Origin of the sequence: Streptosporangium sp. NPDC051022 (genome assembly GCF_040683035.1) — a bacterium.
Lineage (GTDB): Bacteria > Actinomycetota > Actinomycetes > Streptosporangiales > Streptosporangiaceae > Streptosporangium.
Map to the genome: position 1 here is coordinate 1 of NZ_JBFBCF010000031.1, position 112,960 is coordinate 112,960.

Consider the following 112,960-nt stretch of genomic DNA (forward strand, 5'->3'; position numbering starts at 1 on the left):
CGGGGCCCGGCTGTTCGGGCCCCCCCCCCGGCCCCGGCCCGCCTGTGGCCACCCCCCCGCCCCCCCCCGGGGGGGGGGGGGGGGCCGGGCCCCCCCCCCCCCCGCCACCCCCACCGTCACCCCCACCGTGGTCACCCCGTACGGCACGCCCCGCGAATCGCCGGGTCAGGGGGCGACGGCGATCCGCGTCCTGTGGTGCCTCGGCTCCTCGATCTCGTCCACCAGCGCCACCGCGAGGTCGGCGTACGACAGCAGGGCCGCCTCGTCACCGGGCAGCACCCCGTCGCCGCCGAGCCGGTACCGGCCGGTGCGCGGGGCCTCGTCGTCGAGGAAGGTCGGCGGCGGCGTGACCACCAGCCAGTCGACCGGGGTCTCCGCCGCGCGGAACACCTCCAGCTTCGCCGTGTGGCCGAGGGAGAACGCCCGGAACTCCGCCGGGAAGCCCGGCGCGTCGTGGACCGCCACGCCCGGCGCGGTCTCCAGGGTGGTGCCGACGCCGACGGACAGCAGGCGGCCGACGCCGGACCGCTCCAGGCCCGCGAGCAGGGCGTGCGCCACGGCCACGTAGAACTCCTCGGAGGGGACGTCGGCCCGGTAGACGGCGCTGATCGCCACCTCGTGACCGGCCCCGGCCGCCGCGACGTCGCCGGCGTCGGTGACGTCGCCCCGCACCAGCGTGACCCCGGCGCCGGCCAGATCCGCGTGCCCGGCGGGGTCGCGCACCACGGCGGTGACCCGGTGGCCCCGGCCGACGGCCTCGGTGACCACCCGGCGCCCGGCCCGCCCTCCGGCACCGAAGACAACGATCTCACTCATCATGACGCTCCGTTCGCCAGGACCGGCGCGAGATCGCCGGTCGCTGTCGAGACGGTAGGTGGTGGGGTGTCGGTTTCCGCAACGATAGTTACGTACCATGGCCTCACTATGACCATGATCAGTGAGCCACTCGATCCCGCCATGTTCGACGCCTGCTCGCCGGTGCCCGTGCCGATCCGGTTCGGCGACAAGTGGACGGCGAAGATCATCTTCTGCCTGAAGGCGGGTCCCCGGCGCTTCTCCGAGCTGCGGGTGCCCCTGCGCGGCATCACCCCCAAGGTGCTCACCGAGTCGCTGCGGGCGATGGAGCGCGACGGGATGGTCACCCGGACCGCCTACCCCGAGATCCCGCCCCGGGTCGAGTACGAACTGACCCCGCTCGGCCACAGCCTGCTGGGGCCGATGGCCGCCTGCTGCGAGTGGACCCGCGCGCACGCCGACGAGCTCGTGGAGTCGCGCGAGGCCTACGAGAACCGTCTGGACCTCCCGGCCTGACACGGCACACCACCGCCCCCGTCGGCGCCACGTCCACCGCGTACGTCCCCGGCGGGGTGACGGTCCCCGACGTCGCCGTCCTGGAGTCCCGACGTTTCTCCGCCGTCCGCGAGCCCGGGCGGGGAGATCCCGGCCTTAGTAAAGCCTGGCCGTGCCCAGCCGGTCGAGGCAGACCTCCGCGCTCCACGGCAGCATGGTCGAGCCGAGGCGGGCGTCGCGGTACATCCGCTCCAGCGGCAGGTGCTTGAGCATCGACTGCCCGCCGCAGACGCGGATCGCCAGCGCCGCCACCTCGGGCGCGGTCTCCATCGCGGTCAGCGTGGCGGTCCAGGCGGTGACGAGCTGTTCCTCCGAGGGGTCCAGGGACATGGTGTCGGCCGCGTGATAGAGCAGCGCCCGGGAGCGCTCGTGCATGAGCTGCATCTGGGCCCAGCCGAACTGCTTCTGCGGCAGGTCGCGCCGGGTGCCCGACGGCGCCCCCGGCACCTCCCCGCGCAGGTAGCGGCGGGTGAAGTCGACGACCCCGCCGGTCAGCCCCAGGTAGGAGGGGGCCAGCGACATGAACAGGAACGGGAAGCGCCCGGCGGCCTGGTCGTAGGCGCCCGGCGGGAGCCACTCGTTGTCGGCGGGCACGAACGCGTCCTTGAAGATCAGGGTGCGCGAGACGGTGCCGCGCATGCCGAGCGGGTCCCAGGAACCGACGATCTCCACACCCTCGGCGTCGGCGGGGACGCCGAGCAGCCGGATGAAGTCCTCCCCCTCGACCTGGCAGGTGATGTTGTAGAAGTCCGCGGCGCCGGAGAGCGAGGCGAAGATCTTCCGCCCGGTGACCCGGTAGCCGCCGTCGACGGGGACCGCGCGGGTGGCGACCCCGGCCGTGGCACCGGGGTTCAGCCCCTCGGAGAAGGGCTGGCTGTGGATCCGGCCCTCCTCGACCATCCCCCGGTACAGCGCGGCCCGGCGCTTGCCGTGGGTTTCGCGGTGCTCGGGGGACAACTCCAGCAGGTCGGCCACCTCGCCGGTCCACAGGGTGGTCGCGGTGTGCATGTTGAAGGTGAGCGCGGTCGCGCCGCAGTGCCTGCCGATCTCCTCCGAGACCCTGACGTAGTCGGCGAACGACGCGCCCAGCCCGCCGTACTCGGCCGGGACGCAGAGCCCGAGGAACCCGATGCGGCGCAGGTCCTCGAAGTTCTCGTGGGGAAAACTCGCCTCTCGGTCGTAGCGCACGGCCCGCTCGGCGAAAACGGGACCGAGCTCGGCCGCTTGGGCGACCAGCGCGGCGCGGTCTGCGGACATGGAAGTCTCCTATGTTGTCATCGTTGTTGACTCATGGGCGTGCGAAAGGAATCAGATCTCCAGCACGAGCCGCTCGCAGGCGGCCCGGGAAACGCAGATCATCATGCGGGTCTCCCGCTCGGCCGGTCCGAGCAGGTGGTCCCGGTGGTCGACGGCGCCGGCGAGCACCCTGGTCTCGCAGGTGCCGCAGGTGCCGTCCCGGCAGTCGTACTCCCAGGCGATCCCCGCCTCCTCGACGGCCTCCAGGATCGTCTGGCCGGCTCCGACGCGCAGAGTCACCCCCGCGTTCGCGCACTCCACCTCGAACGGGTCCCCCGGCCGGAACCCTGTCCCGGCGAACCGCTCGACGCGCAGCTCGTTGCGGCAGCGTTCGGCGACGGCGTCCAGCAGCGGCGCCGGGCCGCAGCAGTACACGACCGTCTCCGGCGGCAGGTCCAGCAGCGCGTCCAGATCCAGTAGCCCGGCCTCGTCCTCGGGCCGGACGAGCACCCGCGAGCCGTACGGCGCGAGCCGGTCGAGGAAGGCCATCGAGTCCCGGGTCCGCCCGCCGTACGCCAGGCGCCACTCCACCGACGCCCCGGAGGGCGCCGGGAGCGCCGAGAGCGCCGAGAGCATGGACAGGATCGGGGTGATCCCGACGCCGCCCGCGACGAAGAGGTAGGAGGGCGCCTGGACCAGCGGGAAGTTGTTGCGCGGCCCGCGCACGCCGATCCGGTCGCCGACCCGCAGCTCGTCGTGCACGTAGGCGGAGCCGCCCCGCCCCGACGGCTCCCTGAGCACGGCCACGGTGTAGTCGCGCTCGTCGGCGCCGCAGAGCGAGTACTGCCTGGCCAGGCCGTTCGGCAGGTCGAGGGTGAGGTGCGCGCCCGGCTCCCAGGGCGGCATCCCGGTAGCGTCGAAGGTCACCGAGACGATCCCGGCCGCCTCCCGCCGGATCCCCACGACCTCGAGCGTCCTTCCCCCGGCGGCACCCCGCCCCGGATCGAACGAGGCCGTCTCCGGCGGGCCCGTCTCGGGCGTCCCGGGCCGGACGGCGGAGTCCGCCGTCCCCGCGCTTCCCCGGCCGGTCACGAGGCGGCCCGCCGTACCGGCTTCCAGCCCCTGCGGGGGACGGAGGCTCGCAGGGCACGGGTGTAGTCGTCGGCCGGGTCGTCCAGGACCCGCTCGGTCGGCCCCTGCTCGACGATCCGGCCCCGGCGCATGACCACCACCTCGTCGGTGGACTGGCGGATCACGCCGAGGTCGTGCGAGATGAACAGATACGTGATCTTCCGGGTCTGCCGGATCTCGTCCAGCAGGTTGAGGATCTGCGCCTGGATGGAGACGTCGAGCGCCGAGACGGATTCGTCCAGCAGCAGGACCCGGGGGTCGGCCGCCAGGGCGCGGGCGATGGCGACGCGCTGGCACTGGCCGCCGGACAGCGCGGACGGCAGCGCGGCCCCCTGCCTGGCGTCCAGCCCGACCTGGGCGAGCAGGTCGTCGACGCGTCCCTCCCGCTCCCGCCGGGTGAGCCGAAAGTGCAGGCGCAGCGCCTCGTCCAGGCACTGCCGGGCGCTCTGCCGGGGGGAGAGCGAGGTGTAGGGGTCCTGGAAGACCATCTGCACCTCGCGGCCCCTGCGGCGGCGCTCGGCGGATCCCCTCGCGGGGGCCGACCGGTCCCGGCCCGCGACGGCGACCGCCCCAGAGGTCGGCCGGACCAGTCCGACGATCATGCGGGCGACGGTCGACTTGCCGGAGCCCGACTCGCCGACGATGCCCAGCGAGTGTCCCTCCGGCACCGTGAACGACACTCCCTCGACGGCGGTGAAGTCCCCGAAGACCTTGCGCAGGTCCCGGACCTCGACCAGGCCGCCGGACACGGTCCCGGCGGTCCCGGCGCCTTCGGCGGTTTCAGCGGTTTCAGCGGGCCGCACGGAGCACCTCCCCCAGGTCGCCGGCGCGGTGGCAGGCCACCGTGCCCTTCCCGGCTCCCGTTCCGGCCGCCGTGGCGGGCGGGGTCTCCTCGGCGCAGCGGGCCACGGCGTGGCCGCAGCGCGGAGAGAAGGCGCAGCCGGGCGGCGCCTCCCAGGCGGAGACCGGACGGCCGGGCACCGCGACGAGACGGTCGAGGCGCCGGTCGACGTCGGGCCTGGCCCCGATCAGCGCGGCGGTGTAGGGGTGCCGGGGATCCTCCTCCAGCTCGGCGGAGACGCGGCACTCCACGATCGAGCCGGAATACATGACGGCGGTCCGGTCGCACACCGCCGCCGCGAGGTCCAGGTCGTGGGTGATGAAGACCATCGCCATGCCGTGCTCCCTGCGCAGCTCGTCGAGGATCGCCATCACCTCCTCCTGGGTGGTCACGTCGAGCGCCGTGGTCGGCTCGTCGGCCAGGATCAGCCGGGGGCCGACGGCCAGCGCGCTCGCGATCATCACCCGCTGCAGGAGCCCGCCCGACAGCTCGTGCGGGTACTGCCGCATCCGCCGCGCGCCGTCGGCGATGCCGACCTCCCGCAGGCTCCGTACGGCCAGCGCCTCGGCGGCCCCGCGCTCGGTGCCCAGGTTGATGCGGAGCGACTCGGTGAGGAAGTCTCCGATCGAGCGGACCGGGTTGATCGCGGCCCGGGGATCCTGGAAGATCATCGCGACCTCCCTGGTCCGGTATCCGCGCAGCTCCGCCCCGCCCATCCCGAGCACGTCGCGGCCCTCGAACCGGACGCTCCCGCCGGCCGTCGCCGCCGGGGGCAGCAGCCTGGCGATCGCCTTGGCGGTCATCGACTTGCCGGAGCCCGACTCGCCGACCAGTCCGAGCGCCTCGCCCTCGGCGACCTCCAGGGAGACCTCCCTCAGGATCGTCCGCCCCGACACCCGGACCGACAGCCGGGATACCTCCAGCATCGCCCCGCCGCTCGACGTCGCGGTCCCGCTTTCCGCCCCGGATCCGGTCTCAGGCTCTCCGCCCCGCCGCGCGGAGGCCGCTCCCCCGCCGGGCATCAGCCGGTCCGCTCGTAGGACCAGCCGGCGATCGGCAGCGAGGGGGCGTCCTCGGCCACGCCGTCTCCGTAGTCCACCTTGCCCTGGTTGAGCAGGCCGTACGGGTCGACGTCGCGCTTGAAGGCGATCTCCCGCTCGCCGATCGGCTTCATGCCGCCCGCTCCCAGCAGGTAGGTGTGGGAGTTGGCGACCCGGCAGCCCTCGGCCTCCAGCCGCTTGACCACCTCCGCCATGTGGTCCTCGCCCTGGAACGGGAACTCCGGCGACCCCTGGCTGGAGAGCATGCCGTCGAAGCGCTTGAACTCCATGTTCAGGTGTCCCACGTCGCCCAGGTTCTCGTGCACCCGGTCGATCGCGCCGAGCAGGTCGCCCGGCGGGAACAGGCCGATCAGCCCGGTGAGCGTGCGGTCGTGGCGCTGGTAGTGGGTTCCGGCGTGGCCCCAGGTGAACTCGTAGATCGGGCAGCCGTAGTCGCCCCGCCCCTCCGGCGCCTCGCCGGTGATCTCTCCCCCGCACTCGGCGACCAGGTCGCGCAGCGGCTCCATGCACTCCTGCGCGACCATGGCCATCACCATCGCGTGGCCGTCCCTGACGTACGGCGCCAGCGGCCGGAAGTAGCTCGGCAGCGGCCAGGCGTGCAGCGAGACGACCTTCTTCAGCAGGCCGTCGCTGCTGGCCAGCTTGACCGCGAACCGGGAGGCGTCGCCGAAGTCGGCGAACATCACGACGATCTCGTTCCAGGTCCACGCGTGCGCCAGCGGCAGCTCGACCTCGGTGATGACGCCGTTGGAGCCGTAGGCGTGGTGGACGATGTTGACGTCCGCGCCGCGCAGCTCGATCAGGCGGGGCTCCTCCTCGACCGTCATGATCTCGATGGCGGAGATGTTCCCCCGGTCGCGCATGATGCCGTACTGGACGGAGCCGATGCCCGCGTGACCGCCCGCCAGGAAACCGCCGATCGTGGCGGTCCGCTTGGTCGAGGGGTGCACGCGCAGCTCCCAGCCGTCCTCGCGGGTGACGTCGTCGATGTCGGCGATCACGGTGCCCGCCCGCGCCCTGACCTTGCCGTCGCGGTGCCACAGGACACCGGCGAGACCGGTCACGTCGAGGATCGCGCCGCCGTTGAGCGGGACGCCCTGGCCGAAGTTGCCGGTGCCGCCGCCGCGGACCGTGATCGGCACCCGGTGCCTGGCGCAGGCCGCGACGGCGATCCGCAGTTCGTCCTTGTCGCGCGGCGAGATGACGATCTCGGCGTACTTGTCCTTGAGCAGCTCGCGCAGGATGGGGCTCTGCGCGAAGCGGTCACGGCTCTTGGGGCGCACCCGTTTGGCGTCGTCGAGGTAGGGCACGTCCCCGAGGTCGGCGACGAGTGCCTGCAGGTCGGTCATGGTTCTCCGTTCTAGGGGGTCACGGACGGCGTTCTTGGGGGGAGACGGACGGCGTGGAGGTCACAGGCGGAACAGCCGCTCGGCGTTGCCGCCGCGTACGGCCCCGGCCGAGGTGAGGCCGTCGACACGGGCCAGGATCCCGGCCATGTCGCCGGTGGGGTGCGGGTAGTCGGAGCCGAACAGCACGTTCGAGGAACCGGCGACACCCAGGCACAACTCCAGCGAGTCGTCGCGGTAGGTGATCGCGTCGAAGTGGATCCGGCGCATCACCTCGCTCGGCGGCTCGTCCAGCACGTCCCTGGCGTGCCCGGCCTGCCACCAGGCGTCCAGCCGCCCCGCGAGGTACGGCAGGGCCCCGCCGCCGTGCGCGGCGATCAGCTTGAGGTTCGGGTGGGCGGTGAAGAAGCCGGAGTAGATCAGGTCGGCCACGGCCATCGTGGTGTCCGAGGGGAAACCGACGGTCGCGGCGAGCCCGAAACCGCCGCCCCCCGGCGCGGGGGTGCCCGGGTGGACGAGCACCGGCAGTGCCCGCTCGTCGATCGCCCGCCAGACCGGCGCGAACGCCGGGTCGCTCAGCGGGCGCCCCGCGACCTGCGCCAGGACCATCACCCCGACGGCCCCGGCGGCGACCGCCCGCTCCAGCTCCGCCACGGCCGGGGCCGGGTGTTCCCAGGGCAGCGAGGCCATCCAGCGGATCCGGCCGGGCCAGGCGGCCTGCGCGGCGGCGAACTCGTCGTTGACCGTCCGGGCCGCGAGAACGCTGACGGTCTCGTCGCCGAAGTAGACGTTCGGGCAGGTGAGCGAGAGAATCGCCAGGTCGACGCGGGCGGCGTCCATGTCCTTGATCCGCAGCTCGTAGTCGAGCATGCCCCGGGTCAGGGTCATGAAGGGCCGCCCGTCGAGCCAGACGTCCTCTCCCCTGTGATCCAGCCTCGGGGCGCCGTGTTCGTGGATGAGGGACAGCCAGGCGGGGCTGACCATGTGCGTGTGGACGTCGATCACCGGCATGGTGGGAGTCTGGCCTTTCGTCCGCGTTGATGTCAATAGCGTTGACAACTATGTATCCTGCGACGTTGTGACCAAGATTCCCCTGGTGGCCATGACCACCTGGCGTCGCCCGCTGCCCACGTTCCTCGGTTCGAGGACCGATCTCCACACCCTCGGCTCGGAGTATCCCGACGCCGTCCGCGCCGCGGGCGGACGCCCCCTCCTGCTCCCCCGCGACCTTCCCGCGACCGCCGCGGACGCGCTGGACGGGGTCGCCGCGCTGGTGCTGTGCGGCGGCGACGACGTCCACCCCCGCTCCTACGGTTCGGCGCACGACGGGACCAGCAGGGGTGTGTCCGCCGCGGCCGACACCTGGGAGATCGCGCTGGCCCGCGAGGCCCGCGAGCGGGGCGTCCCGACACTCGGCATCTGCCGGGGCTCCCAGATCCTGAACGTCGCCTTCGGCGGCACCCTGCGCCAGGAGATCTGCTCCCCCACCGCCACCGAAGAGCCTCGCGCCGGAGCCGCCACCGGGGAGCCTCACGCCGAGATCGCCCCCACTTCCGGGTGGCGGCACCGGCCACTGCCCGCCGACTCCGCCGCCGTGCTGGCCGACCGCCACCGGGTACGGCTGCGCGAGGGCTCACGGCTGCGCGAGATCTACCGGACGGCCGGCCTGTTGGTGAACACCATCCACCACCAGGCCGTCGACCGGGTCGCCGACGGGTTCGCGGTGAGCGCGACGGCGCCGGACGGCGTGGTCGAGGCGATCGAGCACACGGGCGACTGGTGGGCGGTCGGCGTCCAGTGGCACCCGGAGAAGCTGGCCGCCCGCCGCGCCGCCACCGGGGCCATCGGCTGGCACGGCCCCCTGCTGTCCGCCCTGCTGTCCGCCACCCGCGCCCCCTCCGCCTGAACCCGGCGGCCGGGGTTCTCGCGACGCTCTCCCCTCGTCTACTTCTCCAGCACCATGGTCATATAGGCCAGCAGGTCGGCCCGGCGGCGGAACCGGTTGCGGTGGAGGGACGGCCCGCCCGTCCTGATCCGCAGGGCTTCGCGGACGATCCGGTGCCACCGCTCGTCGAACGTCTCCAGGGCGTACTCACCGGCGGCGGTTTTGGACGCTATCTCGCCCGTCGCGAGTGTCTGGCGGAGCCGGGTGACACCGAGCGCGCCCCACGAGGTCTGATGGTCGCTGAAGGACGCGATCCCCCACGACGACAGCGGGCGCGAGCTGTTGGCGACCCATCGTGTCCAGTAGGTCGCCATGTTCTCCCGGGTACGGTGGGCGAGGGCGTCCGGATCGAGGTGGACGCCGAGTTCCGCGACGGAAGGACCGCGCACGGCCACCCCTCCCCGGGCGAGGACATGCCAGGTCACCAGATGCCGCTCGGCCCTGCTCTCCTCCGTGAACCGCCACCGGTGCACCGAGGGCCCGGCCGGGGTCTTCTCCGGATCCCGGCGCAGATCCTCCCGGGTGACGTACAGGCCGTCGAAGAACGGCCTGGCATGCCGCTTCCTCAGCTCGGCGTGCACTCGGCGCAGGAGTTCCGCGTCGGGCCGTTCATCGACGACCGCGACGAAGTCGATGTCGCTCTTCCCCGGCCGGTAGTCGCCGAGTGCGATCGAGCCCTGAAGGTAGAGGCCTCCGACGAGCCCCGGGACATGGCGGTCGGCCAGTTCGAGGTAGGCGTCGCAGACACGGGAGACGCCGTCGTCCAAAGAGGTGATCATCGCTCCACCATAACGACCGGGTGCGCGCCGTACCGGCGGATCTCCGATCCCCCGCCCGCTGTACGCGGCCCTCCCCCGCGAGCCCGGCGGCCCGGCCGGAGTCCTTCGCACACCGGGTCATTCAAAGCTGATGACCGCCTTCACGTGGGAATCGGGCGCCGGATCGAGTGCCCGCATGAAGTCGGCCGGCGGGAATCTCCGGATCATTCCGTGAAGCGCGTGCGGCCACCGGGCCGTGAGGTCGCCGAGGAGCCCGACGGCCCGACGAAGGTGCACCGGCGAGGCGTTGACGCTACCGAAGATCGTCTTGTTCTCCTGCACGAGCACCCGCGCGGCCGCGTTGAGATCGACCGATGTGGGCCAGGCGTGCTCACCCGTCCCCAGCACCAGCACGACGCCGTTCGCCTTCACCGAGGAGAGCACGGTCTTGAGGGTCTGCGGCGCCCCGGCCGCCTCCACCACGACATCGGCGTCCGCGACCAGGGAGCCGAGCCTGCCGCTGCGTCCCAGGTCACCCACCCGGGCGTACTCGGCCCCCAGTTCGGTCAGGGTCCGATGCTTGAGGCTGTCGTGGCCCACCCGGTCCATGACCAGTACGGACCGGCCTTCCAGGCGCAGGCAGCAGGCGGCCAGGATGCCGACGGGGCCGGCGCCCAGGACGACCGCCCTGTCGCCCCGCCCGGCGCGTACCGACTCGACCGCCGCGACCGTCTCCAGGCCCTTCACCACCACCGACAGCGGCTCCAGCAGGACCGCGACGCCACGAAGATGTCGCGGCACGATCTCCAGACGGGACGCGTCGGTCGACCAGAACTCGCGCATGAACCCGTGCCGCCCCCGGATCCCGTGCTCCGTCCACTGACCGTTCACGCACAGGTCAGGCCGCCCCGCGGCGCAGGACGGGCAGGGCCGGGGATCCGGCCAGCGCACCGATGTGACCACCAGGTCCCCGGTCACGAGGCGATGGTCCTCTCCTGCGGAGACCACCTCGAAAAGACCCTCGTGGCCCAGGACCAGGCCGTCCGCGCCCGGCGGGGGAGCCCCCTCGACGCCCTCCAGCAGGAGCGCGTCGGTCCCGCAGATGCCGACCTCCACGGTGCGCAGCATCACCTCCGAAGCGCCGGCGGGGTCCGGCGGCGGCCAGTCCCGCAACTCGGGGACGGCCTTTCCCCGGGGCAGCACGATCGCCTTCATCCCCGCAGACCTCCCGCCGTGCCGCCGACCGGGTCACCCAGATGCCTCAACCAGAGCTCCAGAATCAAAAGGCGGTACATCATGTTCAGTCCGGTACCCGTGGTTCTCACGGACCCCAGAAGGCGCTCCGCGCTCCCGCGGGGCACCACACCGTCACCCACCAGGGTTCCCGACGGGAGCATCGACTCCGCGAGCGCCGTCACGGGCGCGTTCACGCCTCTCAGGTCGGGGAAGAAGGGGCGCTTCGGGGTGAATCTCACGCCGATCCCCAGGGCCGCCGCCATCTCGTACAGGAGTGCCTTGGGCCTGTCGGGGTCGTGCGCGGCCCCGTTGTCCGCGCTGATCGCCGCCTCGACGAAACGGTGGTCGACATAGGGGAGCCTCACCTCCACCTCCTTCAGCAGCCCCAGACCGTCAAGCTGCATGAGCCCGTTGGACCGGAGATATCCCGCGACGAGCCGTTGTCTCAGGTCGGATCGGGCATTTCTCCCTCCCCTCACCGAGGACATGGGGTGGGCCTCCCCGTTCATCATCGGAGCGTACTTCCCCGAGAGGGACCCGGCGAGCATGACGGCTTCGCGGTACTCCGGATTGAACCGGTACGCGTCATGAAGCGCCCCGTCCTCACCCGCCGCCTCGCCGCCCAGCGATCGCAGGGCGGAGCGCGTCCAGTCGTAGGCGAGGAACAGTTCGTCGGGACCGTGCCCCGTCAGGAGAACCCTGACGCCGTCCTCCCTGCACCGGTCCGCCATTCCCAGATAGGCGGGCATGGTCCAGTCCGCGATCGGCTCGCCCTGCGCCGCGGCGCCTTCCACCAGCAGGTTCATGTATCGGGCCGGAGAGATCTCGATGACCGCGTGGGAGGCGCCGACGCGTCGCGCGGTCGCGTCGGCGAGCGCGACATGGCGGTCGTCCCGCATCCAGTCGAAGGCGACGCTGTAGGTGCGCGGTCGCGGCACGCACCGGGCGGCCACCTCCGTCAGGAGGGTGCTGTCTATCCCGTCGCTCAGCGCGACGGCGGCGGGGACGTCCGCGTTGAGCTGCTGCCCGACAGCGGTCGAGAAGCTTTCCGCCATGGCCGCCACACGCCCGCGCGGGGACGCGGCGCCTCCCCGCCCTTCCAGTACGCGGGGCGACCAGTAGCCGGTGAACCTCGGCACCAGCGAGGCGGCCCGGTCGAGCACCATGACGGTGCCTGCGGGAACCTTCTCGATGCCCTCGAACACGGTGGAGGGCTCGGGTACGTACCCGAAGTGGAGATACCGGTGGACCGCCGACGCGCTGATCCGCCCGTCGGTGTAGGGCACGATCGCCCTCGTCTCCGAGGCGAAGAGAAAGCGGTCCCCGGTCACCGCGTACACGAGCGGTTTCTCGCCGAGTCTGTCCCGGACCAGGACGAGCCTGTCGGCGGGACGGTCGTACACGGCGATGGCGAAGGCTCCTCGCAGCCGTTCGGGGAAGTTCGTGCCGTACCCCTCGTACAGGTGAGGGATGACCTCTCCGTCGCCGTCGGTCAGGAACACGTGCCCCGCCGCGCTCAGCTCGCGGCGCAGCTCCCGGTAGTTGTAGATCTCGCCGCTGTAGACGACCGTCACGGCGCCGGAGCAGTCGGTGAGCGGCTGGTGCGAGCGCTCGGGGTCGAGGACGGCCAGGCGGCAGCTGATCAACGCTCCGGCGGGGATGTCCACGGTCCGGGTCTCGTCAGGGCCCCGGTGCCGCAGGCGCCGGCTCATCTCGTGCGTCATGGCGACCGGCACCGGCCACGACGGATCGGCTCCCATGAAGCCGCCTACCCCACACACACCGGACACTCCCTCGTGTTCCCGAACGTGTGCACGACGTGCCCGAGCTCGGTACCACCCCCGGGGCGGCGGGAGAAGAAGTCGGCGTAGTCGAGCAGCACGGCTCCCCCGCTCGCCATCGACGGTATGAGCTCGTCCCAGTCGGCGGCGACGACCTCGGGATGCGGGACCAGCAGCGCCGCGACGTCCGACTCGCGGATCAGGCCGGTCAGCCCGTCCCGGCGCAGGAGGCGCCCCAGGCGCCTTTCGACGGAGGAGTCGACGTAGGGGTCCCAGACGGTGACGTCCTGCCCCTCGAGCTCGGGTAGCACCTCCCACAGGAGCGAGCCGTTGGTGTCGCTCACCGCCGCGGAGAACCCGGCACCGATGATCAATGTCCTGGCGTGCCTGCCCGCCGCCTTGACATGACGGGACAGACGTTGGACGGCGTCCATGTGCAGGAGCCCGGCCTGCCGGAGGGCCGCGCCCAGGATGCTCGGCTCGTTCTCCACGGAGAGGTTCCGGGTGAGCGCCTCCAGGTCCTTGGCCAGGCAGGAGTCCACGAGTGGCGCGCGTGGCCGCAGAAGGTCCGGGTCCAGACGCGAGTCCGCCGCCACGGAGGCCAGCACCATGCCGGAATCGACGCCGATGCCCTCGCACACACGCGCGATCTCGGCCCCGAGCACTTGGTTCACGGCCAGGACGGCGTTGCTGAAGTGTTTGACCGCCTCGGCGCCCCTGAGGGAGAGCCGCTCGTATCCGGTCAGATCGACGGCCAGGGACCGAAGCAGATCGTGGGCTCTCGCGGCGGCGACGGCCGAGTCGGCTCCGATCACCACGCGGTCCGGAGTCCGGCTCTCCCGCAGCGCCCTGCCCTGATTGAGGAATTCCGGCCAGTGCACGAGCTGGTCGGCGAGCGCGGAGAGACCCGCGCCGGACACGATGGTCTCGCTCGTCCCCGGTAACAGCGTCGATCTGATGACGACCAGCGAGTGGCGGCCGGCGTCCCAGAGCCGGCGAAGGGCCGATCGCACGCTGGAGGTGTCGGACTCCCCGGACGGAAGCGTCGGTGTGGGGGTCGCCACGACGAGGACGGCGGGGCCGTCGCCCCGGTAGTCGAGTCCCGCGAACCGCAACCTCCCCGCCTCGGTCTCCGCCCGCATCTCCCTCTCCAGGCCGGGCTCGGAAAAGGGCAGGACACCCGCTCCGAGCAGGCCGAGGCGGTGGGGATCACTTTCGATCCCCACCACGTCGTGCCCCGCCTGAGCGGCGACGACGGCGGTTGTGAGACCCACGAACCCGACGCCGACGACCTCGATCAGCGCCATGTGGTGAATCGCTCCCCGTCGTCGGCGTGTATCAACCTGGGCTCCGACACGTTCAGTCCGGAAAGCTCCGTGTGGAAGGCCAGGAAGAGGTTCCTGCTGGTACGCAGTTGCCGGGACAGGTGCCTGTCGCGCAGGCCCAGCAGTCCTTTGATCGCCGCCTCCGTGCCCGTCCCCCATACGCCGCAGCAGACGATCCTCGTCCTGCCGCCTTCGCTGTGCAGGAGGACGAATCCGTAGTCCTCGAGAAGTTCGCCGTCGGGTGCCCGTTTGGGGTCGTAGGTCGCCGAGCCGTGCGTCGCGACGTGCTCCGGATAGCGGAGCCGGAAGGCGGGGTGGAATCTCACGAGACGTCTGGACTCCAGGTTCACGCTCGGGCCGCCGATGGAGATGGTCAGCTTGTAGTCGGGCGAGACGGCCTCGTCCGTCGTGAGCAGGATGTGCACCCGGCGGCTGAGCCTGCGCAGGGCCAGCACGAGTTCGGCGATGCCGTTGCCCTCCGGCATCGGCATCATGAGGACGTTGGGAGGTTGTGCCGCCTCCGCGCCCGGTTGGCCCTTGATCTGGAAGTTGGTGATCCTCGCGCTGGGCAGCACCAGCTGCACGCGCCGATCGGGAGGCACCAGTCGTTCGAGGTGTCCCAATTCCCCGGCGATACGCACTCGAACAAAAAGTGCCCCCAGCCCGAAGCCGAGGACACTGGTCAACAAACCCGCAACTATGTTCAGTGCGAATTCTTGCACGCGCACCGTCCCATCGAGCCGCATCACCGAACCGTCGCCGCGATGCCCCGTATCTCCGCTCCAGGCGCGGACACGCCACCGATTCCATTGAGGCTGAGACCCGACGGAGAATCCGCGCCCGGCCGGTCACGGAATTGCAACCCCGATCACGACCGGTCACCTATTCACGATCTTTGCGCCAGAGTCAGCATTTCACGATTCTCGGTGAAGTTGTCAAGGGGATGACATCACGCGGGCCGGGATATTCGGCGGGCGAGCGTGCGGCGGCGCCCCTGGACCAGGGCACGGAGGACGCCGGCCCGTCGGCCGGTGAGAGGAGATGACCATTTTTGCCCTTCATGTGCTTCAGCCATGGAAAGTCCGTGATTCGGAGTTACGTCTGATGCCGATCGGCGCAGACATATATTGATCGGAAACGGCCGAGGGCCGATTCGCCGATCGCCGTGTGAGTTAACCGGCGGGGGACGCGCGGCACTCGCCGCCGGCGCGGGAGGGGTGCGGCCTCGGAGGTCAATGACGACCGCGATCCGGCGCGGCCCCGGTCACCGATGATTTACGACTGTTTTCAAGGAAATCGCCGAATGGCAGGAGTAAGCCCTTCCTCATTTCGGCGGCCGGAAGCGGCCCCCCGGACCATGACGCCGCGTCCGCCCGTGGGCGGACGCGGCGGGAACGGGGACCGTTCAGGCGACGGAGCCGCTCCAGGGTTGAGGGCGTTTCGAGGGGCTCGCCCGTGTGGGGCCGATCACGGAGTGAGCCCATGACACCGGACGGCAGGCTCAGTGACAGGAGCGCTGTCATAAGTGTCTTTTTCCACCGGTGCCCGAAGAACCACCATTCAAGTGCGGAAACAACCGCCTGACGTGGAAGGAGCGAAGAGAGGCATGGGTAAGTACGATCACCTGTTCGTCCATCACATGCGGGACTGCGCCGACGACCTGGTCAACGAGGGAGCTGCCGCCGGCGGCGAGCGCCCGGCGAACATCGGCGACCCCTTCGGGCTGATGCGCGCCTTCGACGTGGACGCCAGCACGGTCCACATGGCCTACAGCTGGATCAATCCCACGTCGGAGCAGGTCCACTGGGTGAACGACCATGAGCACACCTACGACGAGGTGCTCATCTGGATGGGCAACGACCCCGACAACGTGCACGACCTCGGTGCGTCGCTGTATCTCGACATCGAGGGCGAGCGGCACACGGTCACCACGACCGGCTCGGTGTTCATCCCCGCGGGCACCCGGCACTGTCCGCTCGGGTTCAACTACGTGACACGCCCGTTCACGTTCATCGCGCTGTCGCTGAACCCGGCGTACGCCTCGGACGAGAACGTGCCACGCCACAGCTGAGCGATCGGGGAACGGTGCGGGCCGGGTGGAGTGTCTCCACCCGGCCCGCACCGGTTCATGACTGAGTTGTCCGGTGTGGGCCGGGCGGAGGGTCTCCGCCCGGCCCACACCCGTTCACGCCCCGGTGTCCGGCAGGGCCGGGCCGATCGGGCCGCGACCGGCGCCCGTGTCCCGCAGCGCCGCCGCCAGTTCCGCCAGGTCCTCGGGGGTGAGAGCGAGCGATCCGCCCGGCAGCCAGCCGTCCACCTGCTCCGGAGTGCGGGCGCCGACGATCGCCGCCGTCACTCCCGGCCAGGCCGTCGTCCAGGCCACCGCGACCGCGCCGACCGGCACCCCGTGGCGTTCGGCGACCGGCCGCAGCGCCTCCTGCAGCGCCAGGTTGCGGGACAGGGCGGGCTCCTGGAACTCGGCCTCGCGGGAACGCCAGTCGTCGGACGGCAGGGCGGCGGCCCGCTCCGCGGTGAACGTGCCGGACAGCAGCCCGGCCGCCATCGGGCTGTAGACGATCACCCCCGCGCCGTGCTCGGCGCACCACGGGATCACGTCGGCCGCCGAGTCTCGATGGATCAGCGACAGCGGCGGCTGCAGGGTCTCGACGGGGCCGACCGCCGCGCACCGGTCCAGCAGCCCGACGTCGAAGTTGGACACCCCCGCGTGCCGGACCTTGCCCTCCTTCACCAGTTCCAGCACGGTGCCCCACGACTCCTCGATGGGCGGGCCGGCCGGGTCCGGGGCGTGGATCTGGTACAGGTCGACGTGGTCGACGCCCAGGCGGCGCAGCGAGGCGTCGCACTCACGCCGGATCGACTCCGGCGTGAGGTTGTTGCTCTCCACGCCGTTCTCGTCCCAGACCAGGCCGCACTTGGTGAACACCAGCGGCCGGTCGGCGGGCGGCAGCGCGGCCAGGGCTCGGCCGACGACCTCCTCGGAGTGCCCGAAGCCGTACACCGCCGCCGTGTCGATCCAGTTCACGCCGCCGGCGACGGCGCGGTGGACGGCGGCGATCGAGTCCTCGTCGGACTGCGCGCCCCAGCCCATCAGCCCCGGCCCGCCGGTGACCCAGCTTCCGAAGCCGGCCGAGCTGATGCGCAGCCCGGTACGGCCGAGCTCGCGGAATTCGTTGATGGACATCAGTGCTCCGTCCGGTAGGGGCGCGTCGCCTCCGGGTCTGCGACCGGCAGCACGATGCGGGAGAGATGGAGGCCGGCGTGGTGGACGTTCTGCAACGCGCTGACCATCTCGGTGGACCTGCCGGCCGGCTCGCCGGTGTTGGGGTTGCGGTCGAAGTGCGGGAAGTTGCTGCTGGAGATCTCCACCCGGATGCGGTGCCCCGGCTGGAACACGTTGCTGGTCGCGCCGAGGTCGAGGCGGTACTCCACCACCTCACCCGGGGTGACCGGGCGTAGCCCGGCCTGCGGGTCGCGGTGGCTCGCGCGCAGGATGCCGTCGGTGATGTTGCGGGCGTAGCCGCACGGGCCGACGTCGACCAGCTTGGCGGTCCAGTCGGTGTCCGGCGCGGAGGTGCTGGCGTGCAGCACCGCGGTGACCGGGCCGGTGACGTCCAGCGGCTCGGTGAGCGGCTCGCTGGTGTAGACGAGGACGTCCTCGCGCTCCTCGATCGGGCGCTGGTCGTACACGCCGCCCTGGGTGTGCACCGGGCTGCAGCACAGCGCGCCGCCCAGGGTGGGGACCGGGTTGCGCGGGTTGTACACGTAGCTGTCCGGCGGCTGGTCGCCGGGCGTGTCCCTGGACAGGCGCCCGTCGCCGTGCAGCGTGTTGGCCCGGCCGCCGCTGTGCAGGTACCAGTCCTGGTAGTCGGTGCCGGGCAGCGGCCACGAGTCGGCGACCCGCCACTGGCCGGCTCCCATGGCGTACAGCAGCACCGGCGGATCGTCCCCGGCCGCGTCGCCGCCGTCGCGCAGCCACCGGTCGAACCAGCGCAGTTGCAGGCCGTCGGCGTCGAGGGCGGAGCCGGTGGAGCGCCCGCCGAAGTTCCACGAGCCGACCGGGTTGCCGCTGAACAGGCCCTCGTGCGGCCACGGCCCGACGAGCAGCCGCTGCCGGTCGCGCACCCCCTGGGGCCCCTCGGCGCGTATGCCGGCGAAGTTCGCCAGGGTGCCGACGAGGAAGGTGTCGTACCAGCCTCCCAGGTTGAACGCGGCGACGGTCATCTCCGGGTAGGCGCGGGAGACGTCCAGCCGCTCCCAGAACTCGTCATAGCCGGGGTGCTCCAGCCACTCCCGGTAGTACGAGGCGACGCCGTCCAGGTACGGGTGCCGGTCCAGGGGCAGCACCAGCGCGCTGTCGGGCAGGTTGTCGGAGGCGTCGGTCAGCGCCTCGCGCACCTCGGCGGGGACCGATGAGTCGCGGGCGGCGTTGTGCGCGGCGAGCGACAGCGTCCAGCCCAGGCTGAAGCTGAGCTGGAACGCGCCACCCCGGTACACCCAGCCGTGGTGGTAGCTGGAGGCGGTGACGTTCGGGGCGATCGCCTTCAGCGCCGGATGCCCGGACATGGCGGCCTGCCACTGGGTCACCCCGTCGTACGAGCCGCCGAACATGCCGACGTTGCCGTCGCACCACGGCTGGGACGCGACCCAGTCGATCGAGTCGTACCCGTCTTCGCGTTCGTGTACGAACGGCGCGAACCGGCCCCCGGAGGCGCCCCGCCCGCGGACGTCCTGCATCACGACGGCGAAGCCGCTGGAGGCGGCGCGCAGCGCGAACGTGCCGTACATGCCGAGGCCGGTGCGGTCGTACGGCGTGCGGAACACCAGTGCCGGGCAGCGCTGCCCGGCCGGGCGGTACACGTCGGCGCGCAGGACCGTGCCGTCCCGCATGGGAACGGCGACCATTCGGTCGACCGTGAGCGACTCAATCATTCTTACCCAGCCAGTGGTCGAGGACGTTTCGGGTGATCTTGGACACCCCGTTGTCGTAGCCGTGGGCGGACAGCCCACCGCTGAAGGAGATCGAGCCCGTGGCGAACACCGATCCGCCGCCGCGGGTGCGGAAGTACACGATGTCGGAGCGCACCTCGGGATCCTCGGAGGCGCCGTGTCCCGGATGCGTGCCGCTCAGTTCCTCGACGGCGAACTGGTAGCCGTCGAGGAGCCCCTCCGAGGTGGCCAGCACGACCGCGTCCGGCGGGCTGCCCAACGTGAGGTCGTAGCGGTCGATCTCACCGCCCGCCGCGCCTCCGCCGTCCAGCCCCGCGTCGCCGAACACCTCGGACACGCCGTCCAGCAGGGACTTCAGCGCGTCGGGGACGGTGTCGGGACCGATCCGGTACCGGCCGGACGGGCCGCCGCCCTGGGCGCTGAAGCCCACCCCGAACACCTTCTGCGGCGGGCGGCTGCGGTTCAGCCACAGGCCGCCGCGCTCGCCCGTGGTGGCGTGGTGGTGCTCGCCGGTACGGGCCTGCCAGCTCCGGGTGCCGTTCTCGCCGCGGCGCAGCTCCATCACGTGCGGCAGCTCGGGGTGGAAGGAGACCACCCAGTAGTAGCCGTTTCCGCCCAGGTAGGCGAAGTTGCCGCCGCCGTCCACGTACGACTCGATGGCGTCGATCATCTGCTCGGAGGCGTACTCCGGGTGGCTCCCGCTGATCACCCCGCGGTAGGGGCGGAGCAGGTCGGCGCCCTCGGCGTGCAGGTCGTGGTCGGTGATGACGTCGAACGAGTAGCCCAGCTCCGTGAGCCAGTCCAGGATGTACAGGTCCGACGCCAGCATGAACGGCGACAGGTGGATCCGGAAACCCGGCGCCAGGGTGAGGATCGGGCGGCTCCAGGAGATGTAGCTCACGCCGCTGCCGTCGGTGTGTCTCGCGTACGCGGAGTGCCCCAGGTCGTAGCGGTGCTCCAGGAACACCGTGCCCGGCGGGACGACCGACACGTGGCCGAGGCCGCGCTCGTTGGAGTAGGCCAGGTAAGTGGCGGTGGGCAGGAGCAGCGCGAGCTCGCCGGTGGCACCTCCCGCGGGCGCGCGCACCACGAACGGGATGCCCCGTTCGCACGAGCCGTCGGCCGCGACGACCCGCAGGGCGTACACGCCGCTCGGCAGGTCGGCGGGCACGGTGAATTCGTGGCTGGGCGTCCATTCGGCGTCGGCGAGCGCGTCGTCGTGGAAGTGGATCGCGGCGTACCCGCGCGGGTCGGCGGCGTAGTGCTCGATCCGGCCGGTGAAGTGGCGCCCGGTCACGCCGCGTACCGGCAGGTTCACCAGCCGGCCGTCCAGGCCGGGGCGGCCGGCGCACGGCACGACCAGCGACGCCGCGGTCTCCCCGGGTTCGAAGGACCAGCGCATCGGGGCGTCGTGGTCCTCCGACGCCGTGGCCAGCAGCCCGGCCCGGGTCAGCGGGTACGGCCAGACGCCCGGCCGTTCGATCTTGCCGTTGTAGTGGCCGTCCTCCGGAGTGCGCGTCCCGAACAGCAGGTCACCGTGCTCGGCCGGGGCGAACGCGCCCTCGGCGTGCCGTTCGGTCACCCGGGGCCGGTCGTCCACCACGATCGGGCTCACCCGGCTGTTCACGCTGGTCACCAGTGGCCGGGTGACCAGCGTGGCGCGCCCGGTCGCGGGGTCGTACGAGGCGGCGACGCCGTACCAGCGGTGCAGGTCGAGCGGGGCGTCGGCGTGGACCGCGGTCTCGCCTGCGCCGTCACCGAGCCAGAGGGTCGGCCGCCCGGCCTCGTCCAGGCCGAGCGCGTACCCGCGCGGCCCCCGGTCCCAGCGGGCCAGCACGACCTGCGGCCGTCCTGTCATGTGGGTCGGGTAGATGTAGGCGGCGACGGTGAAGCCGTCCGCGCCGGCGGTCACGCCGTGGGGGTCGCGGACGGCGATGTGCGAGCCGAGCCGGATGTCCTGGGCGCGGCCGGTGTGCAGCCCGCGCCAGGCGTCCGGGACCTCCTCGGTGCGGACGCCGGGGCCGGCCGGGTCGTCGTCGACGTGCCGCAGCCGGATCAGTTCCGTGGTGTACTCGGCGACCTGCTCGGCGCTGACCATGAACGTGATCCGCTCGCCGGGGGCCGCGCTCACCCGGTCCGCGTAACCGAGCAGGACCGGTCCCGCATGCCGCAGTTCCGGCCCGTCGATCGCGTCCGCGGACGGCTCGCCCCAGCCGAACACGTCGAACAGCTCGCGTCGCAGGGCCGCCTCACGTGCCTCGTCGAGGCTGGTGAACTCCCGCCGGTCGGCGAGCCGGTAGGTCTCGCCGCGCCGCGCCGGGGGACGGACCAGCCGCCAGGTCTCGCGTCGGTTCTGCTCGTAGACGGACAGGCGCTCGGCCGCCGGCCGCTCGCCGAGAAACCTCGCCAGCAGGCTCAGCGGCTCCTGGTGAACCGCCTGTGGATCGTGGATCCATGCGGTCACCAGGTCCTCGGTGATCAACGAACGTAGCTGCTCGACGCGGCGTTCGGCGAAGCGCGCCCTAATGGCCGCAACTGAGGATTCCATGACTTAACGCTAGGCAGCCGGTCGTGACACAAATAGCTCGTCAGGTCGGCGGCCGTGTCACTGAACGGAGGTAATCCGCCGCCCCGGCGCGCCGGCGGAACTCCCCCGGGCTCGCGCCCGTCTCGCGCTTGAAGAACCGGCCGAAGTACGACGGGTTGTCGAACAGCAGCCGCTGGGAGACCTGGGCGACGGTCAGGTCGGTGTGCCTGAGCAACCGCTTGGCCTCGACGGTCAGCGCGGCGCGGATGATCTCCGCGGGGCGCTTGCCCGTGGTGCGCTTCACCACGTCCGCCAGGTGCTTCGGGGTGACCCCGATCCGGCTGGCGTAGCCGCTGACGCTCTGCTCGTACGGCAGTTCCTCGCTCACCAGCCGCAGGTAGCGGCGGGCCAGCGCGGTGCCGCTGTCCTCCTCCACGGTCCGGACGTCCGACCCCCGGCCCAGCCGGCGCATCTCCACCAGCAGGATGTGCAGGTACGCCTGGAGCACCGAGACGTCCGCGCCGCCGGAGCGCCGGTACTCCCTGGCCAGCGCGGCCAGCAGCGCGGTGACCGGATCGACCTGCTCAGCGGCCAGGTGCAGAACGGGCCCGGTGCCCAGCGGGTCGAGCGCCAGCGACCGGCGCGGCGACACGCGGTCGCCGTACTGGGGGACCAGGAACTCCTCGACGAAGGTGACGATGTACCCCTCCAGCGGGGTGTGGCCCTCCCAGAACTGCACCTGGCCGGGGGCGACGAAGTACATCGTCATCGGGGCTATCTGGTAGGGCACGAAGTCGATCACGTGGGTGCCCGAACCGCGGGTCACGCACACCAGCTCGTAGAACTCGTGCCGGTGCGGGTAGGGGGCGTACGACCAGGGCGCCAGATCGGCGAACGACCCGATGGCGAAACCGGGCGCGCCGTCGCCGATGAGGGGGTCGTCGAAGCTGTGGGTCGGGAACGAGACGGGAGAGACAGGGGCGACGGACGACATGGACGGCATGGCGGCTCCCGATGTCACTGGCGCGAACCTTCGATGCCCTCGGCTCCCGGCGACGCCGTAGAGGACGGGGGCGGGGTGATGCCCGGATTCGCCGCCAGCAGGGTGCGGGTGTAGTCGTGCTGCGGCTCGGCGGCGAGCCTGTCCGGGGTGGCGACCTCGATCAGCCGGCCGTTCTTCATCACGCCGACCCGGTCGGCGACCGAGAGGATCAGGCTCAGGTTGTGGGTGATGAACAGGTAGCTCAGGTTGTGTTCGCGGCGCAGGTCCAGCAGGAGGTTCATCACCTGTCCCTGCACCGAGACGTCGAGTGCGGAGGTGGGCTCGTCGGCCACGATCAGCCGGGGCTCCGGGGCGAGGGCACGCGCGATGGCGACCCGCTGACGCTGCCCGCCGGAGATCTGCGAGGGAAGCTTGTCGATGATCGCCTTCGGCAGGCCCACCTCGTCGATCAGGCGTTCCACCCGGCGGCGCAGGTCGGCGCCGCGCAGGTCGGTCAGCTCGCGCAGCGGCTCGGCGATGATCCGGCCCACGGTGTGACGCGGGTCCAGGGAGCTCTGCGGGTCCTGGAAGATCAGCTGCACGGTACGGCGGAACGCACGGACGTCGCCCTCCAGCCCACGCGAGGTGTGTCGCCGGCCGTCCACGGTGACGGTGCCCTCGGTGGGGTGGTCGAGCGCCGCGACGATCTGCCCGAGCGTCGTCTTGCCGCTGCCGGACTCGCCGACCAGCCCGAAGAACTCTCCCGGCCGGATGCTCAGGTTCACCCCGTCGACCGCGGCCATGCGCTCGCGGCGGCGCAGCCTCAGCAGGCCGCCGGCGTGCCCGCTGCGGGTGACGAACTCCCGGCGCAGGCCGTCGATCACGAGGAGCGGCTCGCCCTGCGCGCCGGCCGCCGCCGGCTCGGCCGCCGGGGCAGGCGGGGGCAGGGCGACCGGACCGGCGCCGGGGTTCCAGCAGGCGACCTCGGCCTGCCCCTCCCCCTCGGCCGAATCGGAACGCTCCATCCGCTCGATCCGCTCCACCGGGACGGTGACGAGGGCGAGCGGCGGCTCCTCGGCGCGGCAGCGGTCCCCGGCGTGCGCGCACCGCGGGGCGAACCGGCAGCCGGGGAGCCGGGCACCCGCCTCGGGGACCGAGCCGACGATGGACGGCATGCCCTCCGTGTGGCGCACCCCCACCTGCGGCACGCACTCGACCAGGGCCCGCGTGTAGCGGTGCCGGGGCGAGCCGAGCACCTCGGCCGCGGGTCCGACCTCCACCAGGCGGCCCGCGTACATCACCGCGATCCGGTCGGCGATCTCCGCCGCCACGCCCATGTCGTGGGTGATGAACACGCACGCCATCCGGTGCTCCTGCTGCACGGTGCGGAACAGGCGCAGGATCTCGGCCTGGGTGGTCACGTCCAGCGCGGTCGTGGGCTCGTCGGCCAGCAGGAGGTCGGGACTGGACATCAGCGCCATGGCGATCATCACCCGCTGCTGCATCCCGCCGGAGAGCTGGTGCGGGTACAGGTTCGCCACCCGCTCCGGATCGGCGAATCCCACCTCCCGCAGCAGCTCCAGCGCCCGGGCCTGCCCCTGCGCGCGGAGATCGCCGCGGCGTGACGCGGCGCCGGCCGGCCAGTACGCCTCGCCGAGCTGCGCGCCGATCCGCTGCGCCGGGTTGAGCGAGTCGAGCGCCTCCTGGAACACCATTCCGATCCGCCGGCCGCGGAACGAACGCATCTGCGCCGGGTTCAGGGAGGTGAGGTCGACGTCGTCGAGCCGGACCGCGCCGGTGGTGCGCACCGGGGCGATGAACTCCAGCAGACGGATGATGGACAGCACGGTGACGGTCTTGCCACTTCCGGACTCGCCGACGACACAAAGGGTCTGTCCGGAATCAAGACTGAGGGTGAGCTCGTGAACCAGATCGGTAGTCGACGTCTCGCCGGTGAGCACTCCGACAGAGAGGCGGTCTATCTCGAGTAGTGACATGGGTGTCATCCTTTCCGTCGGCCAGCGCGACCTCGGGTCCGGTGATTCTGCACCTCAAAGCTCCCGCTTAACAAGGCTGTTCGCACAGTGTGCCGATCTCGGGCGGTGTCTGTCCACCGTCACGGACGGAGGCGGGCCGAGTTCGCATCAGTGACATAAGAGCCGACATTGGCGCCTACCCCCAGCGCGCGGACCGGGTTACGTTCTCCGCCACCGACCCGCGGAAATTAGGCGCGAGGAGCCGTAATGGATCGCACCGGACAACGCCGTAAGCCCAAGATCATCGCCCTTGTCACACTGGGGCTCATGCTCTCGGCCTGCGGCACGGCCACCAAGTCCCCGTCCACCCCGGCCGCCCCGGCCGCCCAGAGCGATCCGGGTCAGCCCGCGCGAGGTGGCAACCTGACCGTTCGCCTCGCCCAGGATCCGGGCTCGCTGGACACCGTGCAGAACAGCAACGCCGGGACCAGCTATCTCGGCCACGAGATCTTCGAGTCGCTGGTCGCCATCGACGCCGGCTACCAGCCACAGCCCGTGCTCGCGGAATCATACAAGAAGAGCGACGACGGGCTGACCTACACCTTCACTCTGCGCAAGGGCGTCGTGTTCTCCGACGGTTCGCCGCTGAAGGGCTCCGACGTGGTTGCCTCGATGCGCTACTGGGTGGAGAAGGGCAGCTACGCGGGATCGCTCAAGCCGGTGCTCAAGGACATCACCGCGCCCGACGACGGCACCGTGGTGTTCACCCTCAAGTCGCCGTTCAACCTCGTCGCGCTCATGGCGGCGAGCCACGGCAGCGGCATCCGCAAGGCGTCCGACGTGGCCGCCGCCGGCGCGACCGGGATCCCCCAGGATCACGCGATCGGCACCGGGCCGTACAAGCTGAAGTCCTGGACCGCCGGACAGGAGATCGTGCTGGAGCGCAACGACAAGTACCAGCCGCCGTCCGGCACGTCCAGCGGGTACTCCGGGGCCAAGGGCGCCTACCTGGACACCATCACCTACAAGGTGGTCGCCGACCGCGACGCCGCGTTCAACGGCCTGCAGACCGGGCTGTTCGACGTCTCCGAGCCGTCCTACGACCAGTACGACCAGATCAAGCAGAACCCCAACCTCAAGGTGGGCGTCGAGGGCGCCGCGAACATCCAGTACGTCGCGCTCAACCACAACCCCGGCTCGATCTTCTCCAAGCCGGAGGCCAGGGACGCGATGAACCTGCTCGTCGACAAGAAGGCGATCATGGACTCGCAGGGCGTGCCCGACCTGGTGCTGCCGAGCAACGGCGCGTTCGCCACGCAGACCAACAAGGCCATGTACTCCGAGGCCGGCAAGGCCAAGTGGGATCAGCACGACCCGGAGCGGGCCAAGCAGCTGTTCGCGGCCGCGGGCCTGCGTCCCGACCAGACCATCCGGATGATCACCACGGACGAGTTCCCGCAGTTCAAGGACGCACTGGTGATCATTCAGGACTCGCTGAAGAAGGTCGGGATCAAGGCGACCATCGAGAGCTACGACTTCGCCACCCTGATGGGGCGCAAGAACAACGAGCCGAACAGCTGGGACGTGCTCGCGCTGATGGACGACGCCAACCCGCCCGTCCCGTCCTACAGCGACAACGTCCAGGGCATGGACAACATGGGCTACCCGAGGGACAAGCTCGCGCCGCTGCTGACCACCTACAACGCGTCCAAGACGCCGGAGGAGCAGAAGCAGGCGCTCGACAAGATCCAGGAGTTCACCTCGGAGAACCTGCCCACGCTCACGCTGTACAACGCGAGGTCCTACGTGGCCTACAACCCGAAGGTGAACGGCTATGACGGATGGGGCCTGGAGTTCGCCAACGTGTGGCTGGCGAGGTAGCCCCTGATGCTGTGGGTCATCCTGCGCCGGTTGCGCGATCTGGTGGTCGTGCTGTTCGTGGTCGGCACCGTGCTGTTCTTCCTGCTGCGCTCGATCCCGGGCGACCCGGCCACGGTGCTCCTGGGCACCAAGGCCAGCCCGGAGCAGCTCGAACGGCTGCGCCATGACCTCGGACTCACCGGGCCGCTGTACGAGCAGTATCTGCACTGGCTGGGCAATGTGCTGACCGGTGACTTCGGTACGTCCATCAAGTACAACCTCCCGGTCCTGCAGATGATCTTCGACAACATCACGCCCACGCTGACCCTGGCCGTCGTCAGCACGGTGATCAGTTTCCTGCTCACCGTGCTGATCGTCACCTGGGTCACCGTGGCGCCCCACAACCGGGTGGCCCGGCTCGTCAGCCGGGCCGCCCAGTTCGGGCTCGCGCTGCCGGAGTTCTGGCTCGCGCTGCTCGCGGTCTACCTGTTCGCGCTCACCTTCGGCTGGTTCCCGCCCAGCGGCTACACCCCGCTGTTCGCCGACCCGGCGACCGCGATCACACAGCTGACGCTGCCGGTGGCGGTGCTCGTGATCGGGCAGACCGCGTTCCTCACCATCACCATGGAGGAGAGCGTGCTGGGCGAACTGACCCAGCTGTACCTGCGCACCGCGCGGGCCAAGGGGATCGGCGAGCAACGGATCATGCTGCGGCACGTGCTGCCCAACTCCATGCTGCCGGTCCTCACCTCGGTGGGGCTGAACTTCGCCTCGCTGATCGGCGGCGTGGTCGTGATCGAGAGCATCTTCGTCATCCCGGGTCTCGGCACCACGCTGCTCGGCGCCGTCTACGCCCGGGACTTCCCGCTCATCCAGGGAGGTGTCATGTTCATCGCGTTCCTGTTCGTGCTGGTGAACCTGCTGGTCGACCTGGCGTACGCGCTGATCGACCCGAAGGTGCGGGTGTCGTGACCGCCGACCTCGTCACCGCGCCGCCCGCACCGGTTCCCACCCGGATCCGCTCGTTCGCCCGGCGCAACCCCACGCTGATCGTGACGGGCGGGCTGCTGGTCGCGATCACCCTGCTGGTCCTGGTGCTCCCGCCGTTCCTGCCCGATCCGGACGCCGCCGACCCGGTGAACCGGCTGCTGTCACCGTCGGCCGAGCACCTGATGGGCACCGACAAGTACGGCCGCGACCTGTTCGCCAGATGGGCGTCCGCCGGTCGGATCTCGATCGGGATGACCATGCTGATCACCGTCTGCGCGGTCACGCTGGGCACGTCCATCGGCCTGGTCGCGGGCTACTTCGCGCGGGCGGGCCGGGTGATCATGCGGGTCGTGGACGCCTGGATGGCGTTCCCGTCGATCATCCTGGCGATCGTGTTCGCGGTCGTGGTCGGTCCCGGCATGATGAGCGAGCTGCTCGCCGTGACGATCATCTTCACCCCGTACACGGCCCGGATCATCCGCAGCCGCGTCCTCGGCCTGACCACCCGCACCTACGTGAAGGCGGCCCGGGTGTCCGGCATGGGCCCGTGGAAGACCCTGGCCGTGCACATCCTGCCGAACACGCTGCCGCTCGCCGTGGTGCAGTGCGTGCTGCTGTCGGCGGGCGCCATGCTCATCGACGGGTCGCTCAGCTTCCTCGGCCTCGGCATCTCGCCCCCCACCGCCACCTGGGGGAACATGGTCGCCGACGGGCGCACCTACCTGCAGGACCACCCGACCATGGTGCTGTTCCCCGGACTGACCATCGCCCTGTTCGTGTTCCTGCTGAACCTCACCGGTTCTGCCCTGCGCGCGTTCGTCGATCCCCGGGCGAGGATGCTGCTCGACCAGCAGCGGCGGCAACGGCGGTCCCGCCGGTGAGCGGAGCGGCGCACGCGGGCGAGGTCACCCGGTGACCGCGCACGGACGAGATCATCCGGGGGGCCCGCACGTGAACGCGGGCGGCCCTCCGGAGGACCCGCACGTGAACACGGGCGGCCCCCCGGAGGACCCGCCTCCGATCGCGCGGACCCGCCGGCTGCTCTTCACCCTCGGGGCGCTGTCGACGTTCGGCCCGCTGTCGATCGACCTGTACCTGCCGGCGCTGCCCGCGCTCGCCCGCCAGCTCAAAGCCTCGGACGGCGCCGCGCAGTGGAGCATCTCGGCCTGCATGATCGGCCTGGCCGTCGGGCAGCTGTTCATCGGCCCGCTCAGCGACCGGATCGGCCGCAGGCGCCCGCTGTTCGCCGGGGTGGTGACGTACACGGCGGCGTCGCTGCTGTGCGCGACGGCGCCGTCGATCGAGGCGCTGATCGTGCTGCGCCTGGTGCAGGGGCTGGCCGGGTCCGCCGGGATGGTGGTGGTCGAGGCCATGGTCCGCGACCTGTACGAGGGGCGTCAGATGGCGCGCATCATGTCGCTGCTGATGCTGATCGGAGGGTTCGCGCCGATCGTCGCGCCCGTCCTCGGCGGGCAGCTGCTGTACGTCGTCGACTGGCGCGGCCTGTTCGTCCTCCTGGCCGCGATCTCCGCGCTGCTGATGCTCGCGGCGGTCACCCTGCCCGAGACGCTCCGCCCGCAGCTGCGGCACGCGGGGGGCCTGCGGCGCGTGCGGGCCGGGTTCTCCGCGGTGGCCGGCGACCGGCTGTTCGTCGGCTGCACCCTGGGCTCCAGCATCGGCAGCATCGCGCTGTTCATCTACATCTCGGTCAGCTCGTTCGTGCTCCAGGACGGCTACGGGGTGAGCCCGCAGGTGTTCTCCCTGATCTTCGCGGTCAACTCGGTGGGCCTGATACTGGGCGGCTGGGTCAACGCCCTGCTCCTGCGCCGCTTCGCACCTGAACGGCTGCTCGTGCCGGAGGCGCTGGTCGCCCTCGTGAGCGCCGTCGGCACGGCCGTCGCGGCGGCGCTGCACGCCCCGCTCGCGGTGTTCCTGTCGGCGCTGTTCGTCACGATCATGTCCGGCGGGCTGGCCTCGCCCAACGCGACCGCGCTCGCGCTGACCCGCCATCCGGCCAACGCGGGCACGGCCGCCGCGCTGCTCGGCAGTACGGGCTTCCTGTTCGGCGCCCTGTTCGCGCCGTTCGCGTCGCTGGGCGGTGCCAGTGCCGTCATGATGACCGGCGGGATCGCCGTCGCCCGCGTCGGCTCCTGGCTCGCGTACGCGCTGGTGGCCAGGCCGCGCGCGGGCGGCGCGTCCGGAGCCGCGCCCCGGACGGGCGACCCGGATCACGACCCGGATCACGGCCCGCGGCCGTAGCGGCGTCCCCGGCGCGCCGCCCCGGCTACGAGGTCGCCGTCCTGCTCGTCACCGCCCGGCCCGCGTCGTGCTCGCGGCGCCGCCGTACGGCTCCCCGGCGCCGCGGGCGGCGGCCAGCACGGCTTCCAGGGTGCGGTCGACGTCGTCGCGGGTGGCGCGGAAGTTGGTCACGCACACCCGCAGGGCGTAGTGGCCGCCGACGGTGGTCTGCGAGACGAACGCCTCCCCCGAGGCCTGTACGGCCAGCATGACCTTCTCGTTGAGCGCGTCGAGGTCGGCGCCGGGACGGACGACGCGGAAGCAGACCGTGCTCAGCTCGACGGGGGCCAGCAGTTCGAGGTCCGGGTCCGCCTCGATCCGCCCGGCCAGGTGACCGGCCAGGGCGTTGTCGTGGGCCACGGCCCCGGCGATGGCCGTCAGGCCGTGGTAGCGGAACATCAGCCAGAGCTTCAGGGCGCGGAAACGCCTGCTGAGCTCGACGCCGTAGTCCCAGAAGGCGAACGAGTCGTCGGCGGGGGTGCCCGCGGGCAGGTTGATGTAGTCGGCGTGGCTGGCGGCGGCGAAGGCGCGGCGGGCGTGGGCGCCGTCGCGGTAGAGCAGGACGCCGCAGTCGACCGGGGCGTAGAGCCACTTGTGGGCGTCCACGGTCAGCGAGTCGGCCAGTTCGATCCCGTCGAGGAGCCGCCGCTTGGCCGGGTCCAGCCGGGCGGGGGCGCCGTAGGCGCCGTCCACGTGGAACCAGAGGCCGAACTCCCCGGCGATCCCGGCGATCCCGGCGAGGGGGTCGACCGCGCCGGTGTTCGTGGTGCCCGCTGTACCGACCACGCAGACCGGGCGCAGACCGGCGGCCAGGTCGGCCTCGATCGCGGCCCGCAGCGCCGGAAGCGACATGCGGAAGGCGGCGTCGACCGGGATCTCGCGGACCGCGGAGCGGCCGAGCCCGAGGACGTCGGCCGCCTTGACGACGGAGTGGTGGGCCTCGGCACTGGCGTAGACCGTCATCGGGGTCGCGCCCCACAGTCCGTGCTCACCGGCATGCTCACCGACGGCGGCGGCCCGGCGCGTCGCGACGTACAGCGCGGTGAGGTTGGCCATCGATCCGCCGCTGGTCAGCAGCCCGGAACCGGAGGGGAAGCCGAGCGCCTCGGCCAGCCAGCCGAGCACGGTGTGCTCCATCTGGGCCGGGCCGGGGGCGCCGAGCGCGTTGTTGACGTTTGGGTTGAGCAGCGAGGCGACCAGGTCGCCGACCGCGCCGACCGGGGAGGACGGCGAGGAGACGTAGCCGAAGAAGCGGGGGTGCCCCTGGTGCCTGGTGTGGGTGAACAGCAGGTCATGGCAGTCGCGGAGCAGTTCGGCCACCGGGGCGCCGTCGAGCGGGACCGGGCCCGTCCAGCGTTCCCGGAGTTCGGCGCGGGAGGCCGGCGGCACGACGGGGAGCTCCCCGACCTCGGCGACGTACCGCGTGGCGAGCGCGGCGACCCCGTCGAGCAGGTCGGACAGGTCGCCGGTCGGCGGGTCGAGCGAGTGCATGACAGGAATTCTCCCATTCTTCGCATTCAGCGCTTTAAGGACTTCAAGGAAAGAGTGGTCGGTGAGCCCGGGAAGGCCCCGATGACCGCGCGGGTCACCGGGGCCGGGGCCGGGCGGCGGTCACCCGGGCGGATCAGGCGGCGCCGAGGTCGCGGGCCCAGGGGTAGTAGAGGTAGCAGAAGGAGGCGGGCGCACCGGTCAGGCGCTTGTTCATGAACAGGTGGTTGTTCATCCGGGCGAGCGGGATGACCGGCATCTCCTCGGTGAGCACCTTGGTCGCGACGGCGACGTGCTCCGCCCTCGCCGTGGGGGTCCTGGAGCCGACGGCCGCCTTGAGCTCCCTGTCGACGATCGGGTTGCTGTAGCCGGAGTAGTTGCTGCCGCCGCCGGTCGAGGCCAGCCTGGGCAACGCGTTGAGCGGGTCGGGGACGTCCAGGTAGGTCTGCGCGAACCACATGCTGACCTGCTCACGGGCCTTGGGGTCGAAGTAGAGCGGGACGATCTGGTTGGTGGTCTGCGGCTTGATCTGGATGTCCAGGCCGAGCTTGCGGCCCGCGCTCTGCACCTCGGCCGCGATCTGGCCGCTCTGCCCGTCGTCGGTGGCCGCGGCCAGGATGATCGTGCCGGAGACGTCTCCCGCCTCGGCGATCAGCCGCTTGGCCGTCTCCAGGTCCGGCGTGCCGGAGACGTCGGCGATGTTCAGGGTCCGGAGCGCGTCGGTGGCGTAGCCCCAGGCGCTCGGCGGCACGATCGAGGCGGTCGGGGTCGCGCTGCCCAGGAAGACCGTCCTGGCGATGGCCGCGCGGTCGATCGCGAGCTGGAGCGCCTTGCGCACCTTGGGGTTGTGCATCGGGCTCTGCCGCCCGGTCACGTAGATTGACTGCACCTCGCCGCCGGGACCGGAGTAGAGCGTTCCCGAGCCGCCCGCGCGCAGCTTGTCCAGGCCCTGGACCGGCACCTGGTAGGTGCCGTCGAGCTCGCCCGACAGCAGCGAGTTGACGATCGCGCTCGGGTCGGAGACGAACGTGAAGACGACCTGCTTGACCTTGGGCCGGTGCGCGGCGTCGTAGTAGTCGTCGACGCGCTCCAGCGTGATCCGCCGGCCGCTCTCCCAGCTCGCCAGCCGGTACGGTCCCACGCAGGAGACCCCGCCGCCCGGCGTGCCGTACTCCTTGCCCTTGGCCTCCACGTACGCCTTCTCGGCCACGACCCCCATCGCGGTCGCGAGCATGGCGTTGAACGCGTAGTCGGGGTGCTTGAGTCTGATGGTGACCTGGTCGTCCCCGCTCTTGTCGATCCCGGCGATGTTCCCGGTGAAGGAGGTGTAGTACGACTGCCGGGGGTCGGCGGCCCGCTTCAGGCTGAAGACCACGTCGTCGGCGGTCACCGGGTTGCCGCCGGCGAAGCGCAGTCCCGGCCGCAGGGTGTAGGTCCAGGTCGTCGGGGTCGGGTTGGCGAACTCGGCGAGCCCCGGCTCGACCGTGAAGTCCGGGGTCAGCCGCAGCAGGCTCTCGCACACGTTGGCCAGGACCGTGTTCTCCTGGTAGGCGTAGGAGCGCACCCAGTCGAGCGTGGACGGCTCGCCGTACGGGATGTCCCAGGTGACCTTGTCCAGCTCGCCCCTGGCCGCCGGGGTGGTGATGCTGAGCCCGGTCCCCGGGGACGCCGCGCCGCCGCCGGCTGCCTCCGGTTTCTCGGTTCGCTGCGCGGTCTGGCCGCAGCCGGTCAGGACGAGTGCGCCCAAGGCCAGTACGGCCCCGGTCTTCGACAACAGGCGCATGTTTCTCCTCTGCTGCTATCTGTGGGGGTGGTTCTCGGCGGCGGCCAGCAGGCGTTCGCCGAGGACGGTGAAGGAGGCGACGGCCAGCGCGATGACCCCGGCGGCGAGGATCGCCTCAAGGGGTTCGCCGCGGATCAGGCCCGTCTGGCCGGTCGAGACCATGGCGCCCCAGTCCGCGGTCGGCGGCTGCACGCCGAGGCCGAGGAACGACAGCGCCGACATGTTGACCGTCGCGTAGCCGAAGGAGATCGTGGCCTGCGACAGGATGAACGGCAGCAGCACCGGCACCACGTGCCGCACGCAGATCCGCACCCCCGACTGGCCCTGCACGACCAGGGCCGCGATGTAGGTCTGCCCGCACTCGCGCAGCGCGACCGCGCGGGTGATCCGCATGATGTACGGCGTGCTGCCGACGGCGAGCGCGATCGCGCCCGGCAGCAGGCCGCTGCCGAACAGGGAGACGGCGAGCATGGCCAGCAGCAGGCTCGGGAAGGCGAACAGAACGTCGCAGACGCGGGAGACGACGGCGTCGACCCAGCCGCCCCGCCAGGCCGCGGCGACGGCGACGGCGGTGCCGGTGAGGGTGGCGAGCAGGACCACGATCAGCGGGCCGAGCAGGCCGGAGCGCGCGCCGTACACCAGCCTGGCCAGCAGGTCGCGGCCGCTGCCGTCGGTCCCGAGCGGGTGCGCGGCCGAGGGACCGGCGTAGGGGTAGGCCAGGTCGACCGCGTCGGGGTCGGCGACGGGCAGGACGGGGGCCAGCACGGCGGCCAGGACCAGGACCGTGATCACTCCCGCGGTGGCGAGGACGACGGGGTCCACCCGGCGGGCCCGGATGGGAACGGCGGTCACAGCGCGGCACCTCCGAGGCGGACCCGCGGGTCCAGAACGCCGTAGAGCAGGTCCACGACGGTGTTGGCCAGGACGAACGCCCCGACGAGCACCAGGCAGATCGCCTGGACCACCGGGAAGTCACGGGCGTTGATGGACTGGACGAGATAACCGCCGACGCCGTTGAGCCCGAACGCCTGCTCGACGATGATCGCCCCGGCGATCAGGCTGGGGATCGTGACCCCGGCGACGGTGGTGACCGGGATGAGCGCGTTGCGGACGACGTGCCTGCCGACGACCCGCCGCCAGGGCAGGCCCCGGCTGACCGCGGTCGCGACGTGGTCGCGGGCCAGCTCGCCCCTGATCGCCGCCCGGGTGGTCTGGGTCATGACAGCGAGGGAGGAGACGGCCAGGGCGCAGGCGGGCAGGGTGAGGTGATGGATCGTTCCCACGGGCCCCTCGCCGCCGCCCGAGGCGGGGAACCAGCCCAGGGTCATCGAGAAGATCGAGACCAGCGCGGTCGCGGCGACGAAGCTGGGAACGGCGAGGCCGGCGGTGGTGCCGACGACGATCGTGTTGTCGAGGACTCCCCTGCCGCGCAGCCCGGCGAGCAGGCCGAGCCCGCCGCCGAGCACCACGATCAGGATCGAGGCGTAGCCGACGAGCCAGATCGTGGTGGTGATCCTGCTCGCGAGCAGGCCGGTGACCTGCTCGCGGAAGACGAGGGAGGTGCCGAGGTCGCCGCGGAGCACGGCGCCCAGCCAGTGGACGTAGCGGAGCAGGAACGGTTCGTCGAGCATGAACTGGGCGCGGACGGCGGCGCGGAACTCCTCGCTGACGGTCCGGCTGCGGATCAGGAAGGTCTCGGGGTCTCCGGGGGCCAGGCTCAGGCTGCCGAAGATGACGAAGGAGGCGGCCAGCATGGTGGCGGCCATGGTGAGCAACTTGCGCAGGGCGAATCTCAGCATGCGTTCTCCTTGGCGCGCGCCTCGCCTTCCTTGGCGCGTGCCCTGATACGGGCGACCCGCGCCGCCATGTCCTCGGCGTCCCCTGTGTCCCCTGTGTCCCCTGTGTACGCGTCCCCGGTGTCGGCCCCGCCGACGTGGACGGCGGTGATGTCGGTCGCCGAGGCGGCGAGGACCAGGTGGGCGTAGCGGTCCTCGACGGGGCCGTACCGGGACAGGTCGACGAGCAGGAAGTCGGCGAAGCGGCCCGGGGCGAGGCTTCCGACGTGCGCGGCCACGCCGAGCAGGGCGGCGGAGTCCACGGTGTGCAGGCGGAGCATGTCCTCGCAGGACAGCACCGCCGGGTCGCGGTGGTGCATGCGCAGGGCGTACAGGCCGGCGCGCATGTTCTGGAAGGGGTCGGCGAGGTCGGCGCTGGCCTGGCCGTCCAGGCCCATGCCGAGCCAGAGCCCGGCCTCGCGGTAGCCGGCGATGTCCGGGAGCCCGGCGCCGAGACGCCCGTTGGAGAGCGGGTTCCAGACCATGCCCGCACCGCGCCGGGCGCACTCGGCCACGATCTCCGGGGTGGCGTGCACGAAGTGGGCGAACGTCACGTCGGAGGCCACCCGCCCTGCGGCGACCAGGTCGTCGAAGGCGGCCAGGTCCTGCTCGGCCTGGGTGGGGTCCTCCAGGTAGTGGGCCTGCATGCAGAATCCGAGGCTCCGGATCAGGTCGGCCTCCGCCCGCATGTCGGCGACGTCCATGGTCCCGGTCGTGTTGACCGACAGGCCGAGCAGCCTGGGGTCGTCGGCCCGGTCGGCCGCCGTCTCCGCGAAGGCGGCGATGCCCCCGGCCCGCTCCGCGGCGCCGGCCCACATCGGCGGGCTGAAGCCGTACACGGTCCGCTGCGGAACCGTGAACGCGGCCTCCCACTGCCCGCCCGCACCCCGCCCGAAGTCGTGGGTGTGGTTGTAGACGGTGGTCACCCCGGCGCGCAGCAGGTCGAGCGCGCCGTGCCGGGTCAGGTGGTACAGGTCGTCGTCGTCGAAGGCGGGGCCGTAGCGGCGGTGCAGCCGCCCCATCCACTCCCAGGTGCGCAGCCCGTCGCCGATGCCTCGGAAGGGGCTCTGCCACAGGTGACTGTGCGCGGAGACGAAGCCGGGCAGCAGGGTCCGGCCGCGGGCGTCCAGGATCCTGGCCCCGGTCCCGGAGGGTTCGCCCGGCGCCAGTCTGAGGATGCGACCGTCCGCGCCGACGACGAGGTGTCCGTGGAAGGGCGGCGTCCGCCGCTCGTCCAGGGGGACCAGCCAGGCGTCGCGGACGATCAGTGAGATGTCGTCTCGTGCCACGGGGTGAACTCTGGTCTGACGACAGCATTGATGTCAATAGCGTTGACATCAGCGATTTCATCACTGTTCACGTCGATGGAACGTGACGAAACCGGTCAGGAAGGACACACCGCCGCGGCTCAGGAGCAGAGAAGACAACGGGGCGAGCGGCCCGTGAGGACCGCCCGCCCCGTCTTCCCCTTGTGAGACGTCAGGTTTGTGAAACGTCAGGCACCGTCGCGGGCGCGGCGGGCACGCAGGGCGTCGAGCAGCAGGTCGAGGCCGAACTCGAACTGCCTGGCCACGTCCGGATAGAGCAGGGGGGCCATCGCCACGCTGCGCGGGAACTCCCTGGGCGGCAGCGTGAGATACATCGTCCGCCACTTGCGGTGCTCCTGGTCGCCGTCACCCTCCTCCAGGCCGACCGCGTAGGCGTCGATCGTGGCCACGCCGATGGTGTACTCCACCAGCGCGTGGTAGACGTAGGCCGCCTCCTCCCCGGCGAACCCGGCGTCGTCGATCGAGGTCAGCAGCAGCTCCGTGAAGTGGTACTCCGCGCTGCACTGCGGCGGGCGCGAGGCGATCAGCGGGGCGATCCTCGGCTGGGTCAGCAGGGCGTCGCGCATCCGCAGGCAGAGCCGCCGGATGCTGCCGGACCAGTCGCCGTGGTCGACCTCGAACCCCTCGACCGCGCCGGCGAGGAACTGCTCGCTGACCCCGAAGAGCAACTCGTCCTTGTCGCGGAAGTAGCGGTAGATCGCGGTCGGGTCGACGCCCAGCTCCTTGCCCAGGTTGCGCAGCGTGAGATCGTCCAGGCCGCGCTCGGCCAGCAGCCTCATGCTGGCATCGAGGATCAACTCACGGCTGAGGCTCCGGCGAGCCCCCCTGTCGGTCTTCGCCTTCGGCGGCACGGGACTCCCCCTGTTGTCAGCGCACTTGTCAGCAGCACTGACATGGTACTAGTGATGGGGTAGGTACGCATCGCGTTCCCAGTCGGTCACGGCCCTGTCGAACCACTGCTGCTCGGCCCGCTTCAGCACGCAGAGCGCGGCGGACAGATCGTGGGGAAAGGCCTCGTAGAGCCACTTGTCGGCCTCGAAGGCGTCGACCGCGAGCCCCAGCCTGGCGGGGACCTCCGGATCGCCGAACGGGTTGAGGCTAACGTCCCCGGTCCTGGGCTCCGGCGGTTCGGTCTCCTCCCGCCAGCCGTGCGCGACGGCGTGCAGCACGGCCGCCGCCACCAGGTAGGGGTTGGCCGACCCGTCCGCCAGCCGGTACTCGACGCGGGCCGCGCTCCCCTCGGCCGCCGGGACCCTGATCCCGGTCGTGCGGTTGGCGTGGCCCCAGTTCGCGACCGCGCCGCAGATCTCCCCGGGCAGGAAGCGCTTGTAGGCGTTCACCGTGGGCGCGCTGACCAGCGTCAGCCCCGATAGTGACGCAGGATCCCGCCGACCGCCCGGCGCAGCAGCCGGGGATCGGCCGCGAAGGCGTTCTCCGTCCCGGCGCCCGTCTCCTCCCTCCTCCAGGCGCTGAGGTTGAGGTGCAGGCCGTTGCCCGCCAGATGGGCGTACGGCTTGCCGAGGAACGTCGCCTTGAGCCCGTGCTCGGCGGCCACCTCCCTGGCCACCTCCCGGAAGACGAACACGTCGTCGGCCGCCCGCAGGGCGGGGCCGTACCTGAGGGTGACCTCGAACTGCGCGGCCTCGAACTCCTTGGACAGGTGCTCGACCCGCACCCCGGCCGCCAGGGCCGCCTCGACGATCCGTTCGCAGACCCCCGTGGGATCCGCGGTCCGGCCGGTGCTGTAGGTCCGGTGCCCCGGGTTCGCCAGCGGCTCCCAGCCGTCGCCACGCGGCTGGAGCAGGTAGAACTCCACCTCGAAGCCGATCATGGGGGTGAGCGCCCCGGCCTCCCAGGTCTCCACGGCCGCGCGCAGCGCGGTGCGGGAGCACAGCGGGAACGGGGTGCCGTCCGGGTGGAACAGATCTCCGATCACCAGCTTCCCGCCGGGCCGTACGGCCGAGCCCCTGATCACCATGTCGGGCACCCCGGCCGCCAGCCCGTATCCGGGCAACGGGACCGGCTCCGGCCAGGGCGCGGAGACCATGTGCGCGGAGGCGGTGTGACTGACGATCTCCCCGGCCTCGGAGACACGCCAGGTCCCGTCGACCTCGGACACGCCGCGGGTCCCGGCAGTACCCGATTCGCCGCGAGTCCCGGCGCCCGGCACCACGTACTGTCCCCGGGCCAGGCCGTGCAGGTCGGGCCAGACCAGGCGGATCACGGGGCGAGCTCCCCGGCCAGGACGCCCTCGCTGACGACGGGGGTGCCGTCGAGGGTGACCGTGCAGCCGCGCATCGGCAGGTCGAAGTGGCCGGCGGTGTAGCGGCCGGCGACCTCGTTGGCGCCGGTGGAGATCAGGAAGTTCCCGGCGAAGGCGCGGGCCTCGGTGCCGTTGACGTCCCCCTTGTCGTACAGCTCCAGGTAGTCCCAGCGGGCCGCCGGGTTCATCCCCCAGCCGACGTGCGAGACCGCGTACGCCTCCGGCTCGTTCCAGGCCGCGATGTAGCTGCGGAACATCTCCGCGTCCACCCCGTCCCCCTCGATCGCGACCAGGACGTCGTTCTCGAACCGGAGGGTGACGGGCCGCTCGACGTAGCGCTTGAAGGTCAGGTTGATGTCACCGGGCGCCAGCACGGCCGTCCCGTTCACCGTGTCGCGCGCCGGGAAGGCGATGACCAGGCCACCGGGCCAGTGCGCGATCGACCCGGGCCCGTCCGTGAGCCCGGTCGAGCCCGCCCGCATCGCCCCGCTGAGGTCCACGGTCAGGTCGGTGCCGTGCGCCGAGGTCACCCGCATGGTCCGCGCCGCGTCGATGAGCTCCTTGCCCTTGGCCACCCGGTCCTCAAGACCCGGGACGGGACCGAAGCGCTCGAAGTTCTCCGGGTGCTCGTTGGAGATCATCAGCACCCGGGAACCCGAGCCGAGGATGCGGGGCAGCTCGACCGAGTGGAGCAGGCCCTCGACCGTGCAGTCGACGACCATCCCGCCCGCGCTCAGCGCGGCGATGGCGGCCTCGTGGCCCCGCAGGGCCACGGACGCGCCGGTCGAGCGGATCGCCACCGGGCCCGGGTTCGCCGGGGTCGGCATGACCACCTGGCAGACCCGGGCGCCGAGCGACTGGGCCGCCAGGAGCGAGGTCTCGACCAGGGAGGCCCGGCTGCGGGTCTCCGACAGGATCGTCACCGGCTCGCCCTCGTGCACCCCGCAGCGGCGGAACTGCTCGGCGAAACCCTGGATCCACTGCCATTCCGTCACAGGAACTCTCCAATCAGGCGGTTGACCACGTCGGGGCGGTCCATGTTCGTCAGGTGTCCCGCGCCGGGAACGATCTCGAGGCGCGCGTCCGGGATGCGCGCGGCGAGGTGCTCGGCGTAGGAGACGGGGGTCTCGGTGTCGAACTCGCCGACGACCACCAGGGTGGGCGCCTCGATCTCGGCGAGGCGGTGCCGTACGTCGTGGGTCGGCAGGCACTCCACGGCGGCGCGCAGCCCGGCCGCCGGGACACGGGCCATGGCGGCGACGGCCAGGGCCAGGGCCCCGGCGGTGAGGGTCGGCCCGCCGACGCCGCGCAGCAGGTCCTCGGCGAAGTCCGCGGGGGTGAGCCCGGCGTCGAGCGGGGCGAGCCGCTCGCGCCGCCACTCCTCGACGTCGGTGCCGTCGAGGCCGAAGGCCGGGCTGGTGTCGAGCAGGACGAGCGAGCGGACCCGGTCGGAGTGGCCGAGGACGGTGTGCAGGGCGACCTGCCCGCCCATGGACAGGCCGACCAGGTCCACCCGGTCGAGCTCCAGCAGGTCCAGCAGCCGCGCGACGCTCGCGGCCAGCGCGGGAAAGGTCATCGGGCCCGGCAGCGGGGGGCTGTCGCCGTATCCCGGCATGTCCCAGGCGATGCACCGCCGGGTGCCGGACAGTGCGTCGAACTGCGGACGCCAGGTCCAGCTACTGCCGCCGATTCCGTGCAGGAAGAGCACCGGATCGCCGGTGCCCGCCTCGATCCAGGCCAGGGGGGTCAACGGATCTCCTTGAGCGTGAGGGCCCGGACTTCGACCGTGGGGAGAAGTCAGGCGAGCCTTTCCAGATGGGCGAAGCGGCGGGAGTGGTAGAGCAGCGGGGAGCCGTCGGCGCCGACCGCCGCGTCCACGACCGCCCCGATGACGAGATAGTGCGTCGAGCGCTCGACGATCACGTCGGTGCGGCAGTCGAAGGACGCCAGCGCGCCCTCCAGCACCGGGGCCCCGGTGGTGAGCCGGGTCCACGAACCGGTGCCGAAGCGCTCTCCCGGCGCCCCCGCGAACACCTCCGCGACGTCGCGCTGGTCGTGAGCCAGTACGTTGACGCAGAAGTATCCGGTATCGGGCAGGGCGAGACCGACCCGGGTGCCCCGGTTGACGCAGGCGACCAGTGTCGGCGGATCGGCGGTGAGCGAACAGACGGCCGTGGCGGTGATGCCGTACCGCGTGCCGTCCAGATCACTGGTGGTCACCACGGTCACCCCGCTGGCCAGGCGTTGCATGCCCTGTCGGAACCGTTCCATGTCGGCCTCCTCGTTGATCCGCAGCCTAGAAGGCGACAGCAGTGATGTCAACGGCGTTGACTACGGCAATGGGGTTGTGCGGGCCGGACAAAGCGGGAGACGGAGATGGTGGTGCCCGCACGATGACCGGCGGGTGAACGGTGACGGAGCATCTCTGCCATCCCCCAAGCGCAACAACGAGGAGGCGGCATGTCGCCACCGGACAACCAGAGCAACCTGAAGCGGACGATCACGCTCCCCCAGGCCCTCGGCATCGCCTTCCACCAGATCGTCGGCGGAGGCGTGATCGCGCTCACCGGCGTCGCGATCGGCAAGACCGGCGGCGGCACGCCGGTCGCGTTCCTGATCGCGGCCGGGCTGGTACTGCTCAGCGGGGTCTCCTTCGCCGTGCTCGGCGCCGCCGCGCCGGTGACCGGCGGCACCTACGCCTACGTCACGCGGCTGGTCCACCCGATCGCCGGGTTCGCCAACATGTGGCTGTTCACGCTGTCGGTGATCTCACTGAGCGTCTACGCGCTGAGCGCCGGGACCTACCTGCACGCGATGAACGCCTCCATCCCGGCGCAGGCCGTCTCCATCGGCATGGTCACGTTCTTCTTCGTCTGCAACCTGTTCGGCGCCTCGCTGTCGGCCCGGGTCGGCGTGGGGCTGGCGGTCGTCATGGTCGCCGCCTACGTCAGCTACGGCGTGATCAGCATGCCCCAGGTGGACTGGGCGGTCTTCTCCGACATCGCGCCCAACGGCTTCAACGAGCTGATCGCGGCCTCCTCGATCCTCGTCTTCGCGACCGGCGGCGGCCACGTCATCGCCGAGCTGGGCGGGGAGATGAAGAATCCGGGACGCAACATCCCCATCGCGTTCTTCGGCGCCACCGTCGCCGCCACCGGCCTCTACGTCCTGATGGCCATCCCCTCGACCGGCGTCCTCCCCCTCGACCAGGTCGCCTTCAAGCCGCTGTCGGTGGTGGCCGAGCACACTCTGTCCAAGGGGATGTTCGTCTTCTTCATCCTCGGCGGCGCCGTGGCGGCGGTCATCGGGACCATCAACGGGCAGCTGCTGTGGGGCAGCAAGAGCTTCCTGGCCGCGATCGACGACGGCTGGTTCCCCAAGGCCCTGGGCCGGGTGAACCGCCGCTTCGGCACCCCGCACTGGCTGCTGGCGATCCTGTTCGTCGTCGGCGTCACGCCCGCCGTGACCGGCCTGTCGGTCAGCGAGATCGCCCACGTGGCGTCTTCGGTCTTCGGCCTCACCACCATGCTGGTGATCGTCGCCTCCTACCGGATGCGCATGCTCCACCCCGAACTGCTCGCCGCCTCACCGTTCAAGCTGAACGCGCGGATCCACCTGGTGATCACCGTGGCCGCCATGGCGCTCAACACCTACCAGAACGCGCTGCTGCTGGTGGAGATCGTGCAGACCCCGGTCATGGGGATCTCCTACGCCGTCTGGGTCGCCGTCGGCGCCCTGGTCGTGGCCACCCGCTGGAGCACGGTCAGACGCCTGATCGCGGCGGGCGAGGTGCCCAGCGGCCGCCCCATGACCCGCAAAGACGGCCGCGACCTCCTCGACCAGCCCGCCTGACCCCGGCCTTCCACAGGCCGGAGAGCGGACGACACCGGCCTCCGCCAACGGCTCCGGCCTTTCCGGAAAGGACATCATCCCCGTGACCATCACCCGCGACGACGCCCTACAGCTCGACGCCGCGGACCCCCTGGCCCACCTGCGCGAGCGGTTCGACATCCCCGACGGGGTCGTCTACCTGGACGGCAACTCCCTGGGCGCTCCTCCGCGCGGGGTCGCCGACGCACTGGCCGCCTTCGCGGGCGACTGGCGGCGCGACCTCATCCACGCCTGGGGCACCGCGGGCTGGGGCACCCTGGCGGCCCGGCTGGGCGGACGGATCGCCCGCCTGATCGGCGCCGCGGCGGACGAGGTGATCGTCACCGACACCACCTCGGGCAACCTGTTCAAACTGCTGGTCGCGGCCTGCCGGATGCGTCCCGGCCGGAGCACCGTGCTGATCGAGGCCGCGAACTTCCCCAGCGACCTCTACATCGCGCAGGGCGTGTGCGAACTGCTCGGCCTGGAGCTCGGCTATCTCGACGAGGGCGCGCCGATCGACGAGACGGTGGCCGTCGTGGTCCACAGCCACGTGGACTTCCGGACCGGCGCGATAGCCGACATGGCCGGGCTCACCGAGCGGGCCCACGCGGCGGGCGCGCTCACGCTGTGGGACCTGTGCCACTCGGCGGGCGCCATCCCGGTCGACCTGACCGCGGCGGGCGCGGACCTCGCGGTCGGCTGCACCTACAAGTATCTGAACGGCGGTCCGGGATCGCCCGCCTACGCGTACGTGGCCAAGCGCCTGCAGGACCAGGTCAGGCAGCCGATCACCGGCTGGGGCGGCCATGCCCGCCGGTTCGCGATGACCCGCGGGTTCGAGCCCGCCCCGGGACCGGCCCGGCTCCAGGTGAGCCAGGCCCCGGTGATCGGGATGGTCGCCCTGGACGCGGCACTGGACGCCTTCGACGGCGTCACCGTCGAGGCGCTGCGCGACAAGGCCGTCAGCCTGGGCGAGCTGTTCGTCGCCCTGGCCGCCGAACGGCTCCCCGGCCTGAAGCCGGCCTCGCCCGGGGACCCGCTCGCCCGGGGCAGCCAGGTCAGCTTCGCCCACCCCGAGGCCGAGCGGATCCTGGCCGCGGTCGCCGAACACGGCGTGATCGCCGACTTCAGGCCGCCGGAGACGATGCGCTTCGGGTTCGCCCCGCTGTACCTGCGGCACGTGGACGTCTACGACGCGGTGCGGAGAATCGCCGACGTCATGTCCGCATAACCTGGAGGGCATGCACGTGATCACGGTGTCGGGGCTGGTGGAAGCACTGGGCTCGACACTGCTGCGTCCGGTGCAGACCGGCGCGGACCTCCCCGTCCGCGACGTGGTGATCGCCGAGCCGGGAGTCCCCTTCTCCCCCGGCGACCTGCTGCTGGGGGTCGGGGTCACGGCGGAGGAGCAGCAGGCACTGCTCGACCGTGCCTCGGCCCGCCCGTCCACGACCTCCTCCGCGGCCTCCCCCACCGGCTCGGCGCCGTCCCACGTGGGGGCGACGTTCGGGGAACCGCTCGCGGCGGGGGTGGCGCTCAAGGGGCCGATCACGCCCTCACTCGTCGCGCCGCCCGGCGTGGCCGTGGTCGAGGTCCCGGCCGAGGTGTCGTGGACCCGGTTGCTGTGGCTGCTGCGCGATCTGGTCGGCCTGATCAGCGAGAGCGGCGGCGACACGCTGGCCTCGCTCGCCGACGACGTGGCGGAGGTGCTGGACGGGCCGGTGACCATCGAGGACACCTCGGGACAGGTGCTGGCCTACTCCGCCCGCCAGGAGCCCACGGACGCGGGCCGCATCTCCAGCATCGTCGGCAGGCGGATCCCGCAGGACGCGCTGGCCCGGCTGCGCACCAAGGGCGTCTACCGCCGCCTGACCCGCGAGAAGGACCCGATCTACGTCCCCTCCGGTCCCGGCGGCCGGCTGCCCCGCCTGGTCGTACCGGTCAGGTACGGCACCGAACTGCTCGGCGCGATCTGGACGATCGTCCCCGGTCCCGTCCCTCCGTCCAGGATCGCCGCCCTCGGCCCGACGCTCGCCGCGGTCGCCCTCCAACTGCTCAGGCTGCGCGCCCACGGAGACGCCGCCCGCCGCCTGCTGTCCGACCGGCTGCGCACGCTGCTGACCGGTGGCACGGCCGACCTGGTGCCGCCGGACCCGTGCCGGGTCGCGGCGGTGCGGCCGGCCGACGGGCTCGGCGACCTGCTGAGACGGCACGGCTGGCGCACGCCGTACCTGACCTCGATCGACGGCGTCACCTACGTCCTGGCCGCCGGGCACGGCGACGCCCTGACCCCGGGATCGTGGACGTGGCTGCGCTGGGTCGCGGGCGAGGCGAAGCTGACCGTCGCGGCGGGGACCGCGGTCTCCGGCGCCGCGGGCCGGAGCCGCGCGCAGGCCGCCGAGTTGCTGGATCTCGTCTCCGACGGCCAGATCACGACCTACGAGGAGGCCTGGCCGAGACTCGTCGTCAAACGCGCCGCGGCGGTCCCCGCCGACCTGCTGCTGGGAGGGCCGCTGCCGATCCTCGTCGCGCACGACGCCGCGCACGGCACCGCGTACGTGGAGACGCTGCGCGCCTGGCTCTGGGAACAGGGCAACCCGACCGCGGCGAGCGCCAGGCTGCACGTGCACCCCAACACCTTCCGCTACCGCATGCGCCGCCTGCTGGAGACGGCGCCGTGCGATCTGGGGTCGGCGGAGGTACGGCTCGCGCTGACCCTCCAGCTCGTCACCCTTTGACCAGGTGGCCAGGCCGGTTCACCCGACCGGGACGGTTCGCGTGATCGAGCCGGCTCACGTGAACCGGGACGATCAGAGCCTCACGGCCAGCCAGCCCGAGGGCACCATGAGCGCGGACACGGCGATCATGACGGCCAGCGACACGCTCCACGTTCCGGTCATGTCCCGCAGCAGTCCCGCGACCAGCGGACCCACCGCGGCCATGAGATAGCCGCAGCTCTGCACCACGCTCGACAGCCTGTCGGCCTGGGAGGGCCCGTCCGCCTTGGCCGTGACCATGACCAGCGAGAGGGGGAACGCGGCGACGCCGACCCCCAGCAGGACCGCCCACACGTACGGCGCCGCCCCCGGCGCGACCAGCAGCCCCGCGAACCCCGCCGCCCCCGCGCCTCCGCAGGCCATGGCGTACCAGGCCTGGCTACGCGGTGTGCGGGCCAGGATCGGCACCATCATGCCGGTGGGCAGGCTGACGAGCTGGACGAGTGAAAGCGGCAGCCCCGCCTCGGCGGGGGCGACCCCGGCCTCGGTGAGGACGCGGGGCAGCCAGGCGAGCACGACGTAGAAGACGATCGACTGCAGCCCGAAGAAGACCGCCAGTGCCGCCGCCGTCCGCCATCCGGCCGTCTGTCCCGCCGCCGCACCGCTCCCGTTCGCCCTGCTTCCCCCCGCCCCGTCCCGGGCCGTTCCGCTCTCGCCCGCCGTACTCCCGCCTGCCGTCACGCCGGAGGTGGCCGAGGCCCGCGCCAGAAGCGTCAGGGGCAGAGCGGCGGCGAGAGCGGGCAGCACCCACACCGCCAGGGACGTGCGCCAGCCGTGCGTCAGAGCGTCCAGCGGTTTGGCCAGGGCCGCGGCGAGCATCGCGCCGACGCCCATCGCGGCGGCGTAGACACCGGTCATGACGCCGGTCCTGCCGGGGAAGCGCCGCTTGACCACTCCCGGCAGCAGCACGTTGCCGACCGCGATGGCCACCCCCACCAGGGCCGTGCCGCCGATGAGGGCGACGGTCCCGGCCGCGCCGCGCAGCAGGATTCCCAGCGCGAGAAGGGGCATGGTCGCCGCGAGCGTGCGCTCCGCGCCGAACCGGCGGGCGAGGGCCGGGGCCAGCAGGGCGAAGACCCCGAAGCAGAGCAGCGGCAGCGTGGTCACCAGCGAGATCATCCCCGCGCCGAGCCCCAGCTCCGCTCCGGCCTCCCCGGCGAGCGGGGAGAACCCGGCCAGCGCGGAACGCAGGTTCAGGGCCAGGGCGACGACAGCCGCCACCGCGACCGCCGTCGACGCCGCCCTGACGCCCTTCCCGTCCGAAACGGCAAGCCCATCCGAAACGGCGAGCCCGCGCGGAGGGGAGAGCCCATCCGGAGGGGTGAGTTCTCTCCCGTCTTGGACCATGTCTTCCCCGCCGTTCCGAGTCGTCGGTCCTTCTCCCTCCCGAACCTCCCTGGCCTCCCTGGCCTCCCCGACCGTGGGCCCCTCCCCGTCCTGAAGCACGGATTCCCCTGCCTTTCCGGCCGATGCCCTCCCGGTCCGAGCCGGTCCGGGGACCGGTCCGTCCGGCGCTCCCGTCGCCTGTCCTGCCGCCGGTTCGTCCACCGCACCCTCCGCCGCCTCGCCGGAACCGTCCGGTGACACGATGCCAGGCCCGCCGTCCCTCACCGACCGGTGACCCTGGCCGCGGGGGCGGCGCGGTACAGTTCGGCGGCCTCGTCGCGCAGGACGCCGGTGATCCACGGGATCGGCGGGAAGGGGGAGGCGGCCAGCACCGTCTCCGGGGGCAGGCACATGCCCTTCCAGCCCAGCTCGGCGAGCAGGTCGGCGTCGCACGCGACCACGACTCCCCGGACCCTGGCCCAGATCGCCGCCCCCGCGCACATGACACACGGCGCGGCCGTACTGACCAGGATCGTCCCGGTGAGGTCGATCCCGAGCGGACCGGCCGCGCGGATGGCGTTGACCTCGGCGTGCGCGGTCGGGTCGCCGGCCGCGGCGGTGTTGTGCGCGCGGACCAGCACGTGGCCCCGCTCCGCGTCGACGAGGACCGCGCCGAAGGGCCTGGCGGCCTTGCGGGCCTCGCCGATCGCGACGGCCATCGCGTCGTCGAGTCCGGCGGCGACGAGGGGGTTGAACGTCATGGGATCCTCCCGGGTAAGGGGTCAGCCGGTCTTGATGCGCATGTCGGAGCGGAGCGGCTTCACGAACGGGCCCCCGAGGTAGGTGTCGAGCAGCCAGTCGAAGGCGTCGGTCGGCAGGAAGGTCTCCAGCCGGGTCAGGCCGGGCAGCGGTTCGACGTCGGTGAGCACGTCCGACAGGCTCAGCCCCTCGGGGACGACCTCCTCGCCCCGGTTGTTGCGGATCGGACCGCGCCACAGGTCCAGCTCGCCGCGGCGGATCAGTCCGGCCGCCTCGACGGCGGGCCGGGCGACGTGCTCGGGGACGAAGGAGGCGGGTTCGGTGTTGAAGACCACGCCGTCGCTCGCGTGGTAGTAACGCCAGCCGGGCTCCCAGGTGCCGTCGGCGACGGCGCGGACGCTCCGCACGAAGTGCGGGCTCCAGTCGACCAGGTTGCCGACGAGCACGTGGCCGGGGGCGAGACGGCGGCGGTCGCTGTTGCGCACGGTGGTGTGACAGCCGCGCGCGGCCGCGGTCAGCACGACCGGGTCGTTCTCGGTGAGCGCGCCGCCGATGACGTCGCAGCCCAGGTCGGCCAGTTCGTGTACGGCCGCCGCCTCCCGCTCCGGCGCCATCCAGCTGCCCACGACCCGGGTGTGGATGCGGGCGTCCGGGTTGACCGCGCGGATGCCGAGGGCGAAGGCGTTGAGGTAGACCACCTCGTGGCCGGTGGCGATCGGCACCCCGATGAGCCCGCTCTCCGTCATGCCCCCGGCGAGCATGCCGGAGACGTAGGCGATCTCGTCCACCGCCTCGCGGAAGCTGCTGACGTTGGGCAGCAGGCGCATGCCCTGGCAGATGTCGAACCGGGTGTCCGGGTAGGCGTCGGCGATCTCCAGCACGAACGGCTGGTAGCCCTTGCTGCCCAGGAACACGATGTCGGCCCCGTCGGCGGCGAGCCCCTCGATCAGCCGCCGCCCGGCGTCGTCCTCGCCGACGTTCTCGTGGGCGGAGGTCCGTACGGCGTCGCCGAGCGTCTCGGCGAGCCTGAGCCGTCCCTCCTCGAAGGTCTCCGCCCAGCAGTGCGGGCTGTGGATGTCGGTACGGTAGACGAACGCGGCGCGCACGGTCATGCGATGGTCTCCTTCACCGAGCACTTACAGCGTGGATGCCCCGTCCTTCAGGGCGGGGAGGAAGCGCGGAACGATGCCGCATGGTGATCTCCGGGTTTTGTCGGTGGGGTTCGGTAGGTTGATCGGCGTGTCCCGTTACCGGCTCTCCCCGACGCCTGCCCAGGAGCAGGCGCTGGCCGAGCACTGCGGGCATGCCCGGTTCGTGTGGAATCTCGCCGTCGAGCAGCACCGGCATTGGAAGCCGGGCCGGAAAAGCGCTCCAGGGTTCGCCGAGCAGTGCCGTCAGCTCACCGAGGCCAGGGCGGAGTCCGGCTGGCTGAGGGCCGGGTCGATCGTCGTGCAGCAGCAGGCGCTCAAGGACTTCGCCCAGGCCATGGCGAACTTCTTCGGCGGAACCCACCGGAAACCCACCTGGCGCAGACGCGGCCGGGGTGAGGGGTTTCGCATCGTCGCGGTCAAGCCCGGCGACGTGCGGCGCCTGTCGCGGCGGGTGGGTGAGGTCAAGGTCCCGAAGGTGGGATGGGTGCGGTTTCGCTGGTCGCGCGCCGTTCCCGGCGGGGTGAGATCCTACCGCGTCACCCGCGATCGGGTCTGGCGCTGGCATGTCGCCTTCGCCGCCGTCCCCGAACCGATCCCCGCCCCCGGAACGGGTGAGGTGATCGGGATGGATCGGGGGGTCGCGGTCTCGGCCGCCCTGTCCACCGGGGAACTGCTCCAGGTGCCCGGCCTGCGTGACACCGAGAAGAGCCGCCTGCTGCGGTTGCAGCGCAAACTCGCCCGCGCCGGGCGCGGCTCCAACCGCCGGGCGAAGGTCAAGGCCGCCCTTGCGAAACTGAGGGCCCGCGAGGCCGACCGGCGCAAGGATTGGATCGAGAAGGTCAGTACCGGCCTGGCCCGCGGGTTCGACGTCATCGCCGTCGAGGACCTGAAGATCTCCGGCATGACCCGTTCGGCCAGGGGCACCTTGGCCGAGCAGGGCGGCAACGTCGGTCAGAAGGCCGGTCTCAACCGGGGCATCCTCGCCGCCGGATGGGGGCGGCTGGTGACACGGCTGGAAGACAAGGCCCCCGGCCGGGTCCGGAAGGTTGACCCGCGTTACACGTCGCAGACCTGCAACGCCTGCGGGCACCGCGCGGCCGGGTCGAGAGAGAGCCAATCTCGATTCCGCTGCGTCGCCTGCGGGCATCAGGACAACGCCGACGTCAACGCGGCCAAGAACGTCAGGGACACCGCCGCGGGGCATGCGGTGGATACGCGGGGAGGCGACCGGGGTGCCGGGCCTGTGAACCGCGAACCTCAACGCGACCTCCTCCTGGTGGGGTAGTTGCTGTTGGAATCCCCCGCTTTCAAGCGGGGGAGGATGTCAAGAGGATTCTCGCCAGGTCGTGGCCGGGCTCGGCGCCCAGGCCGGGGATGATCAGTTGGTCGAGCCGGATGGCCTCGGCCAGCTCGGTGAGCCGCCGGGCGCACTGCTCGGGGGTGCCGACGAAGGAGAAGGCGGCGACCAGCTCGGCCGGGACGAGGTCGGCGGCCGCCTCGGGGCCCGCCCGCCTGAGCCGGTCGGCGTAGGCCCGGTCGACGCCGAGCCGTTCCAGCAGCGCGGGCGGCGAGTCGGGCAGCGCGTAGCCGAGCTCGACCTGCTGGCGCCGGTAGGACCGCTCGTCCATGGCGAGCTGCGGCCGGTAGCAGATCCGCACGCCGGGGCGCCGCGCCCGCAGCCGGTCGGCGACGCCCGCCAGATCCGCCGTCGGAAACCCGGCGAGCATCACCCCGTCCGCCTCTGCGGCGGCTAGGTCGAGCATGCGCGGCCCCTTGGCCGCCACCCAGATCTCCGTGCCGGGACACGTGTCGCGGATCGCGGCGATCGTCTCGCGTGTCCTGGCGACGGGGCGTTCCGGGGCGAGCCCGAGCGGCCCGAGGGCGAGCGTGCCCCCGGCTGCCAGGCAGATCCTGGCCCGCCCACCGGTGTGCTCGGCCGCTCCACGCAGCGCGTTCGCGGTGATCAGGGGATGACGCGAGTAGGGGTTGGTCGGTCCGAGTCCGAGGCCGATCCTGCCGGTGGCCGCGGCGACGGCGCCGAGCAGTACCCACGGATCGTGCGCGTGCGTGCCCTCGTCGGGGATCCACACGCAGTCGAGGCCGAGCCGGTCGGCCCTCACCGCGATCTCCACGACCTGCGCGAACGGCGCCCCGGGGACGAACACCGAAGTGGCGAGTTCCACGCCCCTCCCTCCAACGAGCCGAAAAGTTGCTTAAATTTCAGCAACTCACCGAAGGGGCGTCAACGCCCGGTTCCGCCCGGAGGAACCGCTCTCACTCTTCCTCCCGGCGCGACCCGCCGTACGCCGTGAGAAGTTTTCCTTCACCCCTCCCGTGCCGGTGGATAGCCTGAACCGGTGCAGATAGGCGTGAACGTCCCCAACTTCGGTCCCGGCACCGATCCCGACGTGTTACGGCGGTGGGCACAGACGGTCGAGGGTCTCGGCTTCGACCTGCTCATGATCTCCGACCACGTCGCGGTGACGCCCGACGTCGCCGAGCGGTACCCGGCGCCGTTCTACGAGCCCTTCACCACCCTGGCGTGGCTGGCCGGCGTCACCCACCGGATCCGGCTCGGCACCTCGGTGCTCGTCCTCCCCTACCGGCACCCCCTGCTCGTCGCCCGGATGGCCGCCAACCTCAACCGGATCAGCGGGGGGCGGCTGGTCCTGGGGGTGGGCGTGGGCTGGGCGCGGCAGGAGTTCGACGCCCTGGGGGTGCCGTTCGAACGGCGCGGCGCGCTGACCGACGAGCACCTGCGCGCGGTACGCGCCGCCTGGGAGGACGAGCGGGACTACCGCTCCGGGCACGTCCCGATCTGGGTCGGCGGCAACAGCGACGCCGCCCTGCGCAGGGCCGTACGGCTCGGCGAGGCGTGGCACCCGCTGTACTTCACCCTGCCGTGGCTGCGCGAGGCGCTGGAGCGCGTCGGCGGCCTCGCCCGCGAACAGGGGCGCCCCGTGCCCGCCCTGGCGCCCCGCATCGTCCTGCGGCTCACCGACACGCCGGTCACCGGCCCCGGACGGCTCGCGGGCGAGGGCACGACCGACCAGGTCCACGACGACCTGCGCGAACTGCGCGCGCTCGGCACCGAGACCGTCGTGCTCGACCCGTTCGACGGCGATCCGGCCGAGACCCTTCACCCGCAGCGGGCCTGGCGGGCGCTGGCGACCGTGGCCGCCCTGGAGAACCTGACCGGTGGCCACCTCCCGCAGGAGATCCCGGAGGAGCGACGATGACACACGATGACGAGAGACTCCTGCGCCGGGCCGTCGAATTCGAGGAGGCGCGCGTGCCCGTCGAGGGGTACCACCGCTGACACCCGGTTCCGGCGGATCTCGGAAGGCCGCGGCTCAGAGCTCGACACCCGGTTCCGGCGGGCCGCGGAAGGCCGCGGCTCAGAGACGGCACTCCGGCTGATCCCGCAAGTGGAGCAGGGCTGCGTCCAGGCCGGGTCCCAGGGCGTTGACCGCCTCCGGGGGCAGGAAGGCGAACAGGTGCTCGTGGAGCGCCCGGCTGACCTCGGCTCTGGCCTGGACGACCACCCGTTCCCCCTCGGGGGTGAGCAGGGCGTAGGTGGTCTTGCCCCGGACCGGGTCGTCCTCGCGCTCGACGAGGCCGAGCCGTACCAGCCGGTCGATCTGGTGGGCCAGGCGGCTGCGCGAGAACCAGACCCGCTGGGCCAGCTCCGTCATGCGGACCCGGCCCGAGTCGGCGATCTGACGCAGCACCCCGTAGTCGGCGTGGTTGAGCCCGAAGCCGTCCTTGAGGCGCCGGTCCAGCAGCGCGGTGACCAGCCGCCCGCCCTCCACGAAGTTGCGCCAGCCGTGGAGTTCGTCAGGTCCGAGCCGTGAGCCGTCGTCCGCCATCCCGGAAGAGTAACCCGGCCCGGGGCCGACGTCAGTTCGCCGGGGAGCCGGCGTGGAGCGTCCCCGGAGCCCCGGCGCGCAGTGCCGCGACGATGTCGGCCTTGTGCCGGTAGGCGGCGGCCATCGGCGCACCCTCCCGCAGCGCGGCCGCGACCGCCTCCTCCGCCGTGGCGTAGGCGGCGGCGTCGGCCAGCACCTCCGGATCCGGAACGGCCACCACGCCGCCCTCGTCCATGAGGATCGTGTCGCCGTCGGCGATCCGCACGCCCGCCACGGACACCGGCTCCCCCATCGCCGCGACGTGGACCAGGGGGCCCGGCCCCGCCGTGGCCTCGTAAAGCGCCCACAGCGGCAGGCCGAGCTCCCGCACCGCGCCGACGTCGCGCGCCCCGCCCTCGACCAGGGCGCCGACGACGCCGGCGTTCCGGGCCGCCAGGGTGAGGATCTCACCCCACACCGCGCCTTCCGCCGCCTCGGCTCCGGCGACGACGACCACGCGCCCGCCGAGGTCCTCGTCGAGGAGCCGGTGCAGGGGTTTGAGCCCCTCCGGGCCCGGCCCGGGGGCCAGCAGCACCGTCCTGGCCTCCCCCCGTACGGCCGCCGCCCGGTGGACGGGCAGCAGCGGCGGGCTGAGCCATCCCCGCAGGCCCCGAAGCTGGAGCACGTCGGCGACGGCACTGGCCGGTGGGAGCATGTCAGTTCATCCCTTCAACAGAAATTTCCGGATCTTACCCACCGAGGTGCGGGGCAGTGCCTCGACCACCTCGAACCGCACCGGCCGCTTGGACTTCGCCAGCCTGGCCTCGCACCAGCCCGCGAGGTCGTCCAGGGCGGCGCCGTCCTTCGGCACCACGAACGCGACCGGCACCTCGTCCCTGATCGGATCGCGCTCCCCCACGACCGCCGCCTCGTACACGCCGGGGTGGGCGGCGAGCACGGACTCGACCTCGACGACCGACACGTTCTCCCCGGCGACCTTCAGGATGTCACCGCCCCGCCCGCCGAAGTAGACGTTGCCGTCCTGGTCGACCGTGGCGAGGTCGCCGGTGGCGAACCAGCCGTCCCGGAAGCAGGCGGCCGTCGTCTCGGGGTCGTCCAGGTAACCGCCGAACAGCGTCTCGCCGGGGGTGCCGCCCACGAGGATCTCGCCGACCTCGCCCGGCCGTACCGGCAGGCCCGTCTCCGCCGAGACGACCCGGACCGCACAACCCAACGTCGGCACGCCCATGGCCTGCGGGACCGGCGCGGGCATCCGGTTGGTCAGCACGGCCGGGAGGGTCTCGGTCATGCCGTACAGCTGCCGGGGGCGGCAGCCGAGCAGGGCGGCCATCGCCTCGTACTGCTCGTCGGTGAGGTTCTGCGCGTACCAGCAGTTGACCAGCCGGAGTCCCTCGACCGGGGCCGCCCCCCTGGCGAGGATCATCCGCATCGGCGCGGCGAACAGGCTGGCGTGGGTCGCCCCGTGGCGGGCGGCCTGTGCCAGGAAGCGGCTCGCCGAGAAGGTGTGCGTCAGCGCCACGCTCGCGCCGACCGCGATGGCGGGCGCGAAGGAGTAGTACTGCGCGTTGGCGTGGAACAGGGGAAGCACGACCAGCTGCCGGTCGTCCGGCCGCAGCGCGGCGGCGGCGGCCATCACGTCTCCGGCGAAGGCGTAGTTGGCCTGGGTGACCACCACGCACTTGGGCGCGGAGGTCGTGCCGGAGGTGAACATCAGGCCGAGCGGCGCGTCGGGGGGCGGCAGCTCGCTCCACAGCGGCGGCTCCCCCGCCAGGACGTCGAGCGTGACGTCCGCCTCCGGCACCTCGACGACCTCGACCCCGGCCACCTGGGAGACCGCGACCCGGAAGACGGTCGCCCGCTCCGGCGCGCAGACCCCCAGCACGGCGCGGGTGCGCCGCAGGTGGACGGCCAGCTCGGGGGCCGTCGAGGAGGGGTCGGAGGGGACCATGGCCGCGCCAAGCTTCGCGCAGGCCAGCCAGATCGCAACGAACGCCGGGGAGTTGCGCAGGGCCACGCCGACGCGCGAGCCCGCCGTGACCCCCCGGGCCTGGAGCCCACCCGCCACCCGGTCCACCAGGGCGTCGAATCCGGCGTAGGTCCAGCGGGTCACGGACCCGTCCGGCCCCTCCCAGATGAGGAAGGGGTGGTCCGGACGGGCCGCCACCGCGTCCCACCAGCGGGCGGCGAACGTGACGGTCATGCCCCTGATCCGCCTGCGGGCGAGGCGGGGACCGCGGCGGGCACGGCGTCGGAGGAGGCGCCGGTGGGCGTGCCGTACCCGCCGCCGCCCGGGAGCTCCAGCCTGACGACGTCGCCCGGCTGGAGGGTGATGCGGGCCTGGGTGCGGACCGGTTCCCCGTTGACGAGGAAGCGGCCCGTCGCCCCGGCCTCACCGCCGAAGACTCCGAGCGGTCCCCTGGCCAGGCGGCTGGTCACCGCGTTGAGCGTCCACGGCGCCTTGGTGTCCACCGTGAACTCGATCGTCTGGCCGAGACCGCCGGTGTGCAGTCCCCGGCCGCCGGAGTCGCGGCGCAGTTCCTTGCGGAGGAACCGGATCGGGGCCGAGCCCTCGACCACCTCGATGGGCACCGCGGAGACGCCCGTCGGATAGGAGGTCGCCGACAGGCCGGACTTCGACGCGCGGGCGCCGACGCCGCCGGCGTAGGTGAACATCGCGGTGATGAAGGGGCGGCCGTCGTCGTGCTGCCCGCTGACCTGCATGGTCCACACCGCCGCCGACCCCTCGGCCATCACCGCCTCGGGCAGCACCTGCGACATGGCCTGCAGCAGCGGCATCGGCAGGAACATGCCGACCACGTGCCGGGCCGTGCACGGGGACGGCGGCACCGCGTTGACGATGCTGCCCTCGGGGGCCTCGACCCGGATGGGGGCGAGCGAGCCCGCGTTGTTCGGGATGTCGGGGTTGAGCAGGCTGCGCAGCGTGAACGTGGTGTAGGCGTGGGTGTAGTTCTTCACCACGTTGATGCCGTACGGGCTGGCGCCGGAGGAGCCCGCGTAGTCGACGAGGATCTCGCCGCGCTCGTTGTCGACCGTCAGCGCGACCTGGATGGTGATCTCCGAGCCGTCGGCCAGGTCGAGCACCGAGGACGCCTCGTACCGCCCGCCGGGCAGGGCCCTGATCGCGCGCCGGGTGGCGTCCTCGGAACGCTCGACGACCACGTCGGCGAGGTCCTCGATGTCGTCGAGGCCGTAGGTGTCGAGCAGGGTCTGCAGCCGCTGCGCGCCGACCTCGCCGGAGGCCATCTGCGCGTGCAGGTCACCGGCCATGTGGGTGGGCTGGCGGACGTTGGCCAGGATGAGGTCCCAGACCGGGATGTTGCGCTCGCCGCGCACCATCAGCTTGGTGATCGGGATCCACAGGCCCTCCTCGAAGACGTCCCGGGCCCCCGCGCCGATGCCGTAGCCGCCGACGTCGGTGTGGTGGATCGTGGAGCAGAAGAAGGCGATCGCCCGGCCGTTCCTGAAGACCGGGACCAGCACGGTCACGTCGAGCAGCTGCCCGGCGGTCTTGTAGGGATCGTTGGTGATCAGCACGTCGCCGGGTTCGAGCGAGTCGACCGGGTGCTTGTCCAGCACGTGGCGCACCGCGATGGCCAGCGAGTTGATGTGGCCCGGGGTGCCGGTCACGGCCTGGGCGACCATCCGGCCCCGCCGGTCGAACAGCGCGTTGGCGAGGTCGCCCGCCTCGCGCACGATCGGGCTGAAGGCCGCCCGCTGCAGCGCCCTGGCCTGCTCGTTGACGGTCGAGATGAGCGAGCCCCAGAGCACCTCGAGCTCGATCGCGTCAAAGGTCCTGCTCAACTCAGGCCTCCCTGGTTGCGATGACGGAGCCGTCGGCGGAGACCTCGCAGGCCCAGCCGTCCGGCACGACGGAGGTGGTCTCGCGCTCCTCGATCAGCGCGGGGCCGCTGAAGCGGTCTCCGGCGCCGAGGGAGGCACGGCGGTAGACGGGGACGTCGACGGGCGCCTCGCCGCGGCGGAAGCGGGCCCGGCGGGTGCCCTTGGGGACGGGGGCACCGGTCCCCTTCGGCAGGGCGGGCACCTCGAAGGGCGGGGCGTCCGACCAGGCGGCCACCCGCCAGGTCACGACCTCCACGTCCACGTCGGGGATGCGCAGGCCGTACACCCGCTCGTAGGCCTGGTGGAAGGCCTCGGCCGCGTCGGCGACGGACCCCGGCCAGGTCTCTCCCTCGCCGACCCAGACGGTGATCTCGTTGCCCTGCCCGGCGTAGCGGGCGTCCAGGCCGTAGCGGAACTGGACGTTCGCCACGTCGGCCCCTGCGGCGGTGAGGACCCGGCGGCCCTCCTCGCGCATCTCGTCCAGCAGCGCGTCGCGGTCGGTCTCGACGCCGTCGCCGAGCACGCGGAGCATGCTGCGGGCCAGGTCGATGCGGACCGGGCTGACCAGGGTGCCGAAGGCGGACAGCACGCTCGCGTTGACCGGGAAGATCACCCGGGGGGCCTCCAGGAGCGTGGCGACCCCGCAGGCGTGCACCGGGCCCGCGCCGCCGAAGGCGATGAGCGAGACGCCGCGCAGGTCGATGCCGCGTTCGACGGCGTGCATGCGCGCGGCGGCGGCCATGTTCTGGTTGATGACCTCGTAGACGCCGACCGCGGCCTCCTCGGCACCCGCCTCCAGGGCCTCGGCCAGCGGGCCGAAGGCGGTCCTGGCCGCCTCCAGGTCGAGCGGCATCTCGCCGCCGAGGAAGTAGTCCGGGTCGAGCAGGCCCATGACGAGGTCGGCGTCGGTGGTCGCGGGGATCGTGCCGCCCCTGCCGTAGCTCACCGGTCCGGGGTCGGCTCCGGCGGAGTCGGGGCCGACCTTGAGCAGGCCGAGGTCGTCGATGCGGGCCAGGCTGCCGCCGCCGGCGCCGATCTCCACCAGGTCGACCGAGGGCACCGAGCACGGGTAGCCGGAGCCCTTCTTGAACCGGTAGACCCGGGCGACCTCGAACTCGTTGGTCAGCTCGGGCCGGTGGTCCTCGATCAGACAGGACTTGGCCGTGGTGCCGCCGAGGTCGAAGCAGAACAACCGGTCCTCGCCGAGCCTGCGGGAGTACCAGACCCCGGCCAGCGCGCCCGCCGCCGGGCCCGACTCGACCAGCCGGATCGGCACCTTGCGCGCGTCGGCGGCGGAGACGACCCCGCCGTTGGAGAGCATCATCAGCACCGAGGCGCCGAAGCCGCTGTCGCGCAGCCAGCGCTCCAGTTCCTCGAGGTAGGGGCCGATCACCGGCATGGTGGCCGCGTTGCAGGCCGTGGTGATCATGCGGGGGTACTCGCGGATCTGCGGGGTGACCTCGTAGGAGGCGCAGACCGGCACGCCGAGCCGCTTGGCCAGGCCCTCGGCGACCACCCGCTCGTTGTCGGCGTTGGCGTAGGAGTTGAGCAGGCAGACCGCGACGGCCTCGACGCCCCGCATGCTCTCGGCCAGCTCGTCGAGGGCGGTCTCGGCGGGGGCGAGCCGTACCTCGCCGGTCGCCGTCACACGCTCGTCGATCTCGAAGACCAGTTCCCTGGGGATGGGCGGGGCGGGGAACTCGATCTGCAGGTCGTACATGTCGTAGCGGTGCTCGGTGCGGATCTCCAGCGTGTCGCCGAAGCCCCGGGTGGTGACGAGCGCGGCGCGGCCTGTCTTGCCCTCGATGAGGGCGTTGGTGATCAGCGTCGTCGCGTGCACGATGGGCCGGGTGATGTCGCGCGGCTCGATCCCGGCCTTGGCCAGTGCCGAGGTCACGCCGTCTCGCACGCCGCCCAGCGGCGCCGAGGGCGTGGTGAGCGTCTTCTCCACGACCACTCGGCCCGAATCGGCGTCCAGCAGGACGATGTCGGTGAAGGTGCCGCCGATGTCGACGGCGAGGCGCCAGTCAGTCACTCGCTGCGTTCCCCTCGGTGATGGTCCACGTGTCGGGACCGTTGAGCAGGGTGGCGAGGTCGCCCTCGCCCTGGGTCTGTACGGCCTGGCCGAGCTGGGCGGCCATGAGCTCGTCGTAGGAGGGCCGGTCGACGTCGCGGAAGACGCCGATCGGGGTGGGGTCCGAGACCCGGGAGGCGACGAAGGCCTCGCCGAGGTCGTCGGTGGTCTCGATCTCGTGGAACAGGTCGTCCCGGGAGAAGGCTCCGTCGTTGAAGATCGGGCAGTTCTGGTAGATCTCCACGAACGAGGCGCCCCGGTGGGCCGCGGCCCTGCGGAGCACGCCCTGCAGGTGTTTGCGGTCGGAGTCGATGGTCCTGGCCACGAAGGTGGCCTCGGCGCCCAGGGCCAGCGAGATGGGGTTGAACGGCCGGTCGATGGATCCCATCGGCGACGATTTCGTGATCTTCCCGGCCTCGGAGGTCGGGGAGTACTGGCCCTTGGTCAGGCCGTAGATGCGGTTGTTGAACAGCAGGATGTTCAGGTTGACGTTGCGGCGCAGCGCGTGGATCAGGTGGTTGCCGCCGATCGAGAGCCCGTCGCCGTCACCGGTGATCACCCATACCGACAGGTCGGGGCGGGAGGTGGCCAGGCCGGTGGCGATCGCCGGGGCGCGGCCGTGGATCGAGTGGAAGCCGTAGGTGTCGAGGTAGTAGGGGAAGCGGGAGGAGCAGCCGATCCCGGAGACGAACACGATCCGCTCTCGGGGGACGCCCAGCTCGGGCAGGAAGGACTGCACCGCGGCGAGGATCGCGTAGTCCCCGCAGCCGGGGCACCAGCGGACCTCCTGGTCGGACTTGAAGTCCTTCATGCTCAGCTTGACGTCGGACTTCGGCACCAGGGACAGGCCCCGGCCGTTCTGGATCTCACTCACTGTCGATCACGTCCTGGATCACGCCGGCCAGCTCGGCCGCCTTGAACGGCAGGCCGCGGACCTGGGTGTAGGAGATCGCGTCCACCAGGTAGCGGGCGCGCACCAGCATCGCGAGCTGGCCGAGGTTGAGTTCGGGGATCAGCACCTTGTCGTAGGAGCGCAGCACGTCGCCGGTGTTGGCGGGCAGCGGGTTCAGGTGGCGCAGGTGGGCATGGGCGACCCGGCCCCCGGCCTTCCTGACCCGCCGTACGGCCGCCGCCACCGGCCCCTGGGTCGACCCCCACCCGAGCACGAGCACCCGGGCCTCCCCTCCGGGGTCGTCCGCGTCGAGGGCGGGGACGTCGATGCGGTCGATCTTGGACTGGCGCAGCCGTACCATCCGGTCGTGGTTGCCGGGGTCGTAGGAGATCTCCCCGGTGCCGTGGGCCTTCTCGATGCCGCCGATCCGGTGTTCCAGGCCGGGGGTCCCGGGGATCGCCCAGGGTCTGGCCAGGGTCTCCTCGTCACGGGAGAAGGGCAGGAAGCCGTCGGGTCCGGCGGGGCCGGCCGCGAACTCCACCGAGATGTCGGGCAGGCCGGCGACGTCGGGGATGCGCCACGGCTCGGAGCCGTTGGCCAGGTAGCCGTCCGACAGCAGCACGACCGGCGTGCGGTACTTCAGCGCGATCCGCGCCGCCTCGATGGCCGCGCCGAAGCAGTCGCCGGGCGAGGCGGCCGCGACCACCGGGACCGGTGACTCGCCGTTGCGGCCGAACAGGGCCATCAGCAGGTCGGCCTGCTCGGTCTTGGTCGGCATGCCCGTCGAGGGGCCGGCCCGCTGCACGTCCACCACGACGAGCGGCAGCTCGACCGCCACGGCCAGGCCGATCGTCTCGGCCTTCAGCGCCACGCCGGGTCCCGAGGTCACGGTGACGCCGAGCGCTCCGCCGTAGGAGGCGCCGAGCGCGGCGCCGACCCCGGCGATCTCGTCCTCCGCCTGGAAGGTCCGCACGCCGAAGTTCTTGTGCTTGGACAGCTCGTGCAGGACGTCGGAGGCCGGGGTGATGGGGTAGGCGCCCAGGAAGAGCGGCAGCCCGGCCTGCCGGGAGGCCGCGACCAGGCCGAGCGCCAGGGCGGTGTTGCCGGAGATCGTCCGGTAGCGGCCCGGCGCCAGTCTGGCGGGCTTGACCTCGTAGGAGACCGCGAAGTCCTCGGTCGTCTCGCCGAAGTTCCAGCCCGCCCTGAAGGCGGCGACGTTGGCGTCCCTGACGTCGGGGCGACCGGCGAACCTGCGGTTCAGGAAGTCGACGGTCGTGCTGACCTGGCGGCCGAACAGCCACGACAGCAGGCCGAGGGCGAACATGTTCCTGGCGCGGACCGCGTCCTTGCGTGTCAGCCCGAACTCCTCGACCGCCGCCAGGGTGAGCGAGGTCATGTCCAGGGCGTGCACCGCGAAGCCGTCCAGCGAGCCGTCCGTGAGGGGGCTGGCGCCGTACCCCGCCTTGGCGAGGTTGCGCTTGGTGAACTCGGAGGTGTCCACGATGATCCGCCCGCCGCGCGGCAGCTCCGCGAGGTTGGCCCTGAGCGCGGCCGGGTTCATCGCCACGAGCACGTCGGGCGCGTCACCGGGGGTGAGGATGTCGTGGTCGGCGAAGTGGAGCTGGAAACTGGAGACCCCGGGCAGGGTCCCGGCGGGGGCGCGGATCTCCGCCGGGAAGTTCGGGAAGGTCGCCAGGTCGTTGCCGAGGCGGCCGGTCTCGGAGGTGAACCGGTCGCCGGTGAGCTGCATCCCGTCGCCGGAGTCGCCGGCGAACCTGACGATCACCCGGTCGAGCTGCTTTACCTGCTTCATCGCCCGCCGCCCGCCGCTCCCGGCGCTCCGGTGGCCGCACCGCCCGCGCCTCGCGGCGCCCCGGCGCCCCCGCCGGCCGGGCCGGTGGTGCCCCGGAGCGGAACGCTGCTCACGCGGGCCCGCCGTGCACGGCCTCGCGCAGCCGCTCGACGAGCAGGCGGGGCTTGTCCGAACCCCAGACGTTGCGGCCGAACGCGACGCCCGCCCCGCCCGCCTCGACGACGCCGCGCGCGACCTCGACCACGTCGTCCTCGGTCTTCATCTTCGGGCCGCCGAGCGCGACCACCGGGACGGGGCACGTCTCCACCACGGCGGCGAACTCCTCCGGCGGGCCGGGGCAGACGGTCTTGATGATGTCGGCGCCCAGTTCGGCGCCGATGCGCGCGGCCCTGGCCACGTTCTCGGTCGTCCACGGCACGGCCTGCCCCCAGCCGCCGGGGATCATCTCCGCCATGACCGGCAGGCCGAGCATCTCGGCCTCGGAGCACAGGCGGGCCAGCCGGGTCAGCGACAGGTCCTCGTCGGGGGCGCCGGGGAAGGCCAGCACGACCAGGCAGTCCGCGCCGATCTTCAGGGCCTCCTCGGTGCGGTGCAGGATCTGGTTGAGGTCGGTGACCGCGCGCTCGCCGAGCTCCGACGAGCCGCCGTCGACCCGCAGCACCAGCCCGGCGCCGGCGAAGGCGTCGGCGTAGGCGCGGGCCAGGTGCCAGGTGGCCAGCACCGCGTCGGGGCCTCCCGCCGCGATCTCGTGCATCGGCTCGCCCAGCGGCGGCCCCTCGCCCATGTAGGCGGCGTGGTCGATGGCGACGAAGACGGCGCGGCCGTCCGCGCCGAACATTCGACGCATGCGACGGAGCTTGCCCGCCCCGATGGCGGAGGTGTTCAGCAAGGCTGTCTTCCTTTCCTGGCAGGTCTGTGGGTGCTGCTTTCTCTGGCCGGGTCCTCAGCCGGAGACCTGGCGGGCGAACTCCTCGCCGTCCCAGTAGTCGACCCGGTGGGCGACGAGACCGTCGGCGACCTCGAAGCGGAACATCCCGCGGATCGCGACGGGCCGTCCCCGGTAGGTGAAGGTCATCCGGTACGGCACCGCCGCCCTGGCCCCCTCCACGATCAGGTCCTCGATCTCGTAGCGCAGACCGGCGAACTCCGCCAGGAACCCCTTCAGTCGTTCCCGGTAGGCGTCCCGGCCGTGCAGGTCCACCCCGGCCGCCGAGGTGTGCTCGTTGTGGAAGGCCGGGGTGACGCAGGCGGCGATCTCGTCGGGGTCGTGGCGGTTGAGCGCCCCGAGGTAGCGCTCGACCGCCAGACGGGTCAGCTCCCCCACAGGGTGCGGACCTCCTCGAAGACCTGCTGGTTGTGCGAGATCTCCACGACGTTGCCGTCGGGGTCCTTCAGCGCGCAGATGTATCCGACCGGCGCGGGCAGCTCCATGGGCTCCCAGTGCAGGCAGCCCATCTCCCGCGCCTCGGCGGCGATCCGGTCCACGTCCTCGCGGTTGGGCACCTCCATGCCGAGGTGCGCGAACGGCGACAGCTGCGGCTGCTGCTTCCCCTTGTCCTTGGTGAACTCCACCAGCACCAGCACGAACGGGGTCTCCACCTGCTTGTCGTTGGACAGCCAGGCGTTGCGCCCGTCCTTGTCCTCGTGGCGGGAGACGACCACCAGCGGGGTCATGGTGGTGTAGAACTCGATCGCCTTGTCCAGGTCGCAGCTGGGCAGCGCGACGTGCGTCCAGCGCGCCTCGGTGAGCTTCTTCTCCAGCACGTCCTTCTCCTTCTAGTCCTTGTCCACTGGCCCGTCGAACTCGTCCGGGTCCAGCGGCGTGGCCACGTCCCGGCGGATGGCCCGCATCATGTGCTGTGCCCTTCCCTCCCAGAGGCTGGGCGGACCCACCCGGTAGAAGGGAGAGCGCAGGTTCTCCATGAGCTGCGTCACCATGTCGGTGTCTTCCTTGTTGGTCTGCTCGAGACCGTCCAGCTCCCGGTTCTGCAGGTCGAGGTCCTCACTGAGCCCGTAGATCCGGGAGAACAACCGTGAGCGGTCCGGTGCGATCGGATCCACTCTCACCATGATGAGCTGGGAGGCGTAGGGCAGCGGAGTGAGGTTCGGGTAGATGAACTCCGCGTAGCTGCCGCGCAGGTCCTGGGCGTCGAGGTCGGTACGGCCCGCCGACATGTCGAAGTTCTCGGAGTGCGGCTTGTAGCCACTGGTGGTGCGTCCCTCGAACCGGACGATGGTGTCCATCTGCTTGCGCACCTTGTTCAGCCGCCGGTGCACGAAACGCACGTGGTAGTCGTCGTTGGAGTTCTCGACGAAGGCCTTCCAGTTGATCGGGAAGGTCTCGTCCAGCTCCCGGTGGTAGCGCTTGAAGGTGTCGATCCGGTACCGCTCGTAGCGCGGCAGCAGGGGCGCGATCCACTCGTCGAAGGACGGCGCCTTGTGCGACAGGCAGCCGAAGACCAGTTTACCGAAGGCGACCTTGACCCTGATGGGGACCAGGCCGTAGTCCTCCTTGGGGAAGTCGGGGCCGTACATGCGGTCCATGTCGGGAATGCTCAGCAGCTTGCCGTCGAGCCCGTACGTCCAGGCGTGGTAGGGGCAGGCCAGGGCCTTGCAGTGACCCGCGGGGCGGAAGGCGAGACCGGCCGCGCGGTGCCTGCAGTTGTTGAGGAAGCCCTTGACCGAGCCGTCCTCCTGCTTGATCACGACGACGGGCTGGACGCCGATCTGGCCGGTGATGTAGTCGCCCGGCTTCTCCAGGTCCTCGACGTCGCCGAGCCAGACCCATGACCGGCCGAAGACGCGGATCATCTCCAGGTCGAAGAGATCCCTGTCCCAGACCTCCCACGGTTGCAACATGTCGCTGGGCAGCGGAGGGTTCACGAGTCCGCGTGACTCGTCCGCCCACTCGCCCTGTCGCCGCGCGACCCGTTCGTGCAAGGCCTGCTCAGCGGATCGATCTACGAGCACGAGCTGCCTCCTGTCCTGCTCAAGGGGGGTGACGCCGATGTCCGGACGCTACGTCCCGCCCACCGGGCGCCTCCATGTGCCCGCCGCACAAAGAACCGGGGTCCGCGCTGCCCCCGGGCAACATCGGTGCCCGCCGGACGGCATGGGATGGTCGGTGTCGTGAACCATCGCACGCTCGGCCGTACCGGCATCCAGGTCAGCCCGCTCTGCCTCGGCACGATGATGCTCGGGGCCTGGGGAAACACCGACCCCGGCGAATGCGAGCGCATCATCGCCACCGCGCTCGACGCGGGCATCAACATGATCGACACCGCCGACGTCTACGCGTTCGGCGAGAGCGAGGAGATCGTCGGCCGGGCCATCAGGGGCCGCAGGGACGAGGTCGTGCTCGCCACGAAGTTCGGCAACCCGATGGACGACTCACCCGGCCGCCGGGGCAACTCCCGGCGCTGGATCATGCGAGCCGTCGAGGACAGCCTGCGCCGCCTGGGCACCGACCACATCGACCTGTACCAGGTCCACCGGCCCGACCCGCTCACCGACATCGACGAGACCCTCGGCGCCCTGTCCGACCTCGTACGGCAGGGCAAGGTGCGGGCGATCGGCACCTCCTCCTTCCCCGCCGAGGAGGTCGTCGAGGCCCAGTGGGTCGCCGAACGCCGCCACCGGGAGCGGTTCGCTACCGAGCAGCTGTCCTACTCGATCCTGGCCCGGCACGCCGAGGCCGCGGTGCTGCCGGTGGCCGAGCGGTACGACCTGGGCGTGCTGGTGTGGAGCCCGCTGAACGGCGGCTGGCTGACCGGCAAGTACCGCCGTGACACCGTGCCGCCTGCCGACTCCCGCGCGACCCGCAACGCCGACCACTTCGACTTCCGGGCCGAGGACGTCAGGGCCCGCAAGCTCGACCTGGTCGAGAAGCTGGAGGCGCTGGCCGGGGAGGCGGGCCTGTCCCTGATCCACCTGGCGCTGGGCTTCGTGCTCTCCCACCGCGCCGTCACCGCCGCCGTGATCGGCCCGCGCACGCTGGAGCAGCTGAAGGGACAGCTGGGGGCGGACGCCGTACGGCTGCCGGCGGACGTCCTGGACGCGATCGACGCCCTGGTCCCGCCCGGCGCGAACGTCAGCCCCGACGACGTCGGCCACGTCCCCGCCGCCCTGACCGACCCCGCCCTCCGCCGCCGCTGAGCCGCCGTCGTCGTGGGTGTCTCCCTCGCCGCGGCGCGACAGGGGAGACGCACGTCACATTCTTTCCTGTCACATCCCGCCGAGCTGTCCCGTCCGAGAGGTGTACCCAGCGACAACGACAAGGAGTGCACCATGGACGCTCGTCTGAACCTTCAGGGCAACCCGGTCGCCGCCAAGTTCCTGAAGCACGTCATCTCGGCGAGCAAGGCGGTCTCGGGCTCGACGCTGCCGGCCGCGACGCAGCATTTGGTGGAGATCCGCGCCAGTCAGATCAACGGCTGCGGTTTCTGCACCGACATGCACACCAAGGACGCCACGCACGCCGGGGAGACTCCGGTACGCCTCAACCTGATCGCGACCTGGCGGGAGGCCAAGGTGTTCACCGACGCCGAGCGCGCCGCCCTGGAGCTGACGGAGCAGGGCACCCGCATCGCCGACGCGGCCGGTGGCGTCACGGACGAGGTCTGGGCGAACGCCGCCAAGCACTACGACGAGGACCAGCTCGCCGCCCTGGTGTCCCTCATCGCCCTGATCAACGCCTTCAACCGCTTGAACGTCATCGTCCAGCAGCCCGCCGGCGACTACCAGCCCGGCCAGTTCGGATAACGGACGGTACCCGGCCGGACCGCCGGAACCCTCCCGTACCGGCGGCACACGCCCCGGCCCCTCTTCCAGAGGCCCGGGGCGTCGTTCCGGGGGCCCGGCGGTCCGGGGCTCCGGCGGTCCGGCCGCCCCAGAGGCGGAGACCCTCCACCCTCCGCCGGTAAGCTGCGCCGGGTGGGCCACTTCCACCCCACCCGTGGGGCGACTGCTTCGGTGGTGCGGCTGTTGCCCACCTCGCTGGTAGCCAAGGCCTGCGAAAACCGTAGGGACGGCACCCTGGTAGCGCGGCACCGTCTGGCCACTCGGGCGGTCAAGGCAATCCCCCGGCGGCATGGAAGATCGGCGTTTTCTCAGACAGCGGCGTGCTGCCGGGAACTGAGCCAGTCCAGTTGCGCGGCCATCCCGGTGTCCAGGTCGACGTAAGGCTGCCGGTCCAGCAGGCGCTGGGCGGTGCGAAGATCAGCGTGTGTGGCGGGAACGTCGCCGTTGCGGGTGTTAGCCGCCTCGACCAGAACCGGCTGCCCGATGAGTCGGCGGGCGAGGTCGATGACCTCGTTCAAGCAGATACCGGTGCCCCCACCGACATTGATCACGCTGTTGCCGATGGAGGCTGTCGCGGCGGCGATGGTCGCCTCGACGACGTCGGTGACGTAGGTAAAGTCACGGCGCCGGCTGCCGTCGCCGAAGAGCCGGCTAGCCGGAGAGGCGTTCGAGGAGGGCGAACCGCTGGGCGAACGCGGACATCTCCTCGCGTTGCCGCTCGGGTTCGGTGGCGGTGGCGCTCACGACGATGCGGGTCACACCTTGCGCGGCGAACGCCTCGACCTGGTCGACGGTCATGTCGATCGGCCCCGATCGCGTGTACTCCAGCGTCTCCGGGTCGCGACCGGCTTCGACGGCGGCCGACCGGGCGATGTCCAGCTGGATGGCGCGTTCGTCCGGATCGAGCGCGCCACCGGGAAAGTAGCCGTCGCCGCGTCGTCCGGCGCGGCGCGCGGCCGCCCGGCTCGACCCACCGACGTGGATCGGCAGGTGGGTGACCCCGTGTGGTTTTGGAAACTGGGACAGGCCGTCGAAGGTGAAGAACTCCCCGTCGAAGCCGACGCCGTCTTCGCCACCGGCCCAGAGCAGCCGCATCACGTCGATCGCCTCATCGGCACGACGGCCACGGGTGCCGAAGTCGACTCCCAGCGCCCGGGCCTCACCGGGCAGGGAACCGAGCCCCACGGTCAGCAACCGCATTCGCCCCTTGGACAGCACGTCGACGGTCGCCAGGCGCTTGGCGAGGATCACCGGATGGTGGTACGGCAGCAGCAGTACGCCCGTCCCGAGGAGGATTCGTCGTGTGGCCGCGGCGACGAAGCTCAGGCAATCAAGCGGATCGAAGTACGGCAGCGCCGGCGGGAGCTCGAAACGGCCGACCATCGCACCGGGATACAGCGCGATGTGCTCGGGCACGTACAGCGACTCGAAGCCGCATTCCTCGGCGTGCTGGGCATAGGCCACGAGCCCGTCGGGATCGATGCCGTGGTACGGCGTGCTGTAGCTGATTCCAAACTTCATCGTCACTCCTCTGGCCGGCCGACGCGATGCACGACCGGTCGCCGGTCGGCACGGCCGGTGCTGCGGAGGCATCGTGGTCCCGCCATCCGTCGACGACCTCTGCCACCCGGTTGTCGTGGCCACGCTAGAACCTTGACGCCGACGTCAAGGCAACCCGCGCTCGGCCACGATTGCGGAAGCAACCGTTCCGCCGGACGTCGACAAGGAGGGCGACGGCGCTGACCGCGTACGCGACAGGCGCCAACGCCCAGCTCCCTCCGTCCGAGCGCGTGCCGAATCCGTTCGGCTTCCAATGGTGAGCTGCGCCTGGTGAGCCACTTCCAGCCCGCCCGTGGGGCAGGTGCTTCGGTGATGCGGCCGATGCCCACCCACCCGACGATCGACCAGGTCCGCAACGATCCGGAAGCGGCGAAGGCGGAACACGAGAAGATGCCGTGTCCCTACGGGATACCGGCACGCGAGACGGTCCGCACACGGAAATCCGGCCATCCACAATGGTCTCGGCTGTCAGCGCCGGGCACCTTCCGGCCAGACCACACGGACCAGCAACCCCTGTCTCCTGGCTTCGGCCACGACATCGGCCGTCCCGCCGTATCCCCTGGCAGGCTCGCCGTCCCAGACTGCGAGCAGTTCGTCGGCGTGATCGAGCATGAAGCGGCTGGCGACCATGTGCGACTCGGATGTGGACTCGACGAAGTCCATCGTGTGCACCCGCTCGGCTCTGGCGAGTAGCAAGTCGTACTCCTGATGCGCCTCGGCAGGCAGGCCCTCCCGATATCGACTGGCAGGAGTCACCACCTCCAGCGATCCCCCCAGATCGATGACGGCTCGGGCGAAAACCTGGTCGGCTCCGTCCGCGAGACATGACAGACCCGTGATCGCAGGGGCGTGTTCGGCGAGCAGCGAGCGGATGGCGTCGTCGATCAGGGCGGTGGTCGCGTTGGAAAGACCTCGGTGGCCAGAGACCGCGATACGGATCATGATCTTCTTTCTACGAGAGTCGTTCGAAGACGTTCGTCGAAAGCGCGAACGCTGTTGGTCATCGGCCCCTCATAGGTCCGTCGGAATCGCCTGGCACGTTGAATGATCCGCTCCGAGCCGTAGGTGGTCCCCAGTGTGAAGGCGTCCGACACCAACTGGAAAGCCTCGTCGTGGTCCCCGGACATAGCCTTGGCGGTGGCGATCTCGGTCATCAGCATCCCGCGCTGCTTGACAGCGGGCTGGGCCGACGACAACGACTCGGCAAACGCGGCCACGGCCTCGTCAGGGCGGCCGATCCGTACCATGACCAGGGCGCGATACCCCGCGAGCTTCGCGTGATCGAATGGGAAGACCCAGGGCCACGGTGGTGCCGCCGCCCTCTCACTCGCCGTCACCGCGGATTCGGCCTGCCGCAGGGCGACCAGGGCTGCAGGAGCGTCACGGACGGCCGCGCGGCCAAGCGCTTCGATGCTGAACAACCACGCCCGCGCGGTTGCCGGTGGCCGCTCCCCCAGTTCTCTTCGCGCTTGGGCAAGCAGTTCCAGCGCCAGTACCGGATCATCGGCGTCGATCTCGAAGGCGGCTAAACTCCCGATCATGTAAGCCGCCAGCAGGGAGTGCTCGGCCTGACGGGCACTGTCGACAGCCAGACGGTAGTAGGTGCGTGAGGTACCGGCGTCGTGCATATCGGCGTGAACCCATGCGGCGAAACCCGCAGCCTCACTCATTACCGCACGGATATCACCGGCGAACCGGGACTGAGCGGCGCGTCCGAGAATGCAGCTCGTCAGATTCACATGGGTTACAGCTCCCCGAGCCAACTCGCGAGCGGGTGTCGTTGCCTCCAAGCGCCGTTGAGCACCGGTAATGCTGGTCAACGTAGATGCGGTGGTTTCGTCTACCTCTGCGCGTTTAGGTAGTGGTAATGCGGTAAGAGCCGTGAGGGCTATCGCCTTACCGAAGTCTCTGCGTTTCGTTGTATCGTCATCCCCTCGGGTACCGAATCGGAGTAGATGAAGAGGAATCCCGATTCGAAGTGATATTTCCCGGACCTGGTCCACCATCAGTGGCTGATGATTCCGCAGCACTTTGGAAACCCAACTCTGGGAGTAGCCAACCGCCTCGGCCAGTTGGCCCTGTGTCCACCCATTGGCCCGCTGCACCTCGGCGAGGACCGTAGGGATGTCACACTCCGCAAGAGCGGCCGCCATGGTAGGCGAGGACCAGAACTGAAGTGGAAGGCGACCCTGGTTCTGACTCATGACGTTAGGTTAGGCGCCGAGATACTGCCACATCGATATTCGCGAGAAGAATAACCTCAGTGCCGTCAGCGCTAGGCATTAAGCAGGGCCGACACCCGCAGCGATGATCGCCCCATGAACGCTCTCCCTCTCCGTAAGACGCCGACTACGGTCCGCGTCTGTACGGTGCACCTCTCCGACGTGCACCAGAGGCACGGCCTGGCTCTCGCTTCCATTCGGATGAATGACCTCGACCGTCAGCGACGGATGAGACAGGCATCAAACAAACGAGCCACTAGGACAGAAAAGTCCGTTTAGCGGCAAACCTGCCGAGACGGCAAATGAGCGTCATACAGGGGTGGACCCGCCTCAGTGGTTGCGTACTGGGCGGATCCCTTGACCGCACGGTGGAGGTGCGATCCATGGGCAACTCTAAGGCTGCCGCATGTGCGCAAGAAACAGGGGACGATCAAGAGCAGCAGTTCATTCATCTGGTGCGTCTGGCCTGGGATCTGCGGGTGCTGGGGTTGGAGGTCTCAGTGGAGCTTCCGCGCGGGGCGGAGCCGTACGTGGTGGTACGGCGGGCGGCCGGGTCGTTGCGGGTCGCGGCGGCGAAACGCGATCGGGGGTGGGTGTTCTCCTGGGGACGTGGCCGGGAGCAGCAGGCGCCCGCGCTGGACGCGGAGGTCCCGCACCGTATCCGGCAGGTGGCGCGGTGATGGCTGTGACGCTGGGCGTCGTCGACCTGCCGGGCCGGGAGTGCTCGGTGGCGGCGGCTCGGCGGTACGTGGCGAATCTGCTCCGGGGCGCAGGACACCTCGATGTCGACGACGTGGTGCTGGCGGTGAGCGAGGTCGTCACCAACGCCGTGGTGCACACCGCCTCGGGCGGAGAGGGTGGTGTGGTGACCGTGGAGGTCACCCATCTGGGGCCGTGCCTGGTGTGCGTCGAGGTGATCGACGACGGCCCGTCCGCGTCCCGTGTGCCGCCGGGCGTTCCGGTGGTGCGCCGCCACGAGGAGGGCGGGACGGCGTTGGAGACGGGCGGGCGCGGGCTGTGGCTGGTCGACGAGGTCACCGAGAGCTGGGGCGTCCGCCAGGTGGAGAAGGGCCGGGTGGCGGTGTGGATGCGGATCTCCACCTCGGCGAAGGTGGAAGGGCAACCGTGACGACGTTCCGCGACGAACGGCGGGGGCCGAAGCTCTGAGGCGGTTGACGCCGGTTTCCGTGGCTTCGATCCTGTCGTCGTCAGCGCCTCCCTCAAGAGAACGCCGATTCCTCCGTCACCGATGCCCGGCTTCTCCGTTCTCCCCTGCTCGTCTGGCCCGCCCGGCTCGTTTGGTCCAGAGTTCCCAAGCGGCCAGAGCCCAGAGCAGTACCAGGAGCAACAGCGGAAGGGCGTCCTCCGGGAAGGCCGGTAAGAGGTGTCCTCCCGCCATGAGCGCCTCGACGGCCTTCCCTGCGGCGAAGAGCACGGTTCCGAGGCACGCGGCCTTCCAGTACGTCCACCTGAGAGCGCGCCGGGGGGACATCATGCCGTACCGCCTTTGGCCAGGAGTCGGGCGACACGACGATCATACGGCGGGACCCGGCGCGAGCTCACCCGAGCCGACGTAAGAACCCATACTCGGGGGATGAGCGAAACCGACGTCCCCAAGTCCCGCCCTGCCACAGTGAACGGCGAGCCGTACGGGCCATGGAGGGAGCGCACCAAAGGACGCGTGATGAGGCGCGTCTGCTTCTTCCCCGATTCCGATGAGGAAGAGGACCTTCCCGACTTCCTCAGGTAGTCCGGGCAGGCCGATACAAAGAGGCTCATCGGCGCCGATCCAGTCCGCTTCACCGCTCGCAGTACCGGCGCCTGGACGGACACAGACACAGACACAGACACAGCGAAGGTAATCACGGACGCGGCGAAGGCAAGCGGTCACCGCACTACTGAATCCCAGCGCGTGACGTCGCCCTAGATGGCGCCCCCGGCCTGGAGGAACCTCAATGGCGGCTCCGGTCTGGGAGAAAAAGGGGTCGCCATCCAGGGCGACGTCACGCGTAGGTCGTCAGTGTCCGTCACGGGCCGTCGCGGGCCGGGACGTCGGTGACGCGCTCGGGTGGCTCGTGGCCAGAAGGAAAGCTCGGGTGGCTCGTGGCCGGGGGGAAACCGGTGTGCGCGGAAGCGGTCCGGCTGAGTATTGTGCTTGTCATGTCGAGCCCAGAGGCATCCAGGGTGGGGGCTTTCGGTCACCCGTCAGCCCCCTGAACCACAGACCACTGAACGGTCCTGTCCCGCCGCACGATGACGGCGGATGACAGAAGTAGCCGGGCGCTGACCGCGGTGACGAGACGTCTCATCCGATCTCTCATCACCTCGGAGTCTCTCGATGCCTCTGCCTCTCTATCTGCTTTCCGTGGCGCTCTTCGCCATGGGCACGTCGGAATTCATGCTCGCCGGCCTGCTACCGGACATCGCCGCGGACGTCGGCGTTCCGGTCTCGACGGCGGGACTGCTCACCCCGGCCTTCGCCGTCGGAATGGTGGCGGGTGCCCCGCTCATGGCGGGACTGGCGCGCCGGTGGCCACGGCGATCCAGCCTGCTGGGCTTTCTCGGCCTGTTCCTGGCCGCGCACGTTCTCGGCGCCTGCACCGGCGATTTCACGGTTCTGCTCGCCACCCGGGTCGCCGCGGCGCTCGCCTACGCCGGTTTTCTGGCGGTCGCGCTCACCACGGCCGCCGAACTGGTCCCCGCCGACCGGAAGGGGCGGGCCCTGGCCGTCCTGCTGGCGGGCACCACGATCGCCACTGTCGCGGGGGTTCCGGCCGGTGCCCTGCTGGGGACGCTGCTCGACTGGCGCGTCACCTTCTGGGGGATCGCGGTGCTGTGCCTGCCCGCGGCGCTCGGCGTGGTGCTCGGCATTCCCGCCGACGCGGAACGAACCGGCGCAGGACGCCCCGACGCGGAACGACCCGGCGATCCGGTAGGCCCGGATCTACGTCAGGAACTCGCCGAACTACGGCGTCCGCGACTGGTCCTGGTCCTGTCGCTGGGCGCGCTGGTGAACGCCGCGACGTTCGGTACCTTCACCTTCCTAGCTCCGATCGTCACCGATGTCGCCGGGCTGGATCCGCTGTGGGTCTCCGTCGCGCTGGTGCTGTTCGGCCTGGGATCCTTCGTCGGCGTCGCTGTCGCCGGGCGGCTGTCGGACCGGCGGCCCGGTGTCGTCATCGCGGTCGGCGGGCCGTTGCTGCTCGGCGGCTGGGTCGCCCTCGGCCTCACCGTGTCCGCCCCGATCGCGCTGCTGGTTCTCGCGTTCACCCAGGGGATGTTCTCCTTCGGCGTCGGGAGCACGCTGATCGCACGCGTGCTGTACGAGGCCGCAGGGGCACCGACCATGGCGGGCTCCTATGCCACCGCCGCCCTCAACGTCGGCGCCGTCGCCGGTCCCGTCACCGCCGCCGCCACGTTGAACACCTCGCTGGCCGAGCAGGGACCCGTCTGGGCCAGTGGCGCCCTGGTCGCGGTCGCGCTCCTGCTCGCTCTGCTCTTCCGGCACGCCCTCGAACGCCGTCACGCCCTCGAACGCCGTCACGCCCTCGGACGCGGCGATGCGGGCACCGCCCCCGGCGACGCGCCTGAGCGGATCGAAGACGTTCGGTGAATACGGCGGGGCCCGGTGCGAGCTCACCCGAAAGGCCGGGGGTCGGATACGACTGTCCGGATGAGCCGGCGCCGGGCCCCGCGAGGGACGGTCAGTCGTCGGCGGGCTTCCACCACATGACGATCTGGTTGCCCCAGGGGTCGAGGAACGAGGCGTGGTAGCCGTCGAACTCCTCCCAGTAGCCCTGCTCCCACAGGGCCGTCGCGCCGAGGATCACGGCCTTGTTGAGGTACTCGCCCGGAGGGGCGTCGACCAGGATGTAGGTGCGGGCCTGCAGGCCGGAGCGCGGCTGCGGCGGCCTCGGGGCGGGGTCGGGGAACTGCTCGATCTCGCTCCAGAGCCCGAGGTGCAGTCCCTCCCCCGGCACGACCTGGTGGAAGACCCCCTCGGGGCGGCCGTTGACGGTCCAGCCGAACAGCTCCCGGTAGAACTCCGACGCCGCCTTGACGTCAGAGGTGGGGAGGTCGACGAAGACGAGAGTGTTAGTCACGAAATATCACTTCTCTCTGTGATTTGTCAGGACTTGTAGTAGGTGCCCTTGTCGCGCCAGAGCACGATCTCGGCGCCCCAGGGGTCGCGGAAGGCGGCGTGGCGGCCGTCGAACTCCTCCCAGTAGGTCTCCTCCCACAGCACGGTCGCGCCCAGCTCCACGGCCTGGGCGAGGAAGGCGGGCGGCTCGTCGACCATCACGTAGACCCGGGGCACCGGCCCGCTCACCGGCGTCTCCTCACGGTGGATGCCGAGGTTGGGCTTGACGCCGGGGAGGATCTCGTGGAACTCCCCGGCCGGCCGGCGGTTGACCTGCCAGCCGAAGAGCTTCTCGTAGAAGACCGAGGTCGCCTCCGGGTCGGGAGTCGGGAAGTCGACGAAGATCACAGGATTGGGCACAGGAACTCCTTGTCTGTCAGGCGTCGGTCAGGCGGAGCTCGGCGGCGTCGCCGAGCGAGACGAACCGCCGATAGGTTTCGCGGTAGACGGATCGGGGCGAGGGCTCGACGACGGTCACCGGCGGACGGGGCCACGATCCGCCGGGGGCCGTTCCCGGCCGCGGCCACCATCCGGCTCCCGCGCCCGCCGCCAGCGCCGCGCCGTAGGCGGCCAGGTCGGTCTCGGCCGGGACCTCGACGGGGACCTCCAGCACGTCGGCCTTGATCTGGCACCAGAGCGGGCTGCGCGCCGGGGATCCGGCGCACACGAGCAGGTCGATCCCGACGGGCAGGGAGTCGGCGATGTTGCGCAGGCCGTACGCGGCCCCCTCCAGCACGGCGCGGGCCAGGTGGCCCGGACCGCACCCGGATCCCAGGCCGACGATCTCGGCGCGCAGCTGCCGGTTCCACCGGGGGGCGCGCTCGCCCTCCAGGTACGGCAGCACGATCACCCCGTCGGCCCCGGCCGGTACGGCCGCCGCCAGCTCCAGCAGCTCGGGCACCGGCCTGCCGGTCACCATGGTCAGCCACTCCAGCATCAGGCCGTGGCTGCTGACCGGCCCGCCCACGATGTCCACGCCCTTGGCCGGGCTGGCCAGCGTGTAGAGGTCGCCGTGCGTGTCGGAGGAGGCGATGGCCACCGCGAGGCCGCCGGTGCGCCCGCCCGGGTCCAGCGCCCTGCCGGGCGTGTCGACGCCACCGGCCCAGAAGGCGAGGTAGGCGTCCTGCGCCCCGGCGACCAGCGGCACCCCGGCGGGAATCCCCGAGGCGCCCGCGAGTTCCGTGCTCCCGCGGCTCTCCGCCGGTCCGCTGCCGGTCAGGCCGATCACCTCGCCGGTCGTGGCGCGGGCGCCGTACCCGTCGAGCGTCGGGTCGCCCGGCCAGCGCGACTGGCGCTCCTCGGCGCCGAGCCTGGCCATCAGCCAGTCGTAGACCTGCCGGGGCTCGGCGTCGTGACCGATCACCTCGCGCTGGGCGTAGTGCTGCTCGGCCGGGCTGCCGGTCACCCCGGCGGGGTGGCGGCAGGTGACCGCGAAGCCGCCGTCCCGGGGGACCGTGGTCGGGCTCTGCCCGCCGACGCAGATCGCCTCCGGCCTGCCGGTGAGATGCTCGCCGAGCGCGGTCACCGCCTCGACGACCCCGGCCAGCCACCCCTGCGGATCGGCGTGCCCGGCAGGCCAGCCCGCTGCCCCCGGATAGGCGCCGGTCGCCGCCCCCAGCACCCGGCCCGACGGGTCGATCGCGACGGCCCGCGCCGAGTTGCTGCCGAGGTCCACTCCGATGACCGCGTTCACGAGCCGCTCACCGGCCCTCCCTCACCGTACGGACGTCGTCCCCGGAAAGCCCGGCAGGACCGGGCTCGGACAGCTCGGACAGCCCGGACGGCCCGGCGGTACCGGGCCCAGTCCCGCGACGGGGTCACAGGCCACCGCCGACCATGACCCGGTAGACGGGCGTGGTCGCGGCCAGCTTGAGCGCCTCGGTCACGTCACCGAGGCCGAAACGGGCGGTGACCAGGGCGTCCAGGTCGGCGGCGAGGGCGCCCGAGGCGATCAGCGCGGCGGACTCCCGCCAGTCCTGCGGCTCCTGGCTGTAGGCGCCGACGATCGACAGCTCGTGGTGGTGGATCGCGTCCGGGCTCACCCCGACCGACAGGTCCTTGGGGAAGGCACCGTACAGGACCACGGTGCCGCCGTCGTCGCACAGCTCGACCGCCGTCTCCAGCGCGCCCGGCGCGCCCGCGGTCACGAAGACGAGATCCTGCTTGCCGCCCCGCTCGACCGCCTCGGCGGGCGTCGCGGTCCAGGCGGCCCCCGCCTGCCGCGCCTCGGCGAGACGGGTCTCGCTGACGTCGATCACGCCGACGGGGCCCGCGCCGCGCCACCGTGCGACGGCCAGGTGCAGCCTGCCCATGTAGCCCGCGCCGACCACGGCCACCCGGTCGCCGCCGCGCAGGCCGCCCAGCCGCAGCGAGTGCAGCACGCAGGCGACCGGCTCGCCCATCGCGGCGTGCTCGATCGGCGCGGACCCGGTCGCGTACGCCTGGGCCGCCTTGACCACGACGTGGTCGGACAGGCCCGCGCCGAACGAGACGGTCCCGTCGGCCAGCGTCCCGCCCTGGGGGCGCTTGCACAGCGCGCTGCGTCCACGGCGGCAGGGAGCGCAGGTGCCGCACCGGGTGAGCAGGTCGACGGTGACGGTCTCCCCCACCTGGGGCGATCCGGGAAGTCCGGCGACCGCCGGCCCGACCTCGGCCACCCGCCCGGCGACCTCGTGTCCGGGCGCTACGGGGTAGAACCGCTTCTCCCCGAGATACAGGCGGCGCTCCATCGTGCACAGTCCGCAGGCGCCCACCTCGACCAGCACCTCGTCGGGCCCGAGCGCGGGCGTCGGCTCCTCACGCAGCTCGACGGCCTCGGGGGCGGTGACAACGGCGACTCTCATCAGTGACTCCAAACGTGTGGCCAGTGGTGGCGTACGGCGACTCCGGCCCTGCTGAGCAGGTCGGCGGAGGCGTGGCGGACTTCGTCGCGCAGGGCCCGCTCGTCGACGGTCACGCAGCGGCCCTCCCGGACCACCTGCCGTCCGCCGACGAGCACGTCACGGACCGAGCGGCCGTCCGCCGACCAGACGAGCTGCTGGGCGATGTCGCCGCGCGGCGTCCACTGCGGCCCCGTCGCGTCGTGAACGACCAGGTCGGCGAGCTTGCCCGGCTCCAGCGAACCGATCCGGTCCGCCATGCCCGCGGCCTCGGCGCCCCGGATGGTGGCCATCTCCAGCGCCTCGGGAGCACCGAGCGCGGTGGGATCGAGGGCGGTGTCCTTGGCCAGGCCCGCCGCGAGGGCTGCGGCCCGCAGGATGTCGGCGGCGTCGCCCGCGTTCCCGGCGTCGCAGCCCAGGGCGACCCGGGCGCCCCTGGCGACCATCTCGGCGTGCCGCCCGGCCCTGGTCACCCCCTGGCCCAGGCGCAGGTACGCCCACGGGCAGTAGGCGACCGCCGTGTCCGAGCCGACGAGCGCGTCCATCTCGGCGTCGTCCAGCCAGACGGCGTGCGCCAGCAGCAGGTGGGGGCCGAGCACGCCGAGGTCGGCGAGGTGGAGCAGCGGGCGGCGGCCGGTGACCGCGAGGTAGTGCTCGGCGTCGGCGGGGCCTGGCGACATGTGCATGGTCAGGCCCGCGCCGGTCTCGCGGGCCAGGTCGGCGGCGCCCGCCAGCAGCTCGTCCGAGGCCAGGCCGTGACCGACGAGGGTGACCTTGCCCTCGACGAGACCGCCGGCCGGGTAGTCCTCGACCACGGCGCGCAGCCGGTCGAGCACCTCGGCGGCGGGGGCGCCGTGCGGGACGCCCTCGGCGTCCCAGCCCCAGGTGCCGACCGTACCGCGCAGCCCGGCCCCGAGCATGGCGGCGGCGACCCGGTGGGGGTGGGCGACGGTGCCCGCCTCGACCACGGTGGTCACGCCGTTGCGCAGGCTCTCCACGCAGGCCAGCAGGGCCGACAACTCCTCGTCCTGGGCCCGGTGCGCCTGGTGCAGTGGCACCGACCAGCCGAAGATGGCCTCGTCTGAGTGGATGTCGTCGGGGATGCACGCGCGGGCGAGCGGGTCGCCGGTGAGATGCTGGTGGGCGTTGACGAGGCCGGGGGTGACGACGCAGTCCGTCGCGTCCAGCTCGGGGACGCCCGGCCAGCGTGTCCGCAGCTCGCCGGTCGCGCCGACGGCGATGATCGTGTCGCCCGTGATCGCGACCGTCCCGCCCAGGAGCACCTCCCTGCGGGCGTTCATGGTGACCACGTCGCCACCGGTGATCAGGAGATCGGGAACCAGCTCCATGCGACCGAACGCTAGGTTCGCCGGACGTCCGGGGTCATCCATCCCCGAGCACAACAACTCGGGCGTACTCCATGCCAGGGACACAGTGCCGCGGCCGGAAGGCGAGGCGAGGCTGTGCCCCATGCGCTACGACCCCACCTGGCTCGACTCCGATCCGCTCCCGCAGCTCATCGACGGTCGCGAATCCCGGCAGGGCGGCATCCGCCCGGTGATCGACCCCTCGACCGGACAGTCTCCCGCCTCCTACGCCGAGGCCACGTCCGCCGAGGTCGAGGCGGCGGTCGCCGCCGCCAGGCGCAGTCACGACGAGGGCGAGTGGCGCCGCATGCCCGGCGCGCGCAGGGCCGAGTTGCTGGACGCCGTCGCGGCCGCGATCCGCGCGGACGCGCGGCGGCTGGCGACGCTGGAGGCGCTCGACACCGGCAAGGCCGTCGGCGGCGCGCTGACCAACGACGTCTACGAGGCCGCCAACGCCTTCTCCTACGCCGCGGCCGTCGCCCGGACCCTGCACGGCGACGTACGGCGCAGCTCCTACCCGCCGGAGCTGCTGCCCGGCGGCGGTCCCGGCCTGATGACCATGCGGACGCCCGAACCCGCGGGGGTGGTGGCCGAGCTGCTGCCCTGGAACGGGCCGCTGATGACCGGCAGCCAGCGCATCGCGACGGCCCTGGCCGCGGGCTGCTCGATCGTGGCCAAGGCTCCGGAGGAGGCCGTGGTCACCCTCGTCGAGCTGGGCCGCATCCTCACCCGCGCCGGGCTGCCCGCCGGGGTGCTGAACATCCTGCTGGGCCCCGGGGAGACCGTGGGCGAGCGACTCGTCACCGACCCCCGGGTGGACCTGATCAGCCTGACCGGAGGCACCGAGACGGGCCGCCGGGTGATGGAGCTGGCCTCGCGGAACCTCACCCCGACCCACCTGGAGCTCGGCGGCAAGTCCCCGGTCATCGTCTTCGCCGACGCCGACCTGGACCAGGCGGTGGGATGGGCGATGATGGCGGCGTTCGTCAACATGGGCGAGGTCTGCGTCGCGGGCAGCCGCCTGCTCGTCGAGGAGTCGGTCTACGACGACGTGGTCAAGGGCGTGGCCGCCGCCGCGGCCACCCTCCCGATCGGTGACGCTCTCGCCGAGGACACCTTCATCGGACCGCTGATCAGCGAGGAGCACGCCGACCGGGTCCGCGGCTTCGTCTCACGCGCCGTCGACGGCGGTGACGCCTCCGTACTGGGCTCGCCGTCCCTGCCGGACGGCGCCGGGGCGGCGTTCGTGCCGCCGACGGTGCTGGGCGGGGTGCGGGCGGGCAGCGAGGTCGAGCAGCGGGAGGTCTTCGGCCCGGTGCTGGCCGCCATGCCGTTCTCCACCGAGGCCGAGGCCCTGGCCCTGGCCAACGGCACCTCCTACGGCCTCAACGCCACGGTCTTCACCCGCGACCTCGAGCGCGCCTTCCGCGCCGCCGACGCCCTCGACTGCGGCGAGGTCAACGTCAACTGCCACTTCGCCCCCGACATGAACGGCGGCCGCGGCGAACCCCGCCGCGCCAGCGGCCACGCCCGCACCGGCATCGACGCCTACACCCGCCTGAAGGCGGTCAACGTCCAGATCCACTCCTGACCTCGGCCGGATACCGTACCTCGCGGGTCCGAGCGGGCCGTCGGCCTCCGGGCCGCGGCCCCGTCAGCCCTCGATGCCACTCAGCCATGCGCTCAGGGCCTGCGGTGAGACCTCGTCCTCGATGCCGAGCTTCTTGCGGATCCGCGAGATGTGCGTCTTGAGGGTGTGCTCGGAGATGGCGAGGTAGCGCGCGCACCGGTCCCGGAAGGTCGAGCCCTCGGGCATCTCGGTGACGATCCTCAGGAAGTACGCCAAGAAGACGTCGATCTCACGCCAGGTGAGCCCGTAGCCGTTGAGCAGCGTCTCGACCGACCGGATCGGTGTCCCCACGGCCAGGGCCCTCTCGACGCGTTCGCGGATCTCCGGGTTGGAGCAGGTCAGCAGCAGGCTGCCTTCTCCGGCCCCGGCCTCCGCACCGGTCCTCGCAGCCCGCGACCGCATGTCGCGCGCCGACGGGCCGGCCGTCCCGGAGCCCTGCCAGTAGAGCCGCGTCATCCCGGAGTGGATGAGCCACCCGGTCACCCACGACCGTAGGATCTCGGCCTCCTTGGTCGCACCGGAACGCTCCAGGGCCATGGCACGGTAGGCGGTCACGGAACGGGCGTGGTGGGTGAATCCGGCGTCGTCGAAGATGTTTTCGGCCCGGCGTAGTGCCCGCTGCGCGGTCTCGGGCTCGCGGCCGAGCAGGAGCAGTCCCCGGACCAGCTCGGCCCCGCCGCGATCGATGATCAGATCGCTCGCCTCGAGCCGCTCCGGTGCCGTCTCGTCGAGCGCCTGCGCCCCGTGGCCGGACTGCAGCACCGTGACGATGTGGTCGACCATCGCGATCCGGCCGGCCTTGCCGTAGTCCTCGATCGCCCCGTTGAGGTCGCCCCGCGAACGCAGCATGTTGCCGCGCCACTGATGGGCCCACTGACGCTGGATCGAGTTGTGGTGGCCCCCGGCCTTGAGCACCGTGTCGAAGGCGGTCCACGCGCCGTAGTCGTTGCCGGTCAAGTGCAGGGCCATCCCCTGGATGATCCCGGCCCACCTGTTGTCCTCACCGAGCGTCGCGATCTCACTCTCGTCGAGTAGCCGGGCGGCGCTCTGGGGGTGACCGCGCAGCAGCCGGGCCAGGGCGAGATTGCGCTTGGCGCGAGCGTGCAGGCTGCGGCGCAGGTCGGCGCCCTCGATGTGATGGACTGCGGCAAGGGCCTGCTCCCCGGCGGCGATCGCGGCGTCGGCGGGCCCGGCCGCGCAGCGCATCCAGCACAGGTGGGCGGCGAGGCTCGTGCGCGCGGCCGCGGAGTAGCCGACGTCCCGTACGGCCTTCTCGGTCGCCCGGATCGACTCGGCGTAGGAGAAGTCGGCGTAGCCGACCTGGTGGATCTCGCTCGTCGTCCAGGCGACTCCGTCGACGTCACCGACCGATTCGAAGCGGAACCGGGCCTGGCTCAGGGCCACCAACGCCCCGTCGAAATCGAGGCGCAGCCGACGTAGCCGTCCCTCGAGGGCGGAGAGCCACGGGTACTCGTACACCTGGCTTCCGGACAGGGCGAGCGTCCAGCTCTCCTGGTCGGCCGTCTCGACCTGGTCGATGGCACCGAACCCGATCGAGCTGAGCAGCCGGGCCGCCTCGGCCGGGCGACCGGCCTTGACGAAGTGCCCGACGGCCTGGCCTGGTTCGCCGCAGGAGACGAGGGCCTCGGCCGCCCGCCCCTGGAGCCGGACCACTTCCTCTGCGGAGTTCTCGCTGTGCAGCCGGTAGAGGAGGAACTCCCGGAACAACGGATGGAAGCGCACCCGATGCCCGCGCCGTGGGACGGGCCGGGTGAAGAAGTCGTCCCGTGCCATCTGCGAGATCGTGTTCCACTCGCTGCGCGGTCCGTCGATCGCGCGGCAGATCTCCGCGGAGAGCGTCTCGAGCACCGCCAGGCGGCTGAGCCGGTCGATGTCCACCAGGCCGTAGTGCGCGAGGGCGTCGGTGAAGTACTCGATGAAGTCCCACTGGCTGCCCGACAGGTGGGTCACCAGTTCGTTGGGCGCCAGCTCGGGGATGCTCATGGCCAGGACCAGTCCGGCCGGCCAACCCTGGGAGCGTCGCATCACCTCGCTCACGACCTCGTTGCGCACGTCGTATCCCTGCTGCCGCAGGAAGAGCCGGACCTCGGCCGGGCTGAAGGCGAGGTCGGCGGAGGTGATCACGTCGATGGCCCGGTTGGCCTTGAGCCGACCGATGGGGACATGGGGATGGCGGCCCGTGGCGAGAACGACGGTCACCCCCGACTGGCGTTCGAGCCAGTTGAGCAGGTCCACGGCGCTTCCCGCGTCGTCGGCGCGGTCGAAGTCGTCGATGACGATCGCGGCGCGCTTGTCCGGGCCTCGCTCCTCGCGGTGCCTGGCGAGGAGTCGGTCGAGCCGGGTCGGCAGCGAGCGGGCATCGGCGGCGAACAGGCGCAACACCGCCGTGCTCGCGGCCCGGGCCTCCGCATACTGGGTCAGCAAGGTCGTCTTCCCATAGCCGGGACCGGCATGGATGATCGTCAGCGGCCGGGCCTCCGGCGACAGCAGGCGGCCGACGAGCCGGCTGCGCTCGATCACCCCTGATATCGACGTCATGCGAACCCTCGAATCCTATATGTCCGACTTTTCCCGCCTCTGACCTCTGGACGATACCGAAGCCCCGGCCGGACGGTCCGGCGGCGTGAGGCACGTTCCCGGACCGGCGCGGTGTGGGACCCGCTCGGGAGGTGTCGGCGTCTAGGGCAACACCCCCGCAGGGGACTTCAGGTGCCAGTCGGTGATGTGCTGGTAGGCGTTGGCGATTTCGAGGACGGCCTGGTCCCGGTGGGGGCGCCCGACGAGTTGGAGCCCGATGGGCAGCCCCGCGCCGGTGAAACCGCAGGGCAGCGAGATCGCCGGCGCCCCGAGCAGGTTCGGCAGCCGGGTGAACCGGTTGTGCGCCGCGAGCTTGCGCTGCGGCCCGTGGGCCTCCGGTGCGAACTGGTCGAACAGGTGGGGGACGGTCGGGGAGGTGAGGGTGGCGATGACGTCGACGCCGGCCAGGGCGTGGTGGAACCGTTCGGCGAAGACGGCGCGGACGCGCTGGGCGCGCAGGTAGTCGCGGGCGGTGACGGAAGCGGCCAGGGCCATGCGATCGCGTACCCCGGGGCCGACGGTGTCCCGGTGAGCGCGGACGTGCTCCTCATGGATCGAGTACGACTCGCCGAGGACGATCGCGGAATGCGCCGCGAGCGGTCCCTCCAACGGCGGCATCGTGATGGGGACGACGGTGGCGCCGGCGGCGGTGAACTGCTCGACCACGACGGTGAAGGCCGCGTGGAACTCGGGATCGACACCGTCGAAGAAGAAGGCGTCGGGGACACCCACGCGCCGGCCGGTGAGATCGGCGGCGGCGATGGCGGCGACGTCCAAGGGAGCCATCGGGGCGGTGCCGCGATCCCGCGGGTCGGGCCCCTCGATGGCCCGGGTGACCAGGGCGGCGTCCAGGACGTCACGGGTCAGGGGACCGACGTGATCAAGAGTCCAGCTCAAAGGCAGAACGCCGTAACGGCTGACGCGCCCGTAAGTGGGCTTGAACCCGACAACGCCGCAGCCGGAGGCCGGACCGCGAATGGAACCGCCGGTGTCGGTGCCGATGGAGGCGTAGCTCATCAGGGCGCACACACCGGCGGCACTGCCGGAACTGGAACCGATGGTGACGCGGTCGAGATCCCACGGATTGCGGGTACGCCCGAAGGGATAGACGGTGCCCGGCCCCATGGCGAACTCGTAGGTCTGGGCCTTGCCCACGACGACGGCGCCGGCGTCGTCGAGCCGTTCGACGACGACGGCGTCGTGGTCGGGGACCCGGTCGGCCATGGAGGCGGATCCGGCGGTGGAGCGGATACCCCGGGTACTGATCAGATCCTTGAGGGAGACCGGGACCCCGTGCAGCGGCCCGCGATAGGCACCGGCCGCGATCTCACGCTCGGCGGTACGCGCCGCCCGCAGGGCACGATCGGCCAGCACGGTGACGAACGCGCCAACCACCCCGTCGAGCCGATCGATACGCTCCAGAACACCGGTGGTGACCTCGACCGGGGAAACCTCCCGATCACGGATCAGCTCCCCCACCCGGGCCAGCGACAATGCCGCCAACTCAGTCATCGTCCTTCCTCTGGTCGAGGGGCGAGACGAACAGCGGCTCCACGCTGTCGACGTCGATGGCCGACATGGCCGCCAGCGCCGCGCGCAGGGACTCGAGCTGCGGGCGCAGGCGTGGGGAGAGAAGATCCGGGTCGATGCCGAGGAACTCGTACTCCTCGGCGACTCCTGGTGTGCTCACGGGTGCTGCCTCCATGGTTGTGCGGGGTGGCGGGCGCCGGCGCGCGCCACCCCGCGGGTGATGATCCGGGTCGTGCTCAGCCGGTGACCTTGGCGTAGGTCTCCTCGCTGAGAGTCCAGCGCTTGGCCGCCTCGTCGCCGGTCATGAACTGGTTGATGATTCCCAGCTCACGGCTCTTCTGCTCGATGCCCTCGGACTTGAGGGCCTTGTCGATCGCCGACTGCAGCTTCTCCACGACGGCGGGCGGGGTGGCCGCCGACACCGAGAGCACGCCCTCGGAGAGCATGACGAGATCCATGCCCTGCGCCTTGAAGGTCGGCGTGCCGGGCAGCAGGTCGGTCTCGGCCTCGGCCATGACTCCGACGGCGCGAACCTGCCCGCTCTTGATGTACTGCAGGACCTCGGGGATGGTGCCGAAGGTGACGTCGGTGTGACCGCCGAGCAGGGCGACCATGGCCGGTCCCCCACCGTCGAACTGCACGTTCGCGAACTCCACCTGGCCCGCCTTCTCGGTCAGCACACGCCCCATGTCCGCAGGACCGCCGAGGGCACCGGTGCCGGCCTTGACCTGACGGGGCTTGGCCTTGGCCTCGGCCATCAAATCCTTCAGGTTTTGGATCTTGCTGTCCTTGGAGACGACCGCGACAACCGGGATGACGAAGTGGTTCGCGACCGGCTTGAACGAATCGCGGCTGAACGCGGCCTTACGGGCCGGATCGAGGTAGGCGCTGGGCGTCGTCGGCAGCAGCGTGTAGCCGAGCGTGTAGCCGTCCGCCTTCGCCTGGGCCAGTGCCGTCAGACCGATCTGCGAGCTCGCGCCCGGCTTGTTGAGGATCTCGACGGGCGTGCCGAGTTGGTTCTCCAGGGCCGGGCCGAGCAGGCGGCCGGCGAGGTCGGTGAGCCCGCCCGGCGCAAACGGGACGATGAGCGTCACGGCCTTGCCCTTCTTGGGGAAGCCGGACTCCTGTGTGGTCGCGCTGCCGCACGCGGCGGTGATGCCGACCACGAGGGGGATCGAGATGGCGAGGGCGAAGCCCCGGAATCGCCGGTTTGAGGTCAAGTCAGTTTCCTTCTGCGGGGGTGGAGGGGTGAGCTCCTGTCTGGGGGATGGACGGCCGGCGCAGGTGCCAGTCGGTGATGTGCTGGTAGGCGTTGGCGATTTCGAGGACGGCCTGGTCCCGGTGGGGGCGCCCGACGAGTTGGAGCCCGATGGGCAGCCCCGCGCCGGTGAAACCGCAGGGCAGCGAGATCGCCGGCGCCCCCGTGAGACTGAAGATCCGGCGGAAGCGGTTCTGCGCCCCGAAGCGGGACTCCGCGCCGTGATCGCTCGGCGGGGGCTGGTCGAACAGGTGGGGGACGGTCGGTGAGGTGAGGGTGGCGATGACGTCGACGCCGGCCAGGGCGTGGTGGAACCGTTCGGCGAAGACGGCGCGGACGCGCTGGGCGCGCAGGTAGTCGCGGGCGGTCACGGAAGCGGCCAGGGCCATGCGATCGCGCACCCCGGGGCCGACGGTGTCCCGGTGAGCGCGGACGTGCTCCTCATGGATCGAGTACGACTCCGCGAGCAGGATCACCGAGTGGACCGTCTGGAAGTCTCCGATCGGCGGCATCGTGATGGGGACGACGGTGGCGCCGGCGGCGGTGAACTGCTCGACCACGACGCTGAAGGCCGCGTGGAACTCGGGATCGACACCGTCGAAGAAGAAGGCGTCGGGGACACCGACACGCCGGCCGGTGAGATCGGCGGCGGCGATGGCGGCGACGTCCAAAGGAACCATCGGGGCGGTGCCGCGATCCCGCGGGTCGGGCCCCTCGATGGCCCGGGTGACCAGGGCGGCGTCCAGGACGTCACGGGTCAGGGGGCCGACGTGATCAAGAGTCCAGCTCAAAGGCAGAACACCGTAACGGCTGACGCGCCCGTAAGTGGGCTTGAACCCGACAACGCCGCAGCCGGAGGCCGGACCGCGAATGGAACCGCCGGTGTCGGTGCCGATGGAGGCGTAGCTCATCAGGGCGCACACACCGGCGGCACTGCCGGAACTGGAACCGATGGTGACGCGGTCGAGATCCCACGGATTGCGGGTACGCCCGAAGGGATAGACGGTGCCCGGCCCCATGGCGAACTCGTAGGTCTGGGCCTTGCCGACCACGACGGCGCCGGCGTCGTCGAGCCGTTCGACGACGGCGGCGTCGTGGTCGGGGACCCGGTCGGCCATGGAGGCGGATCCGGCGGTGGAGCGGATACCCCGGGTGCTGATCAGATCCTTGAGGGAGACCGGGACCCCGTGCAGCGGCCCGCGATAGGCACCGGCCGCGATCTCACGCTCGGCGGTACGCGCCGCCCGCAGGGCACGATCGGCCAGCACGGTGACGAACGCGCCGACCACCCCGTCGAGCCGATCGATACGCTCCAGAACACCGGTGGTGACCTCGACCGGGGAAACCTCCCGATCACGGATCAATTCCCCCACCCGGGCCAGCGACAATGCCGCCAACTCAGTCATTGGTTCAGGCCTCACTCTCGACGCGGCTGTCGCCGCGCACCAGGTTCAGGGCGAAGACGCCGATCACGACGACGCTGAGGACCATCAAGGTCAGTGAGATCGGGCGGCTGAAGAAGATGGAGAAGTCACCCTGGGACAGGGACAGGCTCTGCCGGAGGCTCTTTTCGATCATCGGGCCGAGGATCAGCGTGAGCGACATCGGCGCGAGCGGGATGTCGAGCTTGCGGCAGGCGACGCCGACGAGGCCGAAGAAGAGCATGACACCGGCGTCGAAGACTTCGCCGCGCAGGGCGATCGAGCCGACGATGGCCATGACCAGGATGAGCGGGTAGAGCACCTTGTAGGGCACCTTGAGGATCTGCACCCACATCGGGATCAGCGGCAGGTTCAAGATGATCAGGATGACGTTGCCGACGTAGAAGCTCGCGATGACCGCCCAGGCGAAGTCCGGGTGCTCGCTGAACAGCAGCGGGCCCGGGCTCAGGCCGTTCATCAGGAAGGCGCCCATCAGCACCGCGAGGGTGGCCGAGCCGGGGATGCCGAGCGTGAACAGCGGGATCATCGAGGCGCTGGCATAGGAGTTGTTGGCGGTCTCGGGGCCGGCGACGCCTTCCACGGCCCCCTTGCCGAAGCGCTCGGGGTGCTTGGAAACCTTGCGCTCCAGCGCGTACGACAGGTAGGTGGGGACCGCGGCGCCGATCCCGGGGATAAGCCCGAGGAGGAAGCCCAGACCGGTGCCGCGGCCGATGGCCGGCATCGACTTGCCGATGACGCGCCATTCCGTGCGCTTCGAGACCCGCTGCGGTCCCCGCGCGCCGTCGCCACCGCTGAGGTTGAGCAGGATCTCGCTGACGCCGAACAGGCCCATCAGGACCGGCACGAAGTCGAGGCCGTCGAGCAGTTCGGGCAGGCCGAAGGTGAAACGGGGCTCACCTGCGACCGGGTCGATGCCGACCAGGCCGATGAGCAGACCGAGGCAGGCCGCGATCATCGCGCGTTTGAGGGACTTGCCGCCGAGCCCGACGACAAGGGTGAGCCCAAAGACCATCAGTGCGCAGAACTCCGGCGGACCGAACTTCAGGGCCATGCTCGTCAGGGGGATGGCGAGCAGCACGAGGCCGAAGCTGGCGATGGTGCCGCCGATGAACGAGCCGACCGCCGAGACGGCGAGCGCGGTGGCGGCGCGGCCCTTCTTGGCCATCTGGTAGCCGTCGATGCAGGTCACCGCGGAGGCGACCTCGCCCGGGGTGTTGATGAGCACCGAGGTGATCGTGCCGCCGTACTGGGCACCGTAGTAGATCGCGGAGAGCATGATGATCGCGGCGATCGGGTCGAGCGCGATGGTCATCGGAATGAGCATCGCCGTGGCGGCCGTCGGCCCGACGCCCGGCAGAACGCCCACCGCGGTGCCGATGAGACAGCCGATCAGAGCGAAGAGCAGGTTGTACGGCTGCAGCGCGGTGCCGAGGCCGTCGATGAGGTAACCGAGAGAGTCCATGGATCACAGCTCCAACTGCTGGTCTAAAGCTGGACGTCCAGCAGGTCGGAGAAGAGGTGGAACGAGCCGAGGCTGATCGCCAGCGCCAGCGCCAGGGCATAGTGGACAGGTATCCGCTCGACGACGGCCAGTACGAAGAACACGAGCAGGCCGATCGAGATCCGGAAGCCGAGGACGTTCATGAACATGAGCGACACGACGAGCGCCGAGACGACGAGGACGGGACCGGGAACACCCCCGAGAAGGGTGCGCGGCTTCCCCGGCGCCTCGTGGCTCGCGGCGCGGGTGGCACCCGAGTCGAGGTCTGCGGAGAGTTCGCCCGCAGTGTCGCCGCGGACCGGCGCGGAGGGCTGTCCGTCCGCGGAGAGTTCGTGGGAGCCGTCGGTGTCGAGGGCCGGGCCGTCCGTCGCGGGTTCACCCTTGTCGTCGGGTTCGCGCACCAGTTCGACGGTCAGCGCCACCGACAGGGCCAGCAGGAGACCGCCGACGACGAGGGGGAAGAAACCCGGGCCGGGACCGAGGTCGGTCCAGACGTCACGCTGCAGCGAGCCGACGAGCGTCGATCCGGCGAGCGCGACCAGCAGCAGGCTGAGGATATGGGGAAGCTTGGTCATCAGGGTGCCTCCCGGTCTGTGGCGTTCGTCGCGTGGCGCGTGGCCGGTCCGGTGAGCCGGCCGCGGTGGACGAGCCGCCGCCCGGCCCGGAAGACGTCGAGTTCACCGAAGAGCGGATCGAGGCCGGCGGAGACGTCGCCGTCGGCCAGAACCAGGTCGGCGAGCTTGCCGACCTCGATCGTCCCGTGGTCCGCGTCGATCCCGAGAGCCGTGGCGGCCCGGCCGGTGACCGAGTGGACCACCTCGGGGATCGTCATCGAGATCTCGGAGGTCAGGAACGACATCAGGTACGGCAAGTCGTCAAAGGGCGTCATCGTCATACCGGCGTCGGTGCTCGCGACGAGCTTGACGCCCGCCTCGCGGAAGTTACGCAGCACCTGGATGCGCTTGTCGCGCAGGTCTCGCTGCTGGAGCTGACGCGGGGTGAGGAACCCCTCGATGGCCTGCTCGGTGCGCCACCGCTTGGCCATGCCGAGGCTGATCGGGATGCCGGCGTCGAGGATCTGCCGGGCCAGCTCGGCGTCGAAGCGAATGTCACCCTCGGCGTCGAAGAACTGGACGTGCTCAAGGCGGTGAATGCCGGCCTCGACGGCGTTGCGGATGCCGGGGGTGCCGTGGACGTGGGTCGTGACCCGGATCCCGCCGCGCTCGGCCTCCTCGATGACGGTGCGGAACTCCTCGACGGTGTACTGCGCGAGGGCCGGGTTCGAGCCCATCGTCGACCCGCCGCCGGTGCCGAAGAGCTTGATGAAGTCGACACCGCGTTTGACGAGCGTGCGGGTCGCCTTGCGCAGTTCGGCGACGTCGTCGGCCTCGATCGAATACCAGTGGAAGTGCCCGCCGGTGATCGAGATGCCGAGGCCGGTCGTCATGATCCGCGGGCCGAGGACCGAACCGGCGAGAATCGCGTCGCGTACGTCGAGGGTGACGTAGTCGCGGCCACCGCAGTCGGCGAGCGTCGTGACCCCGGCGCGCAGGGCGTCCTGCGCATGGCTGAGGACCTCCATGGCGAGGCGCTCGGTGCTGACTCTCAGGGGGTCGTAACGCCCCGGGCGCTCCGGGTCGGCGCACAGGTGGACGTGGCTGTCGATGAAGCCGGGAAGCAGGGTTCGGCCGGTGCCGTCGATGACCCGGTCGACCGTCACGTCCTGCGGCTCCGCGGACGCGTCGCCGACCCAGCCGATCCGCCCGTCGGTCACGTGCACCGACGAGCCGGCGCGGGCAGTGTCACCGGTCCCGTCCAGGAGCATCACGTTTCTGATGGCAAGGGTCGGCATGGGACACTCCAGGTTCTTCTGTACGTATCGGCGATTCGTTTGGGTGACCGTATGGTGCGCCCGAAAGAACGGCCAGATCCGCCCGGTATGACATTTGGGGTGACCCCCGAGCCGATGCGATCAGCCATGGCCGCGGGCGACGTCGCGCACCGGTTCGCGCAGGACGACGGCGCGGTCGGCGGCGATCAGTCCGGGAGCGGGGCGCAGGGTGATCTCGATGCGCACCTCCAGACCCGCGTGGACGGCCACATTCTCGACGGCACCGCGGCCCCGACCGGTATCTTGGTGACATGCCGACCGGTGAGCGTCGTCTGTCCCCCGAAGAGCAGGCCGTCATTCTGGCACTGCTCGCGCAGGACTTCCCCGGCGCGGACGAGTTTCGAGCCCAGGTCCCTTCGGCAGTCGTCACCGGAGGCTGCAGATGCGGGTGCGCGACCGTGAACCTTCGCCCAGGAACGGGACCCGCCGCTCTCGACTCCCCCATACGGTATGGCGTACTCGTCTCCGCCTACGTGCGAACACGCGGCGACGGGGTTCTCCTCTTCGTCGAGGACGGGCATCTCTCGTGCCTGGAGGTCTACGCCACCGAGGACGAGCCCGCCCCGCTCCCTCACCCCGAGGACCTTGCCGTGGACCCGCCAGGCCCCTGGGAGTGAGGGAGGAGATGGCGGCGACTCTGGGACCGCTGGAATGCGGCCACTCATCATGAGGAAATAGTGAACGAACTCGCCGGCCGCGAACACGTAGAGCACGGCGCCAAGCACCGAACCGGCCAGGTCTGCCCCGATCCCACGCACCGCGATGCCGACGGACAAGGTGACGGGAAACACCAGTAGAAGCACGACGTTGAAGGCGTACAGGGCCTGAAGAGCACGAAGCCGGGCCCTGGGATCACCACGCCCGGTACGGCGCCCGCTCAGCAGCCAGAACTTGCCGATCCAATGGCAACCGCCCTCGACCAGGATGACGTTCGACGTGAGCAGCCCGACCAGCGCGCAGGGCCAGTCCGCATCGGCCCACAGCTGCCGGCCCGGCTTTCGGCGGTCCTACGGACCGGTCTGGAGATCCCCTTCCCGACGGGCGATCATCGGCTCAATCGGCCCGGTGTGATCAGGGGGTTCCTCCGACCCCGGATTCCAGGTGCTGCTGGATGGCCGCCATCACGACCTGCGGGGTCGCCGAGCGGCCGAAGACGGCCACGACGACCTGGTCGCCCTTCTCCTGGGGCTGTTCGAGGTGACGGAAGGTGGCGATGACGTAGCCGAGCGCGTGGTCGAGCCGTCCGGCCGGATCGTACGCGCCACCGGACCGCAGCCAGCCGCGCAGCACCTGGTTGTGTGCGGCCACGACGGAGGCGGCCATGAGTTCGGCGCGCAGATCGGCATCAGGGGAGTCGCCGAGCCATTCTCCGACGAACTCGCGGAACAGCCGCTGGTAGCGGGCCACGCTGGCGATCTCCCGGTCGCGCAGCGCCGGCACCCTGCGGACGAGGCGGTAGCGGCGCAGTGAGACCTCGGCGTCGTCGACGTAGTGGGCGAGCACGATGCGCACGGCGTCGCTGATGGCCACGATCGCGGTCTCGGCGGTCGAGGCTCGCAGCCGGGCGTCGATCCTGTCCAGCAGCGAGTCGTGGTCGGGGAAGATCGCGTCTTCCTTCGAGCGGTAGTAGCGGAAGAACGTGCTACGGCTCACGCCCGCGCGGACCGCGATGTCGTCGACCGTCGTCTCGTCGTAGCCGTTCTCGTCGAACAGCGCCACGGCGGCTTCGGCCAGGCGCTGGCGGATTGGCGGTTTCGGCACGTGGCCATTCTCTCCGACCTTCGGGGTTGCCATCATCAATGATACTGAGTACCGTCACATTGAAACTCAGTCTTATCGAGGTGGCGGATGAAATCACATGGCACCGCGGACAGCCTCGCCCGCCTGAAGGAGCGCCTCGACGAGGCGATCCACGTCGCCGAGGCCCGCGCGGCGGACAAGCAGCACGCCAAGGGCAGGCTGACCGCACGCGAGCGCATCGAACGGCTGCTGGACGCGGGCTCGTTCGTCGAGCTGGACGCGCTGGCCAAGGGCTCGCTCGGCTACGGCGACGGCGTGGTCACCGGATACGGAACGATCCACGGCCGCCGGGTGTGCGTGTTCTCGCAGGACTTCACGGTCGCGGGCGGCAGCCTGGGCGAGGTGTACGGGCAGAAGATCTGCAAGATCATGGACGTCGCCCTGCGCAACGGCTGCCCGATCATCGGCATCAACGAAGGTGCGGGGGCGCGCATCCAGGAGGGCGTGGTCTCGCTCGGCCTGTACGGCGAGATCTTCCGCCGCAACATCCGCGCCTCGGGCGTGATCCCGCAGATCTCCCTCATCATGGGCGCCTGCGCGGGCGGCCACGTCTACTCCCCGGCGCTCACCGACTTCACGATCATGGTGGACTCCTCGTCCCACATGTTCGTCACGGGCCCGGACGTGATCAAGACCGTGACCGGCGAGGACATCACCTTCGAGGATCTGGGCGGCGGCCGGGTGCACAACAGCCGCAGCGGCGTCGCCCACTACCTGGCCGGCGACGAGGACGACGCGCTGGAGTACGCGCGGGCGCTGCTGTCGTATCTGCCGGACAACAATCTCGACGAACCGCCGCATCCGGTCTTCGAGGCGGACCTGGAGCAGACCGCCGACGACCTGGCGCTGGACGAGCTGGTTCCGGACTCGCCGAACCGGCCCTACGACATGCACCAGGTGATCGCCGCGCTGCTGGACGACGGCGACTTCCTGGAGGTGCAGGCGCTGTTCGCGCCCAACATCGTGGTCGGTTTCGGCCGGATCGAGGGCCGTCCCGTCGGTGTCGTGGCCAACCAGCCGATGCGGATGGCCGGGGTGCTGGACATCGACGCCTCGGAGAAGGCCGCCCGGTTCGTCCGCACCTGTGATGCGTTCAGCGTTCCGGTGCTCACGCTGGTCGACGTGCCCGGCTTCCTGCCCGGCACCGACCAGGAGTGGAACGGCATCATCCGGCGCGGCGCCAAGCTCCTGTACGCCTACGGCGAGGCCACGGTCCCGCTCGTCACCGTCATCACCCGCAAGGCCTACGGCGGCGCCTACGACGTGATGGGCTCCAAACACCTGGGCGCGGACGTCAACCTGGCCTGGTCGACCGCGCAGATCGCGGTGATGGGCGCCCAGGGCGCGGTCGGCATCCTGCACCGCAAGCGCCTGGCCGTCGCCGACGACCCCGGCGCGCTGCACGCCGAACTGGTCCGCGAGTACGAGGAAACCCTGGCCACCCCCTATCTGGCGGCCGAGCGCGGATACGTGGACGCGGTGATCCGGCCGAGCGAAACCCGTCGCGAGGTCACCCTGGCACTGCGGCTGCTGCGCGGCAAGCGCGACACCCTGCCGCCCAAGAAGCACGGGAACATCCCGCTGTGAACGCTGCGAACCCCGCTGTGAACCCCGCTGTGAACATCGTCACGGGCGATCCGACGCCGGAGGAACTCGCCGCCCTCGTCGTGGCCCTGCGCGTCGTGAAGGCGGCGGGCGCGCCGCCGCCCCCGGCCGTCCGTCCCCGGCGGGCGCTGCGCCGCCCTCTCGTGACCGGCCCCAACGGCTGGCGGGAGTCGAGATGGAACCTAGGGAGATCCCTGTGAGTACAAGCCTGCGCAAGGTGTTGGTCGCCAACCGCGGTGAGATCGCCGTCCGCGTCATCAGGGCCTGCCGGGACGCCGGGATCGGGTGCGTCGCGGTCTACGCCGACCCCGATCGTGACGCGCTGCACGCCCGCATGGCGGACGAGGCGTACGCGCTCGGCGGTGCCACGCCCGGGGAGACGTACCTGTCGATCGAGAAGATCATCGACGTCGCGGCGCGGTCGGGTGCCGACGCCGTGCACCCCGGCTACGGCTTTCTGGCCGAGAACGCCGCCTTCGCCCAGAGCGTCATCGACGCCGGGCTGACCTGGATCGGCCCTCCCCCACACGCGATCACCGCGCTCGGCGACAAGGTCCAGGCGCGGCACATCGCCCAGAAGGTCGGCGCCCCGCTGGTCGCCGGAACCCCGGATCCGGTGGCGGACGTGGCGGAGGTGGTCGCGTTCGCCGAGGAGCACGGCCTGCCGGTCGCCATCAAGGCGGCGTTCGGCGGCGGCGGGCGCGGGCTGAAGGTCGCCCGCACGCTGGAGGAGATCCCCGACCTGTACGGCAGCGCCGTGCGGGAGGCGGTCGCGGCGTTCGGCCGGGGCGAGTGCTTCGTCGAGCGCTACCTCGACCGGCCCCGGCACGTCGAGACGCAGTGCCTGGCCGACGCCCACGGCAACGTCGTGGTGGTCTCGACCCGCGACTGCTCGCTGCAGCGCCGCCACCAGAAGCTGGTCGAGGAGGCGCCCGCGCCGTTCCTGTCCGCGGAGCAGGAGGCGCTGCTGCGCGAGTCCTCCAAGGCGATCCTGCGGGAGGCCGGGTACGTGGGCGCGGGGACGTGCGAGTTCCTGGTCGGCCAGGACGGCACGGTCTCCTTCCTCGAGGTCAACACGCGGCTGCAGGTCGAGCACCCGGTCACCGAGGAGGTCACCGGCATCGACCTGGTACAGGAGATGTTCCGCATCGCGGCGGGCGACCCCCTCGGCTACGACGATCCGCCGGCGCGCGGCCACTCGGTCGAGTTCCGGATCAACGCCGAGGACCCGGGCCGCGGCTTCCTGCCCGCCCCCGGCACGATCACCCGCTGGCGCGCCCCCTCCGGTCCGGGCGTTCGCCTCGACGCGGGCTACGAGCAGGGCGAGACCGTGCCCGGCTCGTTCGACTCGCTGGTCGCCAAGCTGGTCGTCACCGGCGCCACCCGCGCCCAGGCCCTGCGGCGCGCCCGCCGGGCCCTGGGCGAGTTCGAGATCGACGGCATGCCCACCGTGCTGCCCTTCCACCGGGCCGTCGTGACGGACCCGGCCTTCACCGGCGAGCCGTTCACCGTGCACACCCGCTGGATCGAGACCGAGTTCGACAACTCCCTCACCCCCTACGCCGGTCAGGTCGAGGCCGCGGAACCGGAGGAGCGGGAGCGGATCACGGTGGAGGTCGCGGGCAAGCGCCTGGAGGTCGTGCTCCCCGCCACCGCCGCCACCGTCACCGCCGCCGGGAAGCGGACCGCGGCCAGGAGCACGCCCCGGCGCGGCGGGAGCCGGGCCAAGGCGGCGGCGAGCGGGAACGCCCTGGTCAGCCCCATGCAGGGCACCATCGTCAAAGTGGTGGCCGCTGACGGCGACGATGTGACCGCCGGTGACACGATCGTCGTTCTGGAAGCCATGAAAATGGAGCAACCGCTGACCGCCCACAGGGACGGCGTCGTGGTCGGCCTGTCGGCTCAGGTCGGAGCGACGGTGACGGCGGGCGCGGTCATCTGCGAGATCAAGGACAGGTCGTGACGGACGGCCCGGCCGCGATCCGGGAGCGGTGGCGGGAACTGGCCGGGGAGGTCCTGCGCAGAGCGGGCAGGGACACCGGCTCGCCGGAGCAGGCGCTCGCCACCACGACCTACGACGGCATCACCGTCGCACCGCTGTACGACGCCACGGACCTGCCGGACACGCCCGCTCCGCTGCCGCGCGCGGAGGACGGCCGCGCGCCGGGCGGTCCGTGGCAGGTACGGCAGCGGCACGAGGTCGCCGACCCGGACGCCGTCGCGGCGGACCTGGAGAACGGCGCCGACTCGCTCTGGCTCGCCGTCGCCCCCGAGGACCTGCCCCGGGCCCTCGGCGGCGTGCACCTGGACATGATCTCGATCGTGCTGGACGCGGGCGCCCGCACCCCTGAGGCGGCCACGGCGCTGCTGACGCTGGCCGAGGAGCGCGGCGTGCCGTTCGCGTCCCTGCGGGGCTGTCTCGGCGCCGACCCCCTGGGCCACCGGCTCCGCTCCGGCACACCGGCCGACCTGTCGCAGGCGGCCGAACTGGCACGCCGCTGCACCGGCGGCCTGCCCGGCATGCGCGCCATGGTCGTCGACGCCACGCCGTACCACGAAGCCGGTGGCAGCGACGCGCAGGAGCTCGGCTGCTCGATCGCGACCGGCCTCGCCTACCTGCGCGCCCTCACCGACCACGGCCTCACCGTGGACGAGGCCTTCGGACAGCTGGAGTTCCGCTACGCCGCGACCGCCGACCAGTTCGCCACGATCGCCAAGCTCCGCGCGGCCCGCGTCGTGTGGGCGCGGATGGCCGAGGTGAGCGGCGGGCCGCCCGGCCAGTTCCAGCACGCGGTGACCTCCGCGGCCATGATGGCCCGCCGCGACCCCCACACGAACATGCTGCGCACCACCCTGGCCTGCTTCGCCGCGGGTGTGGCCGGAGCCGACGCCGTGACCGTCCGGCCGTTCGACGACGCGCTCGGCCTGCCGGACGCCTTCTCCCGCCGCATCGCCCGCAACACCTCCGTGCTGCTCACGGAGGAGGCGCACGTGGCCCGGGTGACCGATCCGGCGGGCGGATCCTGGTACGTCGAACGCCTCACCGCCGACCTGGCGGACCACGCCTGGCGATGGTTCCAGGAGATCGAGGAGGCGGGCGGCATGGCCGCGGCGCTCGCCTCCGGCCTGGTGGCCGACCGGATCGCCGCCGTCCGCGCGAGCAGGGCGCGCGACATCTCCCGCGGGCGCGCCCCGATCGTCGGCGTCAGCCACTACCCCGACCTGTCCGAACCGCCGCGCGCTCCCGATCCGGCCCCGTGCCCGCCGGAGGGCGCCCTGCGGGGAATCCGTTACGCCCGGGACTTCGAGGACCTCAGGGATCTCGCCGACGCCCGGCCGGTTCGTCCCCGGGTGTTCCTGGCCACCCTCGGCCCGGCGGGTGAGCACGCCGCCCGGGCCTCGTTCGCCGCCGGTGTCTTCCACTCGGGCGGCATCGAGACCGTCACCGGAGGCCCGGAGGATTTCGACCCGCGCGTCACCACGGTGGCCTGCCTGTGCTCGAGCGACGGCCGGTACGCCGAGCACGCGTCGGAGGCCGCCGACGCCCTTCGTGAAGCCGGTGCGACCAGGATCTGGCTGGCCGGGCGCGACCGCTACGACGGCGTCGACGCCAACCTGTACGCGGGATGCGACGTACTGGAGGTGGTCCGCACCACCCTCGCCGACCTGGAGGTGACCAGATGATCCCCGACTTTCGCGGCGTCGGTCTCACCGGCGTGAGCCGGAACGCGCGGCCGGCGACCGGCGGCGGCCCGTGGCAGAGCCCGGAGGGCATCCCGATCAAACCGGTCTACACCCCCGCCGACCTGGCGGCGGAGGACTACGACCCGCACACCTGGCCGGGCATCCCGCCGTACGTGCGCGGCCCGTACCCCACCATGTACGTGACCCGTCCCTGGACCATCCGCCAGTACGCGGGTTTCTCCACCGCCGAGGACTCCAACGCCTTCTACCGCCGCAACCTCGCGGCCGGGCAGAAGGGCCTGTCGGTCGCCTTCGACCTGGCCACGCACCGTGGCTACGACTCCGACCATCCCCGGGTGGCGGGCGACGTGGGCATGGCGGGAGTGGCGATCGACTCCATCGCCGACATGCGCGTCCTGTTCGACGGCATCCCGCTCGACGAGATGTCGGTGTCGATGACCATGAACGGCGCCGTCCTGCCCATCCTGGCCCTGTACATCGTGGCCGCCGAGGAGCAGGGGGTGAAGCCGGAGCGGCTCACCGGGACCATCCAGAACGACATCCTCAAGGAGTTCATGGTCCGCAACACCTACATCTACCCGCCGGGCCCGTCCATGCGGATCATCTCCGACATCTTCGCCTACACCTCGGCGAACATGCCGCGCTTCAACTCCATCTCCATCTCCGGCTACCACCTGCAGGAAGCCGGCGCCACCTGCGACCTGGAGCTCGCCTACACTCTGGCCGACGGCCTGGAGTACCTCCGCGCGGGTACCGCCGCCGGGCTCGACGTCGACGCCTTCGCCCCGCGCCTCTCGTTCTTCTGGTGCGTCGGCATGAACTTCTTCATGGAGGTCGCCAAGCTGCGCGCCGCGCGGCTGCTGTGGACCCGCATCGTGCGCGAGGCGGGCGCGAAGGACCCGCGCTCACTGGCGCTGCGCACCCACTGCCAGACCTCGGGCTGGTCCCTGACCGCCCAGGACGTCTACAACAACGTGGTCCGCACCTGTGTCGAGGCGATGGCCGCCACCCAGGGACACACCCAGTCCCTGCACACCAACGCCCTGGACGAGGCGCTCGCCCTGCCCACCGACTTCTCCGCCCGCATCGCACGCAACACCCAGCTCGTCCTGCAGCACGAATCGGGCACCACCCGCGTGATCGACCCCTGGGGCGGCTCCTCCTACGTCGAAACCCTCACCAGCGGGCTCGCCCGCAGAGCCTGGGAGCACATCACCGAGGTCGAGAACGCCGGGGGCATGGCCAAGGCCATCGAAGCCGGGCTGCCCAAGCTCAGGATCGAGGAGGCGGCCGCCCGCGCCCAGGCTCGCATCGACTCCGGTGTCCAGCCGGTCATCGGGGTCAACCAGTACCGCGTCGACGCGGAACGCGAGGTCGAGGTGCTGAAGGTCGACAACACCTCGGTCCGCGCCAAGCAGGTCGAACGGCTGCGCCGCCTGCGCTCCGAGCGTGACGCCGCCGCCGTACGCGACGCGCTGGAGGCGCTCACCCGGGGTGCGGCGGGGAACGACAACCTGCTGGCCCTGGCCGTGGACGCGGCCCGTGCGCGGGCCACCGTCGGGGAGATCTCCGAGGCGCTGGAGAAGGTGTTCGGCCGTCACCAGGCCGACGTCCGCACCATCACCGGTGTCTACCGTGAGGAGATGGGGGACGGCGCCGACGCGGTCCGCGACGCCTGCGACGCCTTCGCCGCGGCCGAGGGACGCCGCCCGCGCATCCTGGTCGCGAAGATGGGCCAGGACGGCCATGACCGGGGTCAGAAGGTGATCGCCACCGCCTTCGCCGACCTCGGCTTCGACGTGGACGTCGGCCCGCTGTTCCAGACGCCGGCCGAGGTCGCCCGTCAGGCCGTCGAGGCCGACGTGCACATCGTCGGCGTCTCCTCCCAGGCCGCCGGGCACCTCACGCTGGTGCCCGCGCTCCGCGACGAGCTGGCCGTACTCGGGTGTGACGACGTCATGATCGTCGTCGGCGGCGTCATTCCGCCCGGCGACGTACCCGCCCTGCGCGACGCCGGGGTGGCGGAGGTCTTCCCGCCGGGCACCGTCATCACCGACGCCGCCCTGGGACTACTGCGCGGGCTGTCGGCGCGCCTTGGTCATCCGGGCATGTGAGGGCGCCCGCGAACCGGATGCGCATGTGCCTCACGCGGCGCGCCCGGCCGCGCCGGGCCTGATGGCGCGGATCCGGAAAGCCCCGGCACCGAGTGACGCCGGGGCGGCCTTGCGGGCGATACCGCCCGCGGGACCGGAACCGCTGTCTTCTCGTGCGTGGAGCCGGAGCTCTCGAACCTACCGAAGTCCTCCCAGGAAGGCGGAGAGAACCGCCGGGGGCAGTACGTCGCCGGCGGCGAACGGCCGTCGGCGAAGGAGTTCCTCGGCGGATCGAGGGGACACACCGGCCCCGCGAAGCACCTGGACGGCGTGTTCGGCGGGGAGCAGGTCGAGCCAGCGGAGCACGGCCGCCCGGTGGGCGTCGGCGACCAGCTCACCGTGCACCCTGAGCCTGGCCAGGCCGCCGTCGGGGAAGACGTCGAGGCGGACGTGCGTCACAGGCGTGGCCGACACCGAGCGGAGGAGGTGGCGGGTGTCCGGCTGCAGCCGGGTCTTCGGAACCAGGTCGAACCACTCCGCGTCCTCGTCCGGATGATCGGCGCCGGTCCCGCTCAGCGAGGCCCAGCCTGGCGCGTTGCCGACGAAGTACGACGTGTCGATCTCCACCCGGCGGACCCGCCCGCGGGCCGCCAGCCTGATCGTCACGTGGTCGTTGCCGCCGTCGCGGCGACGGGCGTTCTCCCAGCCGTCGCCCATGATCCTGGCCCTGCCGGGCAGCAGCAGCTGCGCCGGCGAGGAGTAGAACGTGTTCGAGCAGTCCACCACGTCTCCCCCGTGCTCCAGCGCGGCCAGGTCGATCGTGCCGTCCAGGAAGCGCGGGTCCGGCACCGGCTCGCCGTGCACCCGGAACCGGGCCACTCCGCCGTCGGGGTAGATGCTCAGCCGGACGTGCGTCCAGCGCCGCCGGTCCGCCACCTCGAACGCGTTCTCGGCGTCGCCCCTGATCGCGCTCTTCCCGACGATCGTCTCCCAGCTCGCCCGCTCCAGTTCGTCCGGTGACGGCGCTCCCTCGACGCTGGCCGCCTCCACCGAGGCGTACGGCGGATAGTTGCCCTTGAACCAGGCGGTGTCGATCACCACACCGTGCACCACGCCGGGGACGCCGAGCCGGACGATCGCGTAGTCGTTCCCGGGCTCGCGCCGGCGGCGAGTCTCCCAGCCGTCGTACACCTTGCCCTTGTGGCCGAAGTCCTCCGTCGAGAACACCGCGGGACCGGCCTTGATCAGGTTCTCCCGCTCGGCGAACAACTCGTCGTTGGCATACACGACACTGCCGGCCAGCGCGCGCGAGGCCAGGTCCGGAAAGCGGGCGAAAGTCATGCTTCTCCTCGGTTGAGCAGCCGGCCCTGCGGCGGGCCGTCGATGTCGATCCGTACGCCGCGCAGCCAGCTGCCGCGGACCACGCCCGTGAGCCTCCGGCCGTGGTAGGGCGTCACGGGGTTGCGGTGGTGCAGCCGGTCCTGGTCGACCGTGAACACCCGGTCGGGCGCGAACACGCAGAAGTCGGCCTGGTGGCCCGGTGCGATCCTGCCCTTTCGGGACAGTCCCGCCACCTCCGCGGGGCGTTCGGCCATCCAGCGCACCACGTCGGCCAGCGTGTGGCCGCGGCGTCTGGCCTCGGTCCACACCGCGGGCAGGCCGAGTTGCAGTGACGCGATGCCGCCCCAGGCGGCGCCGAAGTCACCGCTGTCGAAGCGCTTGAGCTCCGGTGTGCACGGCGAGTGGTCGGAGACCACGCAGTCGATCGTGCCGTCGGCGAGTCCCCGCCAGAGCGACTCGCGGTTGGCCGCCTCGCGGATCGGCGGGCAGCACTTGAACTGGGTGGCTCCCTCGGCGATCTCCTCAGCGCTGAACGTCAGGTAGTGCGGGCAGGTCTCCACGGTGATCCGGACGCCGTCGTGCCGGGCCGAGCGGATCATCGGCAGCGCGTCCGAGCTGGACAGGTGCAGGATGTGCACCCGGCAGCCGGTCCGGCGGGCCAGCTCGATGACGTGCGCGATCGCGAGGTTCTCCGCGCCGCGCGGCCGGGAGCGCAGGAAGTCCCGGTAGCTCGCGCCGTGCGCGGGCGGGGCATGGCCGATCACGTGCGGGTCCTCGGCGTGCACGATCATCAGCGCGTCGAACACCCGGATCGCCCGAAGCGCGTCCGCCAGCTCACCCGGCTCCAGGTGGGGGAACTCGTCCACGCCCGAGTGCAGCAGGAAGCACTTGAATCCGAACACGCCCGCGTCGTGGAGCCCGCGCAGCTCGCGCAGATTGCCCGGTACGGCACCGCCCCAGAAACCGACGTCGACGCACACCTGCCCCTCGGCGGTCTCCCGTTTCACCCGCAGCGCCGCCGCATCGACGGTGGGCGGGACGCTGTTCAGCGGCATGTCGATGATCGTCGTGACGCCGCCGGCCGCGGCCGCCCGGGTGGCGGTCCCGAATCCCTCCCACTCGGTCCGGCCGGGGTCGTTCACGTGCACGTGGCTGTCCACGAGGCCGGGCAGCAGCACCTCGTCGTCACCGAGCTCGATGACCTCGGCGGCCTCGAGATCCGCGTCCAGCGGCTCGACCGCGGCGACCGTCCCGTCCCGCACGCCGATGCTGCGTGCCACCTCTCCGGCGGCGGTGACCACTCGGCGGGCCCTGAACAGCAGGTCCAGCCCGGCCATCAGCCGGCACCTCCATCGCCCCGTCGTCCCTCGTGGACCGGTCGAACGCCGGCTGCGATCCCGGCGGTGATCGGCCACCCGGTCACGGTCTTGGGGCGCGGCGTCCCGTAGGTGCGTACCTTGCTCGTGGTGAGGCCGAGCCGGACGAGCCCTTCGGCGAGGGCGACCGCGGCGGCGACGCCGTCGACGACGGGTACCCCGGTGGCGGCGGTGATCTCCCGGTCGAGGCCGGCCATTCCGCCGCACCCAAGGCAGATCACCTCGGCCCGGTCGTCGTCGACGGCCTTGCGGGCCTGGGCGACGATCGCGTCGACGGCCCGGCCGGGATCCCTCTCGAGTTCGAGGACCGACAATCCGCCGGCCCGGATCGACGCGCACCGGCCGGCCAGCCCGGCGAGCCGCAGCCTGTCCTCGATCTGCGGTACGGCACGGTCCAGCGTGGTGACGACCGAGTACGTGCGTCCGATCAGCATCGCGACCTGTGCGGCCGCCTCGGTGATGTCCACCACGGGGACGTCGAGCAACTCCTGCAGCCCCTCGCGGCCGTGCTCGCCGTACCCGGCCTGGATCACCGCGTCGTACGGCTCGTCGTATCGGACGACCCGGTCCATCACGGCGACCGCCGCCAGGTAGCTCTCGAAGTTCCCCTCCACCGACTCAGGCCCGAACGACGGGGTGAGGCCGACGATCTCGACGCCCGGCGACGCGTACGCCGCGGCCTGGGCGCGGATCGTGTCGGTCATCGACGAGGTGGTGTTCACGTTCACGATCAGGATGCGCATGTCAGCCCCCTGTCCCGCCGCCACGCGCGGCACGCCGTTCCGCCCCGGCCGGTGTCCCGGCGAGGTCCTCGCGGCCGGTCAGGCGGAAGGCGTGGCCGACCCCGTGGTCGGCACACCGCCGGACTTCACCCTGCGAGCGATCTCGAGTATCCGCGCGGTGGAGGCGAATGTCGGTGAACAGAATCTGAGCCATACCGGCTGATCCCCTTAATCTGAGGGCAACATGGCATAGAGTTATCAGACATCAGATGATTAGAGAAGAGGACGAATGCGGCATGTGGGCCGGACCTCCCTCGTCGACTCCGCCATCCACGAACTCCGCCAGGAGATCGCGAGCGGCGTCTGGCCTGTCGGCACCAAGATCCCTACAGAGAGCCGGCTGGCCGAGGCGCTGGGCGTGAGCAGGCTGTCGGTACGCGAGGCCGTCCGCGTGCTCGTCCACGCCGGCCTGCTCACCACCCGTCAAGGCGACGGAACCTATGTCACCGCGACCGACGAAGGCGAGGTGGCGCTCAAGCGCCGCCTGGACCGCGCGGCCACGATGGACATCATCGACGTACGGCGCGGCCTGGACTTCGTGGCGGCCCGGCTCGCCGCCGAACGACGCGAGCCGGCGGACCTCGACGAGCTGAGGAAGGCACTGGAGCGGCGCACCGCCGCTCACCAGGCCGCGGATCTCGACGCGTTCGCCGACGCCGACGTGGACTTCCACCTGTCCGTCGCCGCGGCCTCGCACAACCCCGTGTTGCTGGACCTGTATCGCGGCATGGGCGAGGCGGTGCGCGACACGGTCCACCGCGATCACTGCATGGAACATGCCGCGCTCGGCTCCGACTCCACTCACCAGGACCTGTACGAGGCGATCGAGGCCGGCGACGCGACCGGCGCGGTCACGATCGCACTCGCCATCCTCAACGAGCAGGAGCGCGACCTCTGACGCTCCGGCGGTGCCGCCCGCCGCCTCCCGGCGAGCCGACAGGCAGCACGCCCGGGGCGGGCCAGGAGGGGAACAGGAAAGGAAGAGGTGCCGGCCGGCTCCGCTGAGAAGCCCGACAGGAGCGGCGGCGGGAGGAGGGCTCAAGCATGACACCGACGAAGCGCTGAACCACGCCGGTGTCCCGCCGCCGCGCCGGGTGGCGAGAGCATGGAGGAAGGAGGACGTGGATGAAGCGCCGGGCGATCCCGACCTTCGGGCTCGGCCTGCTGATCGCGGCCTGCGGAGACCGCACGGTGAGAGGAGAGAGGGTGCTCAACGAGGAACTGCTGGCACGCGCCGCACGCGGTGACGCCGCGGGCGTCCGGGACGCGCTCACGTCCGGGGCCGATGTCGAGGCCCGCGACGGGCTCCGCCGCACGGCCCTGCTGCTCGCCGCGGCGGCCGACCACGTCGAGGTCGCCGAGGTGCTGATCGCAGCCGGCGCGGACCCGAACGCGCAGGACTCCAGGCACGACACTCCCTGGCTGGTCACGGGTGTCACCGGAAGCGTCGCGATGCTCAGGGCCCTCCTGCCGGGCAGGCCCGACCTGACCGTGCGCAACCGTTACGGAGGTGTCTCCCTCATCCCCGCCTGCGAGCGCGGGCACGTGGACTACGTCCGCGAGGTGCTGAAGACCGGCATCAAGGTCGATCATGTCAACGACCTCGGCTGGACCGGTCTGCTGGAGGCGATCATCCTCGGCGACGGCGGCCCGCCCCACCAGGAGATCGTCCGTCTGCTCATCGCGGCGGGCGCCGACGTCGACCTCGCCGACCGCGACGGTGTCACCCCGCTCGTCCACGCCGTCGCCAGGGGGCAGACCGCGGTGGCCGGCCTGCTCCGCGCCGCCGGAGCGCACTGACGCACACCGGTGACACAGGTGGGGCGCCGTGAACTCCCCCACAGGGGTGGGGCCGTGCACGTCCGCCGCTCAGGCGGGGGCATAGCCGCGAGTGCGAACGTGGTCGGCGAGGGTGATGCCGAACGCGCGGGCGGCGGCGCTGTGGTACGCGCTTTCGCGCCGCAGCAAGGTGACGGTGCGTGAGGGCAGAGCCGGTTCGAGCGGTGTCGGGCTGAGGTGCGGGTGGTCCTGGGTGACGGCGTCGGGCAGGACGGTGGCGATGGAGCTGCGCTGGACGATCTCGATGAGGGCCTGGATGGAATCGGCCTCCACCACGATGCGGGGGCTGACGCGATATCGTCTGAAGTAGGAGTCGATGTGGCCTCGGGTGGCGAAATCACCGCTGAGGAGTGCGAGCCGATGCCCGGCGACGTCCTGCACGGGCGTCGGTCGGCCCGCACGGCTGGATCTACGACATCGGCACCGGCATCATGGCGGAACTCGACGCCACCGGCCGCCCCTCCGCACTCGCGATCTGATCTTCACGCCGCCATCCGGCGGCTCGGCGTCGACACGCACCACCGGAACCTGCCGTTTCCGCCATCCCGGACCGGCACATGAGAAAGGAAACGTTGTCATGCCACACGCCCAGTTCGACCCCACGGCCCGCCAGGCCCTTGCCATCGTCGCGGTCGAGGCCAAGACCCGCAAGGACCTGACCTGGCAGCAGATCGCCGACGCGGCTGGCCTGTCGGTCGCGTTCGTCACCGCCGCCGTGCTCGGCCAGCACGCCCTGCCCGCGGGCGCGGCGAAGGCGGTCGCCGAACTGCTCGGCCTGGACGACGACGCGGCGATGCTGCTGCAGACCATCCCGACCCGCGGCTCCATCGCCGGCGCGGTCCCCACCGACCCGACCATCTACCGCTTCTACGAGATACTCCAGGTCTACGGCACCACGCTGAAGGCCCTCGTCCACGAGCAGTTCGGCGACGGCATCATCAGCGCGATCAACTTCAGGCTCGACGTGCGGAAGGTCGCCGACCCCGAGGGCGGCGAGCGCGCCGTCATCACCCTCGACGGCAAGTACCTGCCCACCAAGCCCTTCTGATCCGAATCCGTTCTGAACGCGGGACCGGGAGCGGGCCGGGACTCGGCTGATCAGGCCGGCCAGTGACATGAGCCGGTGCCGCTGCCGGACTCCCCGAACGTTTCACCGGAACGCATCGCCTTAGGCTTGACGCATGCCGGGTTTCGAGATCGTCACGCATGTCATGGCACCACCGGAACGGGTCTTCGACATCTCGCTGGACGTGGACGTCCATTCGGCCTCGATGGCGGGTTCCTCCGAGGAGGCGGTCGCCGGCGTGACCGCCGGCGGCCTGAGGCTGGGCGACACCGTTACGTGGCGGGCACGGCACTTCGGCATCCGCTGGCGGATGACCTCCACGATCAGCGCCTACGAACGTCCCGGATATTTCGTCGACGAGCAGGTGTCGGGCCCTTTCAGGCGCTGGTACCACGCTCACCGTTTTCGGCGTGATGACCACGGCGGCACCGTGATGAGCGACATCGTCGAATTCGCCGCACCTCTTGGTCCTCTCGGGAGGGTCGCCGAAACGCTGGCGCTCCGCCACTACATGCCCAGGTTGATTCGGATCCGGAACCGGTACATCAAGCAGGTCGCCGAAACCGCTGTGGCGGGCGGGTGAGGCTCAGGTGAGGGCGAGGGCGACGCCGACCACGGTGCCGACCACGACGATGACGTAGCGGAGCACCGTGGGCGGCAGCCAGCGGGCGATCGTGGCGCCGAGCTGTCCGCCGATCACCGAGCCGACCGCGACGAGCAGGGCCGCTCCCCAGGCCACCTCGGTCGTCAGGGCGTAGAAGACGGCCGCGACGACGTTGACCAGCGCCTGCAGGAGGTTCTTCAGGCCGTTGAGGCGCTGGAGATCCTCGTCGAGGACGCAGGCGAGCAGGGCCATGAGCAGCACGCCCTGGGCGGCGCCGAAGTAGCCGCCGTAGACGCTGACGGCGAAGACCGCCACCGGCAGGCCCCTGGCCAGGGCACCGGACCGTACGGCCGCCGCCCGCCCCGCCAGCCACGGCTGGACCGCCATGAGCAGCGCGGCCAGGAGCACCAGGACCGGCACGACCGCGTCGAAGGCGGCGGGCGGCAGCCTGAGCAGCAGGATCCCGCCGCAGACCGCCCCCAGCGCGGAGGCGACGCCCAGCGGCACCAGCCTGGCGCGCTGGGCCCGCAGCTCGGGCAGGTACGCCAGGGTGCCGCTGATCGAGCCGGGGGCCAGGCCGACGGTGTTGGAGACGTTGGCCACGACCGGAGGGAAACCGAGCGCGACCAGGGTCGGGAACGTGATGAGCGAACCCGACCCGGCGACGGTGTTCACCACGCCGGCGGCCAGGCCCGCGAGCAGCACGGCGAGGGATTCGACGACCGTCAGGCCGGTGAACATCGGGTTGCTCCTTACGACGGCGACCGGCGACCGGCGACGTGATCCCGGTGGGATCCAGGCCAGATCCCGGAAGGGGGGACAGGGGGAAGGGGGAGGAGTGAGGTCCGGCTCCCGGTGAACCCGGTGACCGGTCCGTGGACTCCCGAGCGTGTCAGAAGCCCCGTGAGGCCCCGTGAGGCCCCGTGAGGCCCCGTGAGGCCCCGTGAGGCCCCGGAAGCCGGGAGACCCGGTCCCGGGGAATCCGCCCCGGACCGGAAGGCGGGAAACCCGGTTCCCGGAGGCCCGGCGCGCGGGTGGCCGCGCCGCGGGACGGACGGTCAGGGGGTGAGCAGGATCTTGCCGCAGGCGTCGCCGCTCTCCAGGCGGCGGTGCGCGTCGGCCGCCGCCTCCAGCGGGAACACCGAGTCGATCACGGGTTCGCAGCCGGACGCCCAGTACCACCGCAGCATCTCGCCGAACGTGGCATGGCCGTACGACTCGGAGCCGATGATGGTCAGGGCCCGCTGGTAGGCGTCGACCAGGTTGAAGCTCGCGGTCATCCCGCTGGTGTTGCCGCAGAAGACCAGGCGGCCCCGGCGGCGCAGCGCGTCCAGCGACGTCTGGAAGAGGGCGGGGCCGACGTGGTCGAGCACGATGTCGGCCCCGTGCCCGCCGGTCAGCTCCCGGGTCGCGGCGGCGACGTCCGTCACCCGGTGATCGAGCACGGCGTCGGCGCCGATCTTGGCCATCCGGCGGAGTTTCTCCTCCGAGCCCGAGGTCACCACCGTCCGGGCGCCGAGCCCGCGGGCGATCTGCACGGCCGCGACCGTGATGCCGCTGCCCGCGCCGTGCACCAGCAGGGTCTCCCCCGCCCTCAGCCCGCCCCGGACGACCAGCGCCTGCCAGGCCATGGAGTAGGCGGTGGGCAGGCTCGCGGCCTCCTCCGGCCCGACGTGCGCGGGAACCGGGTGGGTGTGGGTCGCCGGGACCGCGACCAGTTCGGCGTAGCCGCCCTGGCGGGAGCCGCCGACGACGCGCATCGCGCCGCAGTAGACCGAGTCGCCGGCGGCGCACGCCGTACAGGATCCGCAGTGCAGCGCGGGGTCGACCACGACGCGGTCGCCGACGGCGCGCGCGGGCGGCGGGGAGCCGGGGGCGGCGGGGCCGACGGCGACCACGACGCCCGCGACGTCCATGCCGGGGACGTGCGGCAGCGCGAATCCGGGCAGCAGGCCGGGACCGCGCCGCTGGAGCGCGTCCAGGCGGTTGAGCGCGACCGCCTCGACGGCGATCAGCACCTCGCCGGGCCCGGCCACCGGATCGGGCAGCTCGACCGCTTCGAGCACCTCGGGGCCACCGTGCGCGGCGTGCTGGACGGCCTTCACGGGCTCCTCCGTGTCGTGCTGGTCTCCCGAACTCCCCCGTGCCCCCTCGGAGGGGGCACGGCGCTCATGTGATCCCCCGGACGAACGGGGTGCCAAGCGCGGCGGGACCACGCTGACGCTTGGCGAAGAAGGTCATGGCGACCAGGGCCAGCAGGTACGGCGAGGCGATGAGGAACTGGGGGTTGAGCTCGTAGCCCAGGGCGGGCAGGGCCAGGCGCATCGCGTCGGCGGCGCCGAAGACCAGACAGCCGGCGAGCGTGCCCTTGAGGGTCCAGCCGCCGAAGATGACGGCCGCGATCACCATGTATCCGCGCCCGGCGGTCATGTTCTGGTTGAACGTGCCCACCTCGGCCACGGCCAGGTAGGCGCCGCCGAGACCGGCGAGCATGCCGCAGATCATCAGCGCCTCGCGCCTGCGCCGGTTGACGTCGATGCCGGTGACGTCCGCCGACTGCGGGTTCTCCCCCGCGGCCCGCGCCTGCAGTCCCCAGCGGCTGCGGTGCACCAGCCACCAGGCCAGCGGGACCAGCGCGACCAGCAGGTAGGCGGGCCAGCGCTGGGCGAACAGGCCCGGACCGACCAGCGGCAGGTCCGACAGCAGCGGGATCTCCAGCTTGTCCACCTGCCGGGGGACGGTCCTGATCGTCAGGAAGCTGGTCAGGCCGAGCACCAGCACGTTGAGCGTGAGCCCGACGACGTAGGTGTTGACGGCGAGGCGGTGGCTGAAGCAGGCGTGCGTGAAGGCGACCAGCAGGCCGGCCGCGACGCCGCACAGCAGCCCGAGGTCGGCGGAGCCGGTGATCGAGGCTCCCGCGACGGCGGTGAACGCGCCGCCGAGCATCATGGCCTCGACCGAGATGTTCAGGGTTCCGGCCCGCTCGGCGATCCACTCGCCGAGCGCGGCGAACGCCATCGGCACGCTGAGCCGTACGGCGCTGGCCAGGATGAGTTCGAAGCTGTCCATGACCCTCACCTCTCCGCCGGCCTGCGGCGGGAGCGGATCTCGGCGTAGGCCGAGGGGAAGACCGCGGCGAGCACCAGCAGGGCCGTCACGACCGAGACGAGATAGCGGGGCACGCCGGTGGAGGCGAGGAATCCGCCTCCGGCGCGCAGCGCCCCGAAGAAGACGGCCACGGGGATCGCGAGCAGGGGGTGGTTGCGCGCGACCAGGGCCACGAGCAGCCCCTCCCAGCCGACGTTGTCGGCGAACCCGGCCTGGATCCGGTACACGTTGCCGGTGAGCATGACGCCCCCGGCCAGGCCGGCGAACCCGCCGGACAGCAGCAGCGCCCCGCCGCCGAGCGCCGCCGCCCGTACCCCGGTCCTGCGTGCCGCGACCGGGTTGAGGCCGAGCATGCGGAGCCGGAATCCCCATCTGCCGTACTTCAGCAGGAACGCGATCACGCCGGTCACCAGCAGGGCGACGAGCACGCCCCCGCCGAGGTTGAAGTCCGGATACTCGCCGAGGCGCGGCAGCCGCGCCGTCTCGGGGAGCAGGTCGGACTGGGGCGAGAGGATCTGCCCCTTGATCGCGGTCTCCTGGAGCAGGTAGTCGCGGTTCACCGCGAACGAGACGAGCTGCATCGCCGCGAAGACCATCAGCAGCGTGCTGATCACGACGTCCACGCGACGCCAGTAGAACAGCACGGCCGGGACTCCGGCCCAGACGGCTCCGGCGGCGGTGGCGCAGATCAGCGTGAGCGGCAGGATCAGCCAGCCGGGCCCGGGCAGGAACAGCGCGACGGCCGCGCCCGCCATGGCGCCGACGATGAGCTGTCCCTCCTGCCCGATGTTGAAGATGCCGGCGCGGGCGCAGACGATCGCGCCGACGGCGACGAGCAGCAGCGGGGCCGCCTCGTCGATCGTCTGGCCGATCGAGGCGCCTCCTTCGAGGCTGCCCTGGTAGAGGGCCAGGACCGTGTCGGCCATGGAGTGGCCCGCGAGCGTCACCAGGACGGTGGCCGCGGCGAGCGCGACACCGAAGGAGGCCAGGTAGAGCAGCGGTGTTCCGGACCGCAGACCGGCCAGGAGCCCGGCCCGCCACGGCAGGCCCCTGGCCGGTGCCGCCGGGCGGCCCGCGCCGCCGGGACGGTCCGCCGGGGGGGCGGCCCCGGCCGCGAGTGCGGCCGGGACCTCCGTCTCCTTCGGCGACCTGTTCGCTGTCTCGTTCAAGCCGCCTGACCTCCCATCATCATGCCGAGCCGTTCCAGATCGACGTCGGCCCGCGCCATCTCTCCGACGATCGCGCCGCGGTGGATGACCGCGACGCGGTGCGCGAGCGTGAGGATCTCCTCCAGCTCGGTGGACATGAGCAGCACCGCGATGCCCGCCTGGGCCGCCCGGTAGACGCGTTCGGTCATGTACTCGATGGCCCCGACGTCCAGGCCCCGGGTCGGCTGGGCGACGACGAGGACCTTGGGGCCGGCGGCCAGTTCGCGGGCGAGCACGACCTTCTGCTGGTTGCCGCCGGACAGCCGCCGCATGGGCGTGTCCGGCGAGGGGGTGGCGATGGAGAACTCCTCGATCAGCCTCGCGGCCCGCTCGCGCATGCGGCGCGGGCTGACGACGGCCCTGCGGGACACCTCCCCGATGTCGGCCATGACCAGGTTCTCGGCCACGCTCATGTCCAGCACGCAGCCGGAGACGTGCCTGTCCTCGGGCACCACGCCGATCCCGGCGCCGTGCATCGCCCCCGGTCTTCCCGCCGGCACGGCGGAGCCGCACACCTCGACCGATCCGGCGTCGAGTTCGAGCAGGCTGGACAGCAGGTCCCCGAGGGCCGTCTGGCCGTTGCCCTCGACCCCGGCGATGCCGAGGATCTCCCCGGCGCGGACCTCCAGCGACAGCCCGCGCAGCAGCGGGCGTCCGTCGCGGGCGGTGGCGTGGGCGTCGCGGACGCGCAGCCGTACCTCTCCCCGGGGGTCCGCGGCCGCGGCCGCGGTGGGTTCGACCAGCGCGTCCATGGTCCCGACGGCGGACGCGGCGGTCCACTTGGACAGCTCGCGCCCGACCATCTCCCGGGCCAGCTCGCGCACGTCGGTCTCGGCGGTCTCCCGGCGCGCGACCACCGCGCCGGAGCGCATGATCGTCACCCGGTCGGTGGCGTGCAGGATCTCGTCGAGTTTGTGGCTGATCAGGATGACGGTCTTGTGCTCGTCGCGGGTGACCCTGCGCAGCACCGAGAACAGCTCCCGGGACTCGGCGAGGGTCAGCACCGAGGTGGGCTCGTCCAGGATCAGCAGGTCGGGGTCGCGGCGCAGGCACTTGACGAGTTCGACCCGCTGGCGTTCTCCGGTGGACAGGTCCTCGACGTAGGCGTCGGGGTCGACGACCAGACCGTAGCGTTCGGCGACCTCCCGGACCGCGCGCCGCGCCTGGTCGCGGTCGACCCGGCCGCGCTCGCCCAGGGTCACGTTCTCCCACACCCGCATCTGGCCGATGAGGCTGAAGTGCTGGTGCACCATGGAGATGCCGAGTCCGGCGGCGGCCAGCGGGTCGCCGATGTCCACCTCTCTGCCGTCCATGACGATCTGCCCGGAGTCCGGCACGACCAGGCCGGTCAGGATCTTCATGAGCGTGCTCTTGCCGGCGCCGTTCTGGCCGAGGAGGCCGTGGATCTCGCCACGGCGCACGCTCAGGCAGACGTCGTCGCAGGCCACGACGGAGCCGAACCGCTTGGAGACGCCGCGCAGCTCGACCGCCGGGGCCGCGTCCTGCCGAGTCGCGGAGCCGGGGCCGGGAGCCGGGGTCCCGGAGTCCGGGGTCCCGGGGTCCGGGGTCCCGGGGTCCGGGATCCGGGCGTCGAGGGCGGGGGCCGGGGCCGGGACGCCGGGGTTCGCGACCTCGGCGGCCCCGGCGACCTCGACGGCTTCGGGGACCTGTGGCTCCCGGTGCGGGATCCGGTCGTCGGCGTTCATCTGCGCCGGGACCGCGACGGGGTCCGCCGCGGTCCCTCGCCGCTTACCGCGCTCCGTCGACGGCCGCATCGACATCGAGCTTTCCGGTTCCCATGTCCTTCATGACCTGGTCCATGCGGGCCTGCTGGTCGCCTTCCGCGGCGCAGATCTTGACGGTCGGCACCGGGTCGACGCCCATCTTCCACACCCGTGCCGTGCCCATCTTCAGCGTGCCCTTCTGGAAGTCCTCCAGGGCGGCGGCGAAGTAGGCCCCCGGACTGAAGACGACCGAGACGGCGTACTTGGTGGTGGTGTCGGCGCACCGGTCGGTGCCGGGGGTCAGCGCGGGCACGCCGGCGGCGTTGGCCTGCTGGGTGACCGCGTCGGTCGCGCCTCCCAGGTAGGGGTAGACGACCTTGATGCCCTGTGCCTTCTGCGCCTCGAACGCCTCCTTGGCCTTGGCCGAGTCGTCGAAGTCGCCGGTGAAGGTGGTGACCAGCTCGGCCTTCGGGACGACGGCCCGCATGCCGGCCTTGAACGCCTTGGCCGCCTGCTTGGCGAAGTCCAGCTCGGGCCCGGTGATGTAGCCGGCCTTGTCCCCTCCCGACTTCTCCAGCAGCAGTCCGGCCGCGTAGCCGGCCGCGTAGAGAGACTGGTTGACGGTGTCCTGGGACTGGGTGAAGTACTCGTTCTGCTGAACGCCGCCACCGCCGTTGACGTACCAGTTGACCCCCTTGCACTGGGGCTCGGGAGCGGCGGTGAGGGCGTCCTTGAGCTCGCTGGCGGCGATGGCGATCAGGTCGACGCGCTGCCTGCACAGGTTGCGCGCCTGGTTGACCGCGTCCGCCGGGTTGATCTTGTCGAGCGTGCGCACCTCCCAGCCGTTGGTCTTGGCGATGCCGTTCGCGTCGTCGACGAAGCTCTGGTAGTAGCCGTTGTCATGGGTGTCGCCGGGGCTCATGACCCCGATGACGACCTTCCCATCCCCGTTGACGTCCGGCTGCCCTTTGGCTGCGGTGGTGGTGGAGGAGCCGCCCGCCTTTTCCTGCGGCGCCGCGGAGCCGCCGTCACCGCAGGCGGTGAGCAGCAGCGCCGGAGCGACCGCGATCGTCAGGACGGTCCGTGCCGAAATGTTCATCGCGTTGCCTCCAAAGGACGCGCGGGGGGGTGGTTCAGTCTTTGTGCGCCTCGGGCTGGGCGCCCCACTGGATGATCTGGACGTAGTT

The 112,960-nt window shown here is 71.5% G+C and carries 100 protein-coding genes and 3 pseudogenes; 30 read left to right on the plus strand and 73 right to left on the minus strand.

Translation table 11 applies throughout. From position 1 onward, the window contains the following. Positions 1-165 precede the first annotated feature (165 nt). Entirely contained in the window at positions 166-816 is a 651-nt protein-coding gene (locus AB0N02_RS36385; RefSeq protein WP_363956236.1) for an NAD(P)H-binding protein, read from the minus strand. 108 nt (positions 817-924) lie between these two features. Here AB0N02_RS36385 and AB0N02_RS36390 point away from each other — a divergent pair, with 108 nt between their 5' ends. Continuing rightward, complete coding sequence (locus AB0N02_RS36390; protein ID WP_363956239.1) at positions 925-1,311, plus strand: helix-turn-helix domain-containing protein; 387 nt, start codon at positions 925-927, stop codon at positions 1,309-1,311. A 135-nt stretch (positions 1,312-1,446) separates the two neighbouring features. Here the strand turns inward: AB0N02_RS36390 and AB0N02_RS36395 are convergent, their stop codons facing one another. From AB0N02_RS36395 to AB0N02_RS36420, 6 genes are all read right to left on the minus strand, one after another. Further along, positions 1,447-2,607 carry an acyl-CoA dehydrogenase family protein gene (locus AB0N02_RS36395; RefSeq protein WP_363956242.1) on the minus strand — a complete coding sequence of 387 codons (1,161 nt, stop codon included), beginning with the start codon at positions 2,605-2,607 and terminating at the stop codon, positions 1,447-1,449. Positions 2,608-2,658: 51 nt separating this feature from the next. After that, the gene (locus AB0N02_RS36400) at positions 2,659-3,549 is read right to left on the minus strand and encodes a PDR/VanB family oxidoreductase (RefSeq protein ID WP_363956245.1); all 891 of its coding nucleotides are present in this window, start codon (positions 3,547-3,549) and stop codon (positions 2,659-2,661) included. Positions 3,550-3,674: 125 nt separating this feature from the next. Next, positions 3,675-4,520: an ATP-binding cassette domain-containing protein gene (locus AB0N02_RS36405; protein ID WP_363956248.1), complete on the minus strand. Its 846-nt coding sequence runs from the start codon at positions 4,518-4,520 to the stop codon at positions 3,675-3,677. Next, a complete protein-coding gene (locus tag AB0N02_RS36410; protein ID WP_363956251.1) occupies positions 4,507-5,484 on the minus strand; it encodes an ABC transporter ATP-binding protein in 978 nt (325 codons plus the stop codon). Before AB0N02_RS36410 ends, AB0N02_RS36405 begins: the two co-directional genes overlap by 14 nt. Positions 5,485-5,579: 95 nt before the next feature. Continuing rightward, a complete protein-coding gene (locus AB0N02_RS36415; RefSeq protein WP_363956254.1) occupies positions 5,580-6,968 on the minus strand; it encodes an FAD-binding oxidoreductase in 1,389 nt (462 codons plus the stop codon). A gap of 60 nt (positions 6,969-7,028) precedes the next feature. Next, positions 7,029-7,976, minus strand: a complete 948-nt coding sequence (locus tag AB0N02_RS36420; RefSeq protein ID WP_363956256.1) for an amidohydrolase family protein — start codon at positions 7,974-7,976, stop codon at positions 7,029-7,031. A 67-nt stretch (positions 7,977-8,043) separates the two neighbouring features. Between AB0N02_RS36420 and AB0N02_RS36425 the strand changes: the two genes are divergently transcribed. Beyond that, the gene (locus AB0N02_RS36425) at positions 8,044-8,871 is read left to right on the plus strand and encodes a gamma-glutamyl-gamma-aminobutyrate hydrolase family protein (RefSeq protein WP_363956259.1); all 828 of its coding nucleotides are present in this window, start codon (positions 8,044-8,046) and stop codon (positions 8,869-8,871) included. Positions 8,872-8,909: 38 nt separating this feature from the next. Here AB0N02_RS36425 and AB0N02_RS36430 read toward each other — a convergent pair whose 3' ends face one another. The 5 genes from AB0N02_RS36430 to AB0N02_RS36450 form a co-directional block, all read right to left on the minus strand. Beyond that, positions 8,910-9,689, minus strand: coding sequence for an aminoglycoside adenylyltransferase domain-containing protein (locus AB0N02_RS36430; protein ID WP_363956262.1), 780 nt, complete (start codon positions 9,687-9,689; stop codon positions 8,910-8,912). Between the two features lie 117 nt (positions 9,690-9,806). Beyond that, positions 9,807-10,883 (minus strand): alcohol dehydrogenase catalytic domain-containing protein, encoded by a 1,077-nt coding sequence (locus AB0N02_RS36435; protein WP_363956265.1) that lies wholly within the window; start codon positions 10,881-10,883, stop codon positions 9,807-9,809. Further along, a complete protein-coding gene (asnB, locus tag AB0N02_RS36440; RefSeq protein ID WP_363956268.1) occupies positions 10,880-12,664 on the minus strand; it encodes an asparagine synthase (glutamine-hydrolyzing) in 1,785 nt (594 codons plus the stop codon). Before asnB ends, AB0N02_RS36435 begins: the two co-directional genes overlap by 4 nt. 8 nt (positions 12,665-12,672) lie before the next feature. Next, positions 12,673-13,992: a nucleotide sugar dehydrogenase gene (locus tag AB0N02_RS36445; protein WP_363956272.1), complete on the minus strand. Its 1,320-nt coding sequence runs from the start codon at positions 13,990-13,992 to the stop codon at positions 12,673-12,675. Next, positions 13,983-14,699, minus strand: a complete 717-nt coding sequence (locus tag AB0N02_RS36450) for a hypothetical protein (RefSeq protein WP_363956275.1) — start codon at positions 14,697-14,699, stop codon at positions 13,983-13,985. The genes AB0N02_RS36445 and AB0N02_RS36450 overlap by 10 nt, the downstream gene beginning before the upstream one ends. A 917-nt stretch (positions 14,700-15,616) precedes the next feature. Here AB0N02_RS36450 and AB0N02_RS36455 point away from each other — a divergent pair. Continuing rightward, the gene (locus AB0N02_RS36455) at positions 15,617-16,081 is read left to right on the plus strand and encodes a hypothetical protein (RefSeq protein WP_363956278.1); all 465 of its coding nucleotides are present in this window, start codon (positions 15,617-15,619) and stop codon (positions 16,079-16,081) included. Positions 16,082-16,195: 114 nt separating this feature from the next. On the opposite strand, the gene AB0N02_RS36460 is transcribed toward AB0N02_RS36455, so the two are convergent. Genes AB0N02_RS36460 through AB0N02_RS36480 form a run of 5 tightly spaced genes read right to left on the minus strand, consistent with a single transcriptional unit; the run spans position 16,196 to position 24,484 of the window. After that, positions 16,196-17,212 carry an aldo/keto reductase gene (locus AB0N02_RS36460; RefSeq protein WP_363956281.1) on the minus strand — a complete coding sequence of 339 codons (1,017 nt, stop codon included), beginning with the start codon at positions 17,210-17,212 and terminating at the stop codon, positions 16,196-16,198. Beyond that, on the minus strand, positions 17,212-18,933 hold the full coding sequence (locus AB0N02_RS36465; protein WP_363956284.1) for a CocE/NonD family hydrolase: 1,722 nt from the start codon (positions 18,931-18,933) through the stop codon (positions 17,212-17,214). The genes AB0N02_RS36460 and AB0N02_RS36465 overlap by 1 nt, the downstream gene beginning before the upstream one ends. A 19-nt stretch (positions 18,934-18,952) precedes the next feature. Further along, positions 18,953-21,526 carry a N,N-dimethylformamidase beta subunit family domain-containing protein gene (locus tag AB0N02_RS36470; protein WP_363956287.1) on the minus strand — a complete coding sequence of 858 codons (2,574 nt, stop codon included), beginning with the start codon at positions 21,524-21,526 and terminating at the stop codon, positions 18,953-18,955. A 40-nt stretch (positions 21,527-21,566) separates the two neighbouring features. Beyond that, positions 21,567-22,508, minus strand: a complete 942-nt coding sequence (locus tag AB0N02_RS36475; RefSeq protein WP_363956290.1) for a helix-turn-helix transcriptional regulator — start codon at positions 22,506-22,508, stop codon at positions 21,567-21,569. Between the two features lie 14 nt (positions 22,509-22,522). Beyond that, positions 22,523-24,484, minus strand: a complete 1,962-nt coding sequence (locus AB0N02_RS36480; protein WP_363956293.1) for an ABC transporter ATP-binding protein — start codon at positions 24,482-24,484, stop codon at positions 22,523-22,525. A gap of 246 nt (positions 24,485-24,730) precedes the next feature. On the opposite strand from AB0N02_RS36480, the gene AB0N02_RS36485 reads away from it, so the two are divergent. The 4 genes from AB0N02_RS36485 (at position 24,731) to AB0N02_RS36500 (ending at position 29,572) form a co-directional block, all read left to right on the plus strand. Further along, a complete protein-coding gene (locus AB0N02_RS36485) occupies positions 24,731-26,344 on the plus strand; it encodes an ABC transporter substrate-binding protein (RefSeq protein ID WP_363956296.1) in 1,614 nt (537 codons plus the stop codon). Positions 26,345-26,350: 6 nt separating this feature from the next. Further along, on the plus strand, positions 26,351-27,295 hold the full coding sequence (locus AB0N02_RS36490; RefSeq protein WP_363956299.1) for an ABC transporter permease: 945 nt from the start codon (positions 26,351-26,353) through the stop codon (positions 27,293-27,295). Further along, positions 27,292-28,194, plus strand: a complete 903-nt coding sequence (locus AB0N02_RS36495) for an ABC transporter permease (protein WP_363956302.1) — start codon at positions 27,292-27,294, stop codon at positions 28,192-28,194. Before AB0N02_RS36490 ends, AB0N02_RS36495 begins: the two co-directional genes overlap by 4 nt. 103 nt (positions 28,195-28,297) lie before the next feature. Next, a complete protein-coding gene (locus AB0N02_RS36500) occupies positions 28,298-29,572 on the plus strand; it encodes a multidrug effflux MFS transporter (protein ID WP_363956304.1) in 1,275 nt (424 codons plus the stop codon). 48 nt (positions 29,573-29,620) lie between these two features. Here the strand turns inward: AB0N02_RS36500 and AB0N02_RS36505 are convergent, their stop codons facing one another. From AB0N02_RS36505 to AB0N02_RS36550, 10 genes and pseudogenes are all read right to left on the minus strand, one after another. After that, positions 29,621-31,102, minus strand: a complete 1,482-nt coding sequence (locus tag AB0N02_RS36505; protein WP_363956307.1) for an aminotransferase class V-fold PLP-dependent enzyme — start codon at positions 31,100-31,102, stop codon at positions 29,621-29,623. 133 nt (positions 31,103-31,235) lie between these two features. Continuing rightward, the gene (locus tag AB0N02_RS36510) at positions 31,236-32,882 is read right to left on the minus strand and encodes an ABC transporter substrate-binding protein (protein ID WP_363956310.1); all 1,647 of its coding nucleotides are present in this window, start codon (positions 32,880-32,882) and stop codon (positions 31,236-31,238) included. Between the two features lie 15 nt (positions 32,883-32,897). Next, positions 32,898-33,734, minus strand: coding sequence for an ABC transporter permease (locus AB0N02_RS36515; protein WP_363956313.1), 837 nt, complete (start codon positions 33,732-33,734; stop codon positions 32,898-32,900). After that, positions 33,731-34,681, minus strand: coding sequence for an ABC transporter permease (locus AB0N02_RS36520; RefSeq protein WP_363956316.1), 951 nt, complete (start codon positions 34,679-34,681; stop codon positions 33,731-33,733). The genes AB0N02_RS36515 and AB0N02_RS36520 overlap by 4 nt, the downstream gene beginning before the upstream one ends. Further along, positions 34,675-36,006: an amidohydrolase family protein gene (locus AB0N02_RS36525; RefSeq protein WP_363956318.1), complete on the minus strand. Its 1,332-nt coding sequence runs from the start codon at positions 36,004-36,006 to the stop codon at positions 34,675-34,677. The genes AB0N02_RS36520 and AB0N02_RS36525 overlap by 7 nt, the downstream gene beginning before the upstream one ends. 206 nt (positions 36,007-36,212) lie before the next feature. Beyond that, entirely contained in the window at positions 36,213-36,896 is a 684-nt protein-coding gene (locus AB0N02_RS36530; protein WP_363956321.1) for a TetR/AcrR family transcriptional regulator, read from the minus strand. Positions 36,897-36,944: 48 nt separating this feature from the next. Then, positions 36,945-38,092: pseudogene (locus tag AB0N02_RS36535) on the minus strand (glutamine synthetase family protein). A 173-nt stretch (positions 38,093-38,265) separates the two neighbouring features. Then, entirely contained in the window at positions 38,266-39,303 is a 1,038-nt protein-coding gene (locus AB0N02_RS36540; protein WP_363956324.1) for a leucyl aminopeptidase, read from the minus strand. After that, positions 39,300-40,058, minus strand: a complete 759-nt coding sequence (locus AB0N02_RS36545) for an alpha/beta hydrolase (protein ID WP_363956327.1) — start codon at positions 40,056-40,058, stop codon at positions 39,300-39,302. Before AB0N02_RS36545 ends, AB0N02_RS36540 begins: the two co-directional genes overlap by 4 nt. A 47-nt stretch (positions 40,059-40,105) precedes the next feature. Then, positions 40,106-40,579, minus strand: a complete 474-nt coding sequence (locus AB0N02_RS36550) for a flavin reductase family protein (RefSeq protein ID WP_363956330.1) — start codon at positions 40,577-40,579, stop codon at positions 40,106-40,108. A gap of 189 nt (positions 40,580-40,768) precedes the next feature. Between AB0N02_RS36550 and AB0N02_RS36555 the strand changes: the two genes are divergently transcribed. From AB0N02_RS36555 to AB0N02_RS36565, 3 genes are all read left to right on the plus strand, one after another. Then, positions 40,769-42,160 carry an APC family permease gene (locus tag AB0N02_RS36555; RefSeq protein ID WP_363956333.1) on the plus strand — a complete coding sequence of 464 codons (1,392 nt, stop codon included), beginning with the start codon at positions 40,769-40,771 and terminating at the stop codon, positions 42,158-42,160. An 82-nt stretch (positions 42,161-42,242) separates the two neighbouring features. Next, positions 42,243-43,412: a kynureninase gene (gene kynU, locus AB0N02_RS36560; protein ID WP_363956335.1), complete on the plus strand. Its 1,170-nt coding sequence runs from the start codon at positions 42,243-42,245 to the stop codon at positions 43,410-43,412. Positions 43,413-43,422: 10 nt separating this feature from the next. After that, positions 43,423-44,919: a helix-turn-helix domain-containing protein gene (locus AB0N02_RS36565; RefSeq protein WP_363956338.1), complete on the plus strand. Its 1,497-nt coding sequence runs from the start codon at positions 43,423-43,425 to the stop codon at positions 44,917-44,919. 72 nt (positions 44,920-44,991) lie between these two features. On the opposite strand, the gene AB0N02_RS36570 is transcribed toward AB0N02_RS36565, so the two are convergent. The 3 genes from AB0N02_RS36570 to AB0N02_RS36580 form a co-directional block, all read right to left on the minus strand. Continuing rightward, positions 44,992-46,179: an MFS transporter gene (locus tag AB0N02_RS36570; RefSeq protein ID WP_363956341.1), complete on the minus strand. Its 1,188-nt coding sequence runs from the start codon at positions 46,177-46,179 to the stop codon at positions 44,992-44,994. A gap of 386 nt (positions 46,180-46,565) precedes the next feature. Further along, positions 46,566-47,045: a nucleoside deaminase gene (locus AB0N02_RS36575; protein ID WP_363956345.1), complete on the minus strand. Its 480-nt coding sequence runs from the start codon at positions 47,043-47,045 to the stop codon at positions 46,566-46,568. Positions 47,046-47,066: 21 nt separating this feature from the next. Beyond that, positions 47,067-48,155, minus strand: a complete 1,089-nt coding sequence (locus AB0N02_RS36580) for a BMP family ABC transporter substrate-binding protein (protein ID WP_363956348.1) — start codon at positions 48,153-48,155, stop codon at positions 47,067-47,069. Between the two features lie 127 nt (positions 48,156-48,282). Between AB0N02_RS36580 and AB0N02_RS36585 the strand changes: the two genes are divergently transcribed. Further along, complete coding sequence (locus tag AB0N02_RS36585; RefSeq protein WP_363956351.1) at positions 48,283-49,479, plus strand: transposase; 1,197 nt, start codon at positions 48,283-48,285, stop codon at positions 49,477-49,479. Between the two features lie 22 nt (positions 49,480-49,501). Here the strand turns inward: AB0N02_RS36585 and AB0N02_RS36590 are convergent, their stop codons facing one another. Then, entirely contained in the window at positions 49,502-50,377 is an 876-nt protein-coding gene (locus AB0N02_RS36590) for an LLM class flavin-dependent oxidoreductase (RefSeq protein WP_363956353.1), read from the minus strand. Positions 50,378-50,551: 174 nt separating this feature from the next. Here AB0N02_RS36590 and AB0N02_RS36595 point away from each other — a divergent pair, with 174 nt between their 5' ends. Further along, positions 50,552-51,433, plus strand: coding sequence for an LLM class flavin-dependent oxidoreductase (locus AB0N02_RS36595; protein WP_363956355.1), 882 nt, complete (start codon positions 50,552-50,554; stop codon positions 51,431-51,433). Positions 51,434-51,592: 159 nt separating this feature from the next. Here the strand turns inward: AB0N02_RS36595 and AB0N02_RS36600 are convergent, their stop codons facing one another. From AB0N02_RS36600 to AB0N02_RS36650, 11 genes are all read right to left on the minus strand, one after another. Further along, positions 51,593-52,063 (minus strand): MarR family transcriptional regulator, encoded by a 471-nt coding sequence (locus AB0N02_RS36600; RefSeq protein WP_363956358.1) that lies wholly within the window; start codon positions 52,061-52,063, stop codon positions 51,593-51,595. Between the two features lie 31 nt (positions 52,064-52,094). Further along, positions 52,095-52,757, minus strand: coding sequence for an RraA family protein (locus AB0N02_RS36605; protein ID WP_363956361.1), 663 nt, complete (start codon positions 52,755-52,757; stop codon positions 52,095-52,097). A 6-nt stretch (positions 52,758-52,763) separates the two neighbouring features. Further along, positions 52,764-54,263, minus strand: coding sequence for an AMP-binding protein (locus tag AB0N02_RS36610; protein WP_363956364.1), 1,500 nt, complete (start codon positions 54,261-54,263; stop codon positions 52,764-52,766). After that, positions 54,260-55,885, minus strand: a complete 1,626-nt coding sequence (locus tag AB0N02_RS36615; RefSeq protein ID WP_363956367.1) for a hydantoinase B/oxoprolinase family protein — start codon at positions 55,883-55,885, stop codon at positions 54,260-54,262. Before AB0N02_RS36615 ends, AB0N02_RS36610 begins: the two co-directional genes overlap by 4 nt. 1 nt (position 55,886) lies before the next feature. After that, positions 55,887-57,959: a hydantoinase/oxoprolinase family protein gene (locus AB0N02_RS36620; protein WP_363956370.1), complete on the minus strand. Its 2,073-nt coding sequence runs from the start codon at positions 57,957-57,959 to the stop codon at positions 55,887-55,889. Next, entirely contained in the window at positions 57,952-58,872 is a 921-nt protein-coding gene (locus AB0N02_RS36625; protein WP_363956373.1) for a 2-oxoacid:ferredoxin oxidoreductase subunit beta, read from the minus strand. The genes AB0N02_RS36620 and AB0N02_RS36625 overlap by 8 nt, the downstream gene beginning before the upstream one ends. After that, positions 58,865-60,703 (minus strand): 2-oxoacid:acceptor oxidoreductase subunit alpha, encoded by a 1,839-nt coding sequence (locus AB0N02_RS36630; RefSeq protein WP_363956376.1) that lies wholly within the window; start codon positions 60,701-60,703, stop codon positions 58,865-58,867. Before AB0N02_RS36630 ends, AB0N02_RS36625 begins: the two co-directional genes overlap by 8 nt. A gap of 109 nt (positions 60,704-60,812) precedes the next feature. Further along, positions 60,813-61,592 carry a hypothetical protein gene (locus tag AB0N02_RS36635; protein ID WP_363956379.1) on the minus strand — a complete coding sequence of 260 codons (780 nt, stop codon included), beginning with the start codon at positions 61,590-61,592 and terminating at the stop codon, positions 60,813-60,815. Between the two features lie 54 nt (positions 61,593-61,646). Continuing rightward, positions 61,647-62,027: a nuclear transport factor 2 family protein gene (locus AB0N02_RS36640; protein ID WP_363956382.1), complete on the minus strand. Its 381-nt coding sequence runs from the start codon at positions 62,025-62,027 to the stop codon at positions 61,647-61,649. Further along, complete coding sequence (locus AB0N02_RS36645; protein ID WP_363956385.1) at positions 62,015-62,467, minus strand: VOC family protein; 453 nt, start codon at positions 62,465-62,467, stop codon at positions 62,015-62,017. The genes AB0N02_RS36640 and AB0N02_RS36645 overlap by 13 nt, the downstream gene beginning before the upstream one ends. 12 nt (positions 62,468-62,479) lie before the next feature. Then, on the minus strand, positions 62,480-63,673 hold the full coding sequence (locus AB0N02_RS36650; RefSeq protein ID WP_363956388.1) for an aromatic ring-hydroxylating dioxygenase subunit alpha: 1,194 nt from the start codon (positions 63,671-63,673) through the stop codon (positions 62,480-62,482). 159 nt (positions 63,674-63,832) lie between these two features. Here AB0N02_RS36650 and AB0N02_RS36655 point away from each other — a divergent pair, with 159 nt between their 5' ends. Beyond that, positions 63,833-64,858, plus strand: coding sequence for an aldo/keto reductase (locus AB0N02_RS36655; RefSeq protein WP_363956391.1), 1,026 nt, complete (start codon positions 63,833-63,835; stop codon positions 64,856-64,858). Between the two features lie 132 nt (positions 64,859-64,990). Further along, a complete protein-coding gene (locus tag AB0N02_RS36660) occupies positions 64,991-65,464 on the plus strand; it encodes a carboxymuconolactone decarboxylase family protein (RefSeq protein ID WP_363956394.1) in 474 nt (157 codons plus the stop codon). A 347-nt stretch (positions 65,465-65,811) separates the two neighbouring features. Here the strand turns inward: AB0N02_RS36660 and AB0N02_RS36665 are convergent, their stop codons facing one another. The 6 genes and pseudogenes from AB0N02_RS36665 to AB0N02_RS36690 form a co-directional block, all read right to left on the minus strand. Next, a complete protein-coding gene (locus AB0N02_RS36665; protein WP_363956397.1) occupies positions 65,812-66,021 on the minus strand; it encodes a hypothetical protein in 210 nt (69 codons plus the stop codon). Between the two features lie 30 nt (positions 66,022-66,051). Continuing rightward, a pseudogene (locus tag AB0N02_RS36670) lies at positions 66,052-66,141 on the minus strand (NAD-dependent epimerase/dehydratase family protein); the annotation flags it as partial. 13 nt (positions 66,142-66,154) lie between these two features. Next, positions 66,155-67,024, minus strand: a complete 870-nt coding sequence (locus AB0N02_RS36675; protein WP_363956400.1) for a TIGR03619 family F420-dependent LLM class oxidoreductase — start codon at positions 67,022-67,024, stop codon at positions 66,155-66,157. A 507-nt stretch (positions 67,025-67,531) separates the two neighbouring features. Continuing rightward, positions 67,532-68,005 carry a hypothetical protein gene (locus AB0N02_RS36680; RefSeq protein ID WP_363956403.1) on the minus strand — a complete coding sequence of 158 codons (474 nt, stop codon included), beginning with the start codon at positions 68,003-68,005 and terminating at the stop codon, positions 67,532-67,534. After that, positions 68,002-68,802: a hypothetical protein gene (locus AB0N02_RS36685; RefSeq protein ID WP_363956518.1), complete on the minus strand. Its 801-nt coding sequence runs from the start codon at positions 68,800-68,802 to the stop codon at positions 68,002-68,004. Before AB0N02_RS36685 ends, AB0N02_RS36680 begins: the two co-directional genes overlap by 4 nt. 288 nt (positions 68,803-69,090) lie before the next feature. After that, positions 69,091-69,267 (minus strand): annotated as a pseudogene (locus AB0N02_RS36690) (helix-turn-helix transcriptional regulator); the annotation flags it as partial. A gap of 473 nt (positions 69,268-69,740) precedes the next feature. On the opposite strand from AB0N02_RS36690, the gene AB0N02_RS36695 reads away from it, so the two are divergent. The 3 genes from AB0N02_RS36695 (at position 69,741) to AB0N02_RS36705 (ending at position 72,898) form a co-directional block, all read left to right on the plus strand. Next, on the plus strand, positions 69,741-69,965 hold the full coding sequence (locus tag AB0N02_RS36695; RefSeq protein WP_363956406.1) for a hypothetical protein: 225 nt from the start codon (positions 69,741-69,743) through the stop codon (positions 69,963-69,965). Then, the gene (locus AB0N02_RS36700; RefSeq protein ID WP_363956409.1) at positions 69,965-70,414 is read left to right on the plus strand and encodes an ATP-binding protein; all 450 of its coding nucleotides are present in this window, start codon (positions 69,965-69,967) and stop codon (positions 70,412-70,414) included. Before AB0N02_RS36695 ends, AB0N02_RS36700 begins: the two co-directional genes overlap by 1 nt. A 1,209-nt stretch (positions 70,415-71,623) precedes the next feature. Then, positions 71,624-72,898: a Cmx/CmrA family chloramphenicol efflux MFS transporter gene (locus AB0N02_RS36705; RefSeq protein WP_363956412.1), complete on the plus strand. Its 1,275-nt coding sequence runs from the start codon at positions 71,624-71,626 to the stop codon at positions 72,896-72,898. Between the two features lie 91 nt (positions 72,899-72,989). Here AB0N02_RS36705 and AB0N02_RS36710 read toward each other — a convergent pair whose 3' ends face one another. The 5 genes from AB0N02_RS36710 to AB0N02_RS36730 all read right to left on the minus strand — a co-directional run bounded on the left by AB0N02_RS36710 (position 72,990) and on the right by AB0N02_RS36730 (position 77,654). Beyond that, positions 72,990-73,388 (minus strand): VOC family protein, encoded by a 399-nt coding sequence (locus AB0N02_RS36710; RefSeq protein ID WP_363956415.1) that lies wholly within the window; start codon positions 73,386-73,388, stop codon positions 72,990-72,992. Between the two features lie 26 nt (positions 73,389-73,414). Then, a complete protein-coding gene (locus tag AB0N02_RS36715; protein WP_363956418.1) occupies positions 73,415-73,786 on the minus strand; it encodes a VOC family protein in 372 nt (123 codons plus the stop codon). A 16-nt stretch (positions 73,787-73,802) separates the two neighbouring features. Beyond that, positions 73,803-75,119: an FGGY-family carbohydrate kinase gene (locus AB0N02_RS36720; protein ID WP_363956420.1), complete on the minus strand. Its 1,317-nt coding sequence runs from the start codon at positions 75,117-75,119 to the stop codon at positions 73,803-73,805. Between the two features lie 124 nt (positions 75,120-75,243). After that, positions 75,244-76,269 (minus strand): alcohol dehydrogenase catalytic domain-containing protein, encoded by a 1,026-nt coding sequence (locus tag AB0N02_RS36725; RefSeq protein WP_363956423.1) that lies wholly within the window; start codon positions 76,267-76,269, stop codon positions 75,244-75,246. Then, on the minus strand, positions 76,269-77,654 hold the full coding sequence (locus AB0N02_RS36730) for an amidohydrolase family protein (RefSeq protein ID WP_363956426.1): 1,386 nt from the start codon (positions 77,652-77,654) through the stop codon (positions 76,269-76,271). The genes AB0N02_RS36725 and AB0N02_RS36730 overlap by 1 nt, the downstream gene beginning before the upstream one ends. A 121-nt stretch (positions 77,655-77,775) precedes the next feature. On the opposite strand from AB0N02_RS36730, the gene AB0N02_RS36735 reads away from it, so the two are divergent. Then, positions 77,776-79,263, plus strand: a complete 1,488-nt coding sequence (locus AB0N02_RS36735) for an aldehyde dehydrogenase family protein (RefSeq protein WP_363956429.1) — start codon at positions 77,776-77,778, stop codon at positions 79,261-79,263. Positions 79,264-79,326: 63 nt separating this feature from the next. Here AB0N02_RS36735 and AB0N02_RS36740 read toward each other — a convergent pair whose 3' ends face one another. The 9 genes from AB0N02_RS36740 to AB0N02_RS36780 all read right to left on the minus strand — a co-directional run bounded on the left by AB0N02_RS36740 (position 79,327) and on the right by AB0N02_RS36780 (position 89,732). Beyond that, positions 79,327-81,861 (minus strand): hypothetical protein, encoded by a 2,535-nt coding sequence (locus tag AB0N02_RS36740; RefSeq protein WP_363956432.1) that lies wholly within the window; start codon positions 81,859-81,861, stop codon positions 79,327-79,329. A 141-nt stretch (positions 81,862-82,002) separates the two neighbouring features. Further along, positions 82,003-83,412 carry an amidase gene (locus AB0N02_RS36745; RefSeq protein WP_363956435.1) on the minus strand — a complete coding sequence of 470 codons (1,410 nt, stop codon included), beginning with the start codon at positions 83,410-83,412 and terminating at the stop codon, positions 82,003-82,005. Beyond that, on the minus strand, positions 83,405-83,590 hold the full coding sequence (locus AB0N02_RS36750; protein WP_363956438.1) for a hypothetical protein: 186 nt from the start codon (positions 83,588-83,590) through the stop codon (positions 83,405-83,407). The genes AB0N02_RS36745 and AB0N02_RS36750 overlap by 8 nt, the downstream gene beginning before the upstream one ends. 76 nt (positions 83,591-83,666) lie before the next feature. Continuing rightward, positions 83,667-84,650, minus strand: a complete 984-nt coding sequence (locus AB0N02_RS36755; RefSeq protein WP_363956441.1) for a tripartite tricarboxylate transporter substrate binding protein — start codon at positions 84,648-84,650, stop codon at positions 83,667-83,669. A 1-nt stretch (position 84,651) separates the two neighbouring features. Then, positions 84,652-86,094 (minus strand): amidase, encoded by a 1,443-nt coding sequence (locus tag AB0N02_RS36760; protein WP_363956444.1) that lies wholly within the window; start codon positions 86,092-86,094, stop codon positions 84,652-84,654. A gap of 4 nt (positions 86,095-86,098) precedes the next feature. Continuing rightward, positions 86,099-87,592, minus strand: a complete 1,494-nt coding sequence (locus AB0N02_RS36765) for a tripartite tricarboxylate transporter permease (RefSeq protein ID WP_363956447.1) — start codon at positions 87,590-87,592, stop codon at positions 86,099-86,101. Positions 87,593-87,615: 23 nt separating this feature from the next. Beyond that, positions 87,616-88,206 (minus strand): tripartite tricarboxylate transporter TctB family protein, encoded by a 591-nt coding sequence (locus tag AB0N02_RS36770; protein ID WP_363956449.1) that lies wholly within the window; start codon positions 88,204-88,206, stop codon positions 87,616-87,618. After that, a complete protein-coding gene (locus tag AB0N02_RS36775) occupies positions 88,206-89,483 on the minus strand; it encodes an amidohydrolase family protein (protein ID WP_363956451.1) in 1,278 nt (425 codons plus the stop codon). The genes AB0N02_RS36770 and AB0N02_RS36775 overlap by 1 nt, the downstream gene beginning before the upstream one ends. A 120-nt stretch (positions 89,484-89,603) precedes the next feature. After that, entirely contained in the window at positions 89,604-89,732 is a 129-nt protein-coding gene (locus AB0N02_RS36780; protein WP_363956454.1) for a hypothetical protein, read from the minus strand. Positions 89,733-89,773: 41 nt separating this feature from the next. On the opposite strand from AB0N02_RS36780, the gene AB0N02_RS36785 reads away from it, so the two are divergent. Then, entirely contained in the window at positions 89,774-90,139 is a 366-nt protein-coding gene (locus AB0N02_RS36785; RefSeq protein ID WP_363956457.1) for a hypothetical protein, read from the plus strand. Between the two features lie 454 nt (positions 90,140-90,593). Here the strand turns inward: AB0N02_RS36785 and AB0N02_RS36790 are convergent, their stop codons facing one another. Beyond that, entirely contained in the window at positions 90,594-91,283 is a 690-nt protein-coding gene (locus AB0N02_RS36790; protein WP_363956460.1) for a TetR family transcriptional regulator, read from the minus strand. An 87-nt stretch (positions 91,284-91,370) separates the two neighbouring features. Between AB0N02_RS36790 and AB0N02_RS36795 the strand changes: the two genes are divergently transcribed. From AB0N02_RS36795 to scpA, 5 genes are read left to right on the plus strand one after another with little or no spacing between them, the layout of a single operon-like run. After that, positions 91,371-92,909 (plus strand): acyl-CoA carboxylase subunit beta, encoded by a 1,539-nt coding sequence (locus AB0N02_RS36795; protein ID WP_363956463.1) that lies wholly within the window; start codon positions 91,371-91,373, stop codon positions 92,907-92,909. Next, positions 92,906-93,127, plus strand: coding sequence for an acyl-CoA carboxylase epsilon subunit (locus AB0N02_RS36800; protein WP_363956466.1), 222 nt, complete (start codon positions 92,906-92,908; stop codon positions 93,125-93,127). Before AB0N02_RS36795 ends, AB0N02_RS36800 begins: the two co-directional genes overlap by 4 nt. A gap of 8 nt (positions 93,128-93,135) precedes the next feature. Further along, positions 93,136-94,890, plus strand: a complete 1,755-nt coding sequence (locus tag AB0N02_RS36805; RefSeq protein WP_363956515.1) for a biotin carboxylase N-terminal domain-containing protein — start codon at positions 93,136-93,138, stop codon at positions 94,888-94,890. Then, a complete protein-coding gene (locus tag AB0N02_RS36810; protein WP_363956468.1) occupies positions 94,887-96,611 on the plus strand; it encodes a methylmalonyl-CoA mutase family protein in 1,725 nt (574 codons plus the stop codon). The genes AB0N02_RS36805 and AB0N02_RS36810 overlap by 4 nt, the downstream gene beginning before the upstream one ends. Then, complete coding sequence (gene scpA, locus AB0N02_RS36815; RefSeq protein ID WP_363956471.1) at positions 96,608-98,746, plus strand: methylmalonyl-CoA mutase; 2,139 nt, start codon at positions 96,608-96,610, stop codon at positions 98,744-98,746. Before AB0N02_RS36810 ends, scpA begins: the two co-directional genes overlap by 4 nt. A gap of 177 nt (positions 98,747-98,923) precedes the next feature. Here the strand turns inward: scpA and alc are convergent, their stop codons facing one another. Genes alc through AB0N02_RS36830 form a run of 3 tightly spaced genes read right to left on the minus strand, consistent with a single transcriptional unit; the run spans position 98,924 to position 102,185 of the window. Further along, a complete protein-coding gene (alc, locus tag AB0N02_RS36820; RefSeq protein WP_363956474.1) occupies positions 98,924-100,066 on the minus strand; it encodes an allantoicase in 1,143 nt (380 codons plus the stop codon). Then, complete coding sequence (allB, locus tag AB0N02_RS36825) at positions 100,063-101,403, minus strand: allantoinase AllB (protein ID WP_363956477.1); 1,341 nt, start codon at positions 101,401-101,403, stop codon at positions 100,063-100,065. Before allB ends, alc begins: the two co-directional genes overlap by 4 nt. After that, entirely contained in the window at positions 101,403-102,185 is a 783-nt protein-coding gene (locus AB0N02_RS36830) for an aspartate/glutamate racemase family protein (protein ID WP_363956480.1), read from the minus strand. The genes allB and AB0N02_RS36830 overlap by 1 nt, the downstream gene beginning before the upstream one ends. On the opposite strand from AB0N02_RS36830, the gene AB0N02_RS36835 reads away from it, so the two are divergent. The 3 genes from AB0N02_RS36835 to AB0N02_RS36845 all read left to right on the plus strand — a co-directional run bounded on the left by AB0N02_RS36835 (position 102,136) and on the right by AB0N02_RS36845 (position 104,024). Further along, complete coding sequence (locus AB0N02_RS36835) at positions 102,136-102,387, plus strand: hypothetical protein (RefSeq protein WP_363956483.1); 252 nt, start codon at positions 102,136-102,138, stop codon at positions 102,385-102,387. The two genes, AB0N02_RS36830 and AB0N02_RS36835, sit on opposite strands and share 50 nt — an antisense overlap. A gap of 66 nt (positions 102,388-102,453) precedes the next feature. Further along, a complete protein-coding gene (locus tag AB0N02_RS36840; protein ID WP_363956485.1) occupies positions 102,454-103,122 on the plus strand; it encodes an FCD domain-containing protein in 669 nt (222 codons plus the stop codon). A gap of 227 nt (positions 103,123-103,349) precedes the next feature. After that, the gene (locus tag AB0N02_RS36845) at positions 103,350-104,024 is read left to right on the plus strand and encodes an ankyrin repeat domain-containing protein (RefSeq protein ID WP_363956488.1); all 675 of its coding nucleotides are present in this window, start codon (positions 103,350-103,352) and stop codon (positions 104,022-104,024) included. A gap of 69 nt (positions 104,025-104,093) precedes the next feature. Here AB0N02_RS36845 and AB0N02_RS36850 read toward each other — a convergent pair whose 3' ends face one another. After that, positions 104,094-104,444 carry a LysR substrate-binding domain-containing protein gene (locus AB0N02_RS36850; RefSeq protein WP_363956491.1) on the minus strand — a complete coding sequence of 117 codons (351 nt, stop codon included), beginning with the start codon at positions 104,442-104,444 and terminating at the stop codon, positions 104,094-104,096. Between AB0N02_RS36850 and AB0N02_RS36855 the strand changes: the two genes are divergently transcribed. The 3 genes from AB0N02_RS36855 to AB0N02_RS36865 all read left to right on the plus strand — a co-directional run bounded on the left by AB0N02_RS36855 (position 104,414) and on the right by AB0N02_RS36865 (position 105,712). Next, the gene (locus tag AB0N02_RS36855; protein WP_363956519.1) at positions 104,414-104,542 is read left to right on the plus strand and encodes a hypothetical protein; all 129 of its coding nucleotides are present in this window, start codon (positions 104,414-104,416) and stop codon (positions 104,540-104,542) included. The two genes, AB0N02_RS36850 and AB0N02_RS36855, sit on opposite strands and share 31 nt — an antisense overlap. Positions 104,543-104,640: 98 nt before the next feature. Beyond that, on the plus strand, positions 104,641-105,111 hold the full coding sequence (gene cynS / locus AB0N02_RS36860; protein ID WP_363956494.1) for a cyanase: 471 nt from the start codon (positions 104,641-104,643) through the stop codon (positions 105,109-105,111). Positions 105,112-105,244: 133 nt separating this feature from the next. Then, complete coding sequence (locus tag AB0N02_RS36865; protein WP_363956497.1) at positions 105,245-105,712, plus strand: SRPBCC family protein; 468 nt, start codon at positions 105,245-105,247, stop codon at positions 105,710-105,712. Between the two features lie 3 nt (positions 105,713-105,715). Here AB0N02_RS36865 and AB0N02_RS36870 read toward each other — a convergent pair whose 3' ends face one another. The 6 genes from AB0N02_RS36870 to AB0N02_RS36895 all read right to left on the minus strand — a co-directional run bounded on the left by AB0N02_RS36870 (position 105,716) and on the right by AB0N02_RS36895 (position 112,872). Next, on the minus strand, positions 105,716-106,474 hold the full coding sequence (locus tag AB0N02_RS36870; RefSeq protein WP_363956500.1) for a sulfite exporter TauE/SafE family protein: 759 nt from the start codon (positions 106,472-106,474) through the stop codon (positions 105,716-105,718). A 317-nt stretch (positions 106,475-106,791) separates the two neighbouring features. Beyond that, positions 106,792-107,838: a zinc-binding dehydrogenase gene (locus AB0N02_RS36875; RefSeq protein WP_363956503.1), complete on the minus strand. Its 1,047-nt coding sequence runs from the start codon at positions 107,836-107,838 to the stop codon at positions 106,792-106,794. A 64-nt stretch (positions 107,839-107,902) separates the two neighbouring features. After that, a complete protein-coding gene (locus AB0N02_RS36880) occupies positions 107,903-108,802 on the minus strand; it encodes an ABC transporter permease (RefSeq protein ID WP_363956505.1) in 900 nt (299 codons plus the stop codon). Positions 108,803-108,807: 5 nt separating this feature from the next. Then, positions 108,808-110,010 (minus strand): ABC transporter permease, encoded by a 1,203-nt coding sequence (locus tag AB0N02_RS36885; protein WP_363956507.1) that lies wholly within the window; start codon positions 110,008-110,010, stop codon positions 108,808-108,810. Continuing rightward, complete coding sequence (locus AB0N02_RS36890; protein WP_363956509.1) at positions 110,007-111,830, minus strand: ATP-binding cassette domain-containing protein; 1,824 nt, start codon at positions 111,828-111,830, stop codon at positions 110,007-110,009. The genes AB0N02_RS36885 and AB0N02_RS36890 overlap by 4 nt, the downstream gene beginning before the upstream one ends. Further along, on the minus strand, positions 111,799-112,872 hold the full coding sequence (locus AB0N02_RS36895) for a BMP family ABC transporter substrate-binding protein (protein ID WP_363956512.1): 1,074 nt from the start codon (positions 112,870-112,872) through the stop codon (positions 111,799-111,801). The genes AB0N02_RS36890 and AB0N02_RS36895 overlap by 32 nt, the downstream gene beginning before the upstream one ends. Between the last annotated feature and the right edge of the window lie 88 nt (positions 112,873-112,960).

What these genes read in the sequence shown, in the direction of transcription:
- AB0N02_RS36385 (WP_363956236.1), bottom strand. Translation starts at nt 816, where the DNA reads ATGAGTGAGATCGTTGTCTTCGGTGCCGGAGGGCGGGCCGGGCGCCGG.
- AB0N02_RS36390 (WP_363956239.1), top strand. Translation starts at nt 925, where the DNA reads ATGACCATGATCAGTGAGCCACTCGATCCCGCCATGTTCGACGCCTGC.
- AB0N02_RS36395 (WP_363956242.1), bottom strand. Translation starts at nt 2,607, where the DNA reads ATGTCCGCAGACCGCGCCGCGCTGGTCGCCCAAGCGGCCGAGCTCGGT.
- AB0N02_RS36410 (WP_363956251.1), bottom strand. Translation starts at nt 5,484, where the DNA reads ATGCTGGAGGTATCCCGGCTGTCGGTCCGGGTGTCGGGGCGGACGATC.
- AB0N02_RS36415 (WP_363956254.1), bottom strand. Translation starts at nt 6,968, where the DNA reads ATGACCGACCTGCAGGCACTCGTCGCCGACCTCGGGGACGTGCCCTAC.
- AB0N02_RS36420 (WP_363956256.1), bottom strand. Translation starts at nt 7,976, where the DNA reads ATGCCGGTGATCGACGTCCACACGCACATGGTCAGCCCCGCCTGGCTG.
- AB0N02_RS36430 (WP_363956262.1), bottom strand. Translation starts at nt 9,689, where the DNA reads ATGATCACCTCTTTGGACGACGGCGTCTCCCGTGTCTGCGACGCCTAC.
- AB0N02_RS36435 (WP_363956265.1), bottom strand. Translation starts at nt 10,883, where the DNA reads ATGAAGGCGATCGTGCTGCCCCGGGGAAAGGCCGTCCCCGAGTTGCGG.
- asnB (WP_363956268.1), bottom strand. Translation starts at nt 12,664, where the DNA reads ATGGGAGCCGATCCGTCGTGGCCGGTGCCGGTCGCCATGACGCACGAG.
- AB0N02_RS36445 (WP_363956272.1), bottom strand. Translation starts at nt 13,992, where the DNA reads ATGGCGCTGATCGAGGTCGTCGGCGTCGGGTTCGTGGGTCTCACAACC.
- AB0N02_RS36455 (WP_363956278.1), top strand. Translation starts at nt 15,617, where the DNA reads ATGGGTAAGTACGATCACCTGTTCGTCCATCACATGCGGGACTGCGCC.
- AB0N02_RS36460 (WP_363956281.1), bottom strand. Translation starts at nt 17,212, where the DNA reads ATGTCCATCAACGAATTCCGCGAGCTCGGCCGTACCGGGCTGCGCATC.
- AB0N02_RS36465 (WP_363956284.1), bottom strand. Translation starts at nt 18,933, where the DNA reads ATGGTCGCCGTTCCCATGCGGGACGGCACGGTCCTGCGCGCCGACGTG.
- AB0N02_RS36470 (WP_363956287.1), bottom strand. Translation starts at nt 21,526, where the DNA reads ATGGAATCCTCAGTTGCGGCCATTAGGGCGCGCTTCGCCGAACGCCGC.
- AB0N02_RS36475 (WP_363956290.1), bottom strand. Translation starts at nt 22,508, where the DNA reads ATGCCGTCCATGTCGTCCGTCGCCCCTGTCTCTCCCGTCTCGTTCCCG.
- AB0N02_RS36480 (WP_363956293.1), bottom strand. Translation starts at nt 24,484, where the DNA reads ATGTCACTACTCGAGATAGACCGCCTCTCTGTCGGAGTGCTCACCGGC.
- AB0N02_RS36485 (WP_363956296.1), top strand. Translation starts at nt 24,731, where the DNA reads ATGGATCGCACCGGACAACGCCGTAAGCCCAAGATCATCGCCCTTGTC.
- AB0N02_RS36490 (WP_363956299.1), top strand. Translation starts at nt 26,351, where the DNA reads ATGCTGTGGGTCATCCTGCGCCGGTTGCGCGATCTGGTGGTCGTGCTG.
- AB0N02_RS36505 (WP_363956307.1), bottom strand. Translation starts at nt 31,102, where the DNA reads ATGCACTCGCTCGACCCGCCGACCGGCGACCTGTCCGACCTGCTCGAC.
- AB0N02_RS36510 (WP_363956310.1), bottom strand. Translation starts at nt 32,882, where the DNA reads ATGCGCCTGTTGTCGAAGACCGGGGCCGTACTGGCCTTGGGCGCACTC.
- AB0N02_RS36520 (WP_363956316.1), bottom strand. Translation starts at nt 34,681, where the DNA reads ATGCTGAGATTCGCCCTGCGCAAGTTGCTCACCATGGCCGCCACCATG.
- AB0N02_RS36550 (WP_363956330.1), bottom strand. Translation starts at nt 40,579, where the DNA reads ATGGAACGGTTCCGACAGGGCATGCAACGCCTGGCCAGCGGGGTGACC.
- AB0N02_RS36555 (WP_363956333.1), top strand. Translation starts at nt 40,769, where the DNA reads ATGTCGCCACCGGACAACCAGAGCAACCTGAAGCGGACGATCACGCTC.
- AB0N02_RS36565 (WP_363956338.1), top strand. Translation starts at nt 43,423, where the DNA reads ATGCACGTGATCACGGTGTCGGGGCTGGTGGAAGCACTGGGCTCGACA.
- AB0N02_RS36575 (WP_363956345.1), bottom strand. Translation starts at nt 47,045, where the DNA reads ATGACGTTCAACCCCCTCGTCGCCGCCGGACTCGACGACGCGATGGCC.
- AB0N02_RS36580 (WP_363956348.1), bottom strand. Translation starts at nt 48,155, where the DNA reads ATGACCGTGCGCGCCGCGTTCGTCTACCGTACCGACATCCACAGCCCG.
- AB0N02_RS36600 (WP_363956358.1), bottom strand. Translation starts at nt 52,063, where the DNA reads ATGGCGGACGACGGCTCACGGCTCGGACCTGACGAACTCCACGGCTGG.
- AB0N02_RS36605 (WP_363956361.1), bottom strand. Translation starts at nt 52,757, where the DNA reads ATGCTCCCACCGGCCAGTGCCGTCGCCGACGTGCTCCAGCTTCGGGGC.
- AB0N02_RS36610 (WP_363956364.1), bottom strand. Translation starts at nt 54,263, where the DNA reads ATGACCGTCACGTTCGCCGCCCGCTGGTGGGACGCGGTGGCGGCCCGT.
- AB0N02_RS36630 (WP_363956376.1), bottom strand. Translation starts at nt 60,703, where the DNA reads ATGAAGCAGGTAAAGCAGCTCGACCGGGTGATCGTCAGGTTCGCCGGC.
- AB0N02_RS36660 (WP_363956394.1), top strand. Translation starts at nt 64,991, where the DNA reads ATGGACGCTCGTCTGAACCTTCAGGGCAACCCGGTCGCCGCCAAGTTC.
- AB0N02_RS36675 (WP_363956400.1), bottom strand. Translation starts at nt 67,024, where the DNA reads ATGAAGTTTGGAATCAGCTACAGCACGCCGTACCACGGCATCGATCCC.
- AB0N02_RS36680 (WP_363956403.1), bottom strand. Translation starts at nt 68,005, where the DNA reads ATGATCCGTATCGCGGTCTCTGGCCACCGAGGTCTTTCCAACGCGACC.
- AB0N02_RS36700 (WP_363956409.1), top strand. Translation starts at nt 69,965, where the DNA reads ATGGCTGTGACGCTGGGCGTCGTCGACCTGCCGGGCCGGGAGTGCTCG.
- AB0N02_RS36705 (WP_363956412.1), top strand. Translation starts at nt 71,624, where the DNA reads ATGCCTCTGCCTCTCTATCTGCTTTCCGTGGCGCTCTTCGCCATGGGC.
- AB0N02_RS36725 (WP_363956423.1), bottom strand. Translation starts at nt 76,269, where the DNA reads ATGAGAGTCGCCGTTGTCACCGCCCCCGAGGCCGTCGAGCTGCGTGAG.
- AB0N02_RS36730 (WP_363956426.1), bottom strand. Translation starts at nt 77,654, where the DNA reads ATGGAGCTGGTTCCCGATCTCCTGATCACCGGTGGCGACGTGGTCACC.
- AB0N02_RS36735 (WP_363956429.1), top strand. Translation starts at nt 77,776, where the DNA reads ATGCGCTACGACCCCACCTGGCTCGACTCCGATCCGCTCCCGCAGCTC.
- AB0N02_RS36740 (WP_363956432.1), bottom strand. Translation starts at nt 81,861, where the DNA reads ATGACGTCGATATCAGGGGTGATCGAGCGCAGCCGGCTCGTCGGCCGC.
- AB0N02_RS36745 (WP_363956435.1), bottom strand. Translation starts at nt 83,412, where the DNA reads ATGACTGAGTTGGCGGCATTGTCGCTGGCCCGGGTGGGGGAGCTGATC.
- AB0N02_RS36760 (WP_363956444.1), bottom strand. Translation starts at nt 86,094, where the DNA reads ATGACTGAGTTGGCGGCATTGTCGCTGGCCCGGGTGGGGGAATTGATC.
- AB0N02_RS36765 (WP_363956447.1), bottom strand. Translation starts at nt 87,592, where the DNA reads ATGGACTCTCTCGGTTACCTCATCGACGGCCTCGGCACCGCGCTGCAG.
- AB0N02_RS36770 (WP_363956449.1), bottom strand. Translation starts at nt 88,206, where the DNA reads ATGACCAAGCTTCCCCATATCCTCAGCCTGCTGCTGGTCGCGCTCGCC.
- AB0N02_RS36775 (WP_363956451.1), bottom strand. Translation starts at nt 89,483, where the DNA reads ATGCCGACCCTTGCCATCAGAAACGTGATGCTCCTGGACGGGACCGGT.
- AB0N02_RS36785 (WP_363956457.1), top strand. Translation starts at nt 89,774, where the DNA reads ATGCCGACCGGTGAGCGTCGTCTGTCCCCCGAAGAGCAGGCCGTCATT.
- AB0N02_RS36795 (WP_363956463.1), top strand. Translation starts at nt 91,371, where the DNA reads ATGAAATCACATGGCACCGCGGACAGCCTCGCCCGCCTGAAGGAGCGC.
- scpA (WP_363956471.1), top strand. Translation starts at nt 96,608, where the DNA reads ATGATCCCCGACTTTCGCGGCGTCGGTCTCACCGGCGTGAGCCGGAAC.
- alc (WP_363956474.1), bottom strand. Translation starts at nt 100,066, where the DNA reads ATGACTTTCGCCCGCTTTCCGGACCTGGCCTCGCGCGCGCTGGCCGGC.
- allB (WP_363956477.1), bottom strand. Translation starts at nt 101,403, where the DNA reads ATGGCCGGGCTGGACCTGCTGTTCAGGGCCCGCCGAGTGGTCACCGCC.
- AB0N02_RS36830 (WP_363956480.1), bottom strand. Translation starts at nt 102,185, where the DNA reads ATGCGCATCCTGATCGTGAACGTGAACACCACCTCGTCGATGACCGAC.
- AB0N02_RS36840 (WP_363956485.1), top strand. Translation starts at nt 102,454, where the DNA reads ATGCGGCATGTGGGCCGGACCTCCCTCGTCGACTCCGCCATCCACGAA.
- AB0N02_RS36845 (WP_363956488.1), top strand. Translation starts at nt 103,350, where the DNA reads ATGAAGCGCCGGGCGATCCCGACCTTCGGGCTCGGCCTGCTGATCGCG.
- cynS (WP_363956494.1), top strand. Translation starts at nt 104,641, where the DNA reads ATGCCACACGCCCAGTTCGACCCCACGGCCCGCCAGGCCCTTGCCATC.
- AB0N02_RS36865 (WP_363956497.1), top strand. Translation starts at nt 105,245, where the DNA reads ATGCCGGGTTTCGAGATCGTCACGCATGTCATGGCACCACCGGAACGG.
- AB0N02_RS36870 (WP_363956500.1), bottom strand. Translation starts at nt 106,474, where the DNA reads ATGTTCACCGGCCTGACGGTCGTCGAATCCCTCGCCGTGCTGCTCGCG.
- AB0N02_RS36880 (WP_363956505.1), bottom strand. Translation starts at nt 108,802, where the DNA reads ATGGACAGCTTCGAACTCATCCTGGCCAGCGCCGTACGGCTCAGCGTG.
- AB0N02_RS36890 (WP_363956509.1), bottom strand. Translation starts at nt 111,830, where the DNA reads ATGTCGATGCGGCCGTCGACGGAGCGCGGTAAGCGGCGAGGGACCGCG.
- AB0N02_RS36895 (WP_363956512.1), bottom strand. Translation starts at nt 112,872, where the DNA reads ATGAACATTTCGGCACGGACCGTCCTGACGATCGCGGTCGCTCCGGCG.